107 protein-coding genes and 3 pseudogenes (1 of these 110 only partly in view) are annotated in these 112503 nt (G+C 67.5%); 41 read left to right on the top strand and 69 right to left on the bottom strand.

Going from position 1 to position 112503, the window contains the following annotated elements:
* Positions 1-802, bottom strand: the 5' portion of a protein-coding gene (locus AC3WLE_RS19270) for a class I adenylate-forming enzyme family protein (RefSeq protein WP_492321118.1). It extends 719 nt beyond the left edge of the window; the window shows 802 of its 1521 coding nt (coding positions 1-802); its start codon is at positions 800-802; its stop codon lies beyond the left edge, outside the window.
* 344 nt (positions 803-1146) lie between these two features.
* Here AC3WLE_RS19270 and AC3WLE_RS19265 point away from each other — a divergent pair, with 344 nt between their 5' ends.
* The 8 genes and pseudogenes from AC3WLE_RS19265 to AC3WLE_RS19230 form a co-directional block, all read left to right on the top strand.
* The gene (locus AC3WLE_RS19265; RefSeq protein ID WP_492321117.1) at positions 1147-2340 is read left to right on the top strand and encodes an acyl-CoA dehydrogenase family protein; all 1194 of its coding nucleotides are present in this window, start codon (positions 1147-1149) and stop codon (positions 2338-2340) included.
* A 13-nt stretch (positions 2341-2353) separates the two neighbouring features.
* On the top strand, positions 2354-3481 hold the full coding sequence (locus AC3WLE_RS19260) for an acyl-CoA dehydrogenase family protein (RefSeq protein ID WP_492321116.1): 1128 nt from the start codon (positions 2354-2356) through the stop codon (positions 3479-3481).
* A gap of 301 nt (positions 3482-3782) precedes the next feature.
* Positions 3783-5162 (top strand): DUF1329 domain-containing protein, encoded by a 1380-nt coding sequence (locus tag AC3WLE_RS19255; protein WP_492321115.1) that lies wholly within the window; start codon positions 3783-3785, stop codon positions 5160-5162.
* A gap of 313 nt (positions 5163-5475) precedes the next feature.
* Positions 5476-7065, top strand: a pseudogene (locus AC3WLE_RS19250) (RHS repeat-associated core domain-containing protein); the annotation flags it as partial.
* Between the two features lie 305 nt (positions 7066-7370).
* A complete protein-coding gene (locus tag AC3WLE_RS19245) occupies positions 7371-7694 on the top strand; it encodes a hypothetical protein (protein ID WP_492356699.1) in 324 nt (107 codons plus the stop codon).
* A 95-nt stretch (positions 7695-7789) separates the two neighbouring features.
* Positions 7790-8578 carry an RHS repeat domain-containing protein gene (locus tag AC3WLE_RS19240; protein WP_492356698.1) on the top strand — a complete coding sequence of 263 codons (789 nt, stop codon included), beginning with the start codon at positions 7790-7792 and terminating at the stop codon, positions 8576-8578.
* Positions 8575-8904 (top strand): hypothetical protein, encoded by a 330-nt coding sequence (locus tag AC3WLE_RS19235; protein WP_492356697.1) that lies wholly within the window; start codon positions 8575-8577, stop codon positions 8902-8904. The genes AC3WLE_RS19240 and AC3WLE_RS19235 overlap by 4 nt, the downstream gene beginning before the upstream one ends.
* Positions 8905-8925: 21 nt before the next feature.
* Positions 8926-9150: pseudogene (locus tag AC3WLE_RS19230) on the top strand (RHS repeat-associated core domain-containing protein); the annotation flags it as partial.
* Between the two features lie 273 nt (positions 9151-9423).
* Here AC3WLE_RS19230 and AC3WLE_RS19225 read toward each other — a convergent pair.
* The 22 genes from AC3WLE_RS19225 to AC3WLE_RS19120 form a co-directional block, all read right to left on the bottom strand.
* Positions 9424-10215, bottom strand: coding sequence for an SDR family oxidoreductase (locus AC3WLE_RS19225; protein WP_492356696.1), 792 nt, complete (start codon positions 10213-10215; stop codon positions 9424-9426).
* 26 nt (positions 10216-10241) lie between these two features.
* A complete protein-coding gene (locus tag AC3WLE_RS19220; RefSeq protein WP_492321113.1) occupies positions 10242-11342 on the bottom strand; it encodes a 3-ketosteroid-9-alpha-monooxygenase, oxygenase component in 1101 nt (366 codons plus the stop codon).
* A 75-nt stretch (positions 11343-11417) separates the two neighbouring features.
* Positions 11418-12599, bottom strand: coding sequence for an NADH:flavin oxidoreductase (locus AC3WLE_RS19215; protein WP_492321147.1), 1182 nt, complete (start codon positions 12597-12599; stop codon positions 11418-11420).
* Between the two features lie 86 nt (positions 12600-12685).
* Positions 12686-15127, bottom strand: a complete 2442-nt coding sequence (locus AC3WLE_RS19210; protein ID WP_492321112.1) for an efflux RND transporter permease subunit — start codon at positions 15125-15127, stop codon at positions 12686-12688.
* 38 nt (positions 15128-15165) lie between these two features.
* The gene (locus AC3WLE_RS19205) at positions 15166-16131 is read right to left on the bottom strand and encodes a WD40/YVTN/BNR-like repeat-containing protein (protein WP_492356695.1); all 966 of its coding nucleotides are present in this window, start codon (positions 16129-16131) and stop codon (positions 15166-15168) included.
* A gap of 70 nt (positions 16132-16201) precedes the next feature.
* The gene (locus tag AC3WLE_RS19200; protein WP_492356694.1) at positions 16202-17404 is read right to left on the bottom strand and encodes an acetyl-CoA C-acyltransferase; all 1203 of its coding nucleotides are present in this window, start codon (positions 17402-17404) and stop codon (positions 16202-16204) included.
* A gap of 13 nt (positions 17405-17417) precedes the next feature.
* Entirely contained in the window at positions 17418-17873 is a 456-nt protein-coding gene (locus tag AC3WLE_RS19195; RefSeq protein ID WP_492321109.1) for a MaoC family dehydratase, read from the bottom strand.
* 40 nt (positions 17874-17913) lie between these two features.
* On the bottom strand, positions 17914-18717 hold the full coding sequence (locus AC3WLE_RS19190) for an SDR family oxidoreductase (protein WP_010813970.1): 804 nt from the start codon (positions 18715-18717) through the stop codon (positions 17914-17916).
* Positions 18714-19916 (bottom strand): acyl-CoA dehydrogenase family protein, encoded by a 1203-nt coding sequence (locus AC3WLE_RS19185; protein WP_492356693.1) that lies wholly within the window; start codon positions 19914-19916, stop codon positions 18714-18716. Before AC3WLE_RS19185 ends, AC3WLE_RS19190 begins: the two co-directional genes overlap by 4 nt.
* Positions 19913-21076, bottom strand: coding sequence for an acyl-CoA dehydrogenase family protein (locus AC3WLE_RS19180; protein ID WP_492321107.1), 1164 nt, complete (start codon positions 21074-21076; stop codon positions 19913-19915). Before AC3WLE_RS19180 ends, AC3WLE_RS19185 begins: the two co-directional genes overlap by 4 nt.
* An 11-nt stretch (positions 21077-21087) precedes the next feature.
* Positions 21088-21963 (bottom strand): SDR family oxidoreductase, encoded by an 876-nt coding sequence (locus AC3WLE_RS19175; RefSeq protein ID WP_492352576.1) that lies wholly within the window; start codon positions 21961-21963, stop codon positions 21088-21090.
* Between the two features lie 10 nt (positions 21964-21973).
* Positions 21974-23125 (bottom strand): acetyl-CoA C-acetyltransferase, encoded by a 1152-nt coding sequence (locus tag AC3WLE_RS19170; RefSeq protein ID WP_492356692.1) that lies wholly within the window; start codon positions 23123-23125, stop codon positions 21974-21976.
* A 20-nt stretch (positions 23126-23145) separates the two neighbouring features.
* A complete protein-coding gene (locus AC3WLE_RS19165) occupies positions 23146-24213 on the bottom strand; it encodes an acyl-CoA dehydrogenase family protein (RefSeq protein WP_492321104.1) in 1068 nt (355 codons plus the stop codon).
* 20 nt (positions 24214-24233) lie between these two features.
* Positions 24234-25400: an acyl-CoA dehydrogenase family protein gene (locus AC3WLE_RS19160; protein WP_492321103.1), complete on the bottom strand. Its 1167-nt coding sequence runs from the start codon at positions 25398-25400 to the stop codon at positions 24234-24236.
* Entirely contained in the window at positions 25390-26181 is a 792-nt protein-coding gene (locus AC3WLE_RS19155) for an enoyl-CoA hydratase family protein (RefSeq protein ID WP_492321102.1), read from the bottom strand. The genes AC3WLE_RS19160 and AC3WLE_RS19155 overlap by 11 nt, the downstream gene beginning before the upstream one ends.
* Positions 26182-26200: 19 nt before the next feature.
* A complete protein-coding gene (locus AC3WLE_RS19150) occupies positions 26201-27283 on the bottom strand; it encodes an NAD(P)H-dependent flavin oxidoreductase (RefSeq protein ID WP_492321101.1) in 1083 nt (360 codons plus the stop codon).
* Positions 27280-28167 (bottom strand): enoyl-CoA hydratase, encoded by an 888-nt coding sequence (locus tag AC3WLE_RS19145; protein WP_492356691.1) that lies wholly within the window; start codon positions 28165-28167, stop codon positions 27280-27282. The genes AC3WLE_RS19150 and AC3WLE_RS19145 overlap by 4 nt, the downstream gene beginning before the upstream one ends.
* 7 nt (positions 28168-28174) lie before the next feature.
* Entirely contained in the window at positions 28175-28975 is an 801-nt protein-coding gene (locus AC3WLE_RS19140; RefSeq protein WP_492321099.1) for a CoA-transferase subunit beta, read from the bottom strand.
* 23 nt (positions 28976-28998) lie between these two features.
* Positions 28999-29889, bottom strand: a complete 891-nt coding sequence (locus tag AC3WLE_RS19135; RefSeq protein ID WP_492356690.1) for a CoA transferase subunit A — start codon at positions 29887-29889, stop codon at positions 28999-29001.
* Between the two features lie 7 nt (positions 29890-29896).
* On the bottom strand, positions 29897-30793 hold the full coding sequence (locus AC3WLE_RS19130; RefSeq protein WP_492321097.1) for a VOC family protein: 897 nt from the start codon (positions 30791-30793) through the stop codon (positions 29897-29899).
* Between the two features lie 105 nt (positions 30794-30898).
* Positions 30899-31615 carry an EthD domain-containing protein gene (locus tag AC3WLE_RS19125; RefSeq protein ID WP_492321096.1) on the bottom strand — a complete coding sequence of 239 codons (717 nt, stop codon included), beginning with the start codon at positions 31613-31615 and terminating at the stop codon, positions 30899-30901.
* 256 nt (positions 31616-31871) lie between these two features.
* Positions 31872-33059 (bottom strand): helix-turn-helix transcriptional regulator, encoded by a 1188-nt coding sequence (locus AC3WLE_RS19120; RefSeq protein ID WP_340520975.1) that lies wholly within the window; start codon positions 33057-33059, stop codon positions 31872-31874.
* Between the two features lie 232 nt (positions 33060-33291).
* Here AC3WLE_RS19120 and AC3WLE_RS19115 point away from each other — a divergent pair, with 232 nt between their 5' ends.
* Positions 33292-34122 (top strand): SDR family NAD(P)-dependent oxidoreductase, encoded by an 831-nt coding sequence (locus AC3WLE_RS19115; RefSeq protein ID WP_116384512.1) that lies wholly within the window; start codon positions 33292-33294, stop codon positions 34120-34122.
* A 43-nt stretch (positions 34123-34165) separates the two neighbouring features.
* Positions 34166-35065: an NAD-dependent epimerase/dehydratase family protein gene (locus tag AC3WLE_RS19110; RefSeq protein ID WP_492321094.1), complete on the top strand. Its 900-nt coding sequence runs from the start codon at positions 34166-34168 to the stop codon at positions 35063-35065.
* A 45-nt stretch (positions 35066-35110) separates the two neighbouring features.
* On the opposite strand, the gene AC3WLE_RS19105 is transcribed toward AC3WLE_RS19110, so the two are convergent.
* The 3 genes from AC3WLE_RS19105 to AC3WLE_RS19095 are packed head-to-tail and all read right to left on the bottom strand — an operon-like array spanning position 35111 to position 37168.
* Positions 35111-35869 (bottom strand): glucose 1-dehydrogenase, encoded by a 759-nt coding sequence (locus tag AC3WLE_RS19105; protein WP_116384510.1) that lies wholly within the window; start codon positions 35867-35869, stop codon positions 35111-35113.
* Between the two features lie 25 nt (positions 35870-35894).
* On the bottom strand, positions 35895-36752 hold the full coding sequence (locus AC3WLE_RS19100) for an SDR family NAD(P)-dependent oxidoreductase (RefSeq protein ID WP_116384509.1): 858 nt from the start codon (positions 36750-36752) through the stop codon (positions 35895-35897).
* A complete protein-coding gene (locus tag AC3WLE_RS19095) occupies positions 36749-37168 on the bottom strand; it encodes a nuclear transport factor 2 family protein (RefSeq protein WP_492321093.1) in 420 nt (139 codons plus the stop codon). The genes AC3WLE_RS19100 and AC3WLE_RS19095 overlap by 4 nt, the downstream gene beginning before the upstream one ends.
* 208 nt (positions 37169-37376) lie before the next feature.
* Between AC3WLE_RS19095 and AC3WLE_RS19090 the strand changes: the two genes are divergently transcribed.
* Positions 37377-38243, top strand: coding sequence for an SDR family NAD(P)-dependent oxidoreductase (locus tag AC3WLE_RS19090; RefSeq protein ID WP_492321092.1), 867 nt, complete (start codon positions 37377-37379; stop codon positions 38241-38243).
* Positions 38244-38321: 78 nt separating this feature from the next.
* Here AC3WLE_RS19090 and AC3WLE_RS19085 read toward each other — a convergent pair whose 3' ends face one another.
* From AC3WLE_RS19085 to AC3WLE_RS19045, 9 genes are all read right to left on the bottom strand, one after another.
* Positions 38322-38786 (bottom strand): nuclear transport factor 2 family protein, encoded by a 465-nt coding sequence (locus tag AC3WLE_RS19085; protein WP_492356689.1) that lies wholly within the window; start codon positions 38784-38786, stop codon positions 38322-38324.
* Entirely contained in the window at positions 38786-40426 is a 1641-nt protein-coding gene (locus AC3WLE_RS19080; protein ID WP_492356688.1) for a FadD3 family acyl-CoA ligase, read from the bottom strand. The genes AC3WLE_RS19085 and AC3WLE_RS19080 overlap by 1 nt, the downstream gene beginning before the upstream one ends.
* 1 nt (position 40427) lies before the next feature.
* Positions 40428-41489: a 2Fe-2S iron-sulfur cluster-binding protein gene (locus AC3WLE_RS19075; protein WP_492356687.1), complete on the bottom strand. Its 1062-nt coding sequence runs from the start codon at positions 41487-41489 to the stop codon at positions 40428-40430.
* A gap of 27 nt (positions 41490-41516) precedes the next feature.
* On the bottom strand, positions 41517-42281 hold the full coding sequence (locus AC3WLE_RS19070; RefSeq protein WP_492321088.1) for an SDR family oxidoreductase: 765 nt from the start codon (positions 42279-42281) through the stop codon (positions 41517-41519).
* Positions 42265-43971 (bottom strand): FAD-binding protein, encoded by a 1707-nt coding sequence (locus AC3WLE_RS19065; protein ID WP_492321087.1) that lies wholly within the window; start codon positions 43969-43971, stop codon positions 42265-42267. The genes AC3WLE_RS19070 and AC3WLE_RS19065 overlap by 17 nt, the downstream gene beginning before the upstream one ends.
* A 19-nt stretch (positions 43972-43990) precedes the next feature.
* Positions 43991-44527, bottom strand: coding sequence for a flavin reductase family protein (locus AC3WLE_RS19060; RefSeq protein WP_492321086.1), 537 nt, complete (start codon positions 44525-44527; stop codon positions 43991-43993).
* Positions 44524-46278: an FAD-dependent oxidoreductase gene (locus AC3WLE_RS19055; RefSeq protein ID WP_492356686.1), complete on the bottom strand. Its 1755-nt coding sequence runs from the start codon at positions 46276-46278 to the stop codon at positions 44524-44526. The genes AC3WLE_RS19060 and AC3WLE_RS19055 overlap by 4 nt, the downstream gene beginning before the upstream one ends.
* Before the next feature lie 26 nt (positions 46279-46304).
* Positions 46305-47498, bottom strand: a complete 1194-nt coding sequence (locus AC3WLE_RS19050; RefSeq protein WP_492356685.1) for an acyl-CoA dehydrogenase family protein — start codon at positions 47496-47498, stop codon at positions 46305-46307.
* 193 nt (positions 47499-47691) lie between these two features.
* Complete coding sequence (locus tag AC3WLE_RS19045) at positions 47692-48843, bottom strand: LLM class flavin-dependent oxidoreductase (RefSeq protein WP_492321083.1); 1152 nt, start codon at positions 48841-48843, stop codon at positions 47692-47694.
* Between the two features lie 211 nt (positions 48844-49054).
* Here AC3WLE_RS19045 and AC3WLE_RS19040 point away from each other — a divergent pair, with 211 nt between their 5' ends.
* Entirely contained in the window at positions 49055-49399 is a 345-nt protein-coding gene (locus AC3WLE_RS19040) for a VOC family protein (protein WP_492321082.1), read from the top strand.
* Between the two features lie 15 nt (positions 49400-49414).
* Here the strand turns inward: AC3WLE_RS19040 and AC3WLE_RS19035 are convergent, their stop codons facing one another.
* Positions 49415-50599 carry a helix-turn-helix transcriptional regulator gene (locus tag AC3WLE_RS19035; protein ID WP_010814001.1) on the bottom strand — a complete coding sequence of 395 codons (1185 nt, stop codon included), beginning with the start codon at positions 50597-50599 and terminating at the stop codon, positions 49415-49417.
* 401 nt (positions 50600-51000) lie between these two features.
* On the opposite strand from AC3WLE_RS19035, the gene AC3WLE_RS19030 reads away from it, so the two are divergent.
* From AC3WLE_RS19030 to AC3WLE_RS19020, 3 genes are read left to right on the top strand one after another with little or no spacing between them, the layout of a single operon-like run.
* Complete coding sequence (locus tag AC3WLE_RS19030; protein ID WP_492321146.1) at positions 51001-51810, top strand: SDR family NAD(P)-dependent oxidoreductase; 810 nt, start codon at positions 51001-51003, stop codon at positions 51808-51810.
* Between the two features lie 33 nt (positions 51811-51843).
* Positions 51844-52800 (top strand): LipP1 family hormone-sensitive lipase, encoded by a 957-nt coding sequence (gene lipP1, locus AC3WLE_RS19025; protein WP_492356684.1) that lies wholly within the window; start codon positions 51844-51846, stop codon positions 52798-52800.
* Complete coding sequence (locus AC3WLE_RS19020; protein ID WP_492356683.1) at positions 52797-53897, top strand: 3,4-dihydroxy-2-butanone-4-phosphate synthase; 1101 nt, start codon at positions 52797-52799, stop codon at positions 53895-53897. The genes lipP1 and AC3WLE_RS19020 overlap by 4 nt, the downstream gene beginning before the upstream one ends.
* A 4-nt stretch (positions 53898-53901) precedes the next feature.
* Here the strand turns inward: AC3WLE_RS19020 and AC3WLE_RS19015 are convergent, their stop codons facing one another.
* From AC3WLE_RS19015 to AC3WLE_RS19000, 4 genes are read right to left on the bottom strand one after another with little or no spacing between them, the layout of a single operon-like run.
* A complete protein-coding gene (locus AC3WLE_RS19015) occupies positions 53902-54867 on the bottom strand; it encodes an acetyltransferase (protein WP_492321079.1) in 966 nt (321 codons plus the stop codon).
* 18 nt (positions 54868-54885) lie between these two features.
* Entirely contained in the window at positions 54886-55677 is a 792-nt protein-coding gene (locus AC3WLE_RS19010) for an SDR family oxidoreductase (RefSeq protein ID WP_492356682.1), read from the bottom strand.
* A gap of 33 nt (positions 55678-55710) precedes the next feature.
* On the bottom strand, positions 55711-56904 hold the full coding sequence (locus AC3WLE_RS19005; RefSeq protein ID WP_492356681.1) for a sulfotransferase family protein: 1194 nt from the start codon (positions 56902-56904) through the stop codon (positions 55711-55713).
* A complete protein-coding gene (locus tag AC3WLE_RS19000) occupies positions 56901-58019 on the bottom strand; it encodes a DUF1214 domain-containing protein (RefSeq protein ID WP_492321076.1) in 1119 nt (372 codons plus the stop codon). Before AC3WLE_RS19000 ends, AC3WLE_RS19005 begins: the two co-directional genes overlap by 4 nt.
* A 212-nt stretch (positions 58020-58231) precedes the next feature.
* On the opposite strand from AC3WLE_RS19000, the gene cysD reads away from it, so the two are divergent.
* The 4 genes from cysD (at position 58232) to AC3WLE_RS18980 (ending at position 62964) form a co-directional block, all read left to right on the top strand.
* Complete coding sequence (cysD, locus tag AC3WLE_RS18995) at positions 58232-59128, top strand: sulfate adenylyltransferase subunit CysD (protein WP_492356680.1); 897 nt, start codon at positions 58232-58234, stop codon at positions 59126-59128.
* The gene (cysN, locus tag AC3WLE_RS18990) at positions 59128-61050 is read left to right on the top strand and encodes a sulfate adenylyltransferase subunit CysN (RefSeq protein WP_492356679.1); all 1923 of its coding nucleotides are present in this window, start codon (positions 59128-59130) and stop codon (positions 61048-61050) included. Before cysD ends, cysN begins: the two co-directional genes overlap by 1 nt.
* Before the next feature lie 255 nt (positions 61051-61305).
* A complete protein-coding gene (locus AC3WLE_RS18985) occupies positions 61306-62445 on the top strand; it encodes a helix-turn-helix transcriptional regulator (RefSeq protein WP_492356678.1) in 1140 nt (379 codons plus the stop codon).
* 78 nt (positions 62446-62523) lie between these two features.
* The gene (locus AC3WLE_RS18980; RefSeq protein ID WP_492321072.1) at positions 62524-62964 is read left to right on the top strand and encodes a nuclear transport factor 2 family protein; all 441 of its coding nucleotides are present in this window, start codon (positions 62524-62526) and stop codon (positions 62962-62964) included.
* Between the two features lie 36 nt (positions 62965-63000).
* Here the strand turns inward: AC3WLE_RS18980 and AC3WLE_RS18975 are convergent, their stop codons facing one another.
* From AC3WLE_RS18975 to AC3WLE_RS18960, 4 genes and pseudogenes are all read right to left on the bottom strand, one after another.
* Positions 63001-63582, bottom strand: a complete 582-nt coding sequence (locus AC3WLE_RS18975) for a cysteine hydrolase family protein (protein ID WP_492321071.1) — start codon at positions 63580-63582, stop codon at positions 63001-63003.
* Between the two features lie 201 nt (positions 63583-63783).
* On the bottom strand, positions 63784-65703 hold the full coding sequence (locus tag AC3WLE_RS18970; protein ID WP_492356677.1) for a sensor histidine kinase: 1920 nt from the start codon (positions 65701-65703) through the stop codon (positions 63784-63786).
* A 2-nt stretch (positions 65704-65705) separates the two neighbouring features.
* Positions 65706-66413: a response regulator gene (locus AC3WLE_RS18965; RefSeq protein ID WP_492352554.1), complete on the bottom strand. Its 708-nt coding sequence runs from the start codon at positions 66411-66413 to the stop codon at positions 65706-65708.
* A 172-nt stretch (positions 66414-66585) separates the two neighbouring features.
* Positions 66586-66969 (bottom strand): annotated as a pseudogene (locus AC3WLE_RS18960) (pyridoxal-phosphate dependent enzyme); the annotation flags it as partial.
* 4 nt (positions 66970-66973) lie between these two features.
* Between AC3WLE_RS18960 and AC3WLE_RS18955 the strand changes: the two are divergent.
* The gene (locus AC3WLE_RS18955; RefSeq protein ID WP_492352553.1) at positions 66974-67186 is read left to right on the top strand and encodes a LysR substrate-binding domain-containing protein; all 213 of its coding nucleotides are present in this window, start codon (positions 66974-66976) and stop codon (positions 67184-67186) included.
* 79 nt (positions 67187-67265) lie between these two features.
* Here the strand turns inward: AC3WLE_RS18955 and AC3WLE_RS18950 are convergent, their stop codons facing one another.
* Positions 67266-67352, bottom strand: a complete 87-nt coding sequence (locus AC3WLE_RS18950) for an excalibur calcium-binding domain-containing protein (protein WP_492321144.1) — start codon at positions 67350-67352, stop codon at positions 67266-67268.
* A gap of 30 nt (positions 67353-67382) precedes the next feature.
* Positions 67383-67841 (bottom strand): MarR family winged helix-turn-helix transcriptional regulator, encoded by a 459-nt coding sequence (locus AC3WLE_RS18945; RefSeq protein WP_492321068.1) that lies wholly within the window; start codon positions 67839-67841, stop codon positions 67383-67385.
* A gap of 68 nt (positions 67842-67909) precedes the next feature.
* On the opposite strand from AC3WLE_RS18945, the gene AC3WLE_RS18940 reads away from it, so the two are divergent.
* Both AC3WLE_RS18940 and glnA read left to right on the top strand, forming a co-directional pair.
* Positions 67910-68389 carry a PaaI family thioesterase gene (locus AC3WLE_RS18940; protein ID WP_492356676.1) on the top strand — a complete coding sequence of 160 codons (480 nt, stop codon included), beginning with the start codon at positions 67910-67912 and terminating at the stop codon, positions 68387-68389.
* A gap of 149 nt (positions 68390-68538) precedes the next feature.
* Positions 68539-70014: a type I glutamate--ammonia ligase gene (gene glnA / locus AC3WLE_RS18935; RefSeq protein ID WP_492352551.1), complete on the top strand. Its 1476-nt coding sequence runs from the start codon at positions 68539-68541 to the stop codon at positions 70012-70014.
* A gap of 79 nt (positions 70015-70093) precedes the next feature.
* Here the strand turns inward: glnA and AC3WLE_RS18930 are convergent, their stop codons facing one another.
* Positions 70094-71269, bottom strand: coding sequence for a M20 aminoacylase family protein (locus AC3WLE_RS18930; protein WP_492321065.1), 1176 nt, complete (start codon positions 71267-71269; stop codon positions 70094-70096).
* Between the two features lie 7 nt (positions 71270-71276).
* Positions 71277-72275 carry a tripartite tricarboxylate transporter substrate binding protein gene (locus AC3WLE_RS18925; protein WP_492356675.1) on the bottom strand — a complete coding sequence of 333 codons (999 nt, stop codon included), beginning with the start codon at positions 72273-72275 and terminating at the stop codon, positions 71277-71279.
* A gap of 114 nt (positions 72276-72389) precedes the next feature.
* On the opposite strand from AC3WLE_RS18925, the gene AC3WLE_RS18920 reads away from it, so the two are divergent.
* Positions 72390-73301, top strand: a complete 912-nt coding sequence (locus AC3WLE_RS18920) for a LysR family transcriptional regulator (protein ID WP_492321063.1) — start codon at positions 72390-72392, stop codon at positions 73299-73301.
* Positions 73302-73399: 98 nt separating this feature from the next.
* On the opposite strand, the gene AC3WLE_RS18915 is transcribed toward AC3WLE_RS18920, so the two are convergent.
* Together AC3WLE_RS18915 and AC3WLE_RS18910 are read right to left on the bottom strand one after the other, a co-directional pair.
* Positions 73400-74317: a LysR family transcriptional regulator gene (locus tag AC3WLE_RS18915; RefSeq protein WP_492321062.1), complete on the bottom strand. Its 918-nt coding sequence runs from the start codon at positions 74315-74317 to the stop codon at positions 73400-73402.
* A gap of 299 nt (positions 74318-74616) precedes the next feature.
* A complete protein-coding gene (locus AC3WLE_RS18910; RefSeq protein ID WP_492356674.1) occupies positions 74617-75669 on the bottom strand; it encodes an RNA-guided endonuclease InsQ/TnpB family protein in 1053 nt (350 codons plus the stop codon).
* Between the two features lie 95 nt (positions 75670-75764).
* On the opposite strand from AC3WLE_RS18910, the gene AC3WLE_RS18905 reads away from it, so the two are divergent.
* The 4 genes from AC3WLE_RS18905 to AC3WLE_RS18890 are packed head-to-tail and all read left to right on the top strand — an operon-like array spanning position 75765 to position 79347.
* Positions 75765-76967 (top strand): CaiB/BaiF CoA transferase family protein, encoded by a 1203-nt coding sequence (locus AC3WLE_RS18905; RefSeq protein ID WP_010811647.1) that lies wholly within the window; start codon positions 75765-75767, stop codon positions 76965-76967.
* 13 nt (positions 76968-76980) lie between these two features.
* A complete protein-coding gene (locus AC3WLE_RS18900; protein WP_492356673.1) occupies positions 76981-77934 on the top strand; it encodes a hydroxymethylglutaryl-CoA lyase in 954 nt (317 codons plus the stop codon).
* Positions 77935-77953: 19 nt separating this feature from the next.
* Positions 77954-78340, top strand: a complete 387-nt coding sequence (locus AC3WLE_RS18895; RefSeq protein WP_035827066.1) for a VOC family protein — start codon at positions 77954-77956, stop codon at positions 78338-78340.
* Between the two features lie 38 nt (positions 78341-78378).
* Positions 78379-79347 carry a Bug family tripartite tricarboxylate transporter substrate binding protein gene (locus AC3WLE_RS18890; protein ID WP_492321059.1) on the top strand — a complete coding sequence of 323 codons (969 nt, stop codon included), beginning with the start codon at positions 78379-78381 and terminating at the stop codon, positions 79345-79347.
* Between the two features lie 50 nt (positions 79348-79397).
* On the opposite strand, the gene AC3WLE_RS18885 is transcribed toward AC3WLE_RS18890, so the two are convergent.
* Both AC3WLE_RS18885 and AC3WLE_RS18880 read right to left on the bottom strand, forming a co-directional pair.
* Entirely contained in the window at positions 79398-80552 is a 1155-nt protein-coding gene (locus tag AC3WLE_RS18885) for a glycerate kinase (protein WP_492321058.1), read from the bottom strand.
* 31 nt (positions 80553-80583) lie between these two features.
* On the bottom strand, positions 80584-81540 hold the full coding sequence (locus AC3WLE_RS18880) for a D-2-hydroxyacid dehydrogenase (protein ID WP_492356672.1): 957 nt from the start codon (positions 81538-81540) through the stop codon (positions 80584-80586).
* 353 nt (positions 81541-81893) lie between these two features.
* Here AC3WLE_RS18880 and AC3WLE_RS18875 point away from each other — a divergent pair, with 353 nt between their 5' ends.
* On the top strand, positions 81894-82604 hold the full coding sequence (locus AC3WLE_RS18875; RefSeq protein WP_492321056.1) for a DUF899 domain-containing protein: 711 nt from the start codon (positions 81894-81896) through the stop codon (positions 82602-82604).
* Positions 82605-82624: 20 nt separating this feature from the next.
* On the opposite strand, the gene AC3WLE_RS18870 is transcribed toward AC3WLE_RS18875, so the two are convergent.
* The gene (locus AC3WLE_RS18870; RefSeq protein WP_035827075.1) at positions 82625-82999 is read right to left on the bottom strand and encodes a VOC family protein; all 375 of its coding nucleotides are present in this window, start codon (positions 82997-82999) and stop codon (positions 82625-82627) included.
* Positions 83000-83291: 292 nt separating this feature from the next.
* Between AC3WLE_RS18870 and AC3WLE_RS18865 the strand changes: the two genes are divergently transcribed.
* Positions 83292-83771, top strand: a complete 480-nt coding sequence (locus AC3WLE_RS18865) for an SRPBCC domain-containing protein (RefSeq protein ID WP_492320726.1) — start codon at positions 83292-83294, stop codon at positions 83769-83771.
* Positions 83772-83806: 35 nt separating this feature from the next.
* On the opposite strand, the gene AC3WLE_RS18860 is transcribed toward AC3WLE_RS18865, so the two are convergent.
* Positions 83807-84706 carry a LysR family transcriptional regulator gene (locus tag AC3WLE_RS18860; RefSeq protein WP_436224008.1) on the bottom strand — a complete coding sequence of 300 codons (900 nt, stop codon included), beginning with the start codon at positions 84704-84706 and terminating at the stop codon, positions 83807-83809.
* A 144-nt stretch (positions 84707-84850) separates the two neighbouring features.
* Here AC3WLE_RS18860 and AC3WLE_RS18855 point away from each other — a divergent pair, with 144 nt between their 5' ends.
* The gene (locus tag AC3WLE_RS18855) at positions 84851-85888 is read left to right on the top strand and encodes a tripartite tricarboxylate transporter substrate binding protein (RefSeq protein WP_492356671.1); all 1038 of its coding nucleotides are present in this window, start codon (positions 84851-84853) and stop codon (positions 85886-85888) included.
* Between the two features lie 42 nt (positions 85889-85930).
* Positions 85931-87106: a M20 aminoacylase family protein gene (locus AC3WLE_RS18850; RefSeq protein ID WP_492356670.1), complete on the top strand. Its 1176-nt coding sequence runs from the start codon at positions 85931-85933 to the stop codon at positions 87104-87106.
* 73 nt (positions 87107-87179) lie between these two features.
* Here the strand turns inward: AC3WLE_RS18850 and AC3WLE_RS18845 are convergent, their stop codons facing one another.
* The 5 genes from AC3WLE_RS18845 to AC3WLE_RS18825 form a co-directional block, all read right to left on the bottom strand.
* Positions 87180-87416: a hypothetical protein gene (locus AC3WLE_RS18845; RefSeq protein ID WP_492320724.1), complete on the bottom strand. Its 237-nt coding sequence runs from the start codon at positions 87414-87416 to the stop codon at positions 87180-87182.
* Positions 87417-87502: 86 nt separating this feature from the next.
* The gene (locus AC3WLE_RS18840) at positions 87503-88156 is read right to left on the bottom strand and encodes a TetR/AcrR family transcriptional regulator (protein ID WP_492356669.1); all 654 of its coding nucleotides are present in this window, start codon (positions 88154-88156) and stop codon (positions 87503-87505) included.
* Between the two features lie 13 nt (positions 88157-88169).
* Positions 88170-88547 carry a nuclear transport factor 2 family protein gene (locus AC3WLE_RS18835; protein WP_492320722.1) on the bottom strand — a complete coding sequence of 126 codons (378 nt, stop codon included), beginning with the start codon at positions 88545-88547 and terminating at the stop codon, positions 88170-88172.
* A 23-nt stretch (positions 88548-88570) separates the two neighbouring features.
* The gene (locus tag AC3WLE_RS18830) at positions 88571-89356 is read right to left on the bottom strand and encodes an SDR family NAD(P)-dependent oxidoreductase (RefSeq protein ID WP_492356668.1); all 786 of its coding nucleotides are present in this window, start codon (positions 89354-89356) and stop codon (positions 88571-88573) included.
* A gap of 39 nt (positions 89357-89395) precedes the next feature.
* A complete protein-coding gene (locus AC3WLE_RS18825) occupies positions 89396-90268 on the bottom strand; it encodes an alpha/beta fold hydrolase (RefSeq protein ID WP_492356667.1) in 873 nt (290 codons plus the stop codon).
* A 126-nt stretch (positions 90269-90394) separates the two neighbouring features.
* Here AC3WLE_RS18825 and AC3WLE_RS18820 point away from each other — a divergent pair, with 126 nt between their 5' ends.
* From AC3WLE_RS18820 to AC3WLE_RS18780, 9 genes are all read left to right on the top strand, one after another.
* The gene (locus AC3WLE_RS18820; protein ID WP_492320719.1) at positions 90395-91183 is read left to right on the top strand and encodes an SDR family oxidoreductase; all 789 of its coding nucleotides are present in this window, start codon (positions 90395-90397) and stop codon (positions 91181-91183) included.
* A gap of 137 nt (positions 91184-91320) precedes the next feature.
* On the top strand, positions 91321-92883 hold the full coding sequence (locus AC3WLE_RS18815) for a DUF1302 domain-containing protein (protein ID WP_492356666.1): 1563 nt from the start codon (positions 91321-91323) through the stop codon (positions 92881-92883).
* A 68-nt stretch (positions 92884-92951) separates the two neighbouring features.
* Positions 92952-93734, top strand: a complete 783-nt coding sequence (gene dmpE, locus AC3WLE_RS18810) for a 2-oxopent-4-enoate hydratase (RefSeq protein ID WP_492320717.1) — start codon at positions 92952-92954, stop codon at positions 93732-93734.
* A gap of 45 nt (positions 93735-93779) precedes the next feature.
* Positions 93780-94688, top strand: coding sequence for an acetaldehyde dehydrogenase (acetylating) (locus AC3WLE_RS18805; RefSeq protein WP_153953864.1), 909 nt, complete (start codon positions 93780-93782; stop codon positions 94686-94688).
* A gap of 10 nt (positions 94689-94698) precedes the next feature.
* Positions 94699-95724: a 4-hydroxy-2-oxovalerate aldolase gene (gene dmpG / locus AC3WLE_RS18800; RefSeq protein WP_035823796.1), complete on the top strand. Its 1026-nt coding sequence runs from the start codon at positions 94699-94701 to the stop codon at positions 95722-95724.
* A gap of 92 nt (positions 95725-95816) precedes the next feature.
* On the top strand, positions 95817-96809 hold the full coding sequence (gene surE, locus AC3WLE_RS18795) for a 5'/3'-nucleotidase SurE (protein WP_492356665.1): 993 nt from the start codon (positions 95817-95819) through the stop codon (positions 96807-96809).
* Between the two features lie 11 nt (positions 96810-96820).
* Positions 96821-97483: a hypothetical protein gene (locus tag AC3WLE_RS18790; RefSeq protein ID WP_492356664.1), complete on the top strand. Its 663-nt coding sequence runs from the start codon at positions 96821-96823 to the stop codon at positions 97481-97483.
* A 356-nt stretch (positions 97484-97839) separates the two neighbouring features.
* Entirely contained in the window at positions 97840-99027 is a 1188-nt protein-coding gene (gene bcsZ / locus AC3WLE_RS18785; protein ID WP_492320713.1) for a cellulose synthase complex periplasmic endoglucanase BcsZ, read from the top strand.
* A 167-nt stretch (positions 99028-99194) separates the two neighbouring features.
* Positions 99195-99605, top strand: coding sequence for a hypothetical protein (locus AC3WLE_RS18780; RefSeq protein ID WP_035823786.1), 411 nt, complete (start codon positions 99195-99197; stop codon positions 99603-99605).
* Positions 99606-99783: 178 nt separating this feature from the next.
* On the opposite strand, the gene AC3WLE_RS18775 is transcribed toward AC3WLE_RS18780, so the two are convergent.
* From AC3WLE_RS18775 to AC3WLE_RS18760, 4 genes are all read right to left on the bottom strand, one after another.
* Positions 99784-100956 (bottom strand): thiolase family protein, encoded by a 1173-nt coding sequence (locus AC3WLE_RS18775; protein ID WP_492320712.1) that lies wholly within the window; start codon positions 100954-100956, stop codon positions 99784-99786.
* A gap of 4 nt (positions 100957-100960) precedes the next feature.
* A complete protein-coding gene (locus AC3WLE_RS18770) occupies positions 100961-101353 on the bottom strand; it encodes a Zn-ribbon domain-containing OB-fold protein (RefSeq protein ID WP_051591783.1) in 393 nt (130 codons plus the stop codon).
* A gap of 131 nt (positions 101354-101484) precedes the next feature.
* Positions 101485-103029, bottom strand: a complete 1545-nt coding sequence (locus AC3WLE_RS18765; protein WP_492356700.1) for an acetolactate synthase large subunit — start codon at positions 103027-103029, stop codon at positions 101485-101487.
* 77 nt (positions 103030-103106) lie between these two features.
* On the bottom strand, positions 103107-103883 hold the full coding sequence (locus AC3WLE_RS18760) for a GntR family transcriptional regulator (protein ID WP_492356663.1): 777 nt from the start codon (positions 103881-103883) through the stop codon (positions 103107-103109).
* 327 nt (positions 103884-104210) lie between these two features.
* Here AC3WLE_RS18760 and AC3WLE_RS18755 point away from each other — a divergent pair, with 327 nt between their 5' ends.
* Positions 104211-104708 carry an acyl-CoA thioesterase gene (locus AC3WLE_RS18755; protein WP_010810373.1) on the top strand — a complete coding sequence of 166 codons (498 nt, stop codon included), beginning with the start codon at positions 104211-104213 and terminating at the stop codon, positions 104706-104708.
* Positions 104709-104761: 53 nt separating this feature from the next.
* Here AC3WLE_RS18755 and AC3WLE_RS18750 read toward each other — a convergent pair whose 3' ends face one another.
* The 6 genes from AC3WLE_RS18750 to AC3WLE_RS18725 form a co-directional block, all read right to left on the bottom strand.
* On the bottom strand, positions 104762-106180 hold the full coding sequence (locus AC3WLE_RS18750) for a sensor histidine kinase (protein WP_492320710.1): 1419 nt from the start codon (positions 106178-106180) through the stop codon (positions 104762-104764).
* A gap of 239 nt (positions 106181-106419) precedes the next feature.
* A complete protein-coding gene (locus AC3WLE_RS18745) occupies positions 106420-106623 on the bottom strand; it encodes a CsbD family protein (RefSeq protein WP_454750397.1) in 204 nt (67 codons plus the stop codon).
* Positions 106624-106725: 102 nt separating this feature from the next.
* Positions 106726-107334 carry a hypothetical protein gene (locus AC3WLE_RS18740; RefSeq protein WP_492320709.1) on the bottom strand — a complete coding sequence of 203 codons (609 nt, stop codon included), beginning with the start codon at positions 107332-107334 and terminating at the stop codon, positions 106726-106728.
* A 319-nt stretch (positions 107335-107653) separates the two neighbouring features.
* Complete coding sequence (locus AC3WLE_RS18735) at positions 107654-110776, bottom strand: efflux RND transporter permease subunit (RefSeq protein ID WP_492320708.1); 3123 nt, start codon at positions 110774-110776, stop codon at positions 107654-107656.
* Between the two features lie 13 nt (positions 110777-110789).
* On the bottom strand, positions 110790-111989 hold the full coding sequence (locus AC3WLE_RS18730; protein WP_492320707.1) for an efflux RND transporter periplasmic adaptor subunit: 1200 nt from the start codon (positions 111987-111989) through the stop codon (positions 110790-110792).
* Positions 111990-112043: 54 nt separating this feature from the next.
* Positions 112044-112503, bottom strand: a 460-nt coding sequence (locus AC3WLE_RS18725; RefSeq protein ID WP_492363588.1) for a TolC family protein, incomplete at its 5' end; no start/stop codon positions are given.

Below are 112503 nucleotides of genomic sequence, written 5' to 3'. Positions count from 1 at the left end.
CGACGGTGGGCGCCACCGCCATGATGCGCGTGAACATGGTCGGCACGCCCTGCAGGATGGTGACGCCGGGCGATGCCAGCGACTCGAACACTTCACTGGCGTCGAAGCGCGGGCGCAGGAACAGGCTGGCGCCGGCATACAGCGTGGCCATCAGCACCGTGGCAATGCCGAAGATATGCGACATCGGCAACGCGCCATAGGCCACGTCAGCCGGGCCCATGTCGCGCGAGGTGGCGGAGATGCGCGCAAACTGCGTCAGGCCCTGATGCGGCACCATCACGCCCTTGGGCGCGCCGGTGGTGCCTGAGGTATAGATCAGCGTGGCGACGCTGCGGGCCAGCCCGGCCGGCTCGCGCTGCGGCGGGGTGGCCGCACGCACCACCCGCATGCCGGCGTCGAACACCGGGCAGCCGGTGGCCTGTGCGCCCAGCCGCTCGCCGTGCGCCGCGGCCACGTCGGAGACATGGCCGGTGAACAGCACCAGCGCCGGCTGCGCATGATCGCGGATATTGTCGATCTCGCGCGCGGACAGGCGCGCATTGACCTGGATCGGCCATGCGTGCAGCAGGCTGCTGGCGAACAGCGTGACCACCATCTCGTTGCAGTTCTCGCCGACCACCATCACGCGGTCGCCCTCGCCCACGCCCTGCGCCGCCAGCCAGTCGCGGGCGGCCTCGATGCGCCGCCACAGCTCGCCGTAGCTGATGACGGCGCCGTTCTCGTGCAGGCACGGCGCGTCAGGCGTCTGCGCGGCCCAGTAGCGGGGGATGTCGTGGATATATTCGGGGCGGAAGGAAGACATGGTGCTGGTGGGTCTCTCGATGCAGGCTGACTTGGATATGCGGCGGAATGCACCCGGCCACATGAAACTGGCTGCATCAGTTTGCGGCAAGCCCCGTGCCGGAGCCATTTGGAATTCACTAAGGCCGTGTTCGTCAACGCCACTGGCCAGCCGCCGTTCGCCCCGCCACCACCCGGCGCAGGTGGTTCCGCCTCCGCGAAGGACGGCTTTATGATTGATGAAGCAAAGAATCGCGCCCGGCCCCTACAATCGGCCGGCACAGTGAGGGCCGCCGCTTTGACGCACTGCACAACCAGGCTGGGCAAGAAGCGCCGCGCGGCCCGCGTACCACAGGGGACATTCAGATGGATTTGCGTTTCACCGCCGAGGAACAGGCCTTCCGCGAGGAGGTCCGTGCATTCGCGCAGGCCAGCCTGCCGGAAGACATCCGCAACAAGGTTCTCAACCACCAGCGCGTGGAAAAGGACGACTACATCCGCTGGCACCGCATCCTGCAGGCCCGCGGCTGGGGTGCGCCGACCTGGCCCAGGCAATGGGGCGGCACCGGCTGGACCGCGCTGCAGCGCCTGATCTTCGAGATCGAGACCTTCCGCGCCGGCGCGCCGCGCCTGCTGCCGTTCGGCCTGACCATGATCGGTCCGGTGCTGATGAAGTACGCCAGCCCCGAGATGCAGCAGCGCTTCCTGCCGCGCATCCCCAATATCGACGACTTCTGGTGCCAGGGCTACTCCGAGCCGGGCTCGGGTTCCGACCTGGCCTCGCTGAAGACGCGCGCGGTGCGCAAGGGCGACAAATACATCGTCAACGGCCAGAAGACCTGGACCACCATGGCCCACTTCGCCGACTGGATCTTCTGCCTGGTGCGCACCGACCCCGAGGCCAAGGCCCAGGAAGGCATCTCGATGCTGCTGATCGACATGAAGTCGCCCGGCGTGACGGTGCGTCCGATCAAGACGCTCGACGGCGGCCACGACGTCAACGAGACCTGGTTCGAAGACGTGGAAGTGCCGGTCGGGAACCTGGTCGGCGAAGAGAACCGCGCCTGGACCTATGCCAAGTACCTGCTCGGCCATGAACGCACCGGCATTGCCGGCATCGGCCACTGCCACCGCGAGCTGCGCCTGCTCAAGCACTACGCCAGCCAGGCCACCGACGGCGCCGGCCGCCCGCTGATCGAAGACGTGCGCATGCGCGACAAGATCGCCCGCGTCGAGATGGACATCATGGCGCTGGAAATGCTGCTGCTGCGCGTCGCCACGCAGGCCGCCGGCACCCCCGGGCCCGAGGCCTCGATCGTCAAGATCCGCGGCTCCGAGGTGCAGCAGGACCTGGGCATGCTGATGATGGAAGTGGCCGGCCCCAACGCCTGGCCGTATTCGCCGGACTGGCTTGAACCGGGCGCGGCGCAGCCGGTGGCGGGCCCTGACTGGGCCGCCCCTGCCGCCTCCACCTACTACGACATGCGCAAGACCTCGATCTACGGCGGCGCGACCGAAGTGCAGAAGAACATCATCTCCAAGATGATCCTGGGTTTCTGAAGGGATAGCTGACATGGACTTCACCTACAGCGAAGAGCAACAGATGCTGGCGGACAGCCTGCGTCGCTTCATCGATACCGAATACACCTTCGAGGCCCGCCGCAAGAGCGCGCGCGCAGGCGAGAGCCTGGATCGCGGCGTGTGGAACAAGCTGGCTGAAATGGGCGTGCTGGGCCTGACCGTGCCGGCCGACTTCGGCGGCTTCGGCGAAGGCCCCGCCAGCCAGCTGGTGGTGCAGCGCGAACTGGGCCGCGGCCTGGTGCTGGAGCCGGTCACGCCCAGCGGCGTGATGGCCGCGGCCATCCTGGCCGCCCACGGCAGCGCCGCGCAGAAGCAAGAATGGCTGCCCGCGATCGCCTCGGGCGAGCGCATCGTGACGCTGGCCTACCTGGAGCCGACCACCCGCTACCGCCCGGAATCGGCGCGCGCCAGCGCCGAGCGCAGCGGCGACGGCTACGTGCTCAACGGCATCAAGAGCGTGGTCTGGCACGGCGCCGCCGCCGACGCCTACCTGCTGACCGCGCGCGTGGCCGGCAGCAATGAGATTGCGTTGTTCCTGGTGCCGCGCGACAGCAAGGGCCTGGGCGTCACCGCCTACCCGACCATCGACGGCCTGCGCGCCGCCGACCTGTCGCTGCAGAACGTCACCGTGCCGGCCAGCGCGCTGGTGGGCCAGCCCGCCGACGGCCTGGCCGCGCTGGGCGTGGGCCTTGAGCACGGTGTTGCCGCGCTGTGCGCCGAGGGCGCCGGCGCCATGGAAAAGCTGATCGAGATCACCGCCGAGTACCTGGGCACGCGCCAGCAGTTCGGCAAGCCGCTGGCCAGCTTCCAGGCACTGCAGCACCGCATGGCCGACATGCTGGTGCAGAAGGAGCTGGCACTGTCGATGGCCTACGTCGCAGTCCAGGCGCTGGACGAGGCCGATCCCGCCGCGCGCCGCCGCATGCTGTCCGCGGCCAAGGTGACGCTGGCCCGCGCCGGGCGCTTCGTCGGCCAGCAGGCCGTGCAGCTGCATGGCGGCATGGGCATGACCGATGAGCTGTCCGTGGGCGACTACTTCAAGCGCCTGACCATGCTGGACCAGTTGCTGGGCGACAGCGACTACCACCTGCAGCGCTTCGGCGAAGTGATGGAAGCCTGACCCTGGCTGCGGCCGCTGGCCGCACGCTGGCGCGAGGCCGGGCACTTGCCCGGCCTCGCGCCGTTTAAGTCCCCTACCCCCGCCTCCCCCCTTCCCGTACCGCCCCGGTACGCTCCCGCACTCCTCGCGGGATGCTGGCACGCCACCCGGATTGTCCCCGCCCCCTCCGCCACGCCGGACGCTAGGGAAATCCACTAGTCCGTTCCAACGATTCCCCGCCGCCGCGCCATCACTACGCTGTCACCACAGGCACAGGCACAGCCGGCGCCGGCAATTCCTCTTTACAAGGAGCGAGACTTCAATGAAATCCAGCACAAGACAACTGATACGCGGTGGCCTGCTGCTCACCAGCATGGCCCTGGCGGCGGCATCGTGGGCGAAGGCCACCCCGGAGGAACTCAAGCAACTGGATGGCCCCCTCACGCCGATGGGCGCCGAGCGTGCCGCCAGCAAGGACGGCGAGGTCCCGGCATGGTCCGGCAAGTGGCTGGGCACGCCGGCGCATGTCAAATACCAGCGCGGCGAACGCTACCCGGACCCGTATGCCGATGAGAAGCCGCTGTTCGTCATCACCGCGCAGAACATGGCGCAGTATGCCGAGCGGCTCAGCGACGGGCAGAAGGCGCTGTTCAAGAAGTATCCCGATACCTTCAAGATGCCGGTGTACCCAAGCCATCGCGATTTCCGCTACGAGGACGCGGTCTACAAGGACATCCGCACCTACGCCACCACCGTCAGCATGACGAGTGATGCCAACGGCCTGAAGGAAGCGGGTCCGCAGGTTCCCTACCCGATTCCGAAAACCGCGATGGAGCTGTTGTGGAACCAGCGTTTCTCGTCGGCCATCGGCACCGAGAAGGCTCAGTTCGACCAGGCCGTGGTGTATCCGAACGGCTCGATCGCGTGGGGGCGCGTCTCGTACAGCATCCTGTCGCCGCGCAACAATGGCAAGTTTGACCCGCGCAGCGCCCTCAACGAGCGCTCCTTCTTCCGCACCTCCACGGATCTGCCGTTGCGCGACCGCGGCCAGGTGATCGTGGGCTATGCGGTCTGGGACCAGGAGGGTTCTGACTCCAACCGCACGTGGATCTACAACCCGGGCACGCGGCGGGTGCGCCAGGCGCCGGAATTCGGCTTTGACCAGCCCCAGGGCCCCGGCGGCTTCCGCACCGTGGACGACGACCGGCTCTTCAACGGCTCGGGCGAGCGCTACAACTGGAAGATCGTCGGCAAGAAGGAGATCTTCGTCCCGTACCACAACTACAAGCTGCTGAGCACTTCCGTCAAGTACAAGGAACTGCTCACGAATGGCCATGCCAATCCGGACGTGATGCGCTATGAACCGCATCGGGTGTGGGTACTGGAAGCAACGCTCAAGTCCGGCTTCCGGCACCAGTATGCGAAGCGCGTGCTGTATCTCGACGAAGACAGCTGGCTGGCCCTGGCGGCCGACAACTACGATGGCCGCGGCCAGTTGTGGCGCACCAATCTCCAGGCCTCGGTATACGCCTATGATGCGCGCCGCTACTATCCGACCACGGTGTTCTACCATGACCTGATTTCGGGTGCCTACATGGCCGACCGCCTGACCAACGAAGGCCCGATGGCAACGCTGAACAACAGCCCGGAATTCAACGAGGTGTTCTTCTCACCGGACGCCGCGCGCGGGTCGGGTACCTGATCCCATCGTGATACCCGGCCGGGCGCAGCCTTTGGCGCCCGGCCGGGCCCCCCTCCCCGCCCATGCCGCAAGGCAACGACTCCCCTCCCGCTGTTCCCCAACGCCACTGCCCGCTTGCCTCGGTGTGGCGGCTGGCGCCGGCGTGGCAATGTGCCATGCATCCCATCCCTTCCTGTACGCTAGTACCCGAGTCATTTCATGAAATCCCCCTATAAAATCAGATTTATTTAATTCTGATTTCGATCAAAACGAATAATTTCTAGAATTCGTCCAATTTATCGCTGAACGCCGCCCCGAACAACATTTGAGGCGAATTGATGCGCCTCAAGTGCGCGTGCCGCGTGTACTGACGGAAACCTTCACCTATAACGGCAACGGGCGCCTGATCCTGGCCGAAAACGCCGACAGCCGCCTGCAATGGTTCCACGACGCAGCGGGCAATGTGGTGCGCGAACACCAGCACTACCGCTGCCTGAAGGTGCCGCTGGTGGCCGTGTGGCGGCACGAATACGACGCGCTGAATCAGCGCATCGCCACCGTTCGCCCGGACGGGCACCGCGTGGGCGTGCTTACCTACGGCTCTGGCCATGTGCACGGCGTGATGCTGGACGACCGGGAGTTGGTGCAGTTCGAGCGCGACAACCTGCACCGGGAGATTGCCCGCACGCAGGGCAACCGGCTGGCGCAGTCGCAGGTGTACGACCCCGCGGGACGTTTGCTGGAACAGACGCTTTCACACGTCGAGGGCGCCCATGCGGGCCAGCGCATGCTGCGCCGCGAGTACCAATACGACGCGGCGGGGCAACTGTCCAGCATCCGCGACATGCGGCGCGGCACGCTGCAATACCGCTACGATCCGGTGGGGCGCCTGCTGGAGGCCAACAGCGCGCTCGGGGTGGAAACCTTTGACTTCGACCCGGCGGGCAACCTGCTGCACGACCCCGACACGCGCGTATTCAAAGCCGACCCGGCCCGTGGCCGGCCCGAGTTCCACAGCCGCCTGCAAGGCCGCCCGAAGCTGGTGGACAACCTGCTTAAGCAGTACGCCGGTACCCACTACGAGTGGGACGAGCGCGGCAACCTGAGTTTGCGCGTGGTCAACGGTGTCCATGAGCGCTTCGCCTGGGATGCCTTCAACCGGCTGGTGGGCTGGCACAGCCCGAAGGTCGAGGTGAAGTACCGCTATGACGCGCTGGGGCGGCGCCTGTCCAAGTCGTCGTCGGCCAACTACTTCGAGAACCAGAATGACGGCGAAATCTACCGGCGCAACGAGCGGGCACGGCTGAACCAGGAATACGGCTGCGCCTTCACGCTGTATGGCTGGGACGGTGACCAACTTGCGTGGGAGAGCCGCCAGGAACCCGAGGCCGGTGTCGGCGACCACTTCCGGATAATACCGGGTGCGGAGCGCACCACGCACTACCTGTACGAGCCGGGCAGTTTCGTGCCGCTGGCGCAGGCGGTGCGGCGCGAGGCCATCGACCTGCTGCCTGAACCCGCCTGGGAGGGAGACTATGACCTGAACGACGATCCGCTGTGGACCCAGCAGGCCGCGCCGCAGCCGTTCGAGGCGCTCGCCTGGTATCAATGCGACCACCTGGGCACGCCGCAGGAACTGACCGACGAGGCGGGCGAACTGGCGTGGAGCGCGCAGTACAAGGCGTGGGGCGCGGCGCAGGAGGCAATCTCGAACGCCGCGAGGAAGGCCGGCATCCAGAATCCGCTGCGCTTCCAGGGGCAGTATTACGATCACGAGAACGGGCTGCACTACAACCGGCACCGGTATTATGATCCGGTGGCGGGGCGGTTTGTTAGCAAGGACCCCATCGGGCTCGCGGGCGGCATCAACGTCTACCAGTACGCACCCAATCCGGTGAGGTGGGTTGATCCGCTCGGGTTGGCTCGCGTTTATAAGGATGCTCCCTATCATGGAGCCACGGACAATGCGGTGAAAAGCAGAGCTCCGACTAACGGACAAGCTGCACTCGATAACTCAGTCCAAGTTAAAGACACATCGCCAAGGCGTGTTGGAGTCGATGTTGACAATGATGAGCTTGTCGTGATGGACAAAACCAGAAGTCATCCAAACGGTGATGAGGAATTTCATGGTCACGTTCGCTGCTGGTGTGACTTGCACAACGATCAGCAATCTGCCCTTAAAAAAGGGGGAATAGTCACCAGCAAGGGAAGGATAAAAAGGTGAGCTATATGAGTGCCCAGTACAGTAAAGAAGAAATCGAAGTTCTATTGAAATCTGCTGAAAGCAATGTGGTTATAGATGCGCTCATGTATTTGTGCTTCAACATCGATGACACAGACTGGATTCAGGATAGGTGCGTCGACGCGATTGAGAACGGGATGAACGAGGATATCAGGGGCTTAGGTATTACATGCATTGGTCACGTAGCTAGAATGTATGCCATGGTTGATAAGAAGAAGGTGATCCCCGTTCTGGAAAGCAAACTCAAAGACGATTCCTTGTCTGGAAGAGCCCAAGACGCTCTCGACGACATTGACACATTTGTCAAATGAGTTGATGGGGTCCGCTACAAGGCGCCAGCAATCACTACCAACCCATCCTTGGCGCGGCGCGCACGACGCACTACCTGTACGAGCCGGGCAGTTTCGTGCCGCTGGCGCAGGCGGTGCGGCGCGAGGCCATCGACCTGCTGCCTGAACCCGCCTGGGAGGGAGACTATGACCTGAACGACGATCCGCTGTGGACCCAGCAGGCCGCGCCGCAGCCGTTCGAGGCGCTCGCCTGGTATCAATGCGACCACCTGGGCACGCCGCAGGAACTGACCGACGAGGCGGGCGAGCTGGCGTGGAGCGTGCAGTACAAGGCGTGGGGCGCGGCGCAGGAGGTTATCTCTAATGCCGCGCGCAGGGCCGGCATCCAGAATCCGCTGCGCTTCCAGGGGAAGTATTACGATCACGAGAACGGGCTGCACTACAACCGGCACCGGTATTACGATCCGAACTCTGGTAGATTCATCAACAAGGACCCCATCGGGCTGACTGGCGGTATCAACGTCTATCAGTACGTGCCTAACCCGGTGCTGTGGGTTGACCCGCTGGGGTTTTCTGCGGCCTCAGATTTACCTCGAGTAAAAGGTAAAAGCGTGTCTCGCGTCGGTTCAATCTTGGACGGCGCAGGCTTCTCAAAGACAAAGGACAATGGCGTAATCCAAACGTGGAAGCATTCGGATGGTTCAGAGGTTAGAGTTCATAAGTACGGGAATAAGTGCCCTTGCACATTCAAATCCGGTAACAATGCACACGTTCACAAAGAAGATCCTGCCGGCAATCAGCTCAATGATCGTGGGACAGTATCGCTCGATCTGAACCAAACACACATTGGCATCAGGAATCCCGCCGATTTACCCACTGTTCGAGGGAGGGCACACGGATCATGAGCTACGAGTACAAGCTAATCTTTGATGACGCGTCTGCGGCGCAAGAGGTCATTGCTACGCTGCAGGCGAGCAAGGCTTGCGTCGCGACGCAGGGAAGGCATGTCGACCTGAAAGACCACGCCTTGAATAGTCAGGCGGACTATGATGTGCGCCTGACAGCGGAGGACGAAGGGTCAATTTGGCTCGCGGTTAACTTCAAATCTCTCAATCTGTACCGTTTAGTTCGGGAGGCGCTGAGCGGTAGAGGCTTCAGATGTTTCGAAGACGGGGATCCAGATGACGAAGTCGAGCTTAAAGAGGTCTTTCGTATCAAAGGGGATTCGTGACGAGACCTTCAGGGGCAATACTTCGACCACGAGAACGGCCTGCACTACAAACGGCACCGGCAATATGAGCCGGTGTCGGGGCGCTTCGTCAGCAAGGACCCGATTGGGTTATTGGGCGGCTGGAATGCCCATCAGTACGCGCCTAACATTGACCCGCCAGGCTTGACAAACTGCCACCTCTATCGCGGTGTGAGCGCAAAGGATTCCGCGATTGAAGCGGCCAAGAAAGGGATCGTTGGATCGTGAAGCCTGCGAATCCAAACGCGAAGCTATCACCCGAAGCACATGCGGAAGGTGGGCTGACTGGGGAAAGCCAGTATGTTTCGTGGACTCCCAACAAGGATCTCGCACTGAGTCACGCGAATAAAGACGGCCCGGCGGGGCTCTGAGTGTTCCAACAGGTGCGCCAGCCAAAGGGGATTCCTGGGCATGGGGATGGGGATGGCGATAGGCACACATTAACGATTGGGGGGAGACTGAGATGACCTGAACCGCCGCGTCCCGCGGCGAGCGCGCGGCTCAGAACATCAGCGGCCGCTGCGCTGCATCCAGCCCACCGTCGATGAACACCACATTGCCGTGCATGTAGGCCGCCTGCGGCCCGCACAGGAAGGCGATCAGCGCGGCCACTTCCTCAGGCTGGGCGCGCCTCCCCAACGGCGGCAGGAAATCGCGGATGGCGTCGCCATAGCGCGGATCCTTCAGGCCGGCCTGCAGCAGCGGCGTTTCCACCGCGCCCGGCGCGACCACGTTGAGGCGCACGCCGGCCTGGCCCCACGCGGCGGCACGTTGCCGCGCGGCCGCCGCCACCGCATGCTTGGAACTGGCATAGGCAATATAGCCAGCCTGGTCCCGGGTGGCTTGCGCCGCCGCGGCGGCTGCCACCATCGCGCGCACGCCGGGCTCGTCGCCGGAAAGGTAGGCATCACGCAGCGGGCTGCCCTCCCAGGACTGGAGCGTGGCCGAATTGGACGATACCACTACGGCGCACGGATCCGAGCCCTGGCGCAGCGCCTCGAACAGGCCATCCAGCAGCGCCACCACGCCGAAGTAGTTGACCGATGCCACCAGCGTGGCGGGTTCGACATGCGGGCCCAGGCCGGCGCAGCAGACCAGCTGGTCGATGCGGCCGCCCGACCGCGACAGTACGGCGTCGATCGCGGCAGCGCGGCCCTGCTGGCTGGACAGGTCGGCAACGATGTCGGCATCGCGCAGGTCGATGCCGATGACCCGGCAGCCGTCGGCGAGCATGCGCTGGCGCACGGCCGCGCCCATGCCGGACGCGGCTCCGGTAATGACGACGGTTTTCATGGTGCGAGGTTCCGTGGAGGTTGCCATCAGGCCTCGAACACATGCCGCAGCGCCGGCGGCTCGATATTGCCCGGGTTCAGCTCAAAGATGCGCCGTGCCACGCTCGACGGCCGCACCTGCTCCACGTCGGTGTAGAACTGCTGGTACCAGTCACGCATCTGGTAGATGGGCCCGTCGCCTTCGCACAGCAGCGGGTTGTCGATGCGGATCTTGCTGTCCCAGATCGCCACGTCCTCGTAGAAGGCCTGTTTGGCCTGCTCCACATAGGCTTGCGCCATGGCACGGTTCTGCTCCTCGGACAGCCCCGGGATCTTCTTCACCAGCACGCCGTAGCGCAGCGCAAAGCTGTTGAGGTCGATCGGCACATGGCAGTTGAGCAGGATCGAGTGGATCTGCTGGTCGCCCATCTGTCCGATCATCTCGGTGATGTGGTACGCGGGCCCGAAGTACGTGGACAGCGCCGTCAGCTGTGCATCGCCCGAGAGCCGGGCACTGCGCCCGATCATCAGCTGCGTGGCCTTGTGGTCTTCGAACAGGTTGGCAAAGTAGTCCACCGGCGCGCCATGGACCGTGCCGAAATGCGCCATGTCGGAGATGTTGTCGACCAGCTCGCGGCAGTTGGTCTGGATCACCATCTCGTCGATGGCCCAGTCCGACCACTCCGGCGAGAAGCAGGCCTCGATGCGCGGAATCGCCACCTCGGGGGGTGCCGGGCGGCCTTCGGGATCGTGCCAGATGAAGAGCAAGCGGTTCTGCTCGCAGGTCTCCCAGGCGCCGACACGGGCCTTGGGCGGCACCCGCTTGCAGTAGGGAATGGACTTGCAGCCACCGTCGCCGCCCCACTGCCAGCCGTGGAACGGGCAGACCAGGTTGTCGCCCTGCACGGTGCCGGTGCTCAGGTCTGCGCCCATGTGCGGACAGTAGCCGTCAATCACGCGAATCGCGCCGGTCGAGTCGGCAAACGCGGCCAGGCGCCGGCCGAAGATATTCAGCGTGTGCGGCACGCCGTCGCGGTAGCCATCGGCAGGGCCGAGGCAATGCCAGCCGCGCGCGTAGCGGGCCTCGAGCGGGCGTGATTCGATCTTGTAGCCGGCCTTGTAGCCAGTCTGGTTGCCGTCAGCGGTCATGGCGTCTGTCTCCTTGAATTCCCGTGGGACCTTCAAGATAAGAGCGTCTGGCCGGCGGCTCATCGTCTCATCGGACTACTGCAGCGCGGCGGCAATCCTGGTCAGCGCCGGATCATTGCCCGGGCCATGCACGCAACTGACGCCCGCCGGATCGTAGATCCGGGCCACGCAGCCATTGCAGCTGTCACAGGCCGAATGCGCCACCGCGCCGCTGCGCCAGTTGGCGACCAGCGCGGGATCATGGATCAGCGCGCGCGCCAGCGCGACACAGTCGAAGCCCTCTTCCATCAGCTGCGCGACATTGCCGATCGACTTGACGCCGCCGATATAGGCCAGCGGCATGCGCACCGCCCGCCGCACCACGCGCGACGCCTCCAGGAAGTACAGCTCGCGAAAGGCCAGCGCGCGCGGCGTGCGCTTTTCCAGCATGGTGATGCCGAAGCGCGCCACCGCGGTCGGCGCGGCGGCCTTCATCTGCGCCGTGGGCATGGGGCTGCCGAACAGCGCCCACGGGCTCTCGACGTTGCGCCCGCCGCTGAGGGTCAGCAGGTCGGCGCCTTCCGCCTCCAGCAGACGCGCGCTCACGGCGGAATCCGCGGGCTCGTTGCCGCCCGGCACGCCGTCGCTGACGCTCAGCTTGCAGCAGACCGCCAGCTCGGCGCCGACCGCGTCCTTCACCTGGCGCAGTACCGCGGCCGGAAAGCGGGTGCGGTTCTCCACGCTGCCGCCGAACGCATCGCGCCGCCGGTTGCTCAGCGGCGACAGGAACTGGTTGAGCAGGTAGCCGTGGCCCATGTGGATTTCCACCGCGTCGAAGCCGGCTTCGCGCGCCAGCCGCGCCGCCGCGGCAAACTGGCCGGCAACGCGCGCCATGTCCGCCTCGCGCATGGCACGCTGGAAATACACGCCGTGCAGCATGCCAAAGGCATTGAGTCCGGATGAAGCGCTGCCTGGCGCACGGCTGCCGCCGTGGCGCATGGTGGTGAACGAGCCCGCATGGGTGATCTGCAGGCAGGCCGCCGCGCCTTCGCGATGCACGGCATCGGTCAGCACGCGCAGGTGCGCAACCTGCTCCGGGCGCATGCTGAGCTGGTGCGAAAAAGTCAGGCCGTCGTCGGCCACCGCCGCATACGCGACCGTGGTCATGCCCACGCCGCCCGCGGCAAGCTCGCGGTGGTGCCTGACCAGCGCCTCGGTCGGCAGGCCCTGCGGCGTCATGCCCTCGTTGGCGCCGGCCTTGATAATGCGATTGCGCAGCGTGAGCGGGCCGATGCGGACCGGCGTGAATGCCGCCGCCGCGTAAGCCTGGTGATCGTGCATGCTGTCTCTCCGGGCCATCGGCCTTACACCGCGTCGGATTTCAGGGCGTGCGCCGGCGGCACCGTCTCGCCGCGCGCGGCGCCACCGGCACCACCGGCGGCCACGCGCGCACGCTCCTCTTCCTCCACGCCCAGCCACGCAGCCAGCGCCGGCAGCAGCGACACCGCGCCGAACAGGTTCACCAGGAACATGAAGGCCAGCAGGATCCCCATGTCGGCCTGGAACTTGAGCGCGGCAAAGGCCCAGGTGCCCACCCCGATGCACATCGTCAGCGCCGTGAACAGCGCCGCCGAACCGCGCTGGCGCATGGCCTCGGCAAAGGCCTGCGGCAGGGCCTGCCCTTCCTCGCGGATCTGGTGCTGGATGCGCTCATACAGGTAGATGCCGTAGTCCACGCCGACGCCCACGCCCAGCGTGATGACCGGCAGCGTCGACACCTTCAGCCCGATGCCAAGCCGCGCCATCAACGCATTGCACAGCACCGACACCAGCGTCAGCGGCACGATGATGCACAGCACCGCGCGCCACGAGCGGAACGTCAGCAGGCACAGCAGCGTGATCGCACCGAAGATCGACAGCAGCATGGTCACTTCGGCTTCCTCCACGGCCTCATTGGTGGCCGCCATCACGCCGATATTGCCCCCGCCCAGGCGGAACGCCACGTTGGGGGTCTTGTCGGCGGCGGTGAAGCGGCGGATCTCGCGGATGATGTGGGCGATGGTGGCGCCCTCATGGTTGGCGGTGTAGATCAGCACCTGGATGGCCTGGCAGTTCGAGGTATTCATGCCGTTGTCCGGGTCAAAGGCCTTGGCGCCCTGGCTCAGGCCCTCGCTGCTGCGCGGCAGCGCCTCCCAGCGCGGGTTGCCCTCGTTGTAGGCGCCGATCACCACCTTGGCCAGCGACGACACGCTCACCACCGACTGCACGCCGGACACGCCGCGCATATGCATCTCGAAGCGTTCCACCGCACTCATCACCGGGTAGTGCAGGCAGCCGTCGTCGAAGCCGGTGGGCTCCACCACCACGGTCAGCGCATCCGAGCCGATGTTGTACTGGCTCACGATGCTGGCGCTGTCGCGGTTGTAGCGCGAATCCGCGCGCAGTTCCGGAGCGCCGCTGCCGACATCGCCAATCTTGAGGCCGCGCGAATCGATGGCACCGGCCGCAAGCAACGCCAGCGCGGCAACGAACACGCCCAGCGCCGGGCCCGGGCGCGCCAGCGCGCCGAACTTCTGCCACAGCCCGCCGGTTCCGTGCGCGCGCCGGGCCTGCGCCGATGCCAGCGCCGACGGCTCCAGCCGCGTGTACGACAGCAGGATCGGCAGGAACACCTTGTTGGTCACGATCATCAGCAGCACGCCCAGGCAGGCGGTGATGCCAAGCTCGCGCACGATGTCGATCTCGATGCGCATGATGACCATGAACCCGAGCGCGTTGGTCAGCAGCGCGACCGTGCCGGGGATGAACAGCTTGCGGAAGGCCGCGCTGGCGCTGTCGAGCGCACCATGTCCCTGCACCACCTCTTGCTTCCAGGCATTGGTCATCTGCACCGCGTGCGAGACCCCGATCGAAAAGATCAGGAACGGCACCAGGATCGACATCGGATCGATGCCGTAGCCCAGCAGCGGCAGCAAGCCCAGCAGCCAGGCCACGGGCAGCAGCGCCACCACCAGCGACAACAGCGTGATGCGCAGCGAGCGCGTGTACAGCCACAGCAGCAGCGCGGTCACGGCGAAGGCCAGCGCGAAGAAGCCCATCACGCCGGCGATGCCCTCTTCCACATCGCCCACCAGCTTGGCGAAGCCGACGATATTGACCTCGACGTCGGTGCCGCTGAATTCCCCGCGGATCTTCTCCAGCTGGCGTGCGACCGAGCCGTAGTCGATGGTCTTGCCGGTGGCCGGATCGGTCTCGCGCAATTCCGCGCGGATCAGCGCGGACTTCAGGTCGTTGCTGACCAGGCGGCCGATCTGGCCAGAGCGCGCCACGTTGCGGCGCACCTTGTCGAGCTCGGCCGGCGCGCCGGAGAAGCGTCCCGGCACCACCACGTCGCCGCGGAAGCCCGCCTCCGTCACCTCGGTGTAGCGCACATTGGGCGTGAACAGCGAGAACACGCGCGAACGGTCCACGCCGGGGATGAAGAAGACGTCATCGGTGGCGCGGCGCAGCTTGTCCATGAAGGCCGCGTTGTAGATGTCGCCGTCGCCCTTCCAGCGCAGGCTCAGCAGCACCGTGTTGGCACCGGAGAAGGTGCTCGCGTACTTGGTGAACACCTGCATGTACGGGTGCTGCAGCGGGATCATCTTGTTGAAGCCGGGATCGAGCCGCAGCCGCGTGGCCGAGACGCCCAGCGCCACGGTCACGGCCAGGCACAGCACCAGCAGCAGGCGGCGCCGCTGCATCAGCAGGCTGGCGCAGGCATCGACAAAGCGGCCCAGGCGGCCGGAAGAATGGGGGCGGTTCATGATCGTTCTCGCATTCGGTAAGCCAGGGTCAGGCAGGGTCAGCGGGGATTGGCGGCGAGCGTGACGCCGGCAAGGCCGCCATTGCCGCCCAGCGCCAGCGTGTCCTTGCCGGCAGGGACCAGCGCGGCCAGGGTCTGCGGGCTGCCGGCGGGCAAGGCGGTGAAGTGGCGCCCGCCATCGGCGGAGATCACCAGCGTGCCGCCCTGCCCGGCCAGCACGATGCGGCCATCGGGCAGTTCGACGCCGCCGAAGAACGAGGTCTTGAGGCCAGTGTCCGCGGCCTGCCAGGTGGCGCCGAAGTCATCGCTGCGCAAGGCGTTGCCGCGCATGCCGAAGGCCAGCCAGGCGCCGTCGCGCAGCGGCTGCACGCCGTACAGCGAACCCTCGTAGGGGGACTTCACCACCTCCCAGCGGCCGCCGCCGTCGGGCGAGCGCAGCACCAGGCCGGCTTCGCCGACCAGCATCAGGCGTCCCTGCCCGTCGCCGGCAATGCCGTTGAGGTGGCGGTCCTGCATGGCCTTGTCGGCGGCCGGCTCCCAGTGCCTGCCCTGGTCGCGCGAGACCAGGAAGCGGCCAAAGCTGCCGACCGCGAACCACGGGCCGCCCGCCTGGGCCCAGGCACCCAGCAGCGGATCGGACGAGCTCGCCTCGAACGCCACCTGCTGCCAGTGGGCACCGCCGTCTTCGGTGCGCAGGATCCAGCCGCTGTGCCCGACCGCCATGCCGTGGCGGCTGTCGGCAAAGGCCACCTGGGTCAGCGCGGCGCCTTGCGGTTGATCCACGGCGGCCGTGCGCCAGTTGCGGCCCTGGTCATCGCTGAACAGGATCTGGCCACGCTCGCCCACTGCCACCAGGCGCTCGCCGGCGCGCGCGATGCCGTTGACCTGCAGGCCGTCCGGGCGCAGCGTCGTGGCCGCGAACGGCGGCAGCGGGCGCGGCGCGAAGGCCCATACCGCGGTGGCGAGCACGGCCAGCGACATGGCGACGCCGATCAGTCGTTTCATGATGTCTCCTCCGGTTGGAGTGATGGCAGGCGGCCTCGTTGCGGGCCGTCCCTGCACGGGCTGCTTGTGATTACAGAACGTCGAACAGCGCGGCGGCGCCCATGCCGCCGCCGATGCACATGGTCACCACCGCCTGCTGCACGCCGCGGCGCCGGCCTTCAATCAATGCATGCGCGGTCATGCGCGCACCCGACATGCCGAACGGATGGCCGATCGAGATCGCGCCGCCGTTGACGTTCAGGCGCGCATCCGGGATGCCCAGCTTCTGCTGGCAGTACAGCACCTGGCAGGCGAAGGCCTCGTTCAGCTCCCACAGGCCCACGTCGGCCGCCGTCATGCCATGGCGCGCGAGCAGCCTGGGCACGGCGAACACCGGGCCGATCCCCATCTCGTCCGGCGCGCAGCCCGCCACCGCCATGCCGCGGTAGCGGCCCAGCGGGCGCAGGCCGCGCCGGCGGGCCTCGTCGGCGCTCATCAGCAGCACCGCGGCGGCGCCGTCCGACAACTGCGAGGCATTGCCGGCAGTGATGTGCTCGCCGGCGGCCACCGCCTGGCCGCCGCTCCAGACCGGCTTCAGCGCCTCCAGGCTGCTGGCCGTGGTATCGGGCCGGTTGCACTCGTCGTGCGCAAGCCGAACGGTCTCGTGGCCGGTCAGCGTGCCGGCCTTGTCGAACAGCGCGCGGCGCGTTTCCAGCGGCACGATCTCGTCATCGAAGGCCCCGCGCCGCTGCGCCTCGGCGGTGCGCTGCTGGCTGCGCCAGGCGTAGGCGTCCTGCTCGGCGCGGCTGATGCCGTAGCGGCGCGCCACCACCTCGGCGGTCTCGATCATTGCCATATAGGCTGCCGGCTGCCGCGCCAGCACCGCTTCGGACTGGGCGCGGTAGCTGTTCTTGTGCTTGGTCTGCGTCAGCGAGATGGATTCCGCGCCGCCGGCGACGATGATGTCGGCCTCGCCGCACTGGATCGCACGGGCGCCCGCCGCGATTGTCATCAGGCCCGAGCCGCACATGCGGTCCATGGTCATGCCGGGCACGCTGTCCGGCAGGCCGGCCGCCACCGCGCACAGGCGGCCCAGGTTGTAGCCCTGGGTGCCCTGCTGCGCGGCCGCGCCGATCAGCACATCTTCCACCTCGGACAGATCCACGCCGGCGCGCTCCACCACCGCGCGCACCACGTGGCCGCCCAGCACCGGGGCCTCGGTGTCGTTGAAGGCACCGCGGAAGGCCTTGCCGATCGGTGTGCGCGCGACGGCGACAATGACTGCTTCTTTCATGCTGGATTCCTGTTCAGAAGTAATAGCGGCTGATGGTCTCGGCCACGCAGGCCGGCTTGTCTCCGCCTTCGATTTCCACGGTCATGCGCACCACCGACTGCACGCCGCCCTGCAAGGTCTCGGCCCGCACCAGTTCCCCCACCCCGCGCACGCGCGCGCCCACGCGCACCGGCGCCGGGAAGCGCACCTTGTCGCAGCCGTAGTTGACGCCCCACTTCATGCCTTCGACCGTTACCAGCTCCGGCAGGAACTGGTTGACCAGCGCCAGCGTCAGGTAGCCGTGCGCGATGCAGGCGCCGTATGGGCCCTGCGCGGCGCGCTGCGGGTCCACGTGCAGCCACTGGTGGTCGCCGGTGGCATTGGCGAACTGGTTGACCTGTTCCTGGGTGATCTGGGTCCAGGCGCTCTCGCCGAGGCGCTGGCCGACGGCGGCGTGGATGTCTTCGGCAGAACGGAAGATTCTTGGCATGTCTGGTTCCTGCGTTGTTCCCGGTCCCAACTGTTTCCCTTCAAGCCCGCTGGCTGCTCACCGGCAGCACCTCGCCCGTCATGTACGAGGCATAGTCGCTGGCCAAAAACACCATCACATTGGCCACCTCCCACACCTCGGCCGCGCGCCCGAACGCTTCGCGCTCGCTGAGCTGGCGCAGCAGGTCGGCCGGCGCCGACTTCTTCAGGAAGTCGTGCAGCGCGATGCTTGGCGCCACCGCATTGATGCGCACGCCAAATTCGGCGGCCTCCATCGCGCTGCAGCGCGTCAGCGCCATCACCCCGGCCTTGGCCGCGGCGTAATGCGACTGTTCCTTCTGCGCACGCCAGCCCAGCACCGAGGCATTGTTGACGATGGCGCCGCGCCGGCGCGCCTGCATGTGCGGCAACATCGCGCGCGTCATGCGGAAGGTGCCGGTGAGGGAAATATCGATCACGCGCGACCACTCGGCATCGTCCATATCAACTAGGCGGCGCGAGCCCCCCAGGCCGGCGTTGTTGATCAGTACGTCGGTGCCGCCCAAGGCTTCTTCGGCGGCGGCCACAAGTGCGCGCACCTGCGCTTCATCCGACACATCGCAAAGCTGGCCATGTATCGCCTGCAAGCCGGTTTCCGCGCGCAGGCGCTCGACCGCGTCTGCCAGCCGCTTCTCATGGACGTCGGAGATCATCAGCGCGCGGCAGCCCTCCTCGGCGCAGCGGCGCGCGGCGGCAAAGCCGATGCCGGCGCCCGCCGCGGCGGTGATGAGCACACTCTTGCCGGCGAGCAACTGATGGCCAGGCACATAGGCCGGGGCGCTGGGGATTTCGGTGTTCAGGGTCATGACTGTCCTCGTGCTTCGCGCGGCATGCCGAGGCCGCGTTCGGCGATGATGTTGAGCTGGATTTCGTTGGTGCCGGCGTAGATGGTGTCGGCGCGCGAAAACAGCGCCATCTGCTGCAGCCGCGTGCGGTGCGTGTCGCCGGCGTCCAGCACATTGGCCAGCGGGCCCAGCACGTCCAGCGCCAGCTGGCCCAGGTCGCGGTGCCAGTTGGACCAGTAGTACTTGTAGATCAGCGCCTCGCGCTGCAGCGCGGTGCCGCCGTCCTGGCCCGCCTGCGCCGCGCCCGCAAGCATGCGCAGCGCATTGGCCCGCATCACGCGCAGGCCGGCCCAGGCGCGCGCGATGCGCTGGCGCACCAGCGCGTCGCGGCTGCTGCCGTTGTCGCGCGCGGCCTGCGCCACCCATTCCAGTTCATGCGTGAACTGCATCTGCTGGCCCAGCGTGGAGATGCCGCGCTCGAAGCCCAGCAGCGCCATGGCGATGCGCCAGCCATCGCCGGGCGCGCCCAGCACATCGGCGGCGGCGGCACGCGCGCCGTCGAAGAACACCTCGTTGAATTCGGCGCCGCCGCCCATCTGGCGGATCGGCCGGATCTCGATGCCGGGCTGGTCCAGCGGCAGCATCAGGAAAACCAGGCCCTTGCTGCCGCGCGAGCCGGGCTCGCAGCGCGCCAGCACGAAGATCCAGTCCGAATCGTGCGCGAGCGAGGTCCACACCTTCTGGCCGCTCACCAGCCAGTCGCCGGTGGCCGCATCGCGCTCCGCCCGCGTGCGTACATTGGCCAGGTCCGAGCCCGCGCCAGGCTCCGAATACCCCTGGCACCAGAACGTGGTGCCGTTCAGGATGCCGGGCAGCAGGCGCGCCTTCTGGTCGTCGGTGCCGAAGGCGACCAGGGTCGGGCCGATCAGCCCCTCGCCGATATGGCCCATGCGGCCCGGTCCCCCTGCCCGCGCGTATTCCTCATGGAAGATCACCTGCTGCATGACCGGCAGCTCGCGCCCGCCATGCGCGCGCGGCCAGCCCAGGCCGGTCCAGCCGCCTTCGGCCAGCCGGCGCTCCCACGCCTTGCGCAGTTCGGGATAGGCCTCTTCGTCGCCGGGGCCGCCGCGGTGCTTCAGGCAGGCGAACTCGCCGGCCAGGTTGGCGGCCATCCATTGCGCGACTTCGGCGCGGAATGCCGCCTCTTGATTCGCTATCATGCTGTCCTCCAGGCGTGCGGGCCATTTGCTGCGAGATACGCCAGCGCCGCGCCGGCACCGCCCAGCCAGTGGCTGGCGGCCTGCGCGCGCTTGAAATAGAGCTGGGGGTCGTATTCCCAGGTGAAGCCGACACCGCCATGCAACTGGATGGCCTCCTGCGCGCAGAAGCGCAGGGCATCGTCGGCGGCCACGGACGCGGCGGCGATGTCGAGGCGGATGCCGGTGCCATCGGCCACCTCGCCCGTTTCCCACGCCTGCGCCGCGCCATACACCGCCGAGCGCGCCGCCTCGACCAGCACCATCATCTGCGCGCAGCGGTGCTTGACCGCCTGGAACGAGGCGATGGCGCGCCCGAACTGGATCCGTTCCGATGCATAGGCCACGGTCAGGTCCAGGCATTGCTGGGCCGCGCCAAGCTGCTCCGCCGCCAGCATCAGCTTGCCGTGCCACCAGGCCTGGGCCAGGCCGAAGGCCGCCGCGTCCGCGCGCGCCAGGCAGGCGCTGGCGGGCACGGGCAGCCCGTCCAGCCGCAGCGCGGCCTGCGGCCGCGTGCGGTCCAGCGTATCGAGCGGCGCCAGCATGCATCGCGCATCCTGTGCCAGTGCTGCCGGTTCCAGCAGGAACAGCGCAGGCACGCCGTCTCCGAGACGGGCCGGCACCAGCAGCCAGTCGGCGCCGGCGGCATCGGCCACCTGGGCGGCGCTGCCACGCAGCACGAAGCCATCCGCGCTTGCCTGCGCGCCAATGGCGACGCCGTCGTACTGCCAGCCGCCATCGTCCGGCAGCACCGCGGCGGCACGCAGCTCGCCACAGGCCAGCCGCTCCAGCCACTGCGCGCTGCCACGCGGACCCAGGCTGGCCTGCAGCCAGGGCGCGGCCACGCACACGGCGGACCAGAACGGCACGCAGGCCAGGCGCTGGCCCAGTTGTTCCTGCAGCAGCACCAGCCCGGGCGCACCCAGGCCGGCGCCGCCCACGGCTTCGGGCAGCGCGATGCCGCACCAGCCGAGTTCGCCCGCGACCGCGTGCCACAGGGCCTCGTCGTGCGCCGGGCCTGCCTCGGTCACGCGCCGCACCGCCGCCGAATCGCTGTACGCGGCGAGGTAGTCGCGCGCGCTGTCGCGGACCATCTGCTGTTCGACGCTAAGGGAGAAGTCCATGGCCGTCGCGCTCAGCTGCCGTAGACCGGCTGGGGCGGCTGCGCCTGCGCCAGCAGTTCCGCCACGGCTGCGCCCAGTTCGGCCGGCTGCCAGCGCGATCCCTTGTCGGTCCTGGGTCCGGTGCGCCAGCCGTCGGCCACCGAGACCATGCCGCCGGCCGCCTCGAACATGCGCCCGTTGACCTGCGCGGACGCGGCGCTGCCCAGCCACACCACCAGCGGCGCGACATTGGCGGGGTCGTAGTAGTCGAAGCCGTCTTCCGGCGCCTGCATCATTTCGGCAAACACCTCCTCGGTCATGCCGGTGCGCGCCGCCGGTGCCAGCGCATTGGCGGTGATGCCATAGCGGCCAAGCTCGGCGGCCTGCACCAGCGTGAGCGCGGCAATGCCGGCCTTGGCGGCGGCGTAGTTGGACTGCCCGACCGAACCCTGCAGGCCCGCGCCGGAGCTGGTGTTGATAATGCGCGCGTCGACGGCGCGGCCGGCCTTGGCGGCATCGCGCCAGCGTTTGGCGAGCAGGTTGGCCAGGCAGAAGTGGCCGCGCAGGTGCACGCGCATGACGTCGTCCCAGTCGGCCTCGGTCAGGCTGACGAACATGCGGTCGCGGCAGATGCCGGCGTTGTTGACCAGCACATGGACCTCGCCGAAGGCCTCGACCGCGGCATCGACGATGCGCTTCGCGGTGGCCAGCTGGGTGATGTCGTCAGCGCTGGCCAGTGCGCTGCCGCCGGCCGCGCGGATCTCCGTGCAGACGGCCTCGGCCGCCTCGCGCCGGATGTCGTTGACGACCACATTGGCGCCCTCGGCGGCGAAGGCCAGCGCATAGGCACGGCCCAGCCCGCCGCCGGCGCCGGTGATGATGACGGTGCGTGCGTCACAGATTCCCATGGCGGTCTCCTTACAAGCGTTCGATGATGGTGACGTTGGCCAGGCCACCGCCTTCGCACATGGTCTGCAGGCCGTAGCGGCCGCCGGTGCGTTCCAGCTCATGCAGCAGCGTGGTCATCAGGCGCGCCCCGGTGGCGCCCAGCGGGTGGCCCAGTGCGATGGCGCCGCCATTGGGGTTGGTGCGCTCGGCCGCGTAGCCGGTCTCGGCCAGCCATGCCATCGCCACCGAGGCGAACGCTTCATTGATCTCGACCACGTCGATATCGGCCAGGCGCAGGCCGCAGCGCTCCAGTGCGCGTTTGGTCGCCGGGATCGGTGCGGTCAGCATCCACAGCGGGTCGTCGCCCAGCACGCTCATATGCGCGATGCGCGCACGCGGCTTGAGCTGGTAGCGCTTGAGCGCGTCTTCCGAGACGATCAGCAGCGCGGCGGCGGCATCCGCGGTCTGGCTGGACACGGCCGCGGTCAGCGAACTGCCGGGCATCAGCGGTTCCAGCGCAGCCATCTTCGCCAGCGTGGTATCGGGGCGCGGGGTCTCGTCATGCTTCACGCCCTCGCACGGCACGATCTCGCGCGCAAAGCGGCCGCCTTCGATGGCCGCGGCGGCGCGCTGGTGGCTTGCCAGCGCGTAGGCTTCCATGGCCTCGCGCGACAGCTTCCAGTGATCGGCAATGCGCTGCGCGGCATGGAACTGCGACACCGGCGCATCGCCAAAGCGCACCTGCCAGCCCTTGCTGCCCGAGAACGGGTCGGCAAAGCCCAGTGCCTGCCCGGCCAGCATGGCCGACGAGATCGGGATCTGGGTCATGGTCTGCACGCCGCCGGCGATCACCACGTCCTGCGTGCCGCTCATCACTGCCTGCGCGGCAAAGTGCACCGCCTGCTGCGACGAGCCGCACTGGCGGTCCACGGTCACGCCCGGCACCGTCAGCGGCAGGCCGGCTGCCAGCCACGCGCTGCGGGCGATATTGCCGGCCAGCGTGCCGATGGTGTCGACGCAGCCGAACACCACGTCGTCATAGTCCTCGGCGGGAATGCCGTTGCGGCGCACCAGCTCGGCCAGCACGAAGCCGCCGAGGTCGGCGCCGTGCATGTGCGACAGTCCGCCCTTGCGGCGCCCGGTGGGCGTGCGCAGGGCATCAACGATATAGGCGTCTTTCATGGTCTTGGTTCTCTTTGGATTCAGGCGAAGGTGGCGCCGGCGCCGATCTCATGCGCGCCGTCAAGGATGTGCGCGCCCATGCGCGCCTTGTGGAAGGCACGGTCGCCCCAGCTTCCCGCCAGGGCCCAGGCCCGCTTGGTGAAGATCTGCAGGTCCAGCTCCCAGGTGTAGCCCATTGCGCCGTGCACCTGGATCGCCTGGCGCGCCGCGCTCCACGCGCAGCGCGCGGCGGCCACGCGGGCGTGCGAGACATGCAGGCCCGCATCGGGCAGGCCGTGCGCCAGCGCGGCGGCGGCGCGCAGCAGCACCGGCCGGGCGAACTCGAGCTGGATCGCCACGTCGGCCAGCAGGTGCTTGACCGCCTGGTAGGCGCCGATGGCCTTGCCGAACTGCTTGCGCTGCGCGCTGTAATCGATCGCCAGGTCCAGCATGCGCTGGGTCAGGCCCAGCTGCTGCGCGGCCACGCCAAGCGCGCCGCGGTTCAGCGCGCTGTTCCACAGGCCGCTGCCGGACGGGATCAGTTCGGACTCCGCGGCCGGCGTCCACGCCAGCTCAAACAAGCGGCGCGAAGGATCGAGCCCGGTGCGCGCCGTCAGCACGGCCTGGTCGGGCCGCAGCAGGTGCACGGCGCCTTCGTGCGCACACAGGATGGCGTCGGCGACATGGGCGTCGGCGACCAGCCGCTCTTGCGGATGCGCCACCGCCACGCGGGCATCGCCGGCGGCGATGCGCTCCAGCAGCGTGGCGCAGCGTTCGTGCGCCGAGGCGTTCGGCGCCGCCGCGAGCGCATCGCGCAGCAGCCCGGCCGCGACCAGCGCAGTGTCCAGCAAAGGCTCGGGCAGCGCAAAGTAGCCGCAGGCCTGCGCCAGCGGCGCCCATTCGACCTCGCCCAGCCCCAGTCCGCCCTGCTCCTGCGGCACCATCACCGCGGTCAGGCCCTGGTTGGCAAGCTGGCGCCACAGCGCGTCGGAGCGGCCGGACTCGGTGGCCCACAGCTCGCGCGTCAGTTCGGGCGTCATCTCGGTCATCAGGAAGCGCCGGATCGCCTCGGCAAACTGCTCCTGCTCTTCGGTCAATGCGAAATCCATGGTGTTTTCCCCGGGTGCCGTCATGCGCGCGGCATGCCGAGCAGGCGCTCGGCGACGATATTGCGCTGGATCTCGTTGGTGCCGGCATAGATCGGCCCGGCCTGCGAGAACAGGAAGCCGTCCAGCCAGTGGCCGAGCGAACCCGGCGGCTGGCCGTCGGGCGCGACCTCTGCCGACTGCCCCAGGATGGCCAGCGCGGTATCGTGCATATGGATGTCCAGCTCGGACCAGAACACCTTGTTCGTGCTCGACTCCGCGCCGATATGGCCGCCGCGCACCAGGCGGCTCGCGGTGGCGTAGGTGGACAGCGTGTAGGCCTCGGCGTCCATCCAGGCGCGCAGCACCGCCTCGCGCAGCGACGGGTCGCGGTCCGCCGCCTCGCGGTTGGCCTGGTACAGCCTGACCAGCGCGCGCGCGGTTTCCTGGAAGCGCGCCGGCGAGCGCAGCATCAGGCCGCGTTCGAAGCCGGCGGTGGCCATGGCCACCTGCCAGCCGGCGCCTTCTGCGGCCAGGCGGTTTTCCACCGGCACGCGCACTTCGTCGAAGAAGATCTCGGCAAAGCCGGTCTGGCCGTTGAGCTGGCGGATCGGGCGCACGGTGATGCCGGGCGTGTCCAGCGGCATCAGGATGAAGGTCAGGCCATGGTGTCGGGTCGAGGCCGGGTCAGTGCGGAACAGGCCGAACAGCCAGTCCGCCCACACCGCCCGCGTCGACCAGATCTTCTGGCCGTTGATCACATAGTCATCGCCCTGCCGGATCGCGCTGCAGCGGATCGCGGCCATGTCCGAGCCTGCGTTCGGCTCGGACCAGCCCTGCGCCCAGACATGCTCGCCCGAGGCCATGCGCGGCAGGAAGCGCGCCTTCTGCGCCTCGGTGCCGAATTCCATCAGCGTGGGCCCGAGCAGGAAGATGCCGTTCTGGTTGACGCGCATCGGCGCGCCGGCACGCCAGTACTCTTCCTCGAAGATCAGCCACTCGATCAGGTCGCAGCCGCGCCCGCCCAGCTCGGCCGGCCACGTGACCATGCTCCAGTGGCCCTGGTTGAGCGTGGCCTCCCACGCGCGGTGCTGGGCGAAGCCCGCTTCGGTATCGAAGCTCGCCAGCGGCGTGCGCGGCACGTGCGCGGCCATCCAGTCGCGCACCTCGGCGCGGAAGGCACGCTGGGCGTCGGTGTATTCAAGCTGCATCGCGCTCTCCCTGCGCAAAGCGGGCTTCGCGGCCTTCGACAAAGGCGGCGCGCGCCTCGCCGGAATCGGCGCTCATGTAGGCCTGCAGCGTGAAGCCCTGTTCCCAGCGGTATTTGTCCTCCAGGTTGCCGTCTTCCACGCCGTTGAGCGCTTCCTTGGCCAGCTGCAGCATGGCCGGGCTCTTGGCGGCGATCTGGCGGGCCAGCGTCATGGCGGCCTCGCGCAACTCTGCGCGCGGCACCACGCGCTCGACCGCGCCCAGCCGGTACGCCTCGGCGGCATCGATCATCTCGCCGGTGAAGTACATCGCCCTGACCTTCTGCACGCCGAACATGCGCTGCAGGTGGGCGCCGCCGCCCATGGCGCCGCGGTCGATCTCCGGCACGCCAAAGCGCGCACAATCTGCGGCCACGATGATGTCGGCCGCGCCGCAGATGCCGATGCCGCCGCCCAGCACGAAGCCGTGCACGGCCACGATGACCGGCTTGGGATTGCGGTGCACGGCGCGGAAGGTGGCGTAGTTGCCGGCGTTGACATCGACGATGCGCTGCGGGTGCGCGGCCAGCTCCTTGATGTCGACGCCGGCGCAGAAGCCGCGGCCTTCGCCGCGCAGCACGATCACGCGCACGGCGGAATCGGTGCCCAGCTGGTCGATCGCGGCGGCCAGCGCATGCCAGCCGGCGCAGTCGAGCGCATTGACTGGCGCATGGTCGATCACCAGTTCGGCGATGCCGTCGGCAGTGTCGATGCGGAACGGCCCGGTCTTTTTGTTCGTTTGCATGGTTTCCTCTGTCTGTGGGTCAGGCCGCTGCAGCCAGTCCGGCGCCAGCCAGCGCCGCAAGGCGCGCCTGTGCCTGCGCGGCCATGCCGGCCACGATCTGCTCGCAGGATTCGATGGCCCGGATCGCCGCTGCCGCCTGGCCGCTGGGCAGCACGCCTTCATCGGGGCATCCCTCCACCATCGCGCGCTGGATCAGCACCGGCGCGTTGGCGGCCATCAGGGTCTGGGCGGCGCTGTAGTCCTGCTCGCGCATCGCGCGCCAGGCGGTGGCCAGCATCTGCGCGCTGCGCATGCCGGTACGTGCCTGCCATTTGCGCGCGGCCGCCAGCGCCAGCCAGGTGCGCCGCAGCGGACCGGCCTTCTCCAGCGCCAGCAGCAGGTCGTTGTCGATCATTCGCTGCGGCAGGCCGTCGATGGCCAGCGATACGCGGATGCTGGCCGGGTCGCGCACCTTGACGTAGCGCTCAAGCGTTGGCGCCGGCACCGGCGATTCGGCCGACATCAGGAAGCGCGTGCCCATGGCCACGCCGGCCGCGCCGTAGGCCAGCGCCGCGGCCAGTCCGCGGCCGTCGAAGAAGCCGCCGGCGGCCACCACCGGCACGCTCACGCTGTCCAGCACCTGCGGCAGCAGCAGCGTGGTCGGTGTGCCGCCGGTATGGCCGCCGCCCTCGCCGCCCTGCACGGTGACCACGTCCGCGCCCAGTTCCACGGCCTTGGCCGCATGCTTGGCCGCGCCCACGGTCGGCATGCAGACCACGCCAGCCGCCTTGAGCTTGCCGATCATCTTCGCGTCCGGGCCGCGCCCGTAGCTGACCGCGCGCAGCCGGTGGCGGATCGCCATCTCGATCACTTCTTCCGCGTTGGGCTGGAACATGTGGAAGTTGATGCCGAAGGGCCGGTCGCTGAGCGCCTTCACGCGCAGGATCTCGCGCTCGACCTCGCCGGGCGCAATGGTGGCGCCGGCCAGGAAGCCGAAGGCCCCGGCATTGCCGCTGGCCGCGACCAGCTTCGCATCCGCCACCCAGCCCATCGCCGTCTGCACGATGGGGTAGCGGCAGCCCAGCAGGTCGCACAGCACGGTGTGCAGGCTCGCGGTGCTCATGCCTTGTCCTCGCCGGTGCGTTGCGAAGCGGCCATGGCGCGCGCGTCATAGCCGCCGAGCTTGTCGCCGCTGACCAGTTCGTTGTGCGCATGGGCGAAGTGGTGCCAGGCAAAGACGGCATCCATCGCGGTGCGCTTGCCCTGCAGGTCTTCCACATGGTTGACCACCTGCTTGGTCAGCGTCAGGCCCAGCCGCGGCATCTGCGCGACCTTGGCGGCCATGCCGTAGGCGGTGTCTTCCAGCGCGTCGCGCGGCACCACGCGGTTGACCATGCCCATGCGCTCGGCGCGTTCGGCACCCATGCGCTCGCCCAGGAACAGGAACTCCTTGGCGATGCGCGGATGGAGCTCGTAGGGATGGGCGAAGTACTCGACGCCGGGAATGCCCATGCGCACCACCGGATCAGCAAAGAAGGCATCGTCCGACGCCACGATCAGGTCGCAAACCCACGCCAGCATCAGCCCGCCGGCGATGCAGGCGCCATGCACCATGGCGATGGTCGGCTTGGGCAGCTCGCGCCAGCGCCGGCACATGCCCAGGTAGACCTCCTGCTCGCGGGCATAGAGGAACTCGCCGCCCGGCTTGTTGACATGGTCATACCAGAGCGAGGCGCGCTCGAAAGTTTCATTGATGTCGCGCCCGGGCGTGCCGATGTCGTGCCCGGCCGAAAAATGCTTGCCGGCGCCGCGCAGCACGATCACCTTGACCGCGTCGTCCGCGGCGGCGCGCCGGTAGGCCTCGTCCAGCGCGTAGGTCATCTTTGAGTTCTGCGCGTTGTGAAACTGCGGCCGGTTCATGGTCACGGTGGCAATGCCGTCCGCGACCTGGTAGAGCACCTCGGCATTGGGGCCAAGGCTGATGGCTTCGGTAGCTGGCGTTGTCATGTCGGCCTCACACGCGTCCGGAAGGATTGCCGCGCACGATGGCCGCGCGCAGGTTGTGCGGATCAAGCTGGGTGATCAGCCGCAGCTCTTCCGGTGTCGGCGGCGCCGTCTCCGGCAGGGCCTCGCCGGGCGTGTTCGCCAGCGCAAAGCCGGTGGCCGCCTGTACCTGGTCGAAGCTCGCCCCCGGGTGCAGCGAGCGCACGCGGATGGCATGGTCAGCCCCCCTGAAATCCATCACGCACAGGTCGGTGACAATCACGCGCAGGTCAACGAAGCTGCGCATGCCCTCCAGCCGGCGGGCCGGGTTGTAGCCGGCGCTGCAGACCATGTCGACTTCACCGGCGACGAACGCGCGCGTGCTGTGCGCCGGCACGAAGAAGGAGTTGGCGTGGTGGATGCTGTTGCCGGGAAAGCCGCGCGCGCCCAGCAGCTGGGTCTTGGGCTGCGCATGGGTGCCGCCCAGGCAGGAGATATTGGCCTGGCCGAAGCGGTCGATCTGCGTCGGCATCACCAGCGCGTGGCGGCGCCCGCCCCACAGGCAGTCGAACACGCGCGAGTAGCCCATCCAGCCGCTGACGCGCACCTTGTAGCCGGGCTCGCGCGGGCCCAGCGGCACCGGCGTTTCCACCAGGTAGGCCTCGCCGTCGGTCAGCAGCAGGCCCGGGTTGTGCGCAAGCCGCGCCAGGCCGGCGGCGATGCGCGGGCCGGTGCCGATGCCGGTGGCCAGCACCTCGCCGTCGTCGCGCCATGCGCGGGCGGCGGCGGCAATCATCAGCTCGGCGCGGGTGAATTCATAAGTGGCGCTCACGGTCGCTCCTTGGGTTGGCGGGTTCAAAGTACCGGCAGCGGCAGGTCGTGCACATGGCCGAGGCCGCCGATGCGCTCTAGGTAGGCCGCTTCGCTCGCGCCCACCACCTCGTCGCGCCAGGTGCGGAAGCCGTCCTCGGCCTCGGCGCTGGCGCAGTACGCCTTCAGCGCAGGCAGGTCCCAGCCGTAGGCCGGCGCACAGGAAGTGGGATGGGCGCCGCCGGGTGCGTGCACCACGCCGCTTACCAGCGAGCGCTCGAAGGCGTTGTTGCGCGCGCGCGCCAGGTCTTCATCCTCGAGGCGCGGGTGCAGTGTTTCGCAGCTCACATAGCAGCGGTGCGCGGCGCGTGCGAACCATTCATCGAAGAACGGATCGGGGCCGTCGATGCGGGTGTTGCCGAGCACATCGCTGTCGTTCACGTGCAGCAGCGCGGCATCGAGCGCGATCGCCGGCATCGCCACCAGCACTTCGCCGTCGGCATAGGGCGAACGCACCGTCTTCAGCTGGGGGTTCATGTCCAGCACGTCGGTGCCCAGCGCGGCGCGCGTCGGCAGGAACGGCAGGCGCGCGGCCGCGGCGCGCAGGCCCAGCTGCAGCATGCCTTCGTCCAGCTCCGTCACTTCCAGCACGCCGCGCTCGCGCGCCTGGCGGAAGTAGGGCTCGAGCGGAATCACGTCGAGCGAGACGAAGCCGAACACCAGCCGGCGCACCTTGCCGGCCGCGCACAGCATGCCCACCTCGGGGCCGCCGTAGGCGACCACGGTCAGGTCCTTCAGCGGCGAGCGCAGGATCTCGCGCACCAGCGCCATCGGCTTGCGGCGCGGGCCCCAGCCGCCGATGCCGATGGTCATGCCATCGGCGAGCTGGCCGACCACGTCGGCCGCGCTCATGGTCTTGTCGATTGTCTTGGTCATGGTGTGTTTAGCGGTATCCGATGCTGAAGTCGTGTCCCCACAGGCTGACGCGCGTGGCCTCGTAGGCGGCGTGGTGGCTCCAGTCCACCTCCAGGCCGCCGTGGCCGAACTCGAGGTCAAAGCCGCCGGGGGTCTTCATGTAGAAGGAAGTCATGCGGTCATTGCAGTGCTGGCCCAGCGTGGCCGAGAGCTTCACGCCGTGCTGCTGCACGCGGTCCAGCGCGCGGCCCACCTCGGCCATGTCCGGAACCTCGGCCATCACGTGGATGCAGCCCGCTTCCGACGGCATCTCGAAGATCGCCAGGCTGTGGTGGCGGGCGTTGCCGCAATGCAGGAAGTGGATGCGCTTTTCCGGTTCGGCCGGGTCATTGGTAAAGCGCACGCGGAAGATGTCGGACAAACCGAAACCCATCACCTCGCACAGGAAGGCATAGGTCTCGTCGAAGGCCGGCGCGGGCAGCACCGCATGGCCCGCCCCCATCGGGTCCGTGATGAAGCGCGGCACGCCCACCGGCGAGATAAAGCGCAGAAAGTCCGAGCGCATGCCCCAGGAGATCTCATGGCGGTTGCCCGACGGATCGGCAAACCAGGCCATGGCCTGCACGCGGCGCTGTGCCAGTTCCGCGGCGCTGGCGTGCACGACCTCAACGTTCGCCTGGCGCAGCGTGTCGAGCGCGTGGCGGTAGGCCGGTTCGTCGGCCAGCTCCCAGCCCGATGCCAGGTAGCGGTCGCGCGCGCCCGGCACCACCAGGTAGCGGTAGTCGCGCTCATCCATCTTCACGTACAGCGCACCGCCGGGGGCGCCGGAACAGGTCATGCCCAGCACCTGTTCGGCATAGTGCCGCCATTGCCCCAGGTCGGTGGACTCGACCACGATGTAGCCAAGCGCACGGATATCCAACATGCCGGTCTCCTCAGGTTCGTTGCCACTGCTGGCTGATGGGACCATTCTTCCGTGCGCTGCAGCCCGGCACATCGTCCAGTGGGACTAGCCGGTCCGGCGCTGGCGTCAGCCCGCTGCCGGGCGCACGAGGTACTGGCTGGTGGGGATCACGTCGATCTTGTCGAAGTCGATGAAGCGCTGGCAGCTTTCCATCATGGCCTGCAGGTTGCGCTGGAACTTGTCTTCGTCGCCGGCCGCGTCGAAGAACGCCTGCGGGTCGGTCATCGCCGCATCGGGGAAGCCCTCTTCGACAATGGCGTCGTAGTGCGGCGCGGCGTAGGTGAGCGGCCGCACCACCACGTTCTGCACGTAGAGGAAGTTGTCCTGGGTCTCGACCGCCACCGGCGTGTGGTGGTTGTGCCAGAGGTCCAGCCAGGCCTGCGGCGTAAGCCGGGGCGGCCGGGTAAGGAAGGCAAGCTGCGCGAAGCCGGGCGTGCGTTCGCCCGGCGCGGCCGGGAAACGTGTATTGCGGATGGGCTGGGACTCCGTCACAAGGTAGCCGGCCATGCGGCCCACGGCGGTCGCGATCGCCTGGTCGAACGGCTGCCGCAGGCGGTCGATGGCGCTGTCCATCCAGACCGAGACCAGCCCTTCCATCTGCGGGCGGGTATTCGCCTGGCGCAGGCCCGCGGCCGGCAACACCGCGTCATCGGCCACGTTCACCTGCAGTCCGCGCGCGCCCAGCGCCAATAGCTTGTCCGCAAGCGTCGTGCGCAGCCGGCGCGCGAACTCCCCCGGCTCGGTCTGAGAATCGCGCCAGACGATATAGATGACTTTTTCCATGCTCCACGCTCCCTGGTACAGGTGCCGGCCGGGGCCGGACAGGTTGATGCGTGCGCGGAACAGGACCAAGCGCGGACAGCACGCGTCGCTGCGTCCGTCTGAGGTGCCATCCGTGTGCCGCGCCCGCTTGTCGGATGCATGCTAGGGGCGCGGATGGCGGGACTCATCCTCCATTCGGACTAGGAGGACCGGTCATCGGGCCACAAGGGAGTCACGCGTGCCCTGGAACACGCGTGCGTGGATCAGGCCCTGGCGCTCAGCCGAGCGTCACCACACTGCTCAGCAGCATGCGCACCAGCGTGGCCTGCCGCGTGACCCCGGTCTTGGAGAAGATCGCGCGCAAGTGGGCGCGCGCCGTGTTCTTGCTGGTGCCCAGCGCCTCGGCGGCTTCGTCGAGCGTCATGCCGTCGGCAAGCACCAGCGCCAGCGCGGTTTCGGCGGGCGTGAGGTCGAACAGCTTGCGCACCACCTCGTGCGAGGCGCGCGACTTGCGCTCCGGATCGCGGATAAAGACCGCGCAGGCCGGGCGATGTCGGTGGTCTTCGGACCATTCGCTGAGCGGAATGGTGCGGATCAGCACGCCCAGCTTGCCGCGCCCCGAGGGGCGGGTGATCGACATGGCTTCGGCCAGCGCCGGCGCGCTGCCGTGGTGCCCCATCTGGGCGCGGCGCAGCAGGTACTGGAACTTGCGGCTTTCCTGTGCGTAGGCGATCTCGAAGTTGCCCCCATTGAGGCGGATGCCGTCGTTCTCCGCCAGGATCTCGTCGGCTTCCGCATTCTTCTTCAGGATTGCGCCGGCTGCGTCGAGGATGACCATGCCCACCAGCATGCGGTCGATCGCGCCCGCATAGAGGCTGCGTTCCGATTCGACCACATCCAGCCTGGAATGCAGCCGGACCGCGCGCCTCAGGTGCGGCAGGATGGTGGCGCACGCCGCCTTGTCCACCTCGGAGAAGTCCTGCGCGTCGTGCTGGCGGCAGACGCGCAGCCGGCACTCGACCCCGTCTTCGGTGCGGATATCGGCGCCCAGCAGGTAGCGCACGCCAAGCGGCTGCAGGAACTGACGGTAGATCTCGCTGCGGCACCAGTTGCCGGCGCCCATCGCTTCGTCGACCGTCACGGCCCGGTCGGTGGGCAGGTTGATAAAGGGATCGATGGCGTAGTAGTAGGTGTTGTACGACGCCTCGGCCTCCAGCGAAGTGCCGTGCTGCGACGCGTGCACCGCGATGCCACTGCGGTCGCTCGCGGGCGAGCGCAGGATGAAGCTCACATAGCTGGCACCAAGTTGCTTGCGCAGCATTTCCAGCGCGCGGCCCCAGGGCACGGGTTCCATCGGCCCTTCGTAGACCGCCGCCAGCAGCGCGCTGAAATGCGGCAGGCTCAGTCCGGACTGCGCAAACCAGGGCGACGCCACCCCTTGCGCCTCAACGGTCGCCATCAACATTGTCTGTCTCCTGTTTCCACACCCCATGCGGGGACTGGCCGGTGCTCTGCGGCACCTGGGCAGCGCAGATTATAGGGAGGCTGCCTGCCGATGTCCGGCGCGCGGCGCCCTTGTTCGCCCTGGTTTGCGCCATCTAAGTGTTTTCCCTGACCTGCAATCGGACGATGCCGGTCCCGCCTGCCGCCGATCAAATGGCCGCACACCACAGTGCAACCGAAGGAGAACGACTCAGATGGATTTCACCGACAAGACCGTGCTGGTCACCGGCGGCGGCGCCGGCATCGGGCTCGCCACCGCGCAAGCCTTCCTGGAACAGGGTGCGCGCGTGGCGCTGATCGAGATCGACGCACAGCGCGCCGAGCAGGCCCGGGCGCTGCTGGGCAAGACCGGCGCGGAAGTGCTGGTGGTACAGGGCGATGCCACCGATGCCGGCACCGTGCGCGAACTGGCTGCGCAGGTCGAACAGCGTTTCGGGGTGCTGGACGTGCTGGTCAACAACGTCGGCGATTTCCTGCGCATCGCCAAGCCGTTCGAGCACTATGCCGACGACGAGATCGCCAGCCTCTACGCCGCCAACCTCGGCCACGTCTTCACCGTCACGCGCGCCATGCTGCCGCTGCTGCGGCGCAGTGCCGCCGGCAGCATCGTCACGGTGTCGTCGATCGAGGCCTTCCGCGGCATTCCGTACTGCAGCGTCTACGGCGCCTTCAAGGCCGCCATCACCGGCTTCACGCAGAGCCTGGCGCTGGAGCTGGCGCCGGCGGGCATCCGCGTCAACCTGATCGCCCCCGAGACCACCGAAACGCCGCAGGTTCCGGTGTCGCAGATGGTCGCTGCGGAACACCAGCACCATATCCCGCGCTGGATTCCGCTGGGCCGCTTCGGCACGCCGCGCGACATTGCCGACGGCATCCTGTTCCTGGCCAGCGCGCGCGCGGCCTGGATCACCGGCACGGCGCTGCATGTTAATGGCGGCGCGCTGGCCGCGGCCGGCTGGTATCGCGACCCCAAGGGCGCGTGGACCAACATGCCGGTCATCGGCGGCAACGGCATGAACCTCTGATGGCCGCGCACCGCGGCCACACCACCCCACCAAGGAGACAAGCATGAAGATACTGATCGTCGGCGGCACTGGCATGATCGGCGGCCACGCGGCCCTGCACCTGCGCAGCTGCGGGCACGAGGTCACCATCGCGGGGCGCAACCGCCCCGCGCCCGGCACGGCGCTGGGCGGGCTGGACTTCCTGCGCTGCGACTACATCGCCAACGACGTGCCGGCCGCGCAGCTCGGCACCTTCGACGCGCTGGTCTTCGCCGCCGGCAACGATGTGCGCCACGTGCCGCCCGGCGGCGACGAAGCCGCGCACTGGGAGCGCGCCAACATCGAGGGCGTGCCGCGTTTCCTGCGCGCGGCGCGCGCTGCCGGGATCCGGGTCGCCGTCTACGTCGGCAGCTTCTACCCGCAGGCGCAGCCGCAGCTGGCCGAGGACAACGCCTATATCCGCTCGCGCAAGCTGGCCGACGAAGGCGTGCGCGCGCTGGCCACCGATGCCTTCCGCGTGAGCAGCGTGAACGCGCCGTTCGTCGTGGGCACGGTGCCGGGCCTGATGGTCCCGATGTTCAAGGCCTATACCGACTACGCCCGCGGCAACTTTGCGCCGATGCCGGATTTCGCGCCGCCCGGCGGCGTCAACTTCATCTCGGCCACTTCGCTCTCGGAAGCGATCGAAGGCGCCCTGCTGCGCGGTGAAAACGGCAAGGCTTACCTGGTAGGTGACGAGAACCTGTCGTTTCAGGACTATTTCGGTGCCTTCTTCCGCGACGCTGGCCGCCCGGTGCCGCCTGTCATCGACCAGGAGCATCCGTTGCTGCCGGACTCGGCCATCTGCTTCGGCCGGGGCAACACGCTCTACTACGAGCCGGATGCGGCCGAGACCGCCCTGCTCGGCTATCGCCGCCGCGACATCCTGCGCACGGTCGGCGAGATCGTGACGCAGTACAGCTAGCCTGGCGCTGCGGCGGCCTGCTTGCGCGGGCCGCCGCAGCGGGCCTTACAGCCCCGAGATCAACTGCGCGTTATCGATGCGCAATTCCGCGCCATTGATAAAGCGCGACGCGTCCGAAGCCAGGAACAGGACCAGGTTGGCCACATCCTCCGGCTGGCACATGCGTGCCATCGGGTCCGTACCGATACCAAGCGTGGCCGGATCCAGGTCCGGCACCAGCGCCTGCGTCATCGGCGTCCAGACGCCATCGGGATGGATCGAGTTGCAACGGATCCGGTAGCCATTCTGCTTGCAGTGCACGGCCACGCTGCGCGTCAGCGCGGTAACGGCGCCCTTGGCGCCGCTGTACGCGCACATCATCGGCAGCCCGCCCAGCGCCGCCACCGACGACATCACCACGATGGAGCCCCCGGCGGGGTTGCCCTTCATCGCCTGCACACCGAACCTGCAGCCCAGGAAATAGCCGTCGGCATTGACCCGCATGACCTGCCGCCAGCTGTCGAGCGAGGTTTCCTCGATCGACCCGAGCGGACAGATGGCCGCGTTGTTGACCAGCACGTCGAGCCGGCCGAAGCGGTCCTGCGTGGCGGCCATGGCCTTGCGCCAGTCCTCCTCGCTGGCAATGTCGTGGCGCACGAACATGGCCGCATCCCCGATCTCGCGGGCCAGTGCCTGCCCGCCCTCCTGGTTGACATCGCTGATGACCACGCGCGCGCCTTCGGCCGCCAGCAGCAGCGCATCGGCGCGCCCTACCCCGCTGGCCGCGCCGGTGACCAGCGCAACCTTGTCCCTGACTTGATTCATTGCTTATCTCCTTGGGTTGCCGGCTTCAGCCGGCTTCGGGAATCCTGCCGGCCAGCACGGCCTGCAGCGCGGCTTCGCCATACACCGCAGCCACGGTTTCATCGAGGATGGGATTGCCGCGCAGTTCGCTGCCGCCGTCCACGGCGATGCTCTGTCCGGTCACCCAGCCCGATTCCGGTCCTGCCAGGTAGCGCACCGCGCTGGCAATGTCGTCCGGTTCGCCGGCGCGGCCCAGCGGCATCTGCGCGACGAACTTGTCGAGGATGGCCGGGTTGTCGAACATCGGCCCGGTCGCGCCGGAGCGGGTGAGTCCCGGCCGCACCGCATTGACGCGGATGCCGCATCCCGCCAGCTCCTCGGCCGCGGCGCGCACGAACGCTTCCAGCCCCGCCTTGGCGGCGCAGTACGCCGACAGCCAGCGGCAGGTCATGCGCGCCGCGTTCGACGAGATGCAGACGATGGCGCCGCCATGCGGTGCCATCAGCGGCGACGCGTGGCGCACCGCCAGGAATGCGCTGGCGATGTTCAGCTCCAGCTCCGCCATCAGCGAGGCCGCGTCATGCATCAGCAGCGGACGGAAACCGCCCCCGCCAACGGTCGCGACCACGATATCGAGGCGCTGCTGCAGCTCCCAGGCCTGCTGCAGCGCGGCCTGGACGTCATCCTCGCGGCAAGCGTCGCCGACGCTGATTGCCACGGTGGCGCGGGCCACCTGCGCGCACAGGCTGCGCCGTGCCGCTTCCAGCGCTTCGCGCCGCCGCCCCATGAGGACCACCGTCGCGCCGTCGCGCAGCAGCGCCAGCGCGCTGGCCGCACCGATGCCGCCGGCGCCGCCGGTGACGAGGGCGGTCTTGCCTTCCAGTACACGGGTCGTCGTCATCATGCCCCCCGCAGCGGCAGGTCCTGCGTCCAGTCCACCACCAGCTCGCGCGCGGCAATGCGCCACTGGCCGCCGCGCCGCACGAAGCGGTCCTGGTAGCGGATGCCCCAGTCCAGCTTGCGCGGCACGCCGTCCTGTTCGTACAGGTGGTTGGCCACGCAATAGGTTTCGCCGGTCGCGGTATCGCCATCGACGTCGACCAGTTGCTGGTGCACGTGATGCTGCGTGGCGCTGTACTGGCCGAGCGATGCCATGCCGTCAGCAATCGCCTGCGCTCCCTCCATGCGGAAGCCCGGCCCGCTCAGCCATGCATCCGCCGTGAACAGCGCCGCCAGTTTCGGGAAATCGCGCCGGTCCACCGCCTGCGCATAGCGGCAGGTCAGGGCATGGATGGCTTCCTTGCACTCCAGTTCAGACATGGCCAGTCTCACTCCTTGTTGTGACCGCCAGCGCCGCGATATGCAGCGCGGACAGTCGTTGGGATGGGGACTATCGTCGGCCTTGCCGCGCCGGGGGCCATCGTCCGCGTGGAGTATCCGGACCGGATACCGCTTAGTCCGAACGAAGGATGTAGCGACGCCGCGCCCGCCCCAAGCTTCAATGACATCAATGACACAGGAGACACACATGAAGCAGGCGGAACAGGCCATCGTCGCCGTCGTCACGGGCGGCTCGCGCGGTGCCGGCAAGGGCATCGCGCTGGCGCTCGGTGCGGCGGGCGCTACGGTGTACGTGACCGGACGCACCGAGCAGGAAGGCAGCGCGCCGCTGCCCGGCACCATCCACGCCACGGCGCGCGAGATCGATGCGCTGGGCGGGCGCGGCATCGCGGTCGCTTGCGATCATCGCGACGATGCGCAAGTGGCGCGTCTGTTCGCGCGGGTGCGAGAGGAATCTGGTCGGATCGACATCCTGGTCAACAATGCGACCTTCCTGCACGACGAGCTCATCATGCCGGGGCCGTTCTGGCAGAAGCCGCTGGAGATGGCCGGGATTCTCGACGTGGGCCTGCGCTCAGGCTACGTCGCCAGCTGGCATGCCGCGCCCGTCATGGCAGCGCAGGGCCGCGGGCTGATCGTGTTCACCTCGTCATTTGGCGCCAACTGCTATATGCACGGTCCGGCCTATGGGGCGCAGAAGGCGGGCATCGACAAGTTCGCGCATGACATGGCGGTCGACCTGCGGCCCTACGGCGTCGCGGCGGTGTCGCTGTGGATGGGGCCACTGCGCACGGCGCGCACGCTGCGGGTATGGGAGAAGCATCCGGACAAGTACGCGGGCTTCGCGCCGGTGGCGGAGACGCCGGAGTTCACCGGGCGGATTATCGATGCGCTGTATCGCGACCCCGCGCTGATGGATAAATCCGGTCGCGTGCTGATCGGCGCCGAGGCGGCGCTGGCCTATGGCATCGTCGATGCCGAGGGGGTGCAGCCGCCGTCGTACCGGCAGGCACTGGGCGGGCCTCCGCCGGTGCATCCGGCGATTGTGGAATAGGGTTGGACTAGCCATCACCCTTCGCATACGCTCCCCTCTCCCGCAAGCGGGAGAGGGGAGCAAAACAAGCGCGGCCTTCTACCCTCCCTGTGACAACAACCCCGTCGTAAACACCGTCGACCGGATCATCCACGCCCCATCAACCCGCACATACTCATCCGCATAGCGCCCGGTCAGGAACGTACGCGAGCCACTGGCATCATCCAGCGCCAGGTAGGCCAGATCCCAGCTACCCTGCGCCGTGCTGTCATTCAGCACACGGATATCCGCCTGCCCCGCAAAATGCATCTCCCGCAGCGTTGGCCGGCACGCCAGCTCCGCAAAGCACTGCACCAGCGCCTCGCGCCCGGCAAAGCTGCCGATCCGGTCATAGTGGATATGCGCGTTGTCCGGCACGAAGCAGGCGCGCATCGCGTCAGGGTCCTTGTCATCGCAAGCGCGCAGGTAGCGCAGCTTGAGCGCGCGGATCGCCTCCGCGGCTTCCAGCCGCGCGACACGGTCGGCAACGGCGGCAATGTCGGTCATGATCGGTTCCTTGTTCATCAGGCTTCGCGCAACTGGTACTTCAACACCTTGCCTGCCGCGCTGACCGGCAGCGACGTCACGAACAGCACCTCGCGCGGCACCTTGTAGTTGGCCATGTGCCGGCGCGCCCAGGCGATCAGGGTTTCGGCGTCCACGCGCGCGCCGTGGCGCAGCACCACGTAGGCACGCCCCACTTCACCGAGCCGCTCGTGCGGCATGCCCACCACCGCCACCTGGGCCACGGCCGGATGCGCCACCAGCAGCTTTTCCACCTCCGCCGGATAGCAGTTGAAGCCGCCCACGATAAACATGTCCTTGATGCGGTCGGTGATGCGCAGGTAGCCGCGCGCATCGAGCGTGCCGACATCGCCGGTATGCAGCCAGCCATCGCTGTCGATGGCCTCGGCGGTGGCGTCGGGCAGGCCGAAATAGCCCTGCATCACGTTGTAGCCGCGCACCAGCACTTCGCCCGGCTGGCCGGTGGCGGCCGGCTGCCGCTGCGCATCGATGCAGCGGATCTCGATGCCCGGCATGGCGCGGCCGGATGTGCCTGCGACGGTTTCGGCGTCATCGCCGGCGCGGGTCAGCGTGGCGAAGCCGCACGATTCCGTCAGCCCATAGCCGGTGATGATGGTGTCGAAGCCGAGTTCGTCGCGCATGCGCTGGATCAGCGCGGGTGCGATCGCCGAGGCGCCGGTCACCGCCACGCGCAGCGTGGACAGGTCGAACTCGCGCAGGCGCGGTGCGTTGAGCAGCGTCTGGTAGAGCGTCGGCGGCCCGGGCAGCACCGTGATGCGCTCGTTCTCCACGCGCGTCATCACCGCTTCGGCGTCGAACACCAGGTGCGGCAGCACCGTGGCGCCGCGCGACAGCGCGGCAAGCCAGCCGGCCTTGTAGCCGAAGGTATGGAAGAACGGATTGACGATCAGGTAGCGGTCGCCCGCCCGCACGCCGGTGATGGCTGCCCAGCCGTCGATCGCGCGCAGGTTCTGTGCGTGGGCGGTCATCACCCCCTTGGGACGCCCGGTGGTGCCCGAGGTGAACATGATGTCCATCAGCGTGTCGCCGCGCACGCCGGCCTCGCGACTGGCGAACGCCGCCATGTCCGCCTGTGGCGCCAGCGCGAGGAAGGCTTCCCAGGCCAGCTCGTCGGGGCCGGGCGTCCGGCCCTGCCCGGGGCGCAGGATCACCAGCCGCTCCAGCGTGGCGGGGCGGTGTGGCGCCAGCATCTGCGGATAGCTTTCGCCGAGGAAAGCGTCGACGCAGAACAGCAGGCGCGCGCCGCTGTCGGCCAGCACGGCACCGGCCTCGGCCCCCTTCATGCGCGTGTTGAGCGGCACCAGCGCCGCGCCTATGCTGTGCGTGGCCAGCGCCGCGATGATCCATTCGGAGAAGTTCGGCGCCCAGACGGCAACCCGGTCGCCGGGCTGCACGCCCAGCGCCATCAGCGCCCGGGCCGCCTGTATCCGGCTGGCGTCGAGCGCGGCGTAGGTGAGGCGCAGCCCGTCTTCCTGGATGGCGATGCGCTCGCCGTGGCGCCTGGCCGCGCGCCGCACCAGCTCGGGAATGGTCGCGGCAGTGTCGTCGTTGGCGGCGGCGAGGTCGAGGTCGAGGCCGGCCGGTGCCGCAATGGCGTCGATGATGTCAGATGGGGTCATGTCAATCCGGGAACTTCAGGTGGATTTCGGCGCTGGACGGGCGGGCCTGGCAAGCCAGGGTCCAGCCCGCCTCCAGGTCGGCGCGGTCGAGCACATGGTTCTCGCCGAGCGTCACGTCGCCCTGCGTCACCTGGCACATGCAGGCGCCGCACAGCCCCGCGCGGCAGGAATTGGGCGCGGCCACGCCGGCGCGCTGCAGGGCATCGAGCACGGTTTCGTCCGGCGCCACGCCGACGTGGTGGGTCTCGCCGTCGAGCTGCACGGTCAGCGCGGCACCGCGCATCGCGGGCGATGCCGGGGCGGTGTCCCCCGCGCTGGCGGTCCCGCTTGCCGGTGCCTTGGCCGCCGGCACATCGGGCAAGGACACGAAGCGCTCGACATGCAGTTGCCCGCGCGGCACTCCCAGTGCCTGCAGCGCGGCCTGGGCGCCGTCCATGAACGGGCCGGGCCCGCACACAAAGCATTGCGCCATGCTCCACGGCCGCACCAGTTCCTCGATCTGGCGCTGCGTGGGCGGCCCCTGCACACTGTCCAACCAGTGGATCACGCGCAGCCGGCCGGGGTGGCTTCGTGCCAGTTCCGCAAGCGCCTCGCGGAAGATGATGGAGCGCTCGTCGCGGTTGGCATAGACCAGCGTGACCGCGCCGCGCCCGTGGCGCAGCGCCGCCTTGGCGATCGACAGCACCGGGGTGATGCCGCTGCCGCCGGCCAGCAGCAGGAAATCGCCATGCAGCGCGGGCGGGGTGAACACCCCGGCGGGCGGCATCACCTCGACCGTATCGCCCGCGCCCAGATGGTCGCAGATCCAGTTGGACACGCGCCCGCTCTGCACGCGCTTGATCGTCACGCGCAGCGCGTTGTCCACCTCAGGCGTGCTCGACAGCGAATAGCAGCGCTGCAGCGGCACGCCGTCGACGGGCACGCGCAGGGTCAGGAACTGCCCGGGACGGTAGGCAAACGCATCGCGCAGACCGTCCGGCAGCGCGAATACCAGCGAATGCGCCTGGTCCGTTTCCGTGACGACTTCGGCGATCTGCAGCCGGTGGAATTGCACTGGCGCCATGATGTCCTTCTTCTGCTTGGGGCGGGGTCAGGCCACGCCCATGATGGTCTGCGCGTTGTCGATGCGCAGTTCCGCACCGTTGACAAAGCGCGATTCGTCGGAGGCCAGGAACAGCACCAGGTTGGCCACGTCGCGCGGATGGCACATGCGCTGCATCGGCTCGGCGCCGCCCACCTCCTCCGGCAGGGCCGTGGCGCCGCCCGGCAGGAAGGCCGCGGTCATCGGCGTAAGGATGCCGTCCGGGTGGATCGAGTTGCAGCGGATCCGGTAGCCGCTCTGCTTGCAGTGCCCCGCCACCGCGCGCGTGAGCGCGGCCACCGCGCCCTTGCTGGCGCTGTAGGCGCAGAACGCGCCCATGCCGCCCAGCGCCGCCACCGACGACATGTTGACGATGCTGCCGCCGCCCGCCTTCATCGCGGCCACGCCGTACTTGCAGCCGAGGAAGTAGCCGTCGGCGTTGATGCGCATCACGCGCTGCCATTGCTCCAGCGTGGCGTCCTCGACCGAACCCAGCAACAGGATGGCGGCATTGTTGACCAGCACGCTGGGCGCGCCGAACTGCTTTTCGGTGCGCGCCATCACCTGCTGCCAGCCGGCTTCGCTGGCGATGTCATGCGGCACGAACAGCGCGGTTTCACCGATCTCGCGCGCCAGGGCATGGCCCGCTTCCTCGTTGAGGTCGGTCAGCACCACGCGCGCGCCCTCGCGCGCCAACAGCAGCGCGTCTTCCTTGCCGACGCCGCTGGCGGCCCCGGTGACGATAGCGATCTTTCCTTCAGTACGTTGGCTCATGGGTGGTCTCCTCGTTGGTGTGTGCCTGCCGGTCGCCGGCAGGCTGTCGTGTCAGGTGCCGGCCCGCGTTGCGCCCCGACCAGATGCAGTCGGCAAGCGACAGGCCGCTTACGTAATGGTTGGATGCGATGCCAACGGCAGTGCGGCCCACGGCGTAGAGCCCTTGAATGGGCGCCCCGCCAGCGGCGGCCAGTACACGGCCGCTGGACTCTTCCACCGACAATCCGCCCAGCGTGATGGCAGGGCACGGAAAGACGCGGCTGTTGGCCGAGATGTCGATGGCAAGCCACGGCCCGGTTTCGAGCGACGCGCACATCGGCGCCGACTTGCCGGCCGGATCGGGGATCTCGCCGCGGGCCGCGGCGCTATAGGCATCGACGGTCGCCCGCAGCGCCGCGCCGGGCATGCCCAGCTTGCCGGCAAGCGCTTCGAGGGTGGCGGCGCGCCGCGCTCCGGCCAGCATCAGCAGCGCCGCGGGCAAGGCCTGGAAGGCCCACAGCCGGCCACCCAGGCATTCACGCAGCGCCGCGCGCGCCAGTTCGCGGTTCAGGATGAGCCAGGCCCGCCCGCCGTGCCGTTCGCAGATGGCGTGGCCAAGGGTGGCGCCGTAGGTTTCCTCGTTGCCGATGCGCGCACCCTGCGCATCGACCACGCAGCCGCGCGCCCAGTCGAACGGCGGATTGATGAAGCGCCATGCCGAGACCCGCTCCAGGTGCCGCGTGGCCGCGCCCGCCGACTCGCCGAGGCGGATGCCGCTGCCGTCGCAGCCGGTCGCGCCAAGGCGCCAGTTCTGCAGGTACTTGCCGGCGTGGCGCGCCACCATGGCGCGGTTGAAGATAAAGCCGCCGGTGGCCAGCACCACCGCGCCGGTGCGCACCGCGACCGGGCGCGCATGGCGCAGTTCCAGTTGCAGCACGCGCTCGCGCAGCAGGTCGGCCAGCGCAGGCGCTGCGTTGTGCAGGCGCTCGGCCAGGCGCGCCAGGCGGGCGTGGCGTTTCTGGTGGCGGCCCGGCGGCAGTTGCCACAGCTCGATGCCGACGACCGCGCCGTCCTGGTCGAGAATCAACCGCCGCGCCGCGGTCTGGCGCATCACAGTCACCTCCGGCCGGGCCTGCACGGCGGCGCGCAGCACGCCGTACAGCGTGCGGCCGGACATGCCGGGGCCTTTCACGCGGTGACCACGCGGCGCGGGCGCGGCGTGCTGCGCGTAGGCGGCGACCGCTTCGTTGCCGGAGTAGTAGAGGTAGTAGGGTTGCGCCGGATAAGAGGTCTTGCGCGGCGGCACGGTGGCGGCAAAGCGCACGCCCAGGCCTTCGAGCCAGCCGATCATCTCGCGGCTGCGCTGGCAGAACGCCTGCAGCGTGGCATCGCTGACGACCGCGCCGGTCTCCTGGCGCAGGTAGGCCGCCATCGCCTGCGGTGTATCGGCATAGCCCGCGGCGGACTGGTACGGCGTGCCGCCGCCGGCGTAGACCACCCCGCCGCTCCTGGCGCTGGCGCCCCCGCCTTCAAAGCGTTCCGCAACGATCACGCGCGCGCCGCCATGCGCGGCTTCCAGCGCGGCGCAGGCCCCGGCGGCGCCGAAGCCCACCACCACGGCATCGCACGCGGCCTGCCACGGGTGGGCGTCCGGATCGTCCAGGCGCAGCGGCGCGTGGACCGGCGTGGCGGAATCGGTCGGAGGGTACATGCTGGCTTGCGCTCCCGGCTCAGGCCGAACACAGTGCGCCAAGCGGCGCGGACGTGGTGTAGGCACCATCGACATAGACCAGCGGCGACACCTCGCCAGCCAGCTTTACCTCGCGTAGGCGTCCGATGAAGACCGCGTGCGTGCCGTAGTCGAAGCGGCCATCCTGCTGGCACACCAGGTTCGCCTGGGCATCGCGCAGGCACGGCACGCCGAGCAGGTCGTCCTCCCACTCGCCACTGGTGAAGCGCTCTTCCCCCTTGAGGCGTCCGCTGCAATCCACCGCAATATCGCGGTGGTCGGCTGCCAGCAGGTTGATGCAGAAGTCCGCGCCGGCATCCAGCGGCGGGTAGATCGAAGAATTGCGGTTGATGCAGATCAGCAGCGAAGGCGGGTCCGCGGACAGCGAATCGACCGCGGTCACGGACATCGAATAGCGGCGCTCGCCATGGCGGCAGCTGATCACCGCCACCGAGCGCGCCATACGGCGCATCGCCATCAACATGTCGTCGCGCAGCGCGGTGCTGGGTTCGGCGCGTTTGTCTTGACTGGCGCTCATAAGGCCTCCTGTACGGTTTGAGCATGGGGCGCGGCGGCAGGCTGGCGCGCGTTCTGCGAGAGCACGTCGGCAGCGATAAAGCCGAAGGTCATGGCCGGGCCCAAGGTGGAGCCCGCGCCGGGATAGCTGGTGCCCATCATCGAGGCACTGGTATTGCCGATGGCGAACAGTCCGGCGATGGCGGAGCCGTCGTCGCGCAGCACGCGCGCGCCGGCGTCCGTCACCAGGCCGCCCTTGGTGCCGATGTCGCCGGCATCGATGCGCACGGCGTAGAACGGCGCCTTGCCGATCGGCGCCAGGCACGGGTTGGGCCGCACTGCCGGGTCGCTGTAGTAGGTATCGAACAGGTTGTCGCCCTTGCCGAACTCCTCGTCCACGCCGGTGGCCGCATAGTGGTTCATGCGCGCCACGCTGTCGGCCAGGCCGCCGGCATCGACACCGATCTGCTGTGCCAGCTGCGCCAGCGAGTCGGCGCGCACCAGGATGCCGGCGAGGCCTGCCGGAATGCTGCGGTCCGGCATGACCGAGCCGGGCAGGATCGGCCCGCACGGATATTTGTGGCGGAAGGTGGCGTCGAACACCATCCACGCCGGCACGCTGCTGCCGGTTTTCTCGTGGTCGCGGTACATGGCGGGAACGAACTCGGAATACGGCGCGGCCTCGTTGACGAAGCGCCGGCCCTGCCCGTTCACCACCAGGCAGCCGGGCATGGCGCGCTCGATAAAGAGCGCGCGCTGCTTTTCCTCGCCCTGCACATGCACGGTGGGCGCGCCCCAGACGTGGGACATCAGCGCGACGCCGGCACCGGCGGCCTGGGCGGCGCGGATGCCGTCGCCGGTGTTGTTGGGCGGGGTCGCGCTCCAGGCGGCCTGGGTCGGCTGCGGCAGGTACTGTTCGCGCATGGCCTGGTTGCGCTCGAAGCCGCCGGCGGCCAGGATCACGCCGCGCAGCGCGCGGATCTCCACCACGCGCCCGTCCTGCACCGCGCGCACGCCGCGGACGGTGCCGTCTTCTACGATCAGGTCCTGCAGCGCGGTGTCGAGCCACAGCGGAATCGCGCGGTCCATCATGGCCCGCCGCAGGCCGCCGACCAGGCTGTTGCCGAGCGTGAGCCGGCGGTCGCGCCGGGTCTTGCGGCGCCAGCCCAGGTCCAGCCAGTAGCGGGCAAACTGGCGCACCGCCAGGCCCAGCCAGCCGGGCGTGCGGCACAGCAGCGCATGCGCCTCGGCCGAGGTCACGGCCACGCGCCCGCCCACCAGCGTGCCCGGCGACGGCGGCCGCAGCCGCGCGAATTCCTCGCGCAGCTGCGCGCCGTCGAACGGCATCGGGTCGAGCGCGCGGTAGCCCGGCATCGCGCCCGGAACCTTCTGGAAGTAGTCCGCGTAGCGCGGCAGCGTGTAGTAGCGCACGCCGGCCTGCTGCTCCAGGTACTGGAGCATGCGGGGCGCCTGCTCAAGATAGGCGCGCACGCGCTGCGGATCGCCGTGCTCGCCGGCGCACGCCAGGATGTATTCCAGCGCCGTGGCGTAGTCGTCGCGCCCGCCCGCCGGCGCGATATGGTGGTTGAGCGGAATCCAGATGCCGCCGCCGGACACCGCCGAGGTGCCGCCGTACTGGCTGCTCTTTTCCAGCACCACCACCGACAGTCCGCGGTCCGCGGCGCGGCAGGCGGCCAGCATGCCGCCGGCGCCCGAGCCGACCACCACCACGTCGAACTCGCTGGGCTGCATGCGCGCTCTGCTCTGGCTCATATTGGGTCTCCGTGCCGGCGCGCGGCTCAGATGAAGAAGTCAGTGTTGGCGCGGCCCATCATCACGCCGCCCAGGTTCTGGCCGAAGCGGTCCAGGTTGTTGGCGTAGTGGGCGCGGGCCGCATGCAGATCGAGGAAGCGGCGCACCATCGGGTTGCTGCGGTAGATGCCGTTGCCGCCGGCATAGCGCAGCAGGCCGTTGGCCAGCTGCGCGCAGCGCTCGGCCACTTGCGCGGACTGGTAGCGGAAATGCAGGCGGCGCGGGGTCTGCACCTGGCCGCCTTCACGCGCAACGGCCAGCAGCTCGTCGAAATTGCGCTCAAGGATGGTCCGTATCTCGTCGATGGCGACCTGCGCGTTGGCGCAAGCCATCTGCGCGCCGCCGTCTTCCGCGGTCTTGCCGCCACCGTTGCTGCTGACGCGGCCGTCGGCATAGGCGACAAAGTCATCGAGCGTGCCTTCCAGCGCGCCGATGCAGGCGGTGCACACCGCGCGCACGAAGATCTGCGCGAACGGCAGCCGGTACAGCGGCACGTCATTGACCGCCAGCCCCGGGCTGGTGCCCATGGCGCCATCGACGGCGCGGTGGGTGCGGTACTCGGGCACGAACACGTCCTCGACCACGATGTCGTGGCTGCCGGTCGCGCGCAGGCCCAGCACATCCCAGTTGCGCACGATCTTGTAGTCGGAGCGCGGCAGCAGGAAGGTGCGGTAGTCATAGGCGCCGCCCGGCTCGGCCGGCGGCACCAGCCCGCCCAGGAAGATCCAGTCGCACAGTTCGCTGCCGCTGGAGAACTTCCAGTGGCCGGAGAAGCGATAGCCGCCTTCGACCGGCGTGACCTTGCCCACCGGCATATAGGTCGAGGCGATCAGCGTGGCAGGGTTGCTGCCCCACACTTCCTGCTGCGCGCGCTCGTCGAACAGCGCCAGCTGCCAGTTGTGCACGCCGACCACGCCATAGACCCAGGCGGTGGACATGCAGCCCTTGGCCAGCGCCATCTGGATGCGGAAGAAGGTCTGCGGATCGAGTTCGTAGCCGCCGTGGCGGCGGGGCTGCAGCACCTTGAAGAAGCCCGCGGCCTGCATGTCGGCGATGGTCTCGGCGGGAATGCGCGCTTCGGCCTCGGCCTGCGCGGCGCGCTCGGCCAGCACCGGAATCATCTGCTCGGCACGCGCGATCAGCCGTGCCGCCAGTTCCTTGGAATTGTTGTCGTGATGCACCGCGGTCTCCTTGTTGCTTGGTCTTGTAGCTGGCCTTGATGTTTGCACCGGTGGGGCCGGGTGCCATCGTCTGTTGGGACTAGCTATGTCGCGATTTGGTGAGTGGGACTTCGTGGATGTGCTGGCCCTCTCCCCCTGCCCCTCTCCCGCAAGCGGGAGAGGGGAGCAAACCCGCAGGCTTGCATAGCGCCGATCAAGCCAGCGCGCGCAGCTTCCGTCCCTGCTTGCGGAAGTGCGGGATCACGTGCTCGCCGATATTGCGGATGGTTTCCAGCTGCGCCCACTGCGGCACCGTGCCCATCTGGCAGATGAACAGGATCTCGTCGGCGCCGGAATCGATCAGGCGCTGCACGTAGCCGATGCAGTCCTCCACCGTGCCGTAGGCATGGTTCGGGTTGAGCATCATCATCGCCGGGTCGCTGAAATCCACCGAAACCTTCTCGGAAGCGAAGTTCGTGTTGATGACGGCCTTGCCCTGCGCGTCCGTGGCGGTGACATGCTCGTCGTCCCACTTCGAAGGATCGGGCCGCTCGCCGCCCGCATACCAGTACGACAGCGACTCCATGAAGTAGCGCTGGCCCTTGATGCCGATCTTGCGCGCGGCCACGCCGTCGTCCAGCACGATGGTCGGGCACAGCGCGGCCAGGTGCTGGTGCGGGCGGAAGCCCACCTGGTCCTCAGGCTTGCGGGTCTCCCACGCAGCGCGGTAGATCTCGTTCTTCTTGGCGACATCCTCGGGGCCGCCGAAGCCGAGCACCAGCGCGCCCATGCCGCGCGCGCCGGCGCGCTGCAGCGTGTCGGCATTGGTGCAGGCCAGGTACATCAGCGGGTGCGGGTCCTGGCGCGGCTTGGGGTGGATCGGGCGGCGCGGGATCTTGATGAACTCGCCGTCATGCTCGATCTCGTCCTGCGTCATGATCTTCGGGATCAGGTACATCGACTCGTCGATCATCGGGTGCAGGCTGTTCAGGTCGTAGCCGAAGGTGCCGGCCTCCTGCTGGGTGCCGCCCTTGCCCACGCCGAAGTGCACGCGGCCGCCGGACAGGATGTCCAGCGTGGCGATGCGCTCGGCCACCTTGACCGGATGGTTCATCGCCGGCGGCAGGCACACCACGCCGTGGCCGATGCCGATGCGCTGCGTGCGCCCGGCGACGAAGGCCAGGAAGGTTTCCGGCGCGCTCATGTGCGCATAGTTGGTCAGTGCGGTGTGTTCGACCGCCCAGACCACGTCAAAGCCCATGTCCTCGGCCAGCACCACCTGTTCCATGATTTCATCGAACACCTTGTGGTCGCCGGCACGCGAGGCATCGACGGTCTGGGCTTCATAGATCAGTGAAAAACGCATTGCAGTCCCCTTGTCTGGCATTGATGGTTCAGGACCGCCGCCGGGGCGCCGCCCGTTGCCGCGCCACCGGCCCGAAACGGCCTGTGTGATCGCAGTGTGGTCGGCGCAAGGCGTTGCAACATCGTCTGATTGGATTATGAACAGGACATGGAGCATCCCTATCATTGGCCACGGGCATCACGCCCGCTTTCACCAGGAGGATCAGGACATCATGCAAGCCAGGCTGCTGCTTTACCCCGTCGCGGACATCGACACCGCGCTGCCGTTCTTCACGGAAGGACTCGGACTACCGGTGAAGTTTCGCGACGGAAACCGCTATTGCGCGCTCGACGCGGGCGCGCTGACGCTGGCGCTGGTGGCCGGCGAGGAACGCCTGGTGGACCAGCCCGCGCTGGCCTTCAAGGTGGATGAGGCTGACGATATCGCCGCGGCGATGGCGCGGCTGGTGGGTGCCGGCGCCAGCGTAACGCTGCCCGCGGCGCAGGGGCCGCATGAGACGCGCGCAGTGCTGGAAACGCCGGAAGGCTTTGCGCTGGTGCTCAGCGCAAAGCCCTGACGTGCGTTACGTGGCTTAGCCGAGAGAAATCACGCTGCTCAGCAGCATGCGCACCAGCGTGGCCTGCCGGGTCACGCCGGTCTTGGAGAAAATCGCGCGCAGGTGCGCGCGCGCCGTGTTCTTGCTGATGCCGAGCTCGTCCGCGGCCTCATCGAGCGTGAGCCCGTTGGCCAGCTGCAGCGCCAGCTGCGTCTCCGCCGGGGTGAAGTCGAACAGCTGGCGCACCACCTCGTGCGAGGCCTGCGAGCGCCGCTCGGGGTCGCGGATGAACACCACGCAGGCGGGGCGCTTGCGGTTGTCCTCGGACCACTCGCTGAGCGGGATGGTGCGGATCAGCACGCCCAGCCTGGCGCTGCCGGACGGGCGCGTGATCGACATCGCTTCCATCAGCGCCGGCGTGGTGCCGAGGTGGCCCATCATGGCCTGGCGCAGCAGGCGCTGGAACTTGCGGTTCTCCTGGCCGTATTCCACGTCCAGGCTGCCTTTGGCGACACGGATGCCATCCTTGGCGCCCAGGATTTCATCGGCGGCCGCATTGGTCTTGATGATGGTGCCGGACTCGTCCAGGATCACCATCCCGACCAGCATGCGGTCGATGGCGCTGGCATAGACGGTGCGCTCGGATTCAACCACGTCGATGCGCGAGTGCAGGTCCACCGCGCGCTTCAGGTGCGGCAGCAGCGCGGTGCACAGCGCCTTGTCCGCGGCGGAGAAGTCGCGGCCGTCATGCTCGCGGCACACGCGGAAGCGGCATTCGACGCCGTCATCGGTACGCAGGTCCGCGCCAAGGATGTAGCGGATGCCGATGTCCTTGAGGAACTGCTGGTAGAGCTCGCTCTGGCACCAGGCGCCGGGTCCGAGATGCTCATCGATGGTCACCACCCGGTCCGACGGCAGGCCGATGAACGGGTCGAGCGCGTAGTAGTAGTTGTTGTAGGAGGTCTCGCCCGGCAGGGTCGAGCCATGCTCGGACGCATTGATCATCAGCCCGGGCCGGTCCGTGGCCGGCGAGCGCAGGATCAGGGTGCAATAGTTGGCGTTGAGCTGGCGGCGGATCTGTTCCAGTGCCTTGCCCCAGGGCACCTGCTCCATCGGGCCCTGGTAGATATTGCCCAGCAATGTGCTGAACTCCGACAGCGACACCGTCGCCTGCGCGAACAGGTGTGCGGCCGCCTGGTTCTGGCTAACCTCCATCAGCATTTTCCTCTGTCTCCATTGTGGCGTGCGCAGCGCTTCGGGCGTGCCGGGTCGGCGCTGGCCTGCTACGGGCTCTGTGGCCCTTTTTTATGCCCTGATTATAGGGACGGCAAAGGGGTCGCGGCTTGCCCCCCGCCTTCATGGTTTGCCCTAGGCAAGACCGGCTGCACACGCTGGCCGGACTAGTCCTGCGGGACAGGCCAATCCTCACGCGCCGGCGGGCCGAACACATACTCCAAACAGACTAAGGACAGACCCATCCCGGCCTGTCGAGGGCAAACCCCTAGACACCATGTGACGCCGCCCTCCTACCCAAACAGACGATGCCGTGCCGCCGCGCTGCCGCTACAAGTCAGCCATGCGCGGCGATCCCCGCCGCCTTCTTTTCACGGAGAAACATGACCATGGCGGCAAACCCGCGGCAGCAAGCCGCAGTGATCACCGGAGCGGCCAGCGGCATCGGCCGCGCGCTCGCGCAGGCGCTGGCAGCGCAAGGCTACGCGCTGGCGCTGGCCGATATCGACGCCGGCGCGCTTGAAGCGGTGCGCGAGGCGCTTGCCGGCCAGGGGGCAAACGTCATCGCCATCCCCACCGACGTCTGCGACGCGCGGCAGATCGAGCACCTGTGCGAGGAAAGCTTCGTGCGCCTGGGCCGTGTCGACCTGCTGGTCAACAACGCCGGCGTGCTCGTCACCGGCCGCTGCTGGGAGCTGCCGCCGGAAGTGTTCGACCACGTGATGCGCGTCAACCTGTGGAGCGTGCTGCACGCGCTGCGCTGCTTCGTGCCGCGCATGGCGGCGCAAGGCGCCGGCCATATCGTCAACGTGGCCTCGATGGCCGGCCTCGCCGTGGGGCCCTGGCTGGCCCCCTACACGCTGTCCAAGCAGGCGGTGGTGGCGCTCAGCGAAGGGCTCGCGCTGGAGCTGCAGGCCGCGGGCCTGCCGCTGGGCGTGTCCGTGGTCTGCCCCGGGCCGGTGGCCACCGGCATCGCTGCGGGCCTGGACGGCGGCGGCGCGCAGGAGGTGGACCACATGAACGGCGCGCTGCGCAGCGGCATTGCCGCCGGCATGACGCCGGACGCGGTCGCGCGCTACATCCTGGACGGGGTCTCGGCCGGCCAGTTCTGGATCCTGCCGCACGAGCAGGCCGTGCATGCGGCGCTGGCGCGCGCGCAAGGCATTGCCGCCGGCACCACGCCGGCATTCGCGCTCTGACACTGATTTCCCCACCGCAATCCAGGAGACCCCATGCCGCTCAATCCCCAGGCCCGCGCCGTGCTTGAAGCCATGGCCGCCATGCCCAGCCCCGACTTCTCCACCCTGCGCGCGGCCGACTACCGTGCCGCGCTGGCTGCCATGCCCGCGTTCGCGCCCGGCGACACCGTCGCCGCGCAGCAAGATCTCACCATCGATGGCGCCGCAGGCCAGCTGAAGGCCCGCCTGTACCGGCCCGACGACAGCACCGCACTGCCGCTCGTGGTCTATTTCCATGGCGGCGGCTTTGTCCTCTGCGGCCTCGATTCGCACGACAACATCTGCCGCGGCCTGGCGCGTCGCAGCGGCGCGCTGGTGCTGTCGGTCGACTACCGGCTCGCGCCGGAGGCACGCTTCCCGGCCGCGGCCGACGACGCCGTCGCGGCCGTGCGCTGGGCCGCCGCGCATGCGGCGCAACTGGGCGCCGACCCGGCCCGCCTTGCCGTGGCCGGCGACAGCGCCGGCGGCAACCTTGCCGCCGTTGCCTGCCAGCAGCTGCGCGGCAGCGGCATCGCGCTGCGGCACCAGTTGCTGCTCTACCCCTACCTGGACTGCAGCGACGCCGCGGCCGCCAGCGCCAGCTACCGCGAATGCGCGCAGGGCTACTTCCTCAGTGCCGCGGAACTGGACTGGTATCGCGCCCAGTACCTGGCCAACCCGGCGGACGCCACCGATGTGCGCGCCAGCCCGCTGCACCAGCGCGAGCTGCACGGCCTGCCGCCAGCCACCATCATCACCGCGGAATACGACCCGCTGCGCGACCAGGGCGAGGCCTATGGCGAGGCCCTGCAGCGCGCGGGCGGCAACGCCACCGTGCGCCGCTGGCCCGGCCAGTTCCACGGCTTTATCAGCATGCAGGGGATGATCGATGCCGCCAGCGATGCGCTGGATGCGGCCGCGGCATCGCTGCGGCAGGCCTTCGGCAGCACCAGCCGGCAGGAGGCAGCATGAGCCCCGCCACCACACTGCCGCCGATGGCCGACGTGCTGGCGGCGCTGGCCGCGGGCCAGCGTGTGCTGGTGATCGAGGACGAGACCGACGAGGCCACCGGCTGCGTCCTGGTTGCAGCCGAGCGCGCCAGCGAGGCCGACGTCAACTTCATGGCCGCCGAGGCGCGCGGCCTGGTCTGCATGGCGATCACCGAGGCGCGCCGCGCGCTGCTGCAGCTGCCGCCGATGGCCGCGAACCACCGCCAGCGCGAGCGCTACACGGTATCGATCGAAGCGGCCAGCGGCGTCAGCACCGGCATCTCCGCCGCCGACCGCGCGCTCACGCTGCGCGTGGCGGCGGCAGCGCGCGCGCAGCCGCATGACCTGGTCCAGCCCGGCCACATCTTCCCGGTGGTGGCCCAGCCCGACGGCGTGCTGCGCCGCGCGGGCTTTGCCGAGGCCTGCTCCGACCTGCCGGCGCTGGCCGGGCGCGTCGCCGCCGGCGCCTATGCGATGCTGCTCGATGACGACGGCGACCTGCTGCGCGGCCCCGCGCTACTGGCCTTCGCGCGGCACCACGGCTTGCCGGCGGTTTCGATCAGCGGGCTGATCCACCACCGGCTGCTGACCGAAAGCGCGCTGCGCCGCACGCATTCGACGGAACTGGCCACGCCCTTCGGATGCTTCACCGTGCACGCCTACCACGACGCGCCGGTGGATGCGCTTCATCTTGCGCTGGTGCTGGGCCAGCCCGATCCTGGGCAGCCGGTGCTGACGCGCGTTCAGACTGTGGAAATGCAGCGCGACGTACTGGGCTTCGGCACGCCGGCCCTGCCCGCCTGGAACCTGGAGCGCTCGCTCGCCCGCATCGGCGCCGAAGGTTGCGGGGTGCTGGTGCTGCTGGATGAACGAGAATCGCCGCAGCAGCGGCTGGAGCGGCTGGCAGCGCCGGCCGCCGCCACGCCGGCGCTGGCCTTCGCGCAACGCGCGCTGGGGGTCGGGGCGCAGATCCTGCGCGATGTGGGAGCGCACAAGCTGCGCCTGCTCAGCCATCCGGTGCCGTATCGCGCCGTCACTGGCTTCGACCTGGAGGTCACCGAGTTCGTGCCGCCGTGCTGACTCGTCAGGAACGGGGACCGAAGCAATCGGCAAAGCTGCGCGTGAAGCGCTCCACGTCGGCGTCTGGCAGGTGGTTGATGCCGCCTGCCAGGCGCCGGCCGCCGCCGGTCTCGAAGCCGCGGCAGAAATCGGCCGCACCGGTGGCGCTGTGGGCGGGCACCCGCACGCTGACGGCAAAGCCGCCGCCGGACTTCGGCGAGAGCAGGCCGATGGCGTCGCCGGGCCGCCCGCGCACCAGCTCATTGGCCAGCACGCCGATCGCGCGCCGCGCCCACGGCGCGTCAGGCAGCACCAGCAGCGCGGCGCCGGGCACTTCGTGCGCTGGCGCCAGGCAGCGCGCGCGGGTCATGTCGTCCGCATAGCCGTCGCACAGCACCGCATAGGCGCCGCATTGCGCGGCGAAGGCCAGCGGGTCGGCAAACGGCAGCATGTGCCGCGCCAGCTCGGCGGGATCGAAATGCAGGTCCGCCACGCACTCGCCGTAGGCGTTGTAGTTCAGGCACGTGCCCAGCTGTTCCAGCACCGCGGTTTCGCACTCGCCCAGCCCCGCCTGCGCCGCCAGCGCGCGCGCCACGCTGCCCAGGTTGTCGCCGAACGCGGCGGTGATCGCCCAGCGCCGGTGGCAGCCGTCCAGGTGGCGGTCGACCAGGAGGCTGGTGCAGACCTCCGGCCCCTCGTCGATATGCGCGCGCAGGCCGGCATGCCCGGGCAGTTCGCCGGCATGGTGGTGGTCGAAGTAGTCCACCCGCGCACCGGCGCCGAGCAGCCGCATCAGGCCATCGCGGTTCTGCTCTAGCGAGATGTCCAGCGCGGTCACGGTGTCGCCGGGCCCGGCGTCGATGCGCTCGAGCAGCCGGATATCGCGCTTGACGCCGGTGACCAGCGTGGCGTCGCCGGCATGCGCCAGGCGCAGCTGCTGCAGGGCGCACAGGCCGTCGGCATCGCCGTTGAAGGCAAAGTAGCGTGTCATGGCAGGTGTGGTCAGGACTCAGGGCATGAAATCGCCGCCGTTGGCGTCGAGCGAAGCGCCGGTGATGGCCCTGGCGTAGTCTGACACGAGAAACAGCGCCGCGCGCGCGCAGTCGTCGTCGGTCGGCATGCGGCCCAGCGCAATCTGCGCGGTCACCGGAGCGACCACGGTGTCCTCGCTCACGCCCTGCTCGGCCGCGGCGTGGCGCACATAGCCCTGCACCGGCTCGCCCCACATCCAGCCCATGAAGATGCTGTTGGCGCGGATGCCATGCGGGCCCAGTTCGCGCGCCAGGTACTTGACCGCCACCGCCAGCGCGCCCTTGGACGCCGCGTAGCCGGATTCGCCGGGCATCGGCTTGCGCGTGGCCTGGGTGTTGATCATGACGATGGCGCCGCCGCCCTGCGGCTTCATCAGCGCCGCCACTTCCTGCGTCAGCGTCATGGTGCCGAACACGTTGGTGTCGAACACCTGGCGCCAGACGTCCAGGTCGGCCGCTTCCACCGGCTCGGGGAAGTTGCCGTGCTGGAAGGCGCTGTTGACCAGCGCGTCGATGCGCCCGAAGCGGCGCATGGTCTCGCCGGCAAGGTGCCGGGACTGGGTCCGGTCGGTGATATCGGTCACCACCTTGAGCACTTCGCAGTCGGCGCCCAGTGCATCGATGCGGGCCTGGGCGTCGTCCAGCTTCGCCGCGGTGCGCGCGGCGATGGCAACGGCACGCGCGCCTTCGCGCGCCGCCTCCACGGCCAGCTTGACGCCCAGCCCGGGACCGATTCCCGACACGATGACGACCTTGTCTTTCAACAGCATGGTGTTGTCTCCTGTGATGCGCAGTGCGCTGTCTTAGTTTTGCTTCAGGATGTGCCGCGCGCGGTAGCCGGCGAAATCGCGTTCCAGTTGTTCCTGGCTCAGTCCGAACTGCTCCAGCGTATAAGCGTGGGCCGCGCGCTGGTTGCGCGGGTTGCCCTCCATCCACGCCCACATGCCGGCGCGCGCGGACTCGGTCAGCGGCATGCCGGCAAAGCGGTAGACCGCCTGCGCCACGCCGAAGGGATCGCTCACCGTATCCTCGAAGCGCACGTCGAGGAAGCGATCGGCAGGCAGACCGTCGCGCACCGTCATGGCATGGGCGGTGGCGCGCTGCATCTGCCCGCTCCACTGCCGCCCCACCGTGGCGGCATCGGGCGCGTCGGCGTACAGCTTCCACAGCGTATGCGCCATGCTGGCCATCGACGGAATGGTCTGGGCGGGGTCGCGATGGGTCAGCACGACCTGCGCGCCGGGGAAGACCCGGAACAGGATTTCCAGCGTATGCAGGTGCTGCGGCGTCTTCAGCACCCACCGCTGCGCCGGCGCCTCGCCGCGCTGCCGCTTCTGCCACTGCAGGAACTGCAGCATGGTCTTCAGGCAGGCATAGACCTGGGTGTGGTCCTGCCGCGCCAGCCAGTCGGTATAGGACGGCACGTTGGCGTAGGAATCCATCGCGCACAGGAAGGAATGCTCCATCAGCATGAATTCCTCGTCGGCCGCCATCGCGTCGAGCGGATGGATGGCGAGGATGTCCGGGATAAAGCGGATCATCTGCGCCACTTCCTCGCGCGCCAGCCCGATGCGCCGGCCGGCGTCGCGCACGTGCTCGCCGGGCAGCGGCGCCGGGTAGCGCGTTTCCCACCACGCCGCCGAGTGGAAGCGCGCGTCCGTGGCCAGCATGCGCTGCAGCAGCGTGGTGCCGGTGCGCGGCAGGCCGACGATCACCAGCGGATCGTCGACGCGCTCTTCCAGGATTTCGGGATGGCGCCGGCAGTAGTCCTGGATCACCAGCCGGTTCACCAGTTGCGCCTGCAGCTTGCCTTGCAGCATCTGCGCGCCCTGCGGCGACAGCCCGGCTTCGCGTGCAAGCGAGTCAAACAGCACCTCCAGCGCCTCGCGGTAGTCGCCCGGGCCAAAGTCAGTCAGCCCGCCGGCCTGTGCGCTGGCCTGTGCCAGCAGTCGCTCCACGTCAAGCACTGCGGTGTCGTCGGATGCGATGGTGTTCATGCGTTCTCCCTGCATTCATTCCTGAGCGATTCAAGCTTGACCACGCGCGTGCGCGGATGCACCGGCTGCGCCGCCCCCACCCAGCGCCAGCACATGGTGCCGTTGCGGTGGCCGGCGGTTTCCAGCCAGTTGGGCAGGCCCGGATCGCGCGCGCTGAGGACGACGGTGACGCCGCCGTTGGCATCCAGCCGGGCACTGTGCTTGTTCAGGCAGATGTCGTGGTAGCGGTAGTCGAGCGACTCCATCCAGTAGTTGTTGATCTGGAAATTCCAGAAATCGCAGACCGGCACCCGGTCCACCTCGACCACCAGCGCTTCGTCGTCCGCCAGCGCCCAGCAGGAGTGGTAGTAGAAGATGTTGGGATCGCCGCCTGCCGCCTGGCATACGGCCTGGTCGGCGGGCGGCAGCGCATTGACATGGCCGCCATAGCCCTGGGCCCAGTCGGCGAAGATGCGCGCGGTGCCCTCGACAAAGCCCGCGGCGCGCAGCAGGCCGCCGTGCAGGCGTTCGGCATCTAGCACGGGCGGCTTGCCGCTGCCATTGAGGCGCTCGATGTGCAGTTCGGCCGGGGTCTCGGCCTTGCGCTCGAGAAAGGTCTGCCGCACCACCAGCGCATTGGTGCCCGGCTCCATGCGCACCCAGTTGCCTTCATGCTGGCGCGCGCTGAGGATGATCTCGAAACTGCCATCCGCCGCCACTGCCAGCTTGTTGCAGTCGATAAAGCCGGTCTGGACCATGCGCCCGTCGGTTTCGTAGCCGCCCTTCTGTGTGCCGAAACTCAGGTAGGCCACGGTGCCGCGCCGGCCGCGGATGCGGTACTCGGCACTGCCGTCCAGGCGTGCGTAGCGATAGAGATTGTCCGGATTGTCCGCGCCGATCTTGGCGGTTTCGTGCGACGGCGAGAAGAAGCCGGGAAACGCCGGATCGGCGAATTCCACATGCATCTCCAGCGCAATACGCAGCAGGCGGCTCAGGTAGCGGAAGCCCTCGGCGCGCGTGAGCGCATCCGACGGGGCCTCCGGGCGCAGGATCTGCTGCCCGCTGCGCTTGAGCACCTCGCAAAACTCGGCCCAGGTCTGGCCGCTCAGCATTTGTTCTTCGGCGGAGTTCGCCATCTGCCTGCTCCCGTGGTTCGTCGGCGAAGCAACGATACCGAGCGCGGGGCCGCCCCAGCCTCGTCCGGGTGGACTAGGAAATGCGCGCCGCGTCCCGCGATTTCTTAGTCCGCCCGGACGAAGTGGCGAAGGGCCCCGGCTCGCTACCTTGTGGCCATGCCAGACCGCCGCGACATCCCTGCACGGCACCGGCAAACCAAGAGGAGATCCCGATGTTGACCCACCTGGAGCAACTGGAGGCGGAGAGCATCCACATCATGCGGGAGGTGATGGCGGAATGCGAAAACCCCGTCATGCTCTATTCCATCGGCAAGGACAGCGCCGTGATGCTGCACCTTGCCATGAAGGCCTTCTATCCCGCGCGGCCGCCGTTCCCGCTGCTGCATGTCGATACCACATGGAAGTTCGGCGAGATGATCACGTTCCGCGACCAGACCGCCGCGCGGCTTGGCCTGGACCTGCGCGTGCATGTGAATCCCGAGGGGCTGGCACGCAACATCAGCCCGCACGAGCACGGCTCCGCCGTCCATACCGACGTGTGGAAGACCCAGGGCCTGAAGCAGGCGCTGGACCACTACGGCTTTGACGCCGCCTTCGGCGGCGCGCGCCGCGACGAGGAGAAGTCGCGCGCCAAGGAGCGCGTGTTCTCGGTACGCACCGCCCAGCACCGCTGGGACCCGAAGATGCAGCGCCCCGAGCTCTGGCGCCAGTACAACACCCGCAAGCGCAAGGGCGAAAGCCTGCGCGTGTTCCCGCTGTCCAACTGGACCGAGCTGGACATCTGGCAATACATCTACCTGAACGACATCCCCATCGTGCCGCTCTACTACGCCAAGGAGCGCCGGGTGGTGGAGCGCGACGGCACGCTGATCATGGTCGACGACGAGCGCCTGCCGCTGCGCCCCGGAGAAACGCCGCAGCTGCGCAAGGTGCGCTTCCGCACGCTGGGCTGCTACCCGCTCACCGGCGCGATCGAGAGCGAGGCCGACACCCTCGGCGGCATCATCCAGGAAATGCTGCTGGCGACCACCTCGGAGCGCCAGGGACGGCTGATCGACAGCGACTCGGCCGGATCGATGGAAAAGAAGAAGCAGGAGGGATACTTCTGATGGAAACCCTGATCGACACCGCGCCCGCGCATGCGCAAGCCGCCGGCACCTCGGGCGAGATCGCCCGCTACCTGCACGCCCAGCAAAGCAAGAGCCTGCTGCGCTTCATCACCTGCGGCAGCGTCGACGACGGCAAGAGCACGCTGATCGGCCGGCTGCTGTATGAATCCAAGATGCTGTTCGAAGACCAGCTCGCCCAGCTGGAAGCCGACTCGAAGAAAATGGGCACGCAGGGCGAGGACCTCGACTTCGCGCTGCTGGTGGACGGCCTGGCCGCGGAGCGCGAACAAGGCATCACCATCGACGTGGCCTACCGCTTCTTCGCCACCGACAAGCGCAAGTTCATCGTCGCCGACACGCCGGGGCACGAACAGTACACGCGCAACATGGTCACCGGGGCCTCCACCGCCGACCTGGCCATCCTGCTGGTGGATGCGCGCCGCGGCGTGCAGACCCAGACGCGCCGCCACAGCTACCTGGTGGCGACGCTTGGCATCCGCCGCGTGGTGCTGGCGGTCAACAAGCTGGACATGGTCGACTACTCGCGCGAGGTCCATACGCGCATCGAGAACGAGTACCGGGAGTTCGCCCGGCAGATCGGCCTGACCGATATCACCTGCATTCCGATGTCGGCCCTGCGCGGCGACAACATCACCGAGCCCAGTGCGAACACCCCGTGGTACCACGGCCCGACGCTGATGGCCCACCTGGAGAACGTACCGATCGACAACGCGCCCGTGCAAGGCGAACCGTTCCGGCTGCCGGTGCAGTGGGTCAACCGGCCCAACCTGGACTTCCGCGGCTTTGCCGGCACCGTCAGCGCCGGCGAGATCCGCCGTGGCGACCGCGTGCGCGCGCTGCCCTCGGGCCGCGAGAGCCGCGTGGCCGGCATCGTCGGCGCCGCCGGCGCGTGCGAGCACGCCATGCGCGGCCAGGCGGTGACGCTGACGCTGGAGAACGAGATCGACATCAGCCGCGGCGACGTGCTGGCCTGCCCGGAAGACCCGCCGGCAGTGGCCGACCAGTTCGAGGCCACGCTGGTGTGGATGAACGAGGACGCCATGCTGCCCGGGCGCCCCTACCTGCTCAAGCTCGGCACGCGCACCGTGGGCGTGACCGTGGCGCAGCCCAAGTACAAGGTCAATGTCAACACGCTCGAACACCTGGCCGCGCGCACGCTGGAGCTGAACGAGATCGGCGTGTGCAACCTGCACCTGGACCAGCCGGTGGCCTTCGATCCCTACGCGCGCAACCGCGAGCTGGGCGGCTTCATCATCATCGACCGTCTCAGCAACAACACGGTCGGCGCCGGCATGCTGCACTTTGCGCTGCGCCGGGCGCAGAACGTGCACTGGCAGGCCATCGACGTGGACCGCCGCGCCCATGCCGCGCTCAAGCACCAGTCGCCGCGCATCGTCTGGTTCACCGGGCTCTCCGGCGCGGGCAAGTCCACCATCGCCAACCTGGTGGAAAAGCGCCTGCACACGCTGGGCCACCACACCTACCTGCTCGACGGCGACAACGTGCGCCACGGCCTGAACAAGGACCTGGGCTTCGCCGAGGCCGACCGCGTCGAGAACATCCGGCGCGTGGCGGAAGTGGCAAGGCTGATGCTCGATGCGGGCCTGATCGTGCTGGTGTCCTTTATCTCGCCGTTCCGCTCGGAACGCGACATGGCCCGCGCGCTGGCCGGCGACGGCGATTTCGTCGAAGTCTTCATCGACACGCCGCTGGCGGTGGCCGAGCAACGCGACCCCAAGGGCCTGTACCGCAAGGCGCGGCGCGGCGAGCTGAAGAACTTCACCGGCATCGATTCGCCGTACCAGCCGCCCGAGCGGCCCGAGATCCGCATCGACACCACCGCCGACAGCGCGGAGCAGGCGGCGGAGCGGATCGTGGCGTGGCTGCGGGAGAAGCCCTAGGCCGAACGGACGATGAGGCGACGGACGGGGTCGGTACGATGGGACAGGGATTCCTGCCCTGGACTACCGCCACGTCTGGCGCCAGTCATGGCCTTTGCATGACCGATTGGGCGCTCCCTCGCCCGCTTGCGGGAGAGGGTTGGGGTGAGGGCGGGAATGTCCACGAAGTTCCGGCTGCTGGTATGCCACCGCCGGCCCTCACCCCTGCCCCTCTCCCGCACGCGGGAGAGGGGAGCAAACCGTCGCACCGCCATCATGCTGCCAGCCTCCCTGCCCGCCGCCGAGCTGAGCGCCCTGCTCGCCCAGCTCTACCAGGGCCCGACCGAAGCCGTGCCCTGGGCAAGTTTCCTGGAAAGCGTGCGCCAGCGCCTGGGCGCCACCTTCGTCACGCTGGTGCTGCGCCACCCGGCCACCGACCGGCCGGGGCTGATCGTCAATGCCTCCGACTACGGCCCGCACCTGCCGGGCGAGCCCTCGTACAGCGAGCAGTACTACGCGCTGTGCCCCTTCCTGGACCTGCACCCGGACCGGCTCTTCAGCGCCGACGAACTGTTTGGCGAAGCCGGCTGGCTGGCACACCCGTTCTACACGCAATACCTTCAACCGCTGGGCCTGCGCTATATCCTGGCGGCCAACCTGGTCACGCCCGACGGCGTGGAATGCGCGCTGTTCATCAGCCGCGTCCACGCGGGACAGGACTTCGGCGAGGCCGACAAGGCACTGCTGCACGGCCTGCTGCCGCACCTGAAGCGCGCAGTGGACCTGCATGCCGCGCTCGACGTGCTTGCATCCGAACGGTCCCTGTACGCGGATGCGGTCGACCGGCTGCAGGTCGGCACGGTGATCCTGGACGAGCACGGCAGGACCATCCGGACCAACGACGTCGCCGGCCGCCTGCTGCAGGCGCGCGACGGCCTGTACCTGTCGGAGGGCGCGCTGCACGCGCACTGCCCGGTGGAGAACCGCAGGTTCCGCAAGATCCTGGAGGACGCGGCCCAGGCCCACGCGCTGGCCGCACCGCGCAGCGAAGTCACCACGCTGAGCCGGCCCGCCGCGCCCACGCCCCTGAGCGTGCTGGTGCGGCCGATCCCGCTCAGCTATCGCAGCGAAGACAAGTCGCGCCGACCCGCGGTGGCGGTGTTCATCCGCGACCCGGCGGGATCGCCGCGCAACACCCACGCCAACCTGCGCAAGCTGTTCCACCTGACCCCGACCGAGATCGAACTGGCTTTGCTGATGGTCGACGGGCTGACGCTGGACGAAGCCGCGATGCGGCTCGGCGTCAAAAAGAATACGGCACGGGCGCACCTGCGGGGCATCTTTGCCAAGACCGGGGCGACGCGGCAGGCGGTGCTGGTGAAGATGTTGCTGTCCAGTGTGGTGGGGATGGGGTGAGGGCTTCGTACTCCAAGCGGACGATGCCGGAGTAGCGCCGGACTGCTTTAATCCTCGCAAACCACCGGAGACGAGTCGATGACCGACGATGCCGTGCAGCTTGCCAATCTCCTCTACATCTATGCCGAGCGCATGGACGCCGGTGATCTGCCGGGGGTCGCCGCACTGTTCGAACATGCGGAGATCGAAACCGGAGATGCAGTGCTGCGAGGTTCCGAGGCCATGCTCAAGCTCTGGCAAGCCTATGTGAAATTGCATGCGGATGGAACGCCCAGAACCCGGCATGTCATCAGCAATCCGATCATTGAGATTGCTCCGGACAAGCTGACGGCAACCGTCAGATCGTACTATACGGTTCTCCAGGCATCCGAGCGTATCCCACTACAGGTGATCGCAGCCGGTCGCTATCATGACGCCTTCGAAAAGGTCGAGGGACGCTGGCGCTTCAGCCGCCGGAATTATTCGATGCTCGATCTGAAGGGCAACCTGACCGATCATCTGCTCTTCCCGTCTGCCTGAGGGATGGCACGGCGGCATTCCTGGCAGGTCGAAATGCTAGGCAAGCAAGCGCAAGGCATCAGCGAGCGAAAGCACCGTTGTGCGCGAATCGAACGCCGTTGAAAAGAGATGGTCGTGCACGACCTGATCCGGGTCGTAGCAGCAATCCTTGACCGTGAATAAGCGGAAGTCCGCATCGCTCGCATAGGCGACCGACGACAGCACCACACCGGTTGACGCAATGCCCACCATGAGCAGGGTATCGATACCCTGCGCGGAAAGCCGTACCTGCAGGTCGGTACCAAAGAACACGCTGGCGCGATGCGCGATGATCAGCGGCTCAGTGGCCTGCTGGCCGAGTTCCGGCGAGATCTGGTCGTCGACGAAAAGACCAAGCTGCTTGATTCCCTGCCCGTTCCGGTTCAACGGACTGACTTCCGGATAGCCTGGAGCAAAGTGGATCTTGGCGAAATAAACGCTGACGCCCCTGGTCCGCGCGGCGTCACACAGCTTGCGCGTGTTGGAGAGCAGAGTGGGCGCGACCGAGGGAAATAGCGCCAGGATGTCGGTCTGGTAGTGCATGACCACCAGCGCGGTTTGCGCGGGAACAATTGCCGGAATCTCAACGGGTGGCGACATAAGGCTACACGATAAGAAATGATGGTCGACTCTACCACGACCAATCGGTTGGCCGTTCTGGGTCGCCTACGGAAGTTGGCCGTGGGATCGTCAGCGAACGACCTGCACCCGGCTTCGAGGGTTCAACTGCGTCCACAGCCCGTTCAACATTGACTATGTTCGTCTCGCTGGCGGGCCTAACCTCGGCCCTGTACCGGAGGATCAGTCTCTATGGCCGAAGCCGGCAGGCTTTGGGCCACGGGGGGTAATGCCAGGGTCAGGAACTCGATCACCGGATCGGCCGGGCTGCAGGTCAAGTGGTGACCCAAGGGCGGCCGCGATTGGGATACGCACGGTCAGCATAGTCCCCTCCCCTGTGGATCGCACGCTGAGCGTCCCGCCTAGACGCCGGGTACGCGCGCGCATGCTGCGCATGCCGGTGCCCGGATGCCGTTCGATGGCGGCGGGTTCGAAGCCCATTCCGTTGTCGCTGACAACCAGCTCCAGTCCCCGGGCATCATTGCGCAGGACGACGTCCGCGCGACTCGCCTTGCTGTGCTTCAGTACATTGGTCAGCGCCTCTTGCAAGGTCCTCATGACATCAAGAATTTGCGAAGTCCGCAGATAGCATTGATCGAGGCCAGTGAGCTGCCACCGGCACTCGATGTCGTGGCTCTCGAACAGCCGCGTAAGACGGTGCCGCAGCGGCACGATCTGACCCGCCAGCGCGTGCTCGCCAAACTGCTGGCTGGAGGTGGCATCGATGATGATGCGCAGGTCGTCGCGCAGCTCCTTGAGGATCGACAGGACCTGGCCTGGCGGGATGTCGTGAGGGATGCGCTCCAGTGTCGCAATTCCGCTGACGAGCGTGCCGCCGAGCCCGTCGTGCAGGTCGTGTGCGAGATTGAGCCGTTCACTGAGCCGCGCATTGGCGACTTCGAACTCGCGCTGGCGATCCAGGTTGGCTGCGAGCTCCGCCTTGGCCGCGTCGATCTTGCAGTGCAGTTCGTCATTGAATCGTTCAATGCGGCGCAGGTTGGCGACGAAGCGCCAGGCCAGCACCAGCGCCATGGCGATCATCTGGAACTGCGAAGTGAGGGCTGCGTAGTAGAGGTTGTCCTTGAGGATGCCAAGAAAGCTCAGCAGGTCGTGTACCGCGGCGACAAGGAAAATTGCAATGCAAAACGAGAGGATGCGATGATCGGTGCGACCACTGCGCCAGGCAAAGCAGAGAAATACAAGGCACGTCGCGAAGAAATTGCACGCCAGTCCCACCGTCAGCGTGTTGCGTACGTCGGTCAGGTAACCGTGCGGCGCCCCGAGCATGACGGCCGCGCCCAACACTACCAGCGTCCAGAGCACCGCTTCGATGCGCGGCAGGCGCCGTTCGCAGAAGCGCACCATGGACATCGTGAAGGCAGCACTGTAGATGAGCAGCGCGATGATATTTGCGCGCCCCCAGGCATCGGTACTGGCAAACGGCCAGGTGCTCGTCGCCACCTGATTCAGCGCCACCCACCACCAGGCCAGCGACATCAGGCTGAACCATCCGTAGGTCACTTCTTGCCGGCGCATCACCCAGAGCGAAAAGAAGAAGCAACCTAGCGCGACGGTGACTGCAAGGCTGACCAACTGCAGGTCATGACGCAGCCGGTAGGCCTGTTCGTAAGCGGCCCGCAGGCGGTCCGGGTCGGCGACCGATACGGGTCCAAGGCCGGGTTGGTATGCCGACAGCCCCGAGACGCGAATCAGCAGCGTGTTGGTGCCCTCCCGCAGCAACGGCGGAGATATCAACTGATAACGGGGAGTATTCCAGGCTCGCGTGAGCGGTTCGACGAGGCTCGCGTCACGCATCAGCAAGCTGCCGTTGAGATAAACCGCCCCCGCCATATTCAGGTAAGCGAGCATCAGCGCCGTGGGTTGGCTTGCATCTGTGCATTGCCAGCTCAGCCGGTACCAGACCACGCCGTCGAACTCGGGCCAGCGCGAGGACCAGTCGTCCGGCAGCTTCACTGTGACCCAGCCCGCCGCCGGCGGGCTATCACCCTGCCAGGTCGATCGGGCAGCCTCTATGCGGGTGAAGGCCGTGGCGCCCGGCCCTTCCTGCGCGTTTGCAGCGCCGGCGAGGAGCGTGGCGCCCAAGATCAGCGCAACAAGCCATGCGCACGCGCTTCGAAAACGGCCTGCGTGCGGGAGTGGACGGCCAACTTCTTGTATATGTTCCTGATGTGGCATTCGACCGTCAGTCTGGACAAGGACAGCAAATCCGCGATCTCCCGATTGGTCAGGCCCTTGCCGACCAGCGAGAGGATTTCGATTTCCCGTGCGCTCAGCGGCGACGCGCCGACCAATCGGCGCGCATGAATTTGCGCCCCGCCGGGCAATGGTGCCGTCGTGGCGACCAGATCGAGGATATGCCTGGCAACGAAAGGATCGATCGGCGCTCCGCCGCGCAGCGCACTGCGGATCGACAAGGAAATCTCGAGGTCGTCGCGCTCCTTAAGCAGGTAACCGGTGGCACCCGCCTGCAGCGCGCTCACGATGACGCGCTCCGTGTTCCAGGTCGAGATTACCAGAATTGGCAAGGCGGGATCGCGCTCGTGCAACGCGCGAATGAGGTCGATGCCATTGCCGTCGGGCAGCCCGACGTCAACCAGCACCATCGCAAACGGCTGGGCGGTTAGCAGCGCATTGGCGTCGGCGAGGCTGCCGGCAAACCACAAGGCCTCATCGGCATAGCCGAGCGTGGCCAGGATCGTGCGTAGCCTGGTCTGCATCAGTGGCTCGTCCTCGACGACCAGCAAGGGCGCGGGCAACACCGATTCGCCGGTGTCAGTCAATGGTTGGCTCATGGGGTACGGTGCGGTCACGGCCAGAGTTTAGCTGTACCACCGGAATTGGCCGATCTCCGGATCACGCCAGGCTGACAGAAATCGGCCGTGAGGGGCATCCCCGGAACCAGGTAATCCGGGCGAATCTCGCCGGCGGGTAGCCGAGCTTACCAAATTGCTACCTTAAACCCGCTCAGTCCAGCTTTGCAGCAAAGTCAAGCAGTTGCTGTGCCGTCACCGTGGCCCCGCCACATACCACCACGGCAATGCTGGAGGCCGCCTGCAGCACCGGGGTGTCGCAATCCAATGCCGCCAAGGCTGCGCCGCATGCCGGCTCAACCAGGACGCGGTGTTCGTCAAGAAACCTTATCGCTGCCTCCACCGCCTGTTTGTCTGACACAACGACGCTGTGGATCTCGTGACGCTGCGCCCATCGGAGCGCGCCATCACACGGCCGCCTGGCGCCAAGCGACATCGCCACGCTGGTGATCTGTGAGAGTTCCACCGGCCTGCCTTCGGCAACCGAGCGGGCGTAGCAGTCCGCACCGTCGGTTTCTACCGCGATCACAGGCACGTCGGACGTGTTCGGTCTGGTTTCGGCGGGGATGGGTTGCGCGTTTGTCCCCGCAAGCCTGGCAACCGTCTGTCCGCCGACCGTGCGGCTGGTGCCACTGCCTGAGGTCGCTGACCGCTTCGACGTGGAATTCGCGTTCGACGAGGAGGTAGCGACGCCAGCGGTCAGGCAATTCGTGCAGGCGCTGCAGCACGTGATCGATGATCGGGCAAGCCAATAGCCGTTGGTTTCGTGACGGCCCGTGCCGGTCGGTCACATGACGCATTGCGCGGTTCCGGTGTCGGACAGCAAGCGGCACGTCAAAACATGCACTGCAGGGGCGGCGTCTCACATGGAATACCGTCGCCGTCCCCATCCATCTTTTTGGAAATGGAAGGATGCCACAACAGCGTCGTTGTCGGTCAGGCGCTCTGCCACTACTCTGCCAGCCTTGCTGCGACCTCGCCTACCATGTCGTGCAACTCTGAACCCAGCTTTTGGCGCAACGCACGGTGGGCTGGCTGCCACAGCGCCAGGGCCTGCTGCAACTTGAAGGCGCCAGCCTCTGTCAACCACACCGCGCGGCGGCGGCGATCCGCTTCGGACGTGACGACTTCCACCAGCCCCGTGCTGACAAGCTGATCCACATTCCTCGACATTGTCGATTGATTCAGTCCGGCTCGTTGCGCCAATGAGGCAAGGGTGTCGTCCGTTGCTGACGCGATCAGGCACATCAATCCAAATTGGGTACTGGACAGGCCAGATGAAGCCAACGCCTCATCCAGCTCCGCTGTAATTCTGCGCGCCAACAGGCGCGACCACCAGCCGAGATCGACATCGAGAACCGCAGCGGCGTCTGCGCGCAGGGTCCTGGCTCCTTGCCTTCGCTTTTGCATGCCGATACTATATGCAGATGCATTGTTTGTATCTGCATATATTACCAACAACGAGGAGATCTGACGAGATGGAATATCGATACGGCCTTGCCTCACCCGCCGACGTCGCAAACATGAACGGCAGGGCAATTCTTCAAGCCATTGTGGACGGACACCTGCCGCAGCCGCCCATCTCACAGGCCCTCGACTTCTGGTTAGTTGAGGTCGGCGACGGATTCGCCGCGTTCGAAGGCGAGCCGTCGTCCAGACTGCTCAATCCAATGGGTTCGGTGCACGGCGGATGGCCCCTGACGCTCATCGACAGCGCAACCGGCTGTGCAGCCAACTCCCTTCTTCCCGCCGGCACTGGTTACACCACTATCGAAACAAAGGGCAATTTCTCCCGGCCGATCAAGCCCGATACAGGCCGGGTCCGTGTCGAAGGCCGCGTTGTCAGCCACGGCCGTCAGATCATTACCGCGGAAGCTCGCGTGCTTGCGAAGGACGGGCGCGTTCTGGCCCATGGCACGTCTACGCTACTCGTGCTATCGCCTGCGCGGGAACAATAGGCAAACCAAGCGAATGTCTGGGGAAGCCGGCTTGAGTCGGGCTGGCGACCACAGACATTCGGCTGGACTGCGGGGTTGGTGAGGCGCTTTCCATTCGGAATCTGACAAGCTAATGTTGAACTAGCTGCGCGCAGATGATGGAGGCGGATATGGGCATGGTCTCAATAGAACCCGGCAGCTATCACGTTGCACCGCCACAAAACCCCGGCGAGGTCATCGATCTGATCCGGACGCACGCGATCCAGGTGGTTGACCTCAGGTTCACCGACTTGCCCGGCGTGTGGCAGCACTTCTCGATCACGCTGCCGGAAGTCAACGACGACCTGTTCTCGGCCGGCATCGGTTTCGACGGGTCTTCCATTCGCGGGTTCCAGGAAATCCACGAGTCCGACATGCTGGTCAGGCCTGACCCGGCCACGGCATTCATCGATCCGTTTTGCGCAGCACCAACGCTGGCGCTGATCTGCGACGTGCTGGACCCTGTCCTGCACCAGCCGTATTCGCGCGATCCGCGCCACATCGCACGCAAGGCAGAGCTCTACCTCCGGCAAACCGGTCTTGCCACGGTTTGCTACCTTGGTCCCGAACTTGAATTCTTTATTTTCGACTCCATCCGCTTCGGGCAGGACCAGCACTCTGGCTACTACCATGTCGAATCCGCCGAAGGCGAATGGACCTCGGGGCGTGACGAAGGCGCCTATGGTGGCGGCAATCTCGGCTACAAGCAGCGCTACAAGGGAGGATATTTTCCCGTGCCGCCAAGCGATACGCTGCAGGACATCCGCTCCGAAATCGTGCTCGCGCTGATGCAGGCCGGCATCCAGGTCGAGGTGCATCACCATGAGGTCGCCACGGCGGGCCAGAACGAAATCGACATGCGCTTTGCGCCACTGATGCGAATGGCAGACAACGTGATGATGTACAAGTACATCTGCAAGAACGTTGCGCGCCGCCACGGCAAGGTCGCCACCTTCATGCCCAAGCCGCTGTTTGCCGACAACGCGAGCGGCATGCATTGCCACCAGAGCCTCTGGCGCGACGCCGAGAACCTCTTTTATGACAAGAACGGTTGGGCGCAGACGTCCCAGATGTGCCGTTGGTATATAGGCGGCTTGCTCAGCCACGCCCCCGCGCTGATGGCTTTTTGCGCACCGAGCACGAACTCCTACAAGCGGCTGGTGCCCGGATACGAGGCGCCTGTCAATCTGGCCATGTCGCAGCGCAACCGGTCCGCCGCGGCCCGGATTCCCATGGTTTCGGATTCCCCAAGTGCCAGGCGCGTTGAATTTCGCTGTCCTGACCCGTCCGCCAATGCCTATCTAGCCTTCTCGGCAATGCTGCTCGCCGGCCTGGACGGCATTGAAAACCAGACGGATCCCGGCGACCCGCTCGACAAGAACATCTATGATCTGCCACCGGAGGAAGCGGCCAGCATCCGGCAGGTACCAGGTTCGCTCGAAGAGTCGCTTTGCGCGCTGGAAGCCGACTCAGCGTTCCTGCGAAAAGGTGATGTTTTCACTGAAGACCTGATCAGCACCTGGATCGACTACAAGCGCACGCGCGAGATCGATACCTTGAAGGTGCGGCCGCACCCATGGGAATTCCAGCTCTACTTCGACATTTGATCACCGTAGGTGGCGCCGGGACGACGAACGCTGGCGGCCCAGCCGGTGATGGAAGACTGTGCATCCCGCCGGCCGATCATTAGTCCACGAGGAATCGTTCGCATAGCAGGGCCCAATACGCCGCACCGACAGCAATGTTCCCGTCATTGAAGTCGTAGCCGGGATTGTGGACCGAGCAGCCTCCGGCCATTCCGCCTTCGCCGTTTCCGATCCACAGGTAGCAGCCGGGCACGGCATCCAGCATGAAGGCAAAGTCCTCACTTGCGGCAATGGGCGACGCCTTGCAATTGACGTGGCTCGGGCCCAGCAACTCCAGAGCAACCTGGCTCGCGAACGCCGTTTCAGCCGGCGTATTCACCAGGACTGGGTATCCGCGCTGATAATCGACCTGCGCCGTGACGCCATAGCTCTGCGCCTGCGCCGATACCAGATCCCTGACACGCTGTTCGATCTGCTCTCGCACATCGCGGTCCAGTGCGCGGACACTCAGCCTGAGCACGGCATGCGAGGGAATGATATTGGAGACGGTACCGGCCTGGAATGCGCCCACGGTAATGACCGCCGCTTGCAGCGGATCGACATTGCGCGCCACGATGGTCTGCAAGGCCATCACGATGGAGGCGCCGGCCACGACAGGATCGGCCGCGTGGTGTGGGATCGCTGCATGGCCACCGACGCCTTCCAGCGTAATGGTCACGTTGTCGGCCGAAGCCTGCGCCGCGCCCTCACGCAAGAGCAGACGGCCCGATGCGGTGCCCGGTACGTTGTGCATGGCGAAGACGGCATCGCAAGGGTACTTCCTGAACAGTCCGTCCTCCATCATCTTCTTTGCACCGCCCAACCCCTCCTCTGCCGGCTGGAAGATAAGGTTCAGCGTTCCACTGAAACCGCCGCGCCGGGCGAGGTACTTTGCTGCGCAAAGCAGCATGGTGGTATGCCCATCATGCCCGCAGGCGTGCATGACGCCAGGATGGCAGCTGGCATAGGCCAGCCCTGTGGCCTCCTCCATCGGCAAGGCATCCATGTCGGCGCGGATGCCAAGGCTGCGGTTGCCCGAACCGCGCCGCAGCCGGCCGACGACCCCCGTTGTCCCCAGCCCGCGCTCGACCTCATAGCCCCATTCGGCGAGCAGGCTGGCAACGATGTCGCTGGTGCGATGTTCCTCGAAGCCGAGTTCCGGATGCCGGTGCAGGTCACGGCGAACTGCTACGAACTCTTCGGCGCTATCCCGCAGCGCGGCCAGGATGGGATGCATGGCGTCCTTATTGCGGCTGCAAGCCGATGGCACGGGCAATGCCGCGGTATTGTTCGATGCTCTGCTGATAGGCCTTCTGACTTTCCGCAAGCGACACCGGCCTGGACGCAGGCAGGTTCGCGGCATCCAGGCTGGCGCGCACCGAGGGGTCGGCCAGCGTATGCACAATCGCGTTGTGCACCGCCTGCACAACCGGCTCGGCTGTGTCCTTCTTCACGAAGATCCCGGCCCAGGTTGAATAGTTGAAGCCCCGCAGCGCCTTGCTTTCATTGACGCTGGGCACCGACTTCACTGCATCCACGCGTGTGGGCGACAGGACCGCCAGCATCCTGACCTGGCCGGTGCGCATGCGTTCGATATCAGGCTTGCCAAACGGCGAGATAAAGATATCGACGATTCCGCCAACGAGGTCCTGGATCACGGCCGCGCCGCCCTTGTAAGGCACGTGAGTCATCGGCGCTCCGATGGTTTGGGACATATGCGCCCCCAGGAGGTGATAGAGCGAGCCGATGCCGACGCTGGCATACGTCAGTGGTTTGCCGGCCTTGGCTGCCTGCGCGGCATAGGCGGCCAGTTCGTCGACATCCTTTACCGGCAGATCCCTGCGCACCAGGATGGCAAGATCGACCGCGCCGACCATATGCACCAGCCGGAAATCCTCGCTCCTGAATTTGATTGCGGCATTGGCCAGCGGCGTAGTGATGAGCTCGCCGGGCCCTGCCTGCAATAGCAAATGGCCGTCGGCCGGTGCGTGAAGGACCTTCTGCGCGGCAATTGCTCCACCAGCTCCCCCGAGGTTTTCGACGATGACCGGCTGCCCGAACTGCCGGGCGAGGGGCCCGTTCAGGTTCCGGGCAACAACGTCGGAGAGGCCCCCCGCCGGGAACGGCACCATCAGCGTTACCGGCCGGTCAGGAAAGCCGTGTGCCGGCGCCAGGCCGGCAAGAAGCAGTGCTGCAACCAGGCCGCCGAGCCAACGGCGGCCGACGTTCTTGAATCGGGTCATGGCTGTCTCCTCAATCCGTGTTCTTGTGGAATCGGATCGTAAAGCGCCATCAAGCATGCGTCCAATGCATTATCAGACTAAAATTTATTCAAAAATCTCATCACGAAGTGCGCAATGCATCTCAAACATCTCAAGCATCTGCTGATGGTGGCGGATATGGCGTCCTTCAGCCAGGCGGCGCAACGCCTGCACCTGACCCAGTCCGCGCTGAGCCGGAGCATCCAGACGTTGGAGGATGAACTGGGAGGCCGCCTGATCGACCGGCACGGCAAGCGCAATGTGCTGACCCCATTGGGGGAGCTGATTGCCAACCGGGCCCGGCGCATCGTGTTCGAGGAAGCGGAACTGCATCGCAGCGTCGAACTGTTCCACCACCACCACCTGGGTGCCATCCGCGTCGGCCTGGGCGCCGGGCCGGGCGCAGTGCTGGCGACGCCGTTTCTGCGATACATGGCCAGGCACCATCCCGGCATACAGGTCAGCGTGTCGCTTGGTACTTCCGATGCGCTGATGATCCAGCTGCGTCAGCGATCGCTTGATGCAGTCGTCGTGGAGGTGAGCAGCGTGGCGCCAGCAACGGACCTTCGCCACGAGTTGCTGAACGCGTTGCAGGGTCGCTTTATCTGCCGCACAGGACATCCGCTTGTGCAACAGGCCGCCGGCGGAGACGCTGTAACGTTTGACGATGTCATGCGTTATCCGCTGGCTTCCGCCCCGCTCAGCACGGAAGTCGCGCGCAACCTCGTGAAGCGCTTCGGACCGCGCGCCGATCCGGAGCATTGCCTGAGCCTCAGGTGCGAGAATGTCCGGAGCCTGGTCGAAGCTGTGCTGGATTCCGACGCGATACTGTTCAGCATCGTCGCGGCAGTGCGTGCGGAGATTGCCGCAGGAAAACTATGCGAACTGGACACTACCCCAGCGGTCGATGACGGCCCCCGCTATGCCTTCTTCACCCTGGCGGGGCGAACCGAGGCACCGAGCATGGAAATATTCCGAAAATTCATGGGCGAGCATTTGCGTGACTAGCCGCCGCCCGGCGCGGCGTCATCTCCTGGCAGGCCGTGCTGACGGTGAAATGCGTCCTGTGGACCGTCGGTGACCGGCATCACGGCACATCCATGCCATCAACGACTCGCGCTGGCAGACCCCGCTGCACGCAGATGCTGCAGCAGCGTCCTTGCCTCCGGCAGGAGACCAGCTTCATCCCTCACGCCCAGCCAGAGAATGCGTGAGGCCCAGGCGTCGGACAGGTAGACGGCATGCAGCCCGGCACCCAGCAGTTCGGGCCGGACCGCGCCATCCGGCAGGACGCCGATGCCCAGGCCGGCCTCGATCATCCGGCAGATCGCATCGAAGCTGCTGACCTGGATCCTCAGCCGCACGACCTTGTCCAGTGCCGATGCAGCGTCGGTCAGGCGCTGCAGCAGCGAGCTGCCCTGGTTGAGGCCGACAAAGTCGTACTCCAGGGTTTCGTCGAAACTCACTTCCGAGCGCCCGGCCAGCGGATGCCCGGCAGGCACCAGGACGACCAGGCGGTCACGCCGATAGACAGACTTCCTGATGTCATAAGCGGGCACGTTGTCGGCGAACACGCCGATATCGGTTTCACCGGACAGCAGCGCCACCACCACGTCCTGGCTCAGGCGCTCCTCCAGGCTGATCCTGATCATCGGCTGCGAAGCCAGGAAGCTTGCCAGGTCGTGCGGAAGGAACTGGATCACGGCTGACGTATTGGCCCAGACCTTGACGTGTCCGCGCACGCCGGTGGCGAAGTCGCTCATCTCGCCCGCCATCTGGTTGACCTTGTCGAGCACCATGCGCGCATGCTGGACCAGCTCATGGCCAGCCGGCGTCAGCTCAAGCCCGCGCCGAACCCGCAGGAACAGCGCGCATCCCACCGTGCGCTCAAGGTCTGCGATCCGTTTGCTCAGGGCCGACAGCGTCATGTGTGACTTGTTCGCCGCCTGCGTCAGCCCGCCGCATTGGGCCACCAGCTGGAAGACGCGCAGGGACTGGAGATCGAAATGGGCAGGATTGATCATCGGATTGCACTGGCGACGCGCGCCGACTGGATTGAAAGTCAGGAAAGGCTAGTAAGCCGCTCGCGCCTTGTCAAACGGCGCGCCGGGCTTCCCGAATCTCGATGCTAGCCTTGATCCGCCTGGGATAGCCGACAAGTGGCGGGTTGTGCCGGTGGTGGTGCCCCCGTACAGCAATATGGACCACCTTTTCCCGTCAGGAAAGGACGGTTGAGAATCCATCGATTACCAGGCAACGGCTTTTGACCCACTATCTCCAGCGCACACACAGCAGGAGCCATCGAGTTGACGTCCTCCCCTGCCTAAAGGCAGGGGATTCCCACACTTGGCGATGCACGTCCGCATCGGAGAATGTTTAACGCAGCATTGGTATCACGGTCATGCACGACACCACATCTACTGCAAGTCCACTCTCTTATTCGCAGTCCTGCGATACCTTTCGGCCGCGTCGTGCTGTCCTTCGAACCGCACGCCGAACAGGACTGGGTAGAACCGCTTTCGTTCACTTCCTCAAACGTAGCTCCGTGCGCAATCGCTTTGTAGCGGAGCTTCTCCCGGAAGGACGACCAGGATGCGTCGTAGACGCTCTTCGCCATCTTAGTTTTGGCGAGTTTCAAAGCCGACACGTTGCCGACCGCGATGTAATCGAAGCGCCGGACGAGCTCGAGCGCAAGCTTGTGCTGGAAGTCGGCGCGGGCATTCGCCACCTTGGCATACAGCTTGGCAATATGCCGCTTGTGCTTTCGCGCACGCTGCGCCTTCGCCAGTCGTTCGGCGGCATGCCGGCCAAAGCGGTCATTGGGGAGCTTCTCGCCGGTCGAGAGCGTCGCGAAGTCCTTCAAACCAAGATCGATGCCGACGCCAGTTTGAATCGGGCGTGCCGGCATATCAGCAACCTCTATCACGATGTTGAGAAACCAGTTCCCGCGCGAATCCTGCGCAAAGTTGGTGCCGTCCCTGATCTTGCCTTCGGGCAACAGGCGACTATTGAACACGCGGAAGGTATGCCCGGCAAAGCGAAACGCCTCGCTCTCTCGCTTCAAATCGCGGCCCTTCATGGGCACCCATCCAAGGCTCTTCCTACCGCGGTATCGCAAGTAAGGACGGCGATGCTGGCTGCGCGATTTCGCGTACTGCTCGCATGTCGCGTTGACCGTGCCGGAATGAATGCCGAGTTCCTTGCTGCTGCCGGTGGTCAGCACGTTCAGATCGAACCCGCTCGGCCACTTCTTCCCCCATTTGAGCGCGTGCTTCTGCGAGTCATTGCAGAAGTTCCAGACGTAGTTCACCGCGCGGCTCTGCTGATTGAGCAGGCCGTTCAGCGACTTCACCCGGTAGCGATAGACGAGAAGCATGCCGGCCATTCTAATTTGGGATTGCTTGCTGCCGGCAGCACTCCTTTCACTCCCCGCCATGAATGGCGAGGTTTCTCGGAGCAAATCTGATGGAGATGGAAACAAGCAAGTCAAAGCCTCTTGCCGGCGTACGCGTCCTGGAACTGGGGCAGCTGATCGCGGGGCCGTTTGCCGCGCGCATGCTGGCGGCGTTCGGCGCGGAAGTGATCAAGGTCGAGCCGCCGGGCACGGGCGATCCGCTGCGCAAGTGGCGGCTGTTGCATGAAGGCACCTCGGTCTGGTGGGAGGCACAGTCCCGCGACAAGCAGTCGGTCACGCTGGACCTGCGCACGCCGCAAGGCCAGGAAGTCGTGCGCAAGCTGGCCGCGCAAAGCGACGTGCTGATCGAGAACTTCCGCCCGGGCACGCTGGAAGGCTGGGGCCTGGGCTGGGACAGCCTGCGCGCGGCCAACCCCGGGCTGGTGATGCTGCGCGTGTCCGGCTATGGCCAGACCGGTCCCTATCGCGACCGGCCGGGCTTCGGCGTCATTGGCGAAGCGATGGGCGGCTTGCGCCACCTGAGCGGCGAGCCGGGCCGCACCCCGGTGCGCGTGGGGGTATCGATCGGGGACTCCCTGTCCGCGCTGCACGGTGTGATCGGCATCCTGCTGGCGTTGCGGCACCGGGAGCAGAACGGCGGCCAGGGCCAGGTCGTGGATGTGGCCTTGTACGAGTCGGTGTTCAGCATGATGGAGAGCCTGCTGCCGGAATACTCGGTGTTCGGCGCCGTGCGGCAGGCGGCCGGCAGCAGTCTTCCCGGCATCGCGCCGACCAATGCGTACCGCTGCGCCGACGGCAAGTATGTGCTGATCGCTGGCAATGGCGATGGCATCTTCAGGCGGCTGATGGACATGATCGAGCGCCCCGACCTGCGCGACGACCCTGCCCTGGCCCACAACGACGGCCGGGTCAGCCAGGTCGCGATGCTCGACGCCGCCATTGGCGAATGGGCGGCACAGCGCAGCCTGGAAGCGGCACTCGACGCGCTCAATGGCGCCCGCATCCCCGCGGGCAAGATCTACGACGTCGCCGATATCGCCAGCGATCCGCACTACCGCGCGCGCGACATGATCCTGGACGCGCAATTGCCGGACGGCACCCCCGTCCAGTTGCCCGGCATCGTGCCGAAGCTGAGCGCCACCCCCGGCGCACTGCCCAACCCCGCCCCCGCGCTTGGCCAGCATACCGACGCGGTGCTGGAAGGCCTTGGCATCGGCACGGCGCAGCGCGAGGCATGGCGCGTGGCAGGGATTATCTGACAAGGAGACCGGCATGACTGCCAGGAAGGTTTACATACATGAAGTCGCCACGCGAGACGGCTTCCAGAACGAGGCCCGTTTTGTCGAGACCGATGACAAGGTTGCCCTGATCGACGCGCTGAGCGCGTGCGGCTACGCCAGGATCGAGGTGACTTCCTTCACCTCGCCCAAGGCGATCCCGGCGCTGCGCGACGCGGAAGCGGTGATGCATCGCATCGCGCGGCGCCCGGGTGTGGTCTACACGGTGCTGGTGCCGAATGTGCGCGGCGCCGAGCGCGCGCTTTCCTGCCAGGTCGACGAGGTCAACCTGGTGATGTCGGTCAGCGAAAGCCACAACCGCACCAACCTGCGCATGTCGCGCGAGCAATCGTTTGCCCAGCTTGCCGACGTCATCCGCGTGGTGAGGGAGACGCCGACCGCGATCAACATCTCGCTGTCGACCGCGATGGGTTGCCCGATGGAAGGCGACGTGCCGCTGGAAGACGTGCTGGGCTGGATGCAGCGCTTCGCCGACCTGGGGGCTCACGGCGTGACGCTGTGCGACACCACTGGCATGGCGTTTCCGTCCCAGGTCGCCAGGCTGTGCGAGGCCGCGCGGCGGCAGTTCCCCAGCCTGGCGCTGACCCTGCATTTCCACAATACCCGGGGCCTGGCGCTGGCCAACACGCTCGCCGCGCTGGACCAGGGCATCGACCGCTTCGACGCTTCGCTGGGCGGCCTCGGTGGTTGCCCGTATGCCCCGGGCGCGACCGGCAATGTCTGCACCGAAGAGCTCGTCCATATGCTTGAACTGGATGGCTATGACACCGGCGTCGACCTGGCAGCCATCCTGGATGCCGCCGCGCGCCTGCGGGGCCTGATCGGCCATGACGTCCCAAGCCAGCTGCTGAAGGCCGGCCGCCGCCTCGACCTGCATCCGATGCCGGCCGCCGACGCGATCCCCGAACAGCGGGCCTTCCAGCCCTGACATCTACCTGGAAACCATCATGTCCCTGATCGACCATCTTGACCATCTGGTGCTCACCTGTGTTGACCTCGAAGCCACGCGGCACTTCTACACCGAAGTCATGCAGATGCAGCCTGAAACCTTCGGCAACGGTCGCCTGGCCTTCCGCTTCGGCAACCAGAAGATCAACCTCCACCAGCGCGGCGCCGAGTTCGAGCCCAAGGCACACCTGCCCGTTCCCGGCGCACTCGATCTTTGCTTTATCGCTTCGGTCCCGCTCGACGACGTCATCGCCCATCTTCAGCGATGCCAGTGGCCGATTGTCGAAGGACCGGTGGCACGCACCGGCGCCACGCAGAAGATCCGCTCGGTCTACGTGCGCGATCCGGACCTGAACCTGATCGAGATATCAGAACTGGTCGACTGAAGATCGGCCAACCCGACAAAACGACGGAGGAGACACCCATGAAACGCATGACGATCGCCGCGGCCGCCCTGGCGGCCCTGGCTGCGGCCGCCCCGGCCCACAGCACCAACGCCTATCCCACCAAGCCGGTCACCCTGGTGGTGCCCAGCGCACCGGCCGGATCCACCGATATCGTTGCCCGCCTGGTCGGCGAACAACTGCAGGCCGCGCTTGGCCAGCCCGTGGTGGTGGACAACAAGCCCGGCGCCAGCGGCAATATCGGCACCGAAGCCGTGGCGCGGGCGGCGCCGGACGGCTATACGCTGCTGCTCCAGTATTCCGGCTACCACGTCGGCAATCCGGCGCTGTTCCCGCAGATCCGCTGGAAGCCGTCCAGCTTCGTCCCGGTGGCGCTGGTCATGCGCGCGCCGCACGTCATCGCCGTCAGCGGCAAGCTGCCCGCGACATCGATAGCCGAACTGGTCGCCTACGGCAAAAGCAATGGCAAGGGCCTGTTCTATGCCTCGTCCGGCAATGGCTCGATCCAGCATATCGCCGGCGAGATGCTGGCGCGGCAGACCAAAGTGCCGATGACGCACGTACCGTACAAGGGCGCCGGGCCCGTGGTCACCGACCTGATCAGCGGGCAGGTCGACATGTTCATCACGACCCCGCCGAGCGTGATCGGGCATGTGCAGGCGGGCAAGATCAAGGCGCTTGCCTATGCCGGACCGAAGCGCCATCCCTCCATGCCCAATGTGCCGACCACCGCGGAGGCTGGGCTGCCAGGGTATGAGGTGGAATCCTGGTTTGCACTGTTTGCACCGGCGAATACACCGCCGGCCATCGTCGAGCGCTTGTCCCAGGAGGTGAAGAAGATCGTGGCCAGCGACACCTACAGGAAGAAGATCGAGGAACAAGGTGCCTTCGCTGCCTACATGGGGCCGCAGGAACTGGGCAAGTTCGTCGATCAGGAACTGGCGTCCTGGTCGCGTGTGGTCAAGACATCGAATATTCGCGCGGACTAAGTATCTTCGATGCGTGGAAGGTCTCCCCGGGGTGGGGAGACCCTTTTTTTCTATACGCCCAGGCGATTTTCCTGCCGGCCGGCGGCGACATACAGGCGCGCAAGCTGGCATGCAGCATCCTCAAGCAATGCCGCCGCATGCTCCATCGCAAAGCCGATCGATACCGGCCCCTGCTGAATCGAGATGCATCCGTCGAAGGCTTCGGCCAGTCCGGCATCGGGCTCGACGGCGCCAGAGAGCAGCGTCACCGGCACACCAGCCTGGCGCGCCATGCGCGCGATCATGGCAGGACCTTTCCCCATCATGGTCTGCGCATCGGACCGTCCCTCGCCGGTAATGACCCAATCGAAGGCGCCGAGCCCTGCACCGAGGCCGGCGGCACCCAGCACAAAGGCCGCGCCGGGAACGATCTCGGCGCCGAGCAGGCGCAACGCAAAGCCGATGCCGCCGGCGGCGCCGCTGCCTTGCGCATCGGCAACATCCAGCCCGACGACGGCCGCGCATCGCTTTGCGAACCGTTCCAGCCGGGCATCCGCAGCGGCCAGGTCTTGCACGCCCTTCTGCGGGCCGAAGACAAAGGTCGCGCCGTTTGGCCCGCAGAGCGGATTGTTGACGTCGGACAGGCCCAGCAGCCGGACCCGGCCAAGCTGCGCAGGCTGCTGATACGTTGCGGCGCAGATCGCGTCCAGCGTATCCAGGGTTGGCCACAATGCGTTGCCCTGCGCATCGGTAAAGCGAAAGCCGGTTTCCGCCAGCAGGCCGGCACCTGCGTCATTGGTGGAAGATCCGCCCAGCCCGATCGCGATGGTATCGACACTGCGCTCAGCGAGCGCGCGGATGACATGGCCGATGCCCCTGGTCGTGCGTTGCCCCGGCGCCAGCAGGGCGTGCGGAAGGCCGACGATTTCAGCCACCTCGACGATCGCGAGCTCGCCAAACTCCTGCGTGCGGCCGCGGAAGTACCGCACCGGCTTTGGCACGCCATTGGCATCGGTGGCAACCACCGCTTCCCACACGCCCGCAAGCGTGGCCGCCAGGACTTCTGCGGTACCTTCGCCGCCATCGGCAATCGGTGCCACGGTGACATCCGCACCAGGCACCGCACGCCGGATGCCGGCGCGGATGCGATCCGCCACCTCGGTCGCACTGAGGCTGCCTTTGAACGAGTCAGGTGCAACCAGCACCTTGAGTCCTGCTGCTTTCATTGTCGGCACCATCCTTCGTCCGGCGGGCACGTCATGCGGCCACCACGTTCCTGGGCGCGCCTTGCGCGAAGGCACAGATATTGTCGATAAGCTGGTCGGCCAGGCCTTGCACGGCCTCGTCGCTGGCCCATGCAACGTGCGGGGTCAGGATGAAGTTCGGCGCATCCTTCAACTGATGGAACGGGTGTTCCGCGCCGGGCGGTTCCTGCGTCGCAACGTCGAAGCCTGCCCCCGCCACCTTTCCGGATTGCAGCGCTTCCACCAGCGCCGCTTCGTTGACCAGCCCGCCTCGGGCAGTGTTGATCAGCAACGGGCGCCGTTCCATCTTCAAGAACGCCGCGGTGTCGATCAGGTTGCGTGTCTGCGCCACCAGCGGGCAATGCAAGGTGATGATGTCGCTGCGGCGCAGCACCTCGTCGAAAGGCGTGTAGAGCGGGCCCATGCCCTCGCGTCCCTTGTGGGCCGCAAACAGCGGCTGCATGCCCAGCGCACTCGCCATCCTGGCCACCGACTGGCCGAGCACGCCGTCGCCGACGATGCCAAGCACCGACCCGTGCAAGTCCTTGATCGGGTAGTCGAAGAAGCAGAAGGATCCGGATTCCTGCCAGCGGCCGCGCCGGACCGCATCGTGGTAGGCGGCCAGGCTTCGCCGCAGCGCGAAGATCAGGGCAAAGGTATGTTCCGGCACCGTATGGACGGCATAGTTGCGGATATTGGAGACGACGATGCCGCGGGCGGCACAGGCTTGCAGGTCGACAACATCGGTGCCGGTCGCCGCAATGGCGATGAGCTTCAGGTTCGTTGCCTGCTCAAGCTGGCGGGCATCCAGATTCACCTTGTTGGTGATGACCACGTCCGCGGCGGCGATGCGCGCGGCGACGTCCTCGTCAGCCGTTTGCCCGTAGAGTTCAAGCTCATGCGGGAACGGCAGCGCTCGCAGCGTGGTCTGCGGCGAGATGGTGGAACGGTCCAGGAATACGATCTTCATTGCATGACTTCCAGGTTTGCGGGCCGCCCGCGGCGTGCCGATGTGAGGCACGGCTCATCGCACTGGCGCGTAGGGACGGGCTGCGGTCGAGGGGCGGCAGGCATCTGCCGCATTGCTGCGCCACAGACATGATGAGGGGAAGGCGGGCCAGGCTGGAATCGCGGCTTTCTCCACCTTCCTTTCTCAAATGGAAAGGCAATGGCCACGCCACGGGCAGCATCGGGCCTGCATGGCGCGGAACATTTCGGCCCGGGCTGACACGAACTACGAGAGGGCCGCGGAAACGCCGACGCAGCGCGACGGCATCACATTCCCCGGCCATTCGCGGTATCTATCCTGGCAGGAGGACCGACATGAACACCACTGCAAGACTCATTCCCTCAACCGAGTTGGCGCAACAAAACCCCGTCCGGTTTCCCAATGAAAGCGCGGAGTACCGCAAGGCGCGCAATGCGCTGCTCGCGGAGGAAATCGAGCTGCGGCGCCACATCGAGCGCGTGGCCGAACAGCGCCGCGGCCTGCCCGCGGGCGGCGAGGTGACAAAGCGCTATACCTTCCAGGGAGAAGGCGGTCCGGTCACGCTGGCCGAACTGTTCGGCGACAAGGACACCCTGGTCATCTACAGCTATATGTTCGGACCGCAGCGGGAACAGCCTTGCCCCATGTGCACGTCAGTGATGGCGTCGTGGGATCACAAGGTTCCGGACATCGAGCAGCGCGTGGCGCTGGCGATGATCGCCCGCTCGCCCATCGAGCGCCTGGTCGCCGCCAAGAAGGCGCGGGGCTGGACCAAGCTGAAGGTCTATGCGGACGTCGACGGCGATTTCACCCGCGACTATGTCAGCCCCGAGGATGCCGACGTTCCGGGCTACTCGGTGTTTACGCGCCGGGACGGCAAGATCCGCCATTTCTGGAGCAGCGAGATGTATGCCCTCTCGGTCGACCCGGGTCAGGACCCGCGCGGTGCGCCGGACCTGGATCCGCTGTGGACCCTGCTGGACACCACGCCGGAAGGCCGGGGGGCGGATTGGTATCCGGAGCTGGAATACCCCGAGGGGAAATGATCGTCCCTCTGATGGCAGGGTCAGGCCTCGGGTTGGTGGCAAACCACTTCAATGTTGTGCCCGTCCGGACCAATGACGAACGCTGCGTAGTAGTTGGCGTGGTAGTGCGGCCGCAGACCAGGCGCACCATTGTCTTTGGCACCCGCCTCCAGGGCCGCGCGATGGAAAGCTTCGACTTGCCGGCGATTCTCGGCAGTGAACGCCAGGTGCAGATGCGCCGGCTTTTCCTCGGTCTGGAACAGGCACAATGAAGCCTTGCCCTTTGGGCATAGCTCGACACCGTACGCCGGCGGCCCCTCCGAGGCAACCGCTACGCCGAGCGGTTCGAGTGCCTTGAGGAAGAACGCCTTGCTCGCTGCATAGTCGCTGACTCCGAATTTGACGTGGTCAAACATGGGTTCTCCTGAAGTGTGTGGGCCCTGCGCGCGGCCCGATCCCAGAGTTTGACGATGAACCCAAAAAAATGCCAGCCATCCCGGATGGCCGGCACCAAGCTCACAGCAGTTGGAGACTGAGACCCCGCCGCGCGTCGCCGCCGCCGGACAGCGCGCTCGGGGCAAGCCTCAATCTGCCTGACCTCGACAACATCGCCTTCGTCCACCCGGACTCGTCCGTTCGGGGTATGCGAACCGCAGTCACACGGCTCTAGTGTGTCCCTTCCCAATGACTTTCATGAAGGAGGGGCCGATGGCCAAAGCAGAGAATCTCGTGACGTCGATCCAGGTGGAGATCGACGCGCCGGTAGCGCTGGTGTGGGAAGTGCTGACCGACTTTGCGCGCTACGCGGAATGGAATGCGTTCTGCCCTGGGCTGGAGACCACCGGCCGGCTCGGCGACATGGTGTACATGCAGGTGCGCATCCCCGGCACTGACCAGGTCATCCCGGTCAACGAGTACCTGGTGGCGTGGGAGCCGGAACGCCTGCTCTCGTGGGAGCAGCGCCCCACCGACGAGAACAAGGATGCCGCCCGGCGCGACCAGTACCTGGAAGCCATCGGGCCCGGGCGCACCCGCTACTTCACCACTGACCTGTTCCTTGGACTGAATGCGGAGACCATCATGCGCGAGCACGGTGCCTGGGTGAAGCAGGGGTTCGACCAGGTGGCACGCGACGTCAAGGCGCGCGCGGAAGCGCTGAATGCGCAACGGCAGGCTGGCCTGCGCTGAGCAGTCATTGCCTGTACGCGCGGGCGGGAGCGCCGCTACTCCCGCATCCTCTCCGCCATGAATGCCCGCAGCATCTCCATTGCGGGCGTCTCGGTCCGTCCCTGCAAGGTGATCAGCGCGAACTGCGCGCTGGTGTGCAAGGGCGGCGTCAATGCCAGCTCCACCAGTTCCCCGCTTGCCATGGGCTCGCGCGCGGCGGCGATGATGCCGAGGAACACCGCATCGGTGATGCGGGCGGCTTCCACCAGGCTGGAGATCTCCTCACAGCGCAGCGTGACCATCTGGTCGGGATGCGCGCGTGGCCCGAAGTGGGCGATCAGGATGCGCGCCACCTCGTCCGACAGGGGGCTGGAAGCGATCGGATAGGCCAGCAGATCGTCGAAGCTCACGCGGCGCAGCTTGCACAACGGATGGCCGCTGCGGCACATGAAGCCGGCGCGCAGGTCCGGCAGCCGCTCCACGCGCAGGTCGGGGCCCGGCACTAGCGAGCGCAGATCGATGACCACGCCGTCAAGCGCGCGGGCGCGTAGCTGCTGAAGCTGCAGATTGGTCGCGCCGCGCGAAATGGTCAGCCTGACCCTGGGATGGTGCCTGGCCATATGCACCAGCAACGGCGTCATCAGCATGGCGCCCGGCCCGGATCCCAGGCCGATGCGCAGCGTGCCCGCCTGGCCGGCCTGCAACGCCAGCGCGCTCTGCCTGAGCTCGCCAGCCTCGAAGGCGATGCGCCGTGCCCTTTCCAGCGCCAGCTGCCCGAACGGCGTCAGTTCGTTGCGCTTGCCGATGCGGTCTACCAGTGGCATGCCCAGCTCCGCTTCCAGGGCCTGGATGCTGCGGCTGAGTGCCGGCTGCGTCAGATGCAGCCGCGCGGCGGCCTGGCTGAACGAGCCGGTCTCCGCCAGCGCGATCAGGTGCTTGAGCTGAATCAGGTTCATCGCCGTCCTCGCATGCAATCTTGTAATGATAATGAGAAAAATGATGCATTGGACATCAGGTTGCCGCCTTCCTAACATGGCTGCCAGCCGTGCGTCCCGCCGGGGCAACAAGACAGACGCGGCATCCATGATCAGGAGACGACGATGACCCTCACACAATGCCTGCGCCGCCCGCTGACGAGGCTGACTGGCGGCCTGCTTGCCGCCGTGCTGGCCAGCCCGATCTGCGCCGGCGCGGCCGGCGCGACCGCAGCCGCGGGGGCGACCGGGGCGTCCTATCCCGCCAAGCCGATCGCACTGATGGTGCCCTATCCCGCCGGCGGCGCCTCCGACGCCATCGCCCGCGTGCTGAGCCAGCCCGTCGGCAAGCAGCTCGGCCAGACCGTGCTGGTGGAGAACCTGGGCGGCGTCAGCGGCGCCATCGGCGCGCAAAAGGTGCTGTCAGCGCCGGGCGACGGCTACTACCTGTTCCAGGGCTCTCCCAACGAAGTGATCCTGTCTCCGCTGGCCAATGCCGCGGTCAAGCTGCAGGCGGAGGACTTCCAGCTGGTGCAGCCGATTTCCACCGCGGTGCTGGCACTGATCGCACGCAAGGACCTGGAAGCCAACTCCGCGGACGAACTGATCGCCCTGGCGCGCAGCCGCAAGGACAAGCCGCTGTCTTACGGCAGCGTGGGAGTGGGCTCGCTGTACCACATCCTGGTCGAGCACATGCAGCAGCTCACCGGCACCAGGATGACCCACGTCCCTTACAAGGGCGCGGCGCCGCTGGTACAGGACCTCGGCGGCGGCCAGCTCGACTTCGCCATCGTGCCGTTCAACGCCGCGCTCGGCGCGATGGCCCAGCAGGGACGGCTGAAACTGCTCGCCACCGCGGGCGCCACCCGGGCGCCGCTGTTGCCCAATGTGCCCACCATCGGCGAAGGCAAGCTGCTGAAGAACTTCGCCTTCACGATCTGGACCGGCTTCATGGTGAAGAAGGGAACCCCGCCCGAGGTGGTGCAGCGCCTGAACCTGGCGCTCGGCAATGTCCTCAAGGATCCCGCCGTGCGCGCCGGGCTGGAAGCCCAGATGCAGACCGTGGCCACGCCGATGACGCTGCAGGAGGCGGCCCGCTTCTACGAAGGCGAGACGGCGCGCTACCGCGGCCTGGCCAAGGCCATCGGGCTGCAGCCGCAATGACGCAACGCCAATGCCATCGCATATAGAGAGGAGAGAAATCCCATGCACGCCATCCTGGAATCGCTGCGCTCCCGCGCGGACAAGTTCGTTGCGCTGCGCCGCGACATTCACCAGCATCCGGAACTTGGCTTCCAGGAGCACCGCACCAGCGACGCTGTGGCCGAGCGCCTCGCCCAATGGGGCTACGACGTGGAGCGCGGGCTGGGCGGCACCGGCGTGGTGGGCAGGCTGCGGCGCGGCAGCGGCACGCGCCGGCTCGGCCTGCGCGCCGACATGGACGCCCTGCCGATCGGCGAGGCGACCGGCCTGCCCTACTCCAGCAGCCATGCCGGCGTCATGCATGCCTGCGGGCACGATGGGCACACCGCCATGCTGCTTTGCGCCGCGGAATACCTGGCGCAGGAAGCGCAGTTCTCCGGCACGCTAAACCTGATTTTCCAGCCGGCCGAGGAAGGCATGGGCGGCGCCGTGCGCATGATCCAGGACGGGCTGTTCGAGAAGTATCCCTGCGACGCCGTCTTCGCCATGCACAATATGCCTGGCATCACGCAGGGACGGCTGGTGCTGCGCGACGGTCCCACCATGGCTTCGTCGGACTACGCCACCGTCACGGTCAGAGGCGTGGGCGGCCACGGCGCGCTGCCGCACCGGGCAGCCGATCCGCTGGTGGCCGCCGCCGGCATCGTGCTGGCCCTGCAGACCGTGGTCTCGCGCAACGTCGACCCGCTGCAGATGGCGGTGGTAACGGTCGGCGCCATGCATGCCGGCAAGGCCAACAACGTGATCCCGCAGGAAGCCACGCTGGAAATCAGCGTGCGGGCGCTCGACCGCGACGTGCGTGCCACCCTGGAGCGGCGCATCAAGGCCCTGGTGCAGGCCCAGGCGGAAAGCTACGGCGTGCGCACCGAGATCGATTACCGGCAAGGCTATGCGGTGCTCGTCAACACTCCGGAAGAGACGGAATTCGCGCGCCAGACGGCGCTCGCCTTGCTTGGGCCGGACAAGGTCGTGCCGCAAGGCCCGGCGCTGCCCGGCAGCGAGGACTTCGCCTTCATGCTGGAGCGCTGCCCGGGCAGCTATCTGCTGATCGGCAACGGCGATGGAGACAGCGCAGGCGCCTGCATGGTGCACAACCCCGGCTACGACTTCAACGACGACAACGTCGCCATCGGCGCGGCCTATTGGGCGCTGCTGACGCAACGCTTCCTGATCGACTGAGGTCGCAGATCGCTATTTCGGCGATTAGGGACTGGCCCGTCGATCGACCTGCATAGGCAGGTCGATCGACAGGTCAATGCGGAGGTCTCTGGCTTAGCACCACCAACGCCGCGGTGCCGCGGCTGCGCACGCAGGCGTCGTTGCAGTGGTCTTGCGCCGCGTCGGCGGAGGCCGCGCTGACAGCGGGCATCTCGTCCTGGCTGCCATGCGCGGTGGCAAGGTCGCCGCCCACGGCAATCGCCCAGGCCGCGCCCATCGCGGCGCCGGCCCCGGCCAGGCCCGCCGCCCAACGAAATCCGAGCCGCTTCATGCTGTCTCCTCCGCACCCTTGCTGGGTTTCCATGCTTTTGAAAGCATCGTAGTCAGCGCCGGCCCGAAACGCTTCGTCCGAGCAGACTAAGGGGTATCCCGCAGCAGCGCCGGATCGAAAGTGGCGTCGGATCGACAGGAGGGGATGGTGGACAGGGACGGATGCTGCGGCACATCGGGCCCTTGATACAGCCGGGCCAGCGCCGCGGCACAGCCGGACAGGCCAGACGGCGCCAGGTGCATGGCGTGCGCGCTCAGCAGGCCCCACAGGTGCGCCACCAGCAGGCTGGCCAGGCCGGGGGCCGGCAGCAGGTCTGCAAAGGTCGCGCGCAGGGTCTCGACGCCCGCCAGCACGCGGGCGCGCAGCGGGCAAAGCTCGCAGTCGTCGCCGCACTTGTGCTGCAGCAGCGCCGCCAGCAGGCTGACATGGCGCGCCAGGTCATCGCCATGGAGCAAGGCGGCCAGCGCCTGCTCCAGCGCGCCTGGTCCGCTGCCGGCGCGGCCCTGCGCCAGCGGCGCGAGGCGGGCGGCGAAGTCGGCTTCGGCGCACGACAGCAGCGCGCCGAGCAGCTCGGTGCGGGAATGGAAATGCCCGTAGACCGCCCCGCGCGTCATGCCGATGGCGCGGGCCACGTCGTCCACGGTGACGCAATGCAGGCCGCGGTGCCGGATCAGTTGCAGCGCGCTGGCCAGGATGCGCGTCCGCGTGACGGCGGCATCCTCGCGGGTGTGGCGGGCCATGGGCGCGGCGGGCCTACAGGAAATGCACGTCGTCCGGCCCCCAGTGGGCGCGCATGCTGCGGATGCGGCCATCTGCGCCGAACGTCATGATGTCGGTCACGTCGATGCGGGCCGGCCGCCCTTCCAGGCGGGCGTGCACGGCAAAGGTCAGCGCGGCGGCGTCGCCGTGCGAGCCGCGCGGCGGCGCCACCACCTCCAGGCGCGCGCCCAGCGCGGTAGTGTGCTGGTAGAAGGCCAGGATGGCCGGCTTGCCGGCGATCGGCTGCGCGCCGACCGGGTCTTCGACGGTGGCATCGTCGGCGTAGAGCGCGGCAACGCCCTGCGCGTCACCGGCATTGAAGCGCTCGGCATAGGCGAGCAGCGTGGCTTTCATCGCGGCGCTATCGGGCATGAGGTTCTCCTTGTCTGGTGGTTCTAGCGTGCGGTGTAGCCGCCGTCGATCACCAGCTCGGCGCCGGTGACGTAGCGCCCGGCGTCGGACACCAGGTACAGGATGCCCGCGGCGATGTCGCGCGGCTGGCCCACCTTGCCCGCGGGGGTCTGTCCGCCCAGGTAGTCGAACAGCGCCTCGCCCTGCCCCGAGGCCTGGGCCACGTGCTCGAGCATCGGCGTGCGGATATAGCCGGGATGGATCGAGTTTGCGCGAATCCCCTTGCCGGCATAGAGCATGGCATCGGTCTTGGCCATCATCCGCACCGCGGCCTTGGATGCGTGATAAGGCGGCACGTCCGGCCCGCCGGCGATGCCGTACATCGACGACACGTTGACAATGGCGCCGCCGCCGGCGCGCTCCATGTGGCCGATGGCGTGCTTGGTGCACAGAAAGGTGCCGGTCACGTTCACGGCCATGACCTGCTGCCATTGCTCAAGCGCGAGCTCATGGGTCGGCGCATTGGGCCCTTCGATGCCGGCGTTGTTCACCAGGATGCCGAGGCCGCCGAAGCGCGCCGCGATCTCCGCGAACACGCGCTTCACGTCGCTTTCGCTGGTGACGTCGAGCTTCCAGAACGCGGCCTCGCCGCCTTCGGCGCAGATCGCTTCCGCGGTGGCCTTGCCGTCGGCTTCCAGCACGTCTAGTACCGCGACCTTCGCGCCGGCCGCCGCCAGCACGCGGGCGGTTTCCGCGCCGATGCCGCGCGCGGCACCGGTGATGGTGGCAACCTTGCCGCGCAGGTCGAACAGGCTATACGGGTATTCCATGATGTCTCCTGGGTCTTCTTGTGTGGACGTGCGAGCCAATTATGCCGCCCCGCCCTGGGCGGTATCCGCCAGGAAGCCGAGACATTCACGGTTGAAATAAGCGGCGTGCTCGACCATCACCCAGTGGCCGCAGCGGTTGATCATGACGAAGCGCGCGTCGGCGCAGCCGGCCAGGAATTTGGTGGCGCCCGAGGCGGGATTGAACTGGTCCTCCGTGCCCCAGAAGCCAAGCACCGGGCAGCGGATCTCGCCCAGCCGCTCGGTCAGGTTGGGCACCTTCATGGTGGCCAGCACCTCGCGCGGCTGCTCGCGGCACACCGCCATGCGCTCATCGACCAGCGCGTCGGTGACCAGGCTGGCGTCGTGCACCAGCAGTTGCAGCAGCTGCCGCATGGTGTCCGGGTTCATGTGGCCGCCGGTAAACAGCGACACCATGCGCTGGATGCCCTCCATCTGGAAATAGGTTTCCCGCTCTTCCACGCCGCCGGGCGCCATCATCACCAGGCGACTGACATGCTCCGGGAAGTCCAGCGCGTACTTCAGCGCGATGGCGCCGCCAAGCGAATTGCCCACCAGCACGCAGCGCGGCAGCTCCAGTGCCAGCAACTGCTCACGCAGCGCGCCGACGAAGAAGTCCAGGGTGTACTCGACATCGTCCGGCTTGGACGACAGGCCATACCCCGGCAGGTCCACCACCACGGTGCGAAGGCCCGCCTCGGCGAAGGCCGGCGCGTTGTGGCGGAAGTTGCTGTGCCCGCTCGCGCCCGGCCCGCTGCCGTGGATAAACACCACCGGCTCGCCGCTGCCGGAGTCCAGGCAGTGCAGGCGCAGGCCCGTTGACGTGGTGACGAAGCGCCCGACCGGCAGGTTCGGGTGTGGGGACAAAGGCGTGTGCTGTGACGTAGCGGACATGAGGGCGTCTCCCGTGGTTTGCCCAGCATATTGCGCAGCGCCGCCAGCGCGGGCATCGTTCATTCGGACTACGATCCGGACGGCCACTTCTCCTACGATGGGCGCTCCATGCATCAAGGGGGACCCATGACAGGATTCGACTACACCGGCCAGACCGTGCTGGTCACGGGCGGCATGCGCGGCATCGGCCGCGCCATCAGTGAGGCCTTCCTGCGCGCCGGCGCGCAGGTCTTCGTATGCGGCCGCACCGCGCCCGCCGACGACAGCGAAGTGCCGGCCGCGGATGGCCGCAGCGCCCGCTTCATCCCGGCGGACATCCGCGACATCGAACAGGTCGATGCCATGCTGGCGCAGATCGCGCAGGCCAGCCCGACGCTCGACGTGGTCATCCACAACGCCGGCGGCTCGCCGTTCGCGCTGGTTGCGGAGGCCTCGCCACGGCTGCTGGAATCGGTGATCCGGCTCAACCTGGTAGCGCCGCTGCAGCTCGCGCAGCGCGCCAATGCACGCATGCAGCAACAGGCCGGCGGCGGCACGCAGCTGTTCGTCGGCAGCGTCAGCGCGCTGCGTCCTTCGCCCGGCACGGCGGCCTATGGCGCCGCCAAGGCCGGCATCCTCAATGCGGTGCGCACGCTCGCGGTGGAATGGGCGCCCAAGGTGCGCGTTGCCGCGGTCAGCCCGGGCGTGGTGCTGACCGAGACCTCGCAGCAGCAGCACTACGGCGACCCCGAGGCATTGCGCACCATGGCCGCTACGGTGCCGCTGGGCCGGCTCGCGCATCCGGACGACATCGCCGGCGCGTGCCTGTTCCTGGCATCGCCGCAGGCGTCGTACGTGTCGGGCGCCAATCTCGTGATCGACGGTGGCGGCGAGCGCCCGGCCTTTCTCGACGCGGCCTCGGTCAATCGCGGCTGAGCGGCCCGCCTGTAGGGAAACCGCCTAGTCCGTTCTGCCGATTTGTGCATGGCTGGCCCTCTCTACGCTTGCGACCAGGCGAGCGCCATTCGAAGTGCCAGGCAACGAACCAACACCGACACCACGGGGAGACCACCATGCACCATCCACAACTCGGCCCACTGAAACGCCGCAGCCGGCTGCGGCCAATCGCTGCCGCGGCGGCACTGGCCGCGCTGCTTGCAACGCCAGCGAGGGCCGGCGACACCATCGACCTTGGCCACGACACCACGCTCGACTACAGCGTCACCGCCTCCTACGGCGCGGCGGTGCGCACCGGCCACCAGAGCAACACGCTGCTGAGCCCCGCCAACATCAACGGCGACGATGGCAACCGCAACTTCAAGCGCGGCGACATGATCGCCAACCGCGTCTCGCTGTTGGGTGAAGCGCATCTCAAGCACGACGTCTTCGGCGCGCTGGTGCGCGGCAGCGTGTTCCAGGACTGGGCCTACAGCGGCACCAACTCGAACAACGCGCCGTTCACGGTCAACCATAGCGGCCCGTTCAACCAGTTCACCAACTCGGCGCAGGACTATCACGAGCACCGCGCGCAACTGCTCGATGCCTATGTCTATGGCGCGGCGCCGATCGGCAGCACGCAGCTGAGCTTCAAGCTGGGCAACCAGGTGGTCGCCTGGGGCGAGAGCCTGTTCTTCGCCAATATCGCCGGCGCGCAAGGGCCTGCCGATGCCACCAAGGCTTTCGTGCCGGGCGCCGAGGTCAAGGACATCCTGCTGCCGGTGCCGCAGGCGTCGCTGCAGCTGCAGGTCACGCCGGCATTCAGCGTGATGGGCTATTACCAGTTCACCTACAAGCCGAACCAGATCTTCGCACCGGGCAGCTATTTCAGCTCCACCGACGTGGTCGGCCCGGGCGCGGAGTTCATCATCGGGCCCGGCTTCAACATCCCGCGCGGCCCGGATATCCGCCCCTCGGACTGGGGGCAATGGGGCGTGGGCGCGCGCTTCCGCGTATTTGACAGCACCGAGATCGGGCTGTACCAGCTGCGCTATCACGACAAGAACCCGAGCGTGGTCACCTCGCTCTTTCCCACGCTGCAGTACCAGCAGAAGTTCTACGGCGGCATCAACCTGACCGGCGCCAGCTTCTCCACGCAGGTGCTGGGCGCCAACGTCGCCGGTGAAGTCAGCTACAAGGACGGCGTGCCGATGCTGGTGGACGTGGCCGGCTCGCCCACCGCGACGCGCGGCAAGGCGCTGCAGGGCCAGCTCTCCGCGATCTACTCGGTGGGCCCGACCTTCCTGGCCGACTCGCAGACGCTGCTGGGCGAAGTCGCCTACCTGCACGTGCTGGACGTGGACCCGGTGATGGGCTTCAGCAAGCTGTCGAACACCCGCAACTCGGCGGCGTTCCAGGTGGGCTGGTCGTTGACCTACAACAATGTGTTCGATGGCTGGGACATGAGTGTGCCACTCACCTACGCTCAGCAGTTCAGCGGCCAGTCGGCGGTGGCCGGCGCCTTCGGCACGCTGATGGGCTATGGCGACAAGCGCGCCAGCGTGGGGCTGACCTTCAAGTACCTGAACAACCTGGAGCTCAGCCTGACCTACGCCGCGTTCATCGGCGGGCCCAACATCGCCAACCGTCCGCTGGCTGACCGCGACTACGTGGCCTTCAACGCCAAGTACTCGTTCTGACCTTTGTCCTGACCCGAACTGCCGCGGCGCGCTGCCGCCGCGGCAGCGCGGCCCGACCCTCCCCTGCCATGAACGCCGACCTGATCACCACGCTCAGCAATGAACTCCACCATGCGCTGGTCACGCGCGCGCCGGTGCCGCCGCTCAGCGGCCGCGGACTGGGGCTCGACGTCCACGCTGCCTATCGCATCCAGCAAGGCTTTATCGCCCACCGGCTGGCGGCCGGCGACCGCGTCACCGGCAAGAAGATCGGCGTGACCAGCGCGGCCGTGCAGCAGATGCTGGACGTGCACCAGCCAGACTTCGGCATCCTGCTGCAGAGCATGCAGTACGCCGCCGGGCAGCCCATCTCCACCGATACCCTGATCCAGCCGCGCGCCGAGGGCGAGATTGCCTTCTTCCTGCGGCGCGACCTGCGCGGCCCGGGCGTGACGCGCGCCGATGTGCTCGACGCCACCGAAGCGGTGGCGGCCTGCTTCGAGATCGTGGATTCGCGCATCCGGGACTGGCGCATCCGCATCGAGGACACCGTCGCCGACAACGCGTCTTGCGGCGTCTATGTGCTCGGCGCGGAACGCGTCAGCCCGCACGCGCTGGACCTGGGCGCATGCGCGATGACGCTTGAGAAAAACGGCGAGTGCGTGGCCACTGGGCTTGGCAGCGCCGCGCTGGGGCATCCCGCCGACGCGGTGGCGTGGCTGGCCAACACCCTGGGCAGCTTCGGCATTCCGCTGCTGGCCGGCGAGACCATCCTGTCGGGTTCGCTGGCGGCGCTGATTCCGGTGCAGGCGGGCGACCGGCTGTCCATGCATATCACCGGCATCGGCGGCTGCAGCGCCGTGTTCCGCTGACTTCCACGACTTTCCTGACTTCCTGACTTTGCCAAGCGAGACCCCATGAACAAGATCCGATGTGCCCTGATCGGGCCCGGCAATATCGGCACCGACCTGCTCTACAAGCTGCGCCGCAGCGACATCCTGGAACCGGTCTGGATGGTCGGCGTGGAGCCGTCATCCGAAGGCCTGGCGCGCGCGCGCGAGCTGGGGCTGAAGACCACCAGCGACGGCATCGACGGCCTGCTGCCGCACCTGGAGGCCGACGATATCCGCATCGCCTTCGATGCCACCTCCGCCTACGTCCACGCCGAGCACTCGGCCAAGCTGACCGCGCGCGGCGTGCGCGTGATCGACCTGACGCCGGCGGCGATCGGGCCGTTCTGCGTGCCGCCGGTCAACCTGGACGCCCATATCGGCAGCAACGAGATGAACGTCAACATGGTCACGTGCGGCGGGCAGGCCACCATCCCCATGGTGTATGCGGTTTCGCGCGTGCAGCCGGTGGCCTATGGCGAGATCGTGGCAACGGTGTCGTCGCGCTCGGTCGGGCCCGGCACGCGCCGCAATATCGACGAGTTCACGCGCACCACGGCGGGCGCGATCGAAGCCGTGGGCGGCGCGCGCCAGGGCAAGGCCATCATCGTGATCAACCCGGCCGAGCCGCCGCTGATCATGCGCGACACCATCCACTGCCTGACCGACGATGCGCCCGACGTTGCCGCGATTACCGCCTCGGTGCACGACATGATTGCCGAAGTGCGCAAGTACGTGCCCGGCTACACGCTGAAGAACGGCCCCGTGTTCGACGGCAAGCGCGTGTCGATCTTCCTGGAGGTCGAGGGCCTGGGCGACTACCTGCCCAAGTATGCCGGCAACCTGGACATCATGACCGCCTCGGCGGCCCGCACCGCCGAGTGCATCGCCGCCGCCATGCGCGCCGGCAGCGCGCAAGAAACCGCCAACGCCTGAGGAGCCAGCCATGGTCCAACGCATCACCCTGCACGACATGACCCTGCGCGACGGCATGCACCCGAAGCGCCACCAGATCTCGCTGGAACAGATGAAAGGCATTGCCCGCGGGCTGGACGCCGCCGGCGTGCCGCTGATCGAGGTCACCCACGGCGATGGCCTGGGCGGCGCCTCGGTCAACTACGGCTTCCCCGCGCACAGCGACGAGGAATACCTGCGCGCGGTGCTGGGCGAACTGAAGCAGGCGCGCGTCTCCGCGCTGCTGCTGCCCGGCATCGGCACCGTCGACCACCTGCGCATGGCGCATGAGATCGGCGTGCATACCATCCGCGTCGCCACCCACTGCACCGAGGCCGATGTCTCGGAGCAGCATATCGGCATGGCGCGCAAGCTGGGCATGGATACCGTGGGCTTTCTGATGATGGCGCACATGGCACCGGTGCAGACGCTGGTGCAGCAGGCGCTGCTGATGGAAAGCTATGGTGCCAACTGCCTGTATATCACCGACTCGGCCGGGCACATGCTGCCGCACGACGTCACCGAGAAGCTGGGCGCCGTGCGGCAGGCGCTGCGCCCCGAGACCGAGCTGGGCTTCCACGGCCACCACAACCTTGCCATGGGCGTGGCCAATTCGCTCGCCGCGATCGCCTGCGGCGCCAGCCGCATCGACGCCGCCGCCGCCGGGCTGGGCGCCGGTGCCGGCAATACGCCGATGGAAGTGCTGGTGGCCGTGTGCGAGCGCATGGGCATCGAGACCGGCGTCGACGTCTACCGCATCGCCGACGTGGCCGAAGACCTGGTGGTGCCGATCATGGACCACCCCATCCGCATCGACCGCGACGCGCTCACGCTGGGCTATGCCGGCGTGTACTCGTCCTTCCTGCTGTTCGCCAAGCGCGCCGAGGCCAAGTACCGCATCCCCGCGCGCGAGATCCTGGTCGAGCTCGGCCGGCAGCGGCTGGTGGGCGGGCAGGAGGACATGATCGAGGATACGGCGATCACGCTGGCGCGCGAACGGGGCCTGCTGGTGCCGTGACGCTGTCGCCCCGGCTTCGATCAAGCCCGGCGGCGCCGCTGCGCGGCCGTGCATGGCTTTCATCACGCACCAGAGAATGGAGACAGGTTCCCATGCTTCGACTTCCCACCCGCCTGCGGCTCGCTGGCCTCGGTATCGCGGCCGCGGCACTCGCCGCCGCGGCCAGCCCCGCGCACGCGCTCAATATCCTGCTGACCAATGACGACGGCTGCGCCGCACCTGGCATCACCGCGGTCCGCAAGGCCCTGCAGGACGCCGGCCACCGCGTCATCACGGTCGGGCCGGCCAGCAACCAGAGCGGCTCGGGCGCTGCCTATGCCGTGCCCGACGGGCGCACCCGGCTGGTAGTGGATCCGCTCGCCGGCAGCGCCGACACCTTCTGCGTGCACCGGGTCAAGGCCACCTTCGTCGCAGGCGGCGCGCTCAACGCCACCAACCCGGACTACCTGGGCAGCGGCTCGCCGATTGACGCCACCGCCATGGGCCTGAAGATCGTCGGGCCGGAAAGCAGCTTCACGCCGGACCTGGTCGTCTCCGGGGCCAATTTCGGCGAGAACCTGTCGGACTCCATTCCGCACTCGGGCACGGTGATGAACGTGCTGTTCGCCGCGCGCCGCGGCGTGCCCGGCATCGCGCTGAGCGTTGGCGTGGACTTTACCGAAGCACGCACCGGCTTCGGCAGCACCGTGGCCGCGTTCCCCAAGGCCGGGGCCTTCCTGGCCCGCGTGATTGCCAGCCTGGAAGCCACGCGCGCAGCCGGCCAGCCATTGCTGCCGGTGGCCCACCCGCTGAGCATCAACTACCCGATCGCTGCCGGCGGAACCCCTGCCGGCGTGCGCCTGACCACGCCTGGCACGGTGGATTCCTTTACCACCGCCTACAAGCGCAATGCCGACAACACGGTATCGATCGACGTGGGCGCGCCGGAGACCGAAGCGGCAGCGCTGGCGCGGATCGCGGAGACGCCGGCCTTCCTGGCCAAGTTCATCACGATCTCGGCGCTTGACGTCGACTTCCGCCCGACGCCGCTGGCGCGCGGCCTGTTCAACCGCTCGCGCCGCGAGCTGGCCACCCTGGCACCTTAGGCGGAGCAACCATGGGCAAGGACCTTAGATCCTGGCGCCACCTCGTGCTCGCATGCGGGGTCGCGGCGGTCGCAGCATGCGGGGATGGCCATGCGCCGGAAGTGAGCGGCACGGCTGCCGTCGGCGCCGCGCTGGCAGGCGCCACCGTGCAGTTGCGCGATGCGCAAGGGCAAGTGCGCAACGCAACCACCGATGCCAAGGGCGCATTCCGCCTGGCCGAGGTGCCGGGCGGCGCGCTGATGGTGCGCTGCGAGGGCGGGCTTGCGCAGGGCGAGCCGAACCGCCTGCGGCTGCATGGCCTGGTGCTGGGCGGGCGCACCGTGAACTGCTCACCGCTGACCGAGCTGGCCTTGTGGAAGCTGTTTGGCGGGCCGCCGGAACAGGCGTTCGACAGTTTCGGGCAGGCGCGCGCCAGGGACCTGTCCGCCGACGCCATGGCCGAAGCGGAAGCCGCGGTGCTGGCCGCGCTGGCGGCAGGCGCCGGGGTCGATATCGACCCCGCTGCCTTACCCCGGCGCTGGCATGACACGCCGCTGGAGGCCGGCAATGCCAGCGATCCCCATGACGCCGCGCTGGATGCGCTGCGCGACGCGATTGCCGACCAGGCTTCCATGGACTTCATGGGCGAGATGGTGGTGCGCGGCGTGTGCGCGGCCGACGGAACCTGCGGGTGAGTCGGTTGCCGCTGCGCCGCCAACAGGCAGCCTGAAGCGGCCGGTTTGCCAACCGCAAACGCCGCCCCCTTGCCAGGGGGCGGCGTTTCTGCTTTTTATATCACCCCTGAATCTTTTTTTAGACCCGGAGGAAATGTGGCTCGCGCGGTGCTTTTCGGGCATATGGGCAAGTGGACCGGCCTGCCGTCGCTGCGCGTGACGGTGGCGCCGGTGTCCGCCATCGACGGCCATCTGGGTGCGGGTCTCGGCCTTCCCCGGCCTGATGGCGATCGCCGGGCTGATGGCGGGGCTGGTGGTGGCGCTGTCGCTGTTCTGGACGCCCGGCAAGCTGGCGGCACGGCGCAACGGGAGCTGACATGCGGCGCACGCTGACGGGCCTGACCCGATGGCTGCTCGCCGGTACGCTGGCCTGTGCCTCGCTGGCCGCCACGGCTGCCGGCGCCCCGGCCTGCAAGTGGGCGGACTGGGATGCCTTCAGGCGAACCCTGCTGAGCGCCGACGGCCGCGTGATCGATGCCAGCACCGAGAACCAGGCCACGGTGTCTGAAGGCCAGGCCTACGGCCTGTTCTTTGCCCTCGCGGCCAATGACCGCGCCAGCTTCGACAAGCTGCTTGCCTGGACCGAGAACAACCTCGCCCAGGGCGACCTGATCGCGCACCTGCCGGCCTGGATCTGGGGACGGCTGCCGCCGGAGCAGGCCAAATCGGCAGGCAAGGCCGCGGACAGCTGGGGCGTGATCGATGCCAACCCGGCCTCGGACGCCGACCTGTGGCTCGCCTACACCCTGCTGGAAGCCGGCCGGCTCTGGCAGGAGCGGCGCTTCACCGCGCTCGGCACGCTGATGGCCCGGCGCATCCTGCGCGAGGAAACGGCGGTGCTGCCGAGCCTGGGCCGCACCGTGTTGCCCGGCGCGCAGGGGTTCAAGCTGAGCGAGCGCCGCTGGCGCCTGAACCCAAGCTATGTGCCGATGCAGGTCATGCGCCGGCTGGCCACGCTGCTGCCCGATGAACCGGCCTGGCAGCAACTGGTGGCCAGTTCGGCCAGGCTGATGCTGGACACCGCACCGCGCGGCTTCGCGCCGGACTGGGTGGAATACGAGACCGGGCGTGGCTTCCTGCCCGATGCGCAAACGCACGCCGAAAGCGCCTACAACGCGATCCGCGTCTACCTGTGGGCCGGCATGCTGGCCAGCGACGAGCCCCAGCGCGCCGCGCTGCTGCGCACCTTCACACCGCTGGCGGACTACGTGGCGGCCAAGGGCTTCCCGCCCGAACGCGTCGATACGCAGACCGGCCAGCCCGGCCCCAACGCAGGCAACGGCGGTTTCTCCGCCGCGGTGGCGCCCTTCCTGGCCGCGCTCGGCCGCGCCGGCCAGGCCAGCGCGCAAGCGCGCCGCACGCGCGAACTGGCGCAGCGCGAGCCGCCCGGCTACTACACGCAGGTGCTGACGCTGTTCGGCCTGGGCTACCTCGACGGCCAGTTCCGCTTCGCGCGCGACGGCGCGCTCGTCCCCGCATGGAAGACCGGATGCCCCGCGCGCTGACGGCCACGTTCATGCCCGCGCTGTTTGGCGCGGCCGGCAGGCGCTAGCGAAGAAGGCGCACGGAGGCCGAGGCTGGCATGGCTATCAAGATAGCCAGCGAAGCGCCGTAATCGCTAGAATGCGCGTTAATGCGCAGCGGTGCGCGTTGGTCTGATCCCGGAGCCGGCATGGAACCCCTCTCTTTTGAATTCGTCACCGTTGAGGAAGCAAAGAAGGTGCTGGACGGCGCGCCGCCAGTGCACGCCGAGCCTGACTGGAGCGGCGTGCGGCGCCCGCCTTCGCCGGAAGATACCTTGCTTACAGACGTCGCCATACGGTGGCTGGCGTCGCTGCCGGCCGAAGCGCGCCCCGTGGAGCTATGCCGCCGCTATGCGCGCATCGGCAACCAATTGGCTGCGCTATCTGTCAACCCGGCGGCTTTGCATGCTTTCCTGGTTGAGCTGCTGATCGACAAGCGCGGTGGGAGGCAGGGGTTTCCGGATGGGATTGCGTTTGAGTTGTCGCGGTTGCATGAGTATGTGGTGCGACTATTGCCTGGGTTAGGGGGGGAGCAGGGGTGGCCTGAGTTGGTGGATTGAGGTGGGCTGGGGTTGTTGTATGCCATGCGGTAGCGTGGCGCCATACGGTCGCTTATCGTCCTTGGCAAGCGTGGCTGTTTCGCCGGCGTAGCCGGCGAGTCACTTTTGTCCCGCCCAGGAGGGCGGAACAAGGCCGTCGACCTACGACAACATCGAACCAGCCCCCCAATGCCACCCTTTAAACCGTCGCCGCAGTCCCCAGAATCGCCGTAGCCTGACTCGACAACGTCCCCCCATTCCCATGCACAACGGCAACCTCAGCATCCCTCACCTGCCGCTCCCCACATTCCCCACGCAACTGCCGCACCGCTTCAATGGTAATGAACATCCCGTACATCCCAGGATGCACGCATGACAAGCCACCGCCATTGGTGTTCACCGGCAACCGCCCGCCCGGCGCAATGCCGCCACCGCTGACAAACTGACCGCCCTCCCCCTTGGCGCAGAACCCCAGGTCCTCCAGGAACAGCAGCGTATTGATGGTGAAAGCATCATAGAGCTCAGCCACGTCGACATCCGACGGCTTGAGCCCCGCCATGGCGAAGGCGCGCTCGCCGGATTCCTTGGCGGCCGTGACGGTCAGGTCCGGCATGCACGAGATCTGGCGGTGCCACGTGGCCGTGGCATTGCCCAGCACATAGACCGGCGGCCTGGCCAAATCCCTGGCGCGGTCCGCACGCACCATCACATAGGCGCCGGCACCATCGGTGACCAGGCAGCAGTCACGTACTGACAGCGGGTCCGACACCATGCGCGCATTGAGCACATCATCGATGCTGAGCGGGTCCCGCATCATCGCTTCCGGATTCAGCTGCGCCCACTTGCGCGCGGCCACGGCGACCTCGGCCAGGTGCTCGCGCGTGGTGCCGTACTGGTGCATATGGCGCGCCGCGGCGAGTGCATATGACGTGATCGGCTGCAGCGGGCTGTACGGGTGCTCATACGGCTGCGGGTCCAGCACCGCGCGCACCTTGGAGATGCCGGCGCGGCCAACCGTGGAGGTGCGCTGGTTGCTGCCGTAGCAGACCAGCACCGCATCGCACTGGCCCGATTCGAGCGCCATCATCGCCGGCAGCATGTGCGAGACAAAGCTGGAGCCGCCGATCATGGTGCTGTCGACAAACTTGGGCTTGATGCCAAGGTACTCGGCCACCGGCATCACCCACATGCTGGCGCCGACGCTGGCGGTGGCGATGCCGTCGATGTCGCGCATCGACAGGCCCGCATCCCTGACGGCGGCCTTGGCGGCCTCCACCAGGATTTCCATTTCAGTCTTGCCGTGGGCCTCGCCCAGGCCCGCCTGGCCGACCCCGACGATGGCGACGCTGCCACGCAAATTGGACAAACTCATGGCCTCAGCCCTCCACCGGATCGAACACGACGAGAGCGGCCTCGCCTTCCTTGCCCTGCGCCACGCGCGCCTGCACACGCATGCCGATGCGCACGCTGGCGGGCGCAATGCCTTCCACACGGCTCATCATGCGCACGCCCTCATCCAGGTCGACCAGCACCACGTTGTAGTCGCCGCCGGCATCCGGCTTGCGGCGGATCACGCTGGTGGAGTAGACCGTGCCGGTACCCTTGGGCTCGACCCAGGCGAGCGTGTCGCCGCCGCAGTGCGGGCAGATATTGCGCGGGAAAAACACGTGGCGCTTGCAGTCCTGGCAATGCTGGATGCGGAACTGGCCAGCGGCGAGCTGGTCCGCATAAGCCTTGTCCGGACCCACCGCCGCTTCTTGTTGGGGCATGGAGTCTCCTTCACTTTTGATGGTGCCGCCATGGGCCTTCCATGGCACGGCAATGAGCTTGCCGCAGTCTGTGCATTGCAACAATTCACATCTGCCGAAGGCTGGATTTTTGAATGCGGAAAGCGCCGCGCTCAGATCACCAGTTCGATCACAAACGGCCCCTTGCGCGCATTGGCCATGCGGAACAGGTCGGCAAAACCTTCCATGTCGCTGGCCTGCGCGCCCTCCACGCCCATGCCGTTGGCCAGCTTGACCCAGTCCAGGTCGGGATTGCCGATGTCCAGCATGTCCAGGGCGGTCTTGCCCGGGTTGGCGCCCACGCCTGCGAGCTCGCCCAGCAGGATGGCGTACTTGCGGTTGGCCAGCAGCACCACGGTGACGTCGAGTTGCTCGCGCGCCATGGTCCACAGCGACTGAAGCGTGTACATGGCCGAGCCATCGGCCTGCAGTGCCACCACGCGCCGGTCTGGCGCCGCCACCGCCGCGCCCACGGCCAGCGGCAGGCCTTCGCCGATGGCGCCGCCGGTCAGCTGCAGCCAGTCGTGCGGGGCCGCATGGACCGTGCCCGGATAGAAGGCGCGGCCGAAGCTGATGCTCTCTTCCACCACGATCGCCTGTTCGGGCAGCAAGGCGGTCAGCGTACGTGCCACCGCCTCGGACGTGACCGCGCCGCGGGCGGGCTCAACGGATGCGGGCGCTACGGCAGCCGGCAGCGGTGCATTGCGTGCACCCACCTCGTCGGCCAGGCGGGCCAGCGCTTCGGCAAGGTCTTCCTCCGGGCGTGCCAGCACGTGGATCACGGCATCTTCCGGATACGGGCGCGGCGACTTGCCCGGGTAGGCAAAGAACGTCACCGGCGCCGGTGCGCCGACCAGGATCACGTTGCGGATGCCGGCCAGCTTGTCGCGCGCGACGTCGCCCGAATATGGCACGCGGTCCACCGCCAGGCGGCCGCTGCCGCGCGACACGCGCGCATTGGACATGGGCGAGATCAGGCGGGCGCCGGTGGCCGCGGCAATGCGGTGCGCATCGGCCAGCGGCGCCTCGCGCAGCGCGCTGCCCCCCAGCACCACCAGCGTGGGCTGGCCCGAGCGCAGCACGCGCGCGGCCTGCTGCACGGCGTCGGGCGAGACCTTGGGCACCGCCAGCGGCGGCAGCGGCGCGGCCACCACGCCGCCCGCATCCCAGCACACATCGGAAGGCAGGATCAGGCTGGCGACCCCGCCCGGCGCGGCGCATGCGGCCTGCACCGCGGACGAGGCATCGGCGCCGACGGACGCAGCCTGCGTGGCCGTGCGCGTCCACACCGAGACCGGACGGGCCCAGCCTTCGGTATCCGCGGTCAGCGGTGCGTCCAGCGGCCGGTGGTAGGTGGCCTGGTCGCCGATGATGTTGACCACCGGCGTCTGCGCGCGGCGCGCGTTGTGCAGGTTGGCCAGGCCGTTGGCCAGCCCCGGGCCGCAATGCAGCAGCGTGGCGGCGGGCTTGCCGGCCATGCGCGCATAGCCATCGGCCGCGCCGGTGACCACGCCTTCGAACAGGCCCAGCACGCAGCGCATGCCCGGGATGCGGTCCAGCGCCGCGACGAAGTGCATCTCGCTGGTGCCCGGGTTGGCAAAGCAGGTGTCCACGCCGTTGGCGAGCAGGGTCTTGACCAGGCTCTCGGCGCCGTTCATCGGTTGGGTAGTTTCCATGTCTCGGGGTTCCGCTCAGGTTCTGGGTCAGCAGGTTGGCATTGGTTGCACTGGGGGCGTCAGGCCGGGCGCGGCCGCGCCGCCAGCAGGTCGAAATCCAGGCAGACAAACTCGGTCGGGAATTCGATGCGTGCGTAGTAGACGATCAGTTCGCCGCGCTCGCCCGGGACACAGGCAAAACGGCGCAGCTCAGCCACCGGCGCGCCCACGGCAAGCGCCAGCGCGGCGGCGGATTCGGCCCCGGCCGCGACGATCGACAGGCGCTGGCGCGCGGTGCTGACCGACAGGCCGGGGAAGCGGTCCAGCACCGGCACCGAGGCGCCCTGGCGGAAGGCCTCGGGCTCGCGCGCAAAGACGCCGGCCTCGATATAGACCTCGCCCACCGCGAACGGCCGCCCTTCCAGCCGGTGCAGCCGGCGCAGGAAGTGGTATTCGGCGGCGCGCTCACCGGGGCACGGCATGCCGAGATCGGCGGGCAGCGGCACGTTGCCGGCGGATTCGACCATCGCTTCGGTGTCCAGTTGCGCGCCCACCGCCACCGCCTCGTCCCAGCTGGTCGACAGCGACACCTGCCGCCGCGCCTGGCACGGCGCCTTGACGAAGGTGCCGCGCCCGCGCGAGCGCGCCACCAGCCCTTCTTCATCGAGCATCGACAAGGCATGGTGCATGGTCATGCGCGCCACGCCGTACTGGCGGCACAGCTCTTCCAGCGACGGGATGCGCTCACCCTCGCGCCAGGCGCCGCTTTCGATCTGGCGGCGGAAGATGGTGGCCAGCTGCAGGTAGACCGGCTGGCGGCTGCGCGCGAGGAGTTCGCTGGACGTGGTGTCTGCCATGCGGCAAGGGAGGTCGGGAAACGCCGGTGAATGTCGGGGAAAAGGGCGATGCGAGGGCCGCCCGGAGTCGTCCTGGCCGGACGACTATATAAAAGTCTATAAACCTAGACTACTCGGGTTAACGCCGATCCATGCCGCTCCGGTATTGCCAGGCCCGGGCGTGCATTCCGGGGCTTTTGTCGCCCGTGCGTCACGCGCCGGAACGTGCCGCAACCCCCACTTCAGCGCCCACCTTGCCACTGCCCAAGCGGACAGAATGCCACCATGCCCCAACCTTCCCGGGGGCAGGCGTGGCTGCCGCTTGCAGCCATCTCAAGGAGTCAACTTATGTTGATGCGAGACGTGATCCCCCAAATCCTGAACCGCGGCGCGGCCCAACTGGCGCCCGACGCGTTCGAGACCGCTTCGCACAAGACCTTCCACCATGCGATCGACATCTATCTCAAGGATTCCAATGCCTTTATGAACACCTACTTCGCCCGCTATTTCGAGTGGCAGGGCATTTGCCGGGAGCGGTGGTTCCATGAATGCATCCACGACAACCTGCTGGCCGCCGGCGGCGTCTTCGTGACCAAGCGCGCGCACCAGGAGTATGTCGAGGAGACGTTCCCGTTCCAGCGCGTGGATTGCTACCTGAACACCTTCCAGGTGCGACAGTGCTCGGCCTACCTGCTGTTCCGCTTCTGCGTGGGGGGCAAGCCGGTGTCGCTGGGCTACCAGCAGATCGTCTTCGCCGACCGGCAAAAGCGCATCACGCGCTTTCCGGCGGGCATCATCGAACGGGTCAGGGAATATGAACTGGCGCTGCCGGCACTGGCCAGCTGAGCCAGGCGCGGCTGACCCCGCGCGGGTCTGAATCCGGCACCGCCGGCCGTGGCTCAGCCGGCGGTGCTGGTGCGCAGCCGGCTGTCGGCCATGGCGGTGAAGCGCGGCAGGCTGAGGGTAAAGGTGGTATGCACGGCCGGCACCGACTCGCACTCAATGCGCCCGCCGAAGGTCTCGATCACGCGCCGGCAGAAGGCCAGACCGAGGCCGGCACCGGTGCCATGCGCCTTGGTGGAGAAGAACGGATCGAAGATGCGCGGCATGACGTCGGCCGCAATGCCCGGGCCGGTGTCGCGAAAGCGGATCACGTGGTACTGGCCCTCGGTCGCGCCGGTGATGTCGATGTGGCCGCCGCCGGCCGCGCGGATCGCATGCAGCGCGTTCTTCAGCAGATTGAACAGCACGTAGACCAGCAGCGTGTCGGAGCCGACAAAGCGCCAGCCCGCGTCGATGCCGCGCACCTGCACGCAGCCGCGCTCCTCGCCCTGGAACGGGTAGCGCTCCAGCGCCGCATGCACGCAGTCGGCAATGCCGTGCGGGGCAAAGCTGCTGCGGTCCAGCCGCTCCAGCGTGACCGAGGCCAGCGCCATGTCGATCACGGTGCTGGTGCCATCGACTTCCCGCGTGATGGCGCCGACCAGGCTCGACACGCGCTCAAGCTGGCCGGGCCGCATGCGGTCCTCGCACAGCCCCTGCTGGACCGCCAGCCGGTAGCCGTGCAGCACCTGCGGCCAGGTGCGCGCCAGCTCCTGCGCCTGCATGCGGATGGTCGCCAGCGGCGTGCGCACCTCGTGCGCCACGGTGGCGGCCAGCGAATACGGATGCATCAGGTCGTAGCGCACCACGCTGACCGCCAGGATGCCCAGGCTTGCCGCCACGAACACCACGCCCGGCGGATAGAACGCTGCGCCGTAGTTGACGGCGTAGTCCACCGCCGCCAGCGAATAGAGCGCCACCGCCACCAGGCACAGCTTGTAGCGCTTGCGGCGTTCGGCTGTCGCATTGCGCCGCGCCGCCACCAGCAGCCAGGCGCTGCGCAGCGCCACCAGCACCGTCTGCACCAGGTGCAGCGGATGCAGCGGGCCGGCCCTGGGATAGTCGCCGAAGAAATAGCTGTAGTAGCCGGAGACTACCTGGTCGGTGGTCAGCAGCAGCACCGCCAGCACCAGGCTCAGTCCGTACGAGGCCAGCAGCAGCGGCCGCTCGCGGCGGCTCTCGGTGACTTCGGCGATGAAGTGGTAGAACGTGGTCGGCAGGAACAGGATGAAGAGGTAGCCGAGCCGGGCCAGCACCAGCGCCACATCGGGATGCGAGGACTGGAACAGGAACACCCACGTGCCCTGCCAGGCGAAGGTGGTCACGCACAGCAGGAAGAACGAAGTGGAGACGCGCGTCACGCCCTTGGTCACCAGCACATAGAGGCCGTAACCGAGGAAGATCGACGAGACGAAGGCGGGCAAGGCTGCGTACATGCGGAGCGCGAAGGCAAGCCGGGCGGATGGCAGGGTCGGCGACGCGACATGTTATGCCCTGCGCGGGTGGCGCGTGCATCATTCGGTTGCATTCAGAGCTAATCCGCGCTTAATGCTGTGCGATACGCGCCGGCGCCCCCCTCGTTCCGGGGGTGCCGGGGTATCGAGCACGCGCGGCACGCAAACAGCAAGGCGGGACGCCCGCTGGCGTCCCGCCTTGCCTTGCTGCCACGCACTGCTTACCAGCGCGTGTCCCGTTCCCACTCCTTCATTTCTTCCTCGGCGCGCTCCTTGGTGTAGCCATAGCGCTCCTGGATGCGGCCGGCAAGCTGGTCACGCTTGCCGTTGATCTGCGCGATGTCGTCGTCGGTCAGCTTGCCCCACTTCTCCTTGATCTTGCCCTTCGCTTGTTCCCATTTGCCTTCGATCTGGTCCCAGTTCATCTCGTGCTCCTTCATCCGATGGCAAGGGGGCGCCATCGGAGGCGTCCCCTTGCGGGTGGTGCGGTGCGTGGCCCGCCAATGCTGGCGGGATGCCGCGAAGGCTTACTTGCCGTACTTGGCCTTCACATCGGCCTGGCACTTGTCCTTGGCATCGCCCGACATCGCGTCGCAGCGTTCCTTGTCGGCCTTGTAGGCGGCGTCGGTGGCGTCCTTCTTCGCGTCGGCGCGGGTTTCGGCCACGTCGGCACTGGTGCCGGTCGCCGCGGCCTTGTCGACCTTGGCAGCCATCAGTGCCTTTTCATGGGCGGCCTTGGCGTCCTTCTTGCAGACGTCCTTGTCGTTGCCCTTCTTGTCGTCGCACATTTCCTTGGCTACGTCATAGTCGCGGTCAGCCTTGGTCTTCTCGGCCTTGGCGGTCGCCTTCTGCGTGCCGTCGCGGCGGGCTTCGGCCTGGGCCTTGGCCACATCGCGGTCGCGCTTGGCCTCGGCCTTGCAGACGTCCTTGGCGTTGTCCTTCATGCCATTGCACTTGGCGGAGGCAGCCTTGTAGTCCGCATCAGCCTGCTTCACCGCGGCGTCATAGTCTGCCCTTGCCCCGGTTGCAGCCGTTCCGGACGTGGTTGTTGGTGCGGTCATCTGCGCCAGCGCAAATCCCGCCGGTGCGGCAACCATCATCGAACACACTGCTGCGGTCAGCCATTTCTTCAACATGTCGATCTCCTTTCCGGGTGATTGCGTAAAGGTACGCATGAGAGGCCGGCGGCTATGCTGCTGGCCATGCCGTAAGTACAGAGTAGGCCCGGGGGGGTATGGGAAGCAGGCGTCCGGTTCCGAAAGGCGCGTCAGACTATTCCGACATTGCAATGCGGGCGAGGCACGCGGCGGGGCATGCACCTGGTTGCTGAGGGGGGATGGTGCGGTCAGCGCGTCATGTGTGCGACGGCGGGCGAGCATGCGTGCCGCAGAACAAGGCGCCCCTCTCCCGCTGCGCGGGAGAGGGGCGCAAATTGCCAGTCAAGCAGGGCGGCCGTCAGCCCAGAATCGACGGCGTCAACCGGTTCTCGTCAGGCGCTTCGCCCTCTTCGTCCGGCCAGTTGCGCCCCACCATCCATTCATACAAGGTGGGCAGCACGATCAGCGTCAGCATGGTGGCGGTGATCAGCCCGCCGATGATGACGATGGCCAGCGGGCGCTGCGTCTCCGAGCCGATGGCGCGCGAGATCGCCATCGGGAACAAACCCAGCATGGCCAGCAGCGCGGTCATCAGCACCGTGCGCAGCCGGTCCATCGAGCCGGTCAGCACCGCCTGGCGCACCGGCATGCCTTCATCGCGCAGCTGGTTGAAGTAAGTCACCATGACCACGCCATTGAGCACCGCCTGTCCAAACAGCGCGATAAAGCCGATCGCCGCCGACACCGACAGCGGGATGCCGGTCAGGAACAGCGCGAACACGCCGCCGATCAGCGCGAACGGGATGTTCGAGATGATCAGCGTGGCGCTCTTGAACGACTTGAACGCATTGAACAGCAGCAGGAAGATCACCAGCACCGACAGCGGCACCACGATCGAGAGCCGCGCCATGGCGCGCTCCTGGTTCTCGAACTCGCCCGACCAGCTGATCTTGACGTCGTCGGCCTTGACGTTTTTCGCCACCAGCTTCTGCATGTCCTTGACCACGCTGCCCATGTCGCGGTCGCGGATAAAGATGCCGATCGAGGTGGTGCGCTGGCCGTTCTCGCGGCTGATGTTCATCGCGCCGGATGCCGCGCGGAAGGTCACCAGCTGCGACAGCGGCACCTGCGCGCCGTCCGCGGTCTGCATGAAGATATTGGGCAGGTTCGGCAGCGCGCGCTCCGACGGCTTCAGGCGCACGGCCACGCTGAAGTGCTTCTCGCCCTCCCACAGCTCGGTCGCGGCCTTGCCGGCCAGCGCGGTTTCCATCAGGTCCTGCACGTCGGCCACGTTGATGCCGTAGCGCGCGGCCTGGGCCCGGTCGAACTCCAGCACGTACTGCGGCAGTTCGCCGTCACGGTCGATAAAGGCGCGCATCACGCCCTTGACCGTCTGCACGTTGGCCAGGATCTGGTCGGCCACCTTCTTGTTCTGCTCCAGGCTGTCGCTCTGCACCTTGATCACGATCTGGCCCTTGATCTGCGAGATGCTCTCCAGGATGTTGTCGCGCACCGGCTGCGAGAAATTGGGCTCGATGCCGGGGAGCTGGCGCAGGTTCTTGTCGATCTCGCCGATGATGGCGCGCTTGTTGAAGCCGTCGCGCCATTGCTTCTCGGGCTTCAGGTCGACCAGGATCTCGACGGTGTTGATCAGCTTGGGATCGGTGCCGTCGTCGGGGCGGCCGACCTTGGAGATGGTGGTATTGACCTCCGGGGTCTTGCGGATCACGCTGCGCAGCAGCCGCGCCTGGTCGCGCGCCTCGTCGGTCGAGACCGATGCCGGCAGGTCGAAGCTGACCCACATCGAGCCTTCGTCCAGCTCGGGCAGGAACTCGCTGCCGAGGAACTTGCCCACGCCCACGGTCACTACCAGCAGGCCCAGCGCCGAGCCTACCACCAGTTTCTTGTGGTCCAGCGCCCAGGCCAGCATCGGCTCATAGAGCCGCTTGCAGTGGCGCACGATGAAGTTGTCGTCGTGCGCGATGTTCTTGGTGAGCAGCAGGTGGCACAGCAGCGGCACCAGCGTCAGCGAGAGGATCAGGGAGCCGATCAGCGCGCCCGTGACCGTGTAGGCCATCGGCGCGAAGATCTTGCCCTCGTGCCGCTGCAGCGTGAAGATCGGGATGTGCGCCGCAATGATGATGACCATCGAGAACACGGTCGGACGGCCCACTTCCGTGGTGGCCTGCAGGATCGCATGCAGGCGCGCCTTGCTGTCCTTGATCTGCTGCGCCTTGAGCTCGCCCAGCCGCTTGAAGATGTTCTCGACCACGATCACCGCGCCGTCGACGATGATACCGAAGTCCATCGCGCCCAGAGACAACAGGTTGGCCGGAATGCCCACCCAGGTCAGGCCGATGAAGGTTGACAACAGCGCCAGCGGGATGATCAGCGCCACGATTGCCGCGGCGCGCACGTTGGCCAGGAACAGGTACAGCACCGCCATCACCAGCAGCGCGCCCTCGACCAGGTTGCCGAACACCGTGTGCAGGGTCTTGTCGATCAGCGTGGAGCGGTCGTAGTACGGCACGATCTTCACGCCCTTGGGCAGGATCTGGTCGTCCAGCAGGTCGATCCTCTTCTTCAGCGCCTCCAGCACCAGCGACGGGTTCTCGCCCTTGCGCATCACCACGATGCCCGAGACGATGTCGTCCTCGTCGTCCTGGCCCATCAGGCCTTGCGGCGGCGCGCTGCCGACCCTCACGTCGGCGATGTCCTTGACCAGGATCGGGGTGCCCTGGTTCTCGGCCACCACCACGTTGGCGATATCGGCCGAGGTGCGGAAGCTGCCCAGCGAGCGCAGCAGGAACTGCTGCCGGCCGTGCGCCACGGCGCCGCCGCCGGCATTGGCGTTGGCGCGCTGCAGCGCAGTGAACAGCTGCGACAGCGAGATCTTGGCATCGCGCATGCGCGCCAGGTTGGGATTGACCTCGTACTGCTTGATGGTGCCGCCGATGGTGACCAGGTCGGCCACGCCCGGCACCTGGCGCAGGTTTTTCTCCACCACCCAGTCCTGCAGCGTGCGCAGCTCTTGCGCGGTATAGCCCTTGCCAGTCAGGCGGAAGCGGTAGATCTCGCCGATCGCGGTGGACAGCGGCGCCAGGTCCGGATGCACGCCGTCGGGCAGGTCCACGCTGCGCAGGCGCTCCAGGATCTGCTGGCGCGCGGTCACGTCGGTGGCCTTGTCGTTGAAGGTCACCATCATGAACGACAGGCCGAACTGCGTATGCGAAAACACCCGCACCGCGTTGGGCGTTCCGGCCAGCGCGGTTTCAATGGGGATGGTCACCTGGCGCTCCACCTCTTCGGCGGCGCGGCCCGGGTACAGCGTGATGACGTTGACCTGGATGTCGGAGACATCCGGGAAAGCTTCGATCGGCAGGTTCTTGAATGCAGCCAGGCCGCCCCCGACGAAGATAAGCAGGCCCAGCCAGACAAAGAGCTTCTGGTGCAGGGCAAAGCTGACGATGCGCGAAATCATGTGGCGGCCGTCCTCACTTCTTCTCGGACGCACGCGCCGCGTTCACGGCAGTGGCATCGCGCAGGATGTCCTGCAGGTAGAGGTTGCCGTCGGTGATCACGGTCTCGCCGTCCTTCACGCCTTCAAGCAGCTCGGTGGTGCCGGGCAGCGTCACGCCCACGCGCACCAGGCGGCGCTCGAAGGTATTGGCGGCGGTGCGCACGAACACATAGTTGCGGTTGTCGGCCAGGAACACGGCCTTGGACGGCACGGCGATGCCCTTGAACGACGCGGCCGGCAGCTTCGCGGTGACGAACATCTCCGCCTTCAGGCGGCGCTCCGGGTTGGGCACGTTCAGCCGCACCTTGATGCTGCGCGCGGTGGGATCGACATAGTCGGCGATCTTGACCACGGTGCCGGAGAAGGTCTCGCCGGGCCAGGCCGCGGTGGTGAGCTGCACGTCCACGCCCGGCTTGAACAGGCTCAGGTCGGCCTCGCCCGCATCGACCTGTGCCCACAGCGTGGTCGGATCGGTCACCAGGAACAACGGCGCGGCGGGCGGCTGGTCGGGGCGCAGCTCCATGCCGAGGTTGATGTTGCGCTCGACCACCAGGCCGTCGATCGGGCTGCGCAGCGCAAAGCGCTGGTTTACGATGCCTGAGGCGCCCGCGCCGCCCGCGGCCGCGCCGTACTGGGCCAGCGCCGCCTGGGTGCGCTGCAGGTCCGCCGCGGCGCGCGCGGCGTCGGCCTGCGCCTGCTCCAGCTCCTTCTGCGCGATGATGCCGGCGCCGTACAGCTCGCGCTGCCGTGCCAGCGCCTTGGCCGCGACCGCGCTGTCGGCGGCGGCCTTGCGCGCATCGGCCTGGGCCACGCCGAAATCGGGCGAGGTCAGGCTGGCCAGCGGCTGGCCCGCTTTCACGGTGGCACCGGGCTGCACCAGGATCTCGGTGACGCGGCCGGCAAACGGCGTCGACACGCGCACGGTCTTGTCCTCGTTCCACACCAGCCGGCCGGGCAGGCTCAGCATGCGCTCGCCGCCGGTCCTGGCGGATTCGCCGGCGATGCCCGGCAGCGTCTTCACGCTGGCCGGGAACTGGATGGTATTGCCGCTGACCTTGGGATCGTCATCGGCCTTGGGCGCTTCAGACTTGCCGCAGGCGGCCAGCGCCAGCGCGCACAGGGACAGGGCAGCAAGCCGTGCGGGCAGGCCAGCGGGGAAATGGACGGAAGACATGCGGCGGGACATGCGTGACAGGAGGGAGTGCATTGGATTCGCTGGGACTGCGGTTCAGGGACGCGAGCTCGTCGCAGTGCCGGTCGTGGAGGTCTGCAGCGCCGCGCGGTAGGCCGACAGGGCCTTGGCGTAATCGCCCTGGGCGCTGACGGCATCGAGCCGGGTCTGGCGCAGCGCGCGGCGGGCATCGAGCAGGTCGAGCACGCCGGTGGCGCCCTTGCCGTAGGCAAACTCGGCGCTGCCGGCCACGCTTTCGGCGGCGGGCAGCACGTCGTCGCGCATCTGCCGCAGTGACTGGCGCGCGGCTTCGAGCTGGCTGCGCAGCCGTTCCATCTCATTGCCGGCTTCCAGCAGCACGCGGTTGCGGTCGTCCAGCGCGGCGTAGTAGTCCACCTCGGCGCGGCGGGCCTCGCCGCCGTTGCTGTGGCGCACGTACAGCGGGATCGTCAGGAACACGCCGTAGCTGTTGCCGCTGCCGTTGGTATTGGTGGCCGAGACCGGATAGTGCTCGGCC

It is taken from the genome of Cupriavidus sp. FW306-1B-F12B, assembly GCF_058781795.1.
The sequence above is the reverse complement of the archived record's forward strand: the minus strand, read 5'-3'. Positions and strand labels throughout refer to the sequence as shown.

Coding starts and splice junctions, on each gene's coding strand:
- AC3WLE_RS19135 (WP_492356690.1), bottom strand. CDS start 29,889: ATGACCAAGACAATCGACAAGACCATGAGCGCGGCCGACGTGGTCGGC.
- AC3WLE_RS19200 (WP_492356694.1), bottom strand. CDS start 17,404: ATGAAAGAAGCAGTCATTGTCGCCGTCGCGCGCACACCGATCGGCAAG.
- AC3WLE_RS19190 (WP_010813970.1), bottom strand. CDS start 18,717: ATGACCCTGAACACCGAAATCCCCAGCGCCCCGGCCTATGTGCCTGGC.
- surE (WP_492356665.1), top strand. CDS start 95,817: ATGCTTCGACTTCCCACCCGCCTGCGGCTCGCTGGCCTCGGTATCGCG.
- AC3WLE_RS19020 (WP_492356683.1), top strand. CDS start 52,797: ATGAGCCCCGCCACCACACTGCCGCCGATGGCCGACGTGCTGGCGGCG.
- AC3WLE_RS18870 (WP_035827075.1), bottom strand. CDS start 82,999: ATGTTTGACCACGTCAAATTCGGAGTCAGCGACTATGCAGCGAGCAAG.
- AC3WLE_RS18945 (WP_492321068.1), bottom strand. CDS start 67,841: ATGCAAAAGCGAAGGCAAGGAGCCAGGACCCTGCGCGCAGACGCCGCT.
- AC3WLE_RS18880 (WP_492356672.1), bottom strand. CDS start 81,540: ATGAAGATCGTATTCCTGGACCGTTCCACCATCTCGCCGCAGACCACG.
- AC3WLE_RS19075 (WP_492356687.1), bottom strand. CDS start 41,489: ATGGCGCCAGTGCAATTCCACCGGCTGCAGATCGCCGAAGTCGTCACG.
- AC3WLE_RS18830 (WP_492356668.1), bottom strand. CDS start 89,356: ATGGAATACCCGTATAGCCTGTTCGACCTGCGCGGCAAGGTTGCCACC.
- AC3WLE_RS19000 (WP_492321076.1), bottom strand. CDS start 58,019: ATGGCGAACTCCGCCGAAGAACAAATGCTGAGCGGCCAGACCTGGGCC.
- AC3WLE_RS19160 (WP_492321103.1), bottom strand. CDS start 25,400: ATGCAGCTTGAATACACCGACGCCCAGCGTGCCTTCCGCGCCGAGGTG.
- AC3WLE_RS18805 (WP_153953864.1), top strand. CDS start 93,780: ATGAACAAGATCCGATGTGCCCTGATCGGGCCCGGCAATATCGGCACC.
- dmpE (WP_492320717.1), top strand. CDS start 92,952: ATGAACGCCGACCTGATCACCACGCTCAGCAATGAACTCCACCATGCG.
- AC3WLE_RS18915 (WP_492321062.1), bottom strand. CDS start 74,317: ATGATCAATCCTGCCCATTTCGATCTCCAGTCCCTGCGCGTCTTCCAG.
- AC3WLE_RS19110 (WP_492321094.1), top strand. CDS start 34,166: ATGAAGATACTGATCGTCGGCGGCACTGGCATGATCGGCGGCCACGCG.
- AC3WLE_RS19120 (WP_340520975.1), bottom strand. CDS start 33,059: ATGTTGATGGCGACCGTTGAGGCGCAAGGGGTGGCGTCGCCCTGGTTT.
- AC3WLE_RS19095 (WP_492321093.1), bottom strand. CDS start 37,168: ATGTCTGAACTGGAGTGCAAGGAAGCCATCCATGCCCTGACCTGCCGC.
- AC3WLE_RS19015 (WP_492321079.1), bottom strand. CDS start 54,867: ATGACACGCTACTTTGCCTTCAACGGCGATGCCGACGGCCTGTGCGCC.
- AC3WLE_RS19235 (WP_492356697.1), top strand. CDS start 8,575: ATGAGCTACGAGTACAAGCTAATCTTTGATGACGCGTCTGCGGCGCAA.
- AC3WLE_RS18760 (WP_492356663.1), bottom strand. CDS start 103,883: ATGGCAGACACCACGTCCAGCGAACTCCTCGCGCGCAGCCGCCAGCCG.
- AC3WLE_RS19170 (WP_492356692.1), bottom strand. CDS start 23,125: ATGAAAGACGCCTATATCGTTGATGCCCTGCGCACGCCCACCGGGCGC.
- AC3WLE_RS19220 (WP_492321113.1), bottom strand. CDS start 11,342: ATGACCGCTGACGGCAACCAGACTGGCTACAAGGCCGGCTACAAGATC.
- AC3WLE_RS18815 (WP_492356666.1), top strand. CDS start 91,321: ATGCACCATCCACAACTCGGCCCACTGAAACGCCGCAGCCGGCTGCGG.
- AC3WLE_RS19080 (WP_492356688.1), bottom strand. CDS start 40,426: ATGACCCCATCTGACATCATCGACGCCATTGCGGCACCGGCCGGCCTC.
- AC3WLE_RS19035 (WP_010814001.1), bottom strand. CDS start 50,599: ATGCTGATGGAGGTTAGCCAGAACCAGGCGGCCGCACACCTGTTCGCG.
- AC3WLE_RS19060 (WP_492321086.1), bottom strand. CDS start 44,527: ATGAGCGCCAGTCAAGACAAACGCGCCGAACCCAGCACCGCGCTGCGC.
- AC3WLE_RS19175 (WP_492352576.1), bottom strand. CDS start 21,963: ATGGGAATCTGTGACGCACGCACCGTCATCATCACCGGCGCCGGCGGC.
- AC3WLE_RS18975 (WP_492321071.1), bottom strand. CDS start 63,582: ATGTCGCCACCCGTTGAGATTCCGGCAATTGTTCCCGCGCAAACCGCG.
- AC3WLE_RS18900 (WP_492356673.1), top strand. CDS start 76,981: ATGACTGCCAGGAAGGTTTACATACATGAAGTCGCCACGCGAGACGGC.
- AC3WLE_RS18745 (WP_454750397.1), bottom strand. CDS start 106,623: ATGAACTGGGACCAGATCGAAGGCAAATGGGAACAAGCGAAGGGCAAG.
- AC3WLE_RS19265 (WP_492321117.1), top strand. CDS start 1,147: ATGGATTTGCGTTTCACCGCCGAGGAACAGGCCTTCCGCGAGGAGGTC.
- AC3WLE_RS19145 (WP_492356691.1), bottom strand. CDS start 28,167: ATGACAACGCCAGCTACCGAAGCCATCAGCCTTGGCCCCAATGCCGAG.
- AC3WLE_RS18765 (WP_492356700.1), bottom strand. CDS start 103,029: ATGAACGGCGCCGAGAGCCTGGTCAAGACCCTGCTCGCCAACGGCGTG.
- AC3WLE_RS19070 (WP_492321088.1), bottom strand. CDS start 42,281: ATGAGCCAACGTACTGAAGGAAAGATCGCTATCGTCACCGGGGCCGCC.
- AC3WLE_RS18940 (WP_492356676.1), top strand. CDS start 67,910: ATGGAATATCGATACGGCCTTGCCTCACCCGCCGACGTCGCAAACATG.
- AC3WLE_RS19100 (WP_116384509.1), bottom strand. CDS start 36,752: ATGATGACGACGACCCGTGTACTGGAAGGCAAGACCGCCCTCGTCACC.
- AC3WLE_RS19155 (WP_492321102.1), bottom strand. CDS start 26,181: ATGCAAACGAACAAAAAGACCGGGCCGTTCCGCATCGACACTGCCGAC.
- AC3WLE_RS19005 (WP_492356681.1), bottom strand. CDS start 56,904: ATGAACACCATCGCATCCGACGACACCGCAGTGCTTGACGTGGAGCGA.
- AC3WLE_RS18980 (WP_492321072.1), top strand. CDS start 62,524: ATGACCGACGATGCCGTGCAGCTTGCCAATCTCCTCTACATCTATGCC.
- AC3WLE_RS18825 (WP_492356667.1), bottom strand. CDS start 90,268: ATGTCCGCTACGTCACAGCACACGCCTTTGTCCCCACACCCGAACCTG.
- AC3WLE_RS18730 (WP_492320707.1), bottom strand. CDS start 111,989: ATGTCTTCCGTCCATTTCCCCGCTGGCCTGCCCGCACGGCTTGCTGCC.
- AC3WLE_RS18850 (WP_492356670.1), top strand. CDS start 85,931: ATGCACGCCATCCTGGAATCGCTGCGCTCCCGCGCGGACAAGTTCGTT.
- AC3WLE_RS19245 (WP_492356699.1), top strand. CDS start 7,371: ATGAGTGCCCAGTACAGTAAAGAAGAAATCGAAGTTCTATTGAAATCT.
- AC3WLE_RS19105 (WP_116384510.1), bottom strand. CDS start 35,869: ATGAATCAAGTCAGGGACAAGGTTGCGCTGGTCACCGGCGCGGCCAGC.
- AC3WLE_RS18840 (WP_492356669.1), bottom strand. CDS start 88,156: ATGGCCCGCCACACCCGCGAGGATGCCGCCGTCACGCGGACGCGCATC.
- AC3WLE_RS19130 (WP_492321097.1), bottom strand. CDS start 30,793: ATGTTGGATATCCGTGCGCTTGGCTACATCGTGGTCGAGTCCACCGAC.
- AC3WLE_RS18875 (WP_492321056.1), top strand. CDS start 81,894: ATGAACACCACTGCAAGACTCATTCCCTCAACCGAGTTGGCGCAACAA.
- AC3WLE_RS18835 (WP_492320722.1), bottom strand. CDS start 88,547: ATGCCCGATAGCGCCGCGATGAAAGCCACGCTGCTCGCCTATGCCGAG.
- AC3WLE_RS18790 (WP_492356664.1), top strand. CDS start 96,821: ATGGGCAAGGACCTTAGATCCTGGCGCCACCTCGTGCTCGCATGCGGG.
- AC3WLE_RS19115 (WP_116384512.1), top strand. CDS start 33,292: ATGGATTTCACCGACAAGACCGTGCTGGTCACCGGCGGCGGCGCCGGC.
- AC3WLE_RS18985 (WP_492356678.1), top strand. CDS start 61,306: ATGCTGCCAGCCTCCCTGCCCGCCGCCGAGCTGAGCGCCCTGCTCGCC.
- AC3WLE_RS18885 (WP_492321058.1), bottom strand. CDS start 80,552: ATGAAAGCAGCAGGACTCAAGGTGCTGGTTGCACCTGACTCGTTCAAA.
- cysD (WP_492356680.1), top strand. CDS start 58,232: ATGTTGACCCACCTGGAGCAACTGGAGGCGGAGAGCATCCACATCATG.
- AC3WLE_RS19040 (WP_492321082.1), top strand. CDS start 49,055: ATGCAAGCCAGGCTGCTGCTTTACCCCGTCGCGGACATCGACACCGCG.
- AC3WLE_RS18965 (WP_492352554.1), bottom strand. CDS start 66,413: ATGAGCCAACCATTGACTGACACCGGCGAATCGGTGTTGCCCGCGCCC.
- AC3WLE_RS19205 (WP_492356695.1), bottom strand. CDS start 16,131: ATGAAACGACTGATCGGCGTCGCCATGTCGCTGGCCGTGCTCGCCACC.
- AC3WLE_RS19165 (WP_492321104.1), bottom strand. CDS start 24,213: ATGGATTTCGCATTGACCGAAGAGCAGGAGCAGTTTGCCGAGGCGATC.
- AC3WLE_RS18890 (WP_492321059.1), top strand. CDS start 78,379: ATGAAACGCATGACGATCGCCGCGGCCGCCCTGGCGGCCCTGGCTGCG.
- AC3WLE_RS18930 (WP_492321065.1), bottom strand. CDS start 71,269: ATGCATCCCATCCTGGCCGCGCTGCGGGATAGCGCCGAAGAGTTCGTA.
- bcsZ (WP_492320713.1), top strand. CDS start 97,840: ATGCGGCGCACGCTGACGGGCCTGACCCGATGGCTGCTCGCCGGTACG.
- AC3WLE_RS18755 (WP_010810373.1), top strand. CDS start 104,211: ATGTTGATGCGAGACGTGATCCCCCAAATCCTGAACCGCGGCGCGGCC.
- AC3WLE_RS18905 (WP_010811647.1), top strand. CDS start 75,765: ATGGAAACAAGCAAGTCAAAGCCTCTTGCCGGCGTACGCGTCCTGGAA.
- AC3WLE_RS19010 (WP_492356682.1), bottom strand. CDS start 55,677: ATGCTGTTGAAAGACAAGGTCGTCATCGTGTCGGGAATCGGTCCCGGG.
- AC3WLE_RS18780 (WP_035823786.1), top strand. CDS start 99,195: ATGGAACCCCTCTCTTTTGAATTCGTCACCGTTGAGGAAGCAAAGAAG.
- AC3WLE_RS19195 (WP_492321109.1), bottom strand. CDS start 17,873: ATGCCAAGAATCTTCCGTTCTGCCGAAGACATCCACGCCGCCGTCGGC.
- AC3WLE_RS19225 (WP_492356696.1), bottom strand. CDS start 10,215: ATGAAAACCGTCGTCATTACCGGAGCCGCGTCCGGCATGGGCGCGGCC.
- AC3WLE_RS18910 (WP_492356674.1), bottom strand. CDS start 75,669: ATGCTTCTCGTCTATCGCTACCGGGTGAAGTCGCTGAACGGCCTGCTC.
- AC3WLE_RS18775 (WP_492320712.1), bottom strand. CDS start 100,956: ATGAGTTTGTCCAATTTGCGTGGCAGCGTCGCCATCGTCGGGGTCGGC.
- AC3WLE_RS19185 (WP_492356693.1), bottom strand. CDS start 19,916: ATGATAGCGAATCAAGAGGCGGCATTCCGCGCCGAAGTCGCGCAATGG.
- AC3WLE_RS18735 (WP_492320708.1), bottom strand. CDS start 110,776: ATGATTTCGCGCATCGTCAGCTTTGCCCTGCACCAGAAGCTCTTTGTC.
- AC3WLE_RS18860 (WP_436224008.1), bottom strand. CDS start 84,706: ATGAACCTGATTCAGCTCAAGCACCTGATCGCGCTGGCGGAGACCGGC.
- AC3WLE_RS18770 (WP_051591783.1), bottom strand. CDS start 101,353: ATGCCCCAACAAGAAGCGGCGGTGGGTCCGGACAAGGCTTATGCGGAC.
- glnA (WP_492352551.1), top strand. CDS start 68,539: ATGGGCATGGTCTCAATAGAACCCGGCAGCTATCACGTTGCACCGCCA.
- AC3WLE_RS18740 (WP_492320709.1), bottom strand. CDS start 107,334: ATGTTGAAGAAATGGCTGACCGCAGCAGTGTGTTCGATGATGGTTGCC.
- AC3WLE_RS19255 (WP_492321115.1), top strand. CDS start 3,783: ATGAAATCCAGCACAAGACAACTGATACGCGGTGGCCTGCTGCTCACC.
- AC3WLE_RS18920 (WP_492321063.1), top strand. CDS start 72,390: ATGCATCTCAAACATCTCAAGCATCTGCTGATGGTGGCGGATATGGCG.
- lipP1 (WP_492356684.1), top strand. CDS start 51,844: ATGCCGCTCAATCCCCAGGCCCGCGCCGTGCTTGAAGCCATGGCCGCC.
- dmpG (WP_035823796.1), top strand. CDS start 94,699: ATGGTCCAACGCATCACCCTGCACGACATGACCCTGCGCGACGGCATG.
- AC3WLE_RS19045 (WP_492321083.1), bottom strand. CDS start 48,843: ATGCGTTTTTCACTGATCTATGAAGCCCAGACCGTCGATGCCTCGCGT.
- cysN (WP_492356679.1), top strand. CDS start 59,128: ATGGAAACCCTGATCGACACCGCGCCCGCGCATGCGCAAGCCGCCGGC.
- AC3WLE_RS18855 (WP_492356671.1), top strand. CDS start 84,851: ATGACCCTCACACAATGCCTGCGCCGCCCGCTGACGAGGCTGACTGGC.
- AC3WLE_RS19090 (WP_492321092.1), top strand. CDS start 37,377: ATGAAGCAGGCGGAACAGGCCATCGTCGCCGTCGTCACGGGCGGCTCG.
- AC3WLE_RS19085 (WP_492356689.1), bottom strand. CDS start 38,786: ATGAACAAGGAACCGATCATGACCGACATTGCCGCCGTTGCCGACCGT.
- AC3WLE_RS19055 (WP_492356686.1), bottom strand. CDS start 46,278: ATGAGCCAGAGCAGAGCGCGCATGCAGCCCAGCGAGTTCGACGTGGTG.
- AC3WLE_RS18820 (WP_492320719.1), top strand. CDS start 90,395: ATGACAGGATTCGACTACACCGGCCAGACCGTGCTGGTCACGGGCGGC.
- AC3WLE_RS18750 (WP_492320710.1), bottom strand. CDS start 106,180: ATGTACGCAGCCTTGCCCGCCTTCGTCTCGTCGATCTTCCTCGGTTAC.
- AC3WLE_RS18865 (WP_492320726.1), top strand. CDS start 83,292: ATGGCCAAAGCAGAGAATCTCGTGACGTCGATCCAGGTGGAGATCGAC.
- AC3WLE_RS19150 (WP_492321101.1), bottom strand. CDS start 27,283: ATGAGCACCGCGAGCCTGCACACCGTGCTGTGCGACCTGCTGGGCTGC.
- AC3WLE_RS19125 (WP_492321096.1), bottom strand. CDS start 31,615: ATGGAAAAAGTCATCTATATCGTCTGGCGCGATTCTCAGACCGAGCCG.
- AC3WLE_RS19065 (WP_492321087.1), bottom strand. CDS start 43,971: ATGTACCCTCCGACCGATTCCGCCACGCCGGTCCACGCGCCGCTGCGC.
- AC3WLE_RS18895 (WP_035827066.1), top strand. CDS start 77,954: ATGTCCCTGATCGACCATCTTGACCATCTGGTGCTCACCTGTGTTGAC.
- AC3WLE_RS19180 (WP_492321107.1), bottom strand. CDS start 21,076: ATGGACTTCTCCCTTAGCGTCGAACAGCAGATGGTCCGCGACAGCGCG.
- AC3WLE_RS19210 (WP_492321112.1), bottom strand. CDS start 15,127: ATGAACCGCCCCCATTCTTCCGGCCGCCTGGGCCGCTTTGTCGATGCC.
- AC3WLE_RS18925 (WP_492356675.1), bottom strand. CDS start 72,275: ATGACCCGATTCAAGAACGTCGGCCGCCGTTGGCTCGGCGGCCTGGTT.
- AC3WLE_RS19030 (WP_492321146.1), top strand. CDS start 51,001: ATGGCGGCAAACCCGCGGCAGCAAGCCGCAGTGATCACCGGAGCGGCC.
- AC3WLE_RS19260 (WP_492321116.1), top strand. CDS start 2,354: ATGGACTTCACCTACAGCGAAGAGCAACAGATGCTGGCGGACAGCCTG.
- AC3WLE_RS18845 (WP_492320724.1), bottom strand. CDS start 87,416: ATGAAGCGGCTCGGATTTCGTTGGGCGGCGGGCCTGGCCGGGGCCGGC.